Annotated in this window: 100 protein-coding genes, 1 tRNA gene and 1 riboswitch (2 of these 102 running past the window's edge); of the genes, 50 read left to right on the forward strand and 51 right to left on the reverse strand. The window is 51.0% G+C overall.

Features of this window, described 5'->3' with window-relative positions; genetic code table 11:
* A protein-coding gene (gene yvcK / locus DRI82_RS02150; protein WP_114191843.1) for a uridine diphosphate-N-acetylglucosamine-binding protein YvcK crosses the window boundary here: on the reverse strand, positions 1–81 show its start. 828 nt of this gene lie to the left of the window's left edge; 81 of the gene's 909 nt are visible here — the first part of the coding sequence; its start codon is at positions 79–81; the stop codon falls past the left edge of the window.
* Positions 82–334: 253 nt separating this feature from the next.
* Positions 335–498, forward strand: a riboswitch (molybdenum cofactor riboswitch).
* Here yvcK and moaA point away from each other — a divergent pair.
* From moaA to DRI82_RS02180, 6 genes are all read left to right on the forward strand, one after another.
* Positions 489–1,475 (forward strand): GTP 3',8-cyclase MoaA, encoded by a 987-nt coding sequence (gene moaA, locus DRI82_RS02155; protein WP_114191844.1) that lies wholly within the window; start codon positions 489–491, stop codon positions 1,473–1,475. (Overlaps the previous riboswitch by 10 nt.)
* Before the next feature lie 51 nt (positions 1,476–1,526).
* Positions 1,527–2,039, forward strand: a complete 513-nt coding sequence (gene moaB, locus DRI82_RS02160; protein WP_114191845.1) for a molybdenum cofactor biosynthesis protein B — start codon at positions 1,527–1,529, stop codon at positions 2,037–2,039.
* 9 nt (positions 2,040–2,048) lie between these two features.
* Complete coding sequence (moaC, locus tag DRI82_RS02165; protein WP_114191846.1) at positions 2,049–2,528, forward strand: cyclic pyranopterin monophosphate synthase MoaC; 480 nt, start codon at positions 2,049–2,051, stop codon at positions 2,526–2,528.
* The gene (gene moaD / locus DRI82_RS02170; RefSeq protein WP_114191847.1) at positions 2,525–2,770 is read left to right on the forward strand and encodes a molybdopterin synthase sulfur carrier subunit; all 246 of its coding nucleotides are present in this window, start codon (positions 2,525–2,527) and stop codon (positions 2,768–2,770) included. Before moaC ends, moaD begins: the two co-directional genes overlap by 4 nt.
* Before the next feature lie 2 nt (positions 2,771–2,772).
* Positions 2,773–3,225, forward strand: a complete 453-nt coding sequence (gene moaE, locus DRI82_RS02175) for a molybdopterin synthase catalytic subunit MoaE (RefSeq protein WP_170138658.1) — start codon at positions 2,773–2,775, stop codon at positions 3,223–3,225.
* 240 nt (positions 3,226–3,465) lie between these two features.
* Complete coding sequence (locus DRI82_RS02180; protein WP_114191849.1) at positions 3,466–4,176, forward strand: Bax inhibitor-1/YccA family protein; 711 nt, start codon at positions 3,466–3,468, stop codon at positions 4,174–4,176.
* A gap of 704 nt (positions 4,177–4,880) precedes the next feature.
* Here the strand turns inward: DRI82_RS02180 and hha are convergent.
* The gene (gene hha, locus DRI82_RS02195) at positions 4,881–5,084 is read right to left on the reverse strand and encodes a hemolysin expression modulator Hha (RefSeq protein WP_114191852.1); all 204 of its coding nucleotides are present in this window, start codon (positions 5,082–5,084) and stop codon (positions 4,881–4,883) included.
* Between the two features lie 1,072 nt (positions 5,085–6,156).
* Here hha and DRI82_RS02200 point away from each other — a divergent pair.
* A complete protein-coding gene (locus DRI82_RS02200; protein ID WP_114191853.1) occupies positions 6,157–6,537 on the forward strand; it encodes a hypothetical protein in 381 nt (126 codons plus the stop codon).
* A gap of 182 nt (positions 6,538–6,719) precedes the next feature.
* Here DRI82_RS02200 and DRI82_RS02205 read toward each other — a convergent pair whose 3' ends face one another.
* The 8 genes from DRI82_RS02205 to DRI82_RS02240 form a co-directional block, all read right to left on the reverse strand.
* Positions 6,720–7,361, reverse strand: coding sequence for a DUF4225 domain-containing protein (locus DRI82_RS02205; RefSeq protein ID WP_114191854.1), 642 nt, complete (start codon positions 7,359–7,361; stop codon positions 6,720–6,722).
* A gap of 2 nt (positions 7,362–7,363) precedes the next feature.
* Positions 7,364–7,843, reverse strand: coding sequence for an Hcp family type VI secretion system effector (locus DRI82_RS02210; RefSeq protein WP_114191855.1), 480 nt, complete (start codon positions 7,841–7,843; stop codon positions 7,364–7,366).
* 510 nt (positions 7,844–8,353) lie between these two features.
* Entirely contained in the window at positions 8,354–9,550 is a 1,197-nt protein-coding gene (locus DRI82_RS02215) for a multidrug efflux MFS transporter (RefSeq protein ID WP_114191856.1), read from the reverse strand.
* Between the two features lie 98 nt (positions 9,551–9,648).
* Positions 9,649–10,755 (reverse strand): ABC transporter permease, encoded by a 1,107-nt coding sequence (locus DRI82_RS02220; RefSeq protein ID WP_114191857.1) that lies wholly within the window; start codon positions 10,753–10,755, stop codon positions 9,649–9,651.
* 9 nt (positions 10,756–10,764) lie between these two features.
* Positions 10,765–11,931, reverse strand: coding sequence for an ABC transporter permease (locus DRI82_RS02225; protein ID WP_114191858.1), 1,167 nt, complete (start codon positions 11,929–11,931; stop codon positions 10,765–10,767).
* Positions 11,928–13,667 carry an ATP-binding cassette domain-containing protein gene (locus DRI82_RS02230; RefSeq protein ID WP_114191859.1) on the reverse strand — a complete coding sequence of 580 codons (1,740 nt, stop codon included), beginning with the start codon at positions 13,665–13,667 and terminating at the stop codon, positions 11,928–11,930. Before DRI82_RS02230 ends, DRI82_RS02225 begins: the two co-directional genes overlap by 4 nt.
* An 11-nt stretch (positions 13,668–13,678) precedes the next feature.
* On the reverse strand, positions 13,679–14,665 hold the full coding sequence (gene hlyD, locus DRI82_RS02235; protein WP_114191860.1) for a secretion protein HlyD: 987 nt from the start codon (positions 14,663–14,665) through the stop codon (positions 13,679–13,681).
* 18 nt (positions 14,666–14,683) lie between these two features.
* On the reverse strand, positions 14,684–15,406 hold the full coding sequence (locus DRI82_RS02240) for a transcriptional regulator (RefSeq protein WP_114191861.1): 723 nt from the start codon (positions 15,404–15,406) through the stop codon (positions 14,684–14,686).
* 352 nt (positions 15,407–15,758) lie between these two features.
* On the opposite strand from DRI82_RS02240, the gene rhlE reads away from it, so the two are divergent.
* From rhlE to pbpG, 3 genes are all read left to right on the forward strand, one after another.
* Positions 15,759–17,120 carry an ATP-dependent RNA helicase RhlE gene (gene rhlE / locus DRI82_RS02245; RefSeq protein WP_114191862.1) on the forward strand — a complete coding sequence of 454 codons (1,362 nt, stop codon included), beginning with the start codon at positions 15,759–15,761 and terminating at the stop codon, positions 17,118–17,120.
* 289 nt (positions 17,121–17,409) lie between these two features.
* Entirely contained in the window at positions 17,410–18,348 is a 939-nt protein-coding gene (dusC, locus tag DRI82_RS02250) for a tRNA dihydrouridine(16) synthase DusC (protein WP_114192013.1), read from the forward strand.
* Positions 18,349–18,526: 178 nt separating this feature from the next.
* Positions 18,527–19,477 (forward strand): D-alanyl-D-alanine endopeptidase, encoded by a 951-nt coding sequence (gene pbpG, locus DRI82_RS02255; protein ID WP_114191863.1) that lies wholly within the window; start codon positions 18,527–18,529, stop codon positions 19,475–19,477.
* Positions 19,478–19,645: 168 nt separating this feature from the next.
* Here the strand turns inward: pbpG and DRI82_RS24840 are convergent, their stop codons facing one another.
* Both DRI82_RS24840 and DRI82_RS02260 read right to left on the reverse strand, forming a co-directional pair.
* A complete protein-coding gene (locus tag DRI82_RS24840) occupies positions 19,646–19,729 on the reverse strand; it encodes a small membrane protein YohP (RefSeq protein ID WP_462677100.1) in 84 nt (27 codons plus the stop codon).
* 169 nt (positions 19,730–19,898) lie between these two features.
* Positions 19,899–20,861 (reverse strand): Gfo/Idh/MocA family protein, encoded by a 963-nt coding sequence (locus tag DRI82_RS02260; RefSeq protein ID WP_114191864.1) that lies wholly within the window; start codon positions 20,859–20,861, stop codon positions 19,899–19,901.
* A 254-nt stretch (positions 20,862–21,115) separates the two neighbouring features.
* Here DRI82_RS02260 and DRI82_RS02265 point away from each other — a divergent pair, with 254 nt between their 5' ends.
* Together DRI82_RS02265 and cyaB are read left to right on the forward strand one after the other, a co-directional pair.
* Positions 21,116–21,706 (forward strand): Yip1 family protein, encoded by a 591-nt coding sequence (locus DRI82_RS02265; RefSeq protein WP_114191865.1) that lies wholly within the window; start codon positions 21,116–21,118, stop codon positions 21,704–21,706.
* A gap of 122 nt (positions 21,707–21,828) precedes the next feature.
* Positions 21,829–22,365 carry a class IV adenylate cyclase gene (cyaB, locus tag DRI82_RS02270; RefSeq protein ID WP_114191866.1) on the forward strand — a complete coding sequence of 179 codons (537 nt, stop codon included), beginning with the start codon at positions 21,829–21,831 and terminating at the stop codon, positions 22,363–22,365.
* Positions 22,366–22,373: 8 nt separating this feature from the next.
* Here cyaB and DRI82_RS02275 read toward each other — a convergent pair whose 3' ends face one another.
* Positions 22,374–23,279 (reverse strand): LysR substrate-binding domain-containing protein, encoded by a 906-nt coding sequence (locus tag DRI82_RS02275; RefSeq protein ID WP_114191867.1) that lies wholly within the window; start codon positions 23,277–23,279, stop codon positions 22,374–22,376.
* Positions 23,280–23,419: 140 nt separating this feature from the next.
* On the opposite strand from DRI82_RS02275, the gene DRI82_RS02280 reads away from it, so the two are divergent.
* The 3 genes from DRI82_RS02280 to DRI82_RS02290 all read left to right on the forward strand — a co-directional run bounded on the left by DRI82_RS02280 (position 23,420) and on the right by DRI82_RS02290 (position 26,579).
* Complete coding sequence (locus tag DRI82_RS02280; RefSeq protein ID WP_114191868.1) at positions 23,420–24,055, forward strand: hydrolase; 636 nt, start codon at positions 23,420–23,422, stop codon at positions 24,053–24,055.
* Between the two features lie 88 nt (positions 24,056–24,143).
* Positions 24,144–24,686: an antibiotic biosynthesis monooxygenase gene (locus DRI82_RS02285; protein WP_114191869.1), complete on the forward strand. Its 543-nt coding sequence runs from the start codon at positions 24,144–24,146 to the stop codon at positions 24,684–24,686.
* Positions 24,687–24,710: 24 nt separating this feature from the next.
* A complete protein-coding gene (locus DRI82_RS02290) occupies positions 24,711–26,579 on the forward strand; it encodes an amidohydrolase (protein WP_114191870.1) in 1,869 nt (622 codons plus the stop codon).
* A gap of 62 nt (positions 26,580–26,641) precedes the next feature.
* Here the strand turns inward: DRI82_RS02290 and dld are convergent, their stop codons facing one another.
* On the reverse strand, positions 26,642–28,348 hold the full coding sequence (gene dld / locus DRI82_RS02295) for a D-lactate dehydrogenase (protein WP_114191871.1): 1,707 nt from the start codon (positions 28,346–28,348) through the stop codon (positions 26,642–26,644).
* Between the two features lie 307 nt (positions 28,349–28,655).
* On the opposite strand from dld, the gene DRI82_RS02300 reads away from it, so the two are divergent.
* Positions 28,656–29,294, forward strand: a complete 639-nt coding sequence (locus tag DRI82_RS02300; protein WP_114191872.1) for a nitroreductase family protein — start codon at positions 28,656–28,658, stop codon at positions 29,292–29,294.
* A 68-nt stretch (positions 29,295–29,362) separates the two neighbouring features.
* Here the strand turns inward: DRI82_RS02300 and DRI82_RS02305 are convergent, their stop codons facing one another.
* The 6 genes from DRI82_RS02305 to DRI82_RS02330 all read right to left on the reverse strand — a co-directional run bounded on the left by DRI82_RS02305 (position 29,363) and on the right by DRI82_RS02330 (position 36,996).
* Positions 29,363–32,491: an efflux RND transporter permease subunit gene (locus DRI82_RS02305; RefSeq protein WP_114191873.1), complete on the reverse strand. Its 3,129-nt coding sequence runs from the start codon at positions 32,489–32,491 to the stop codon at positions 29,363–29,365.
* Positions 32,488–33,975, reverse strand: a complete 1,488-nt coding sequence (locus DRI82_RS02310; RefSeq protein ID WP_114191874.1) for an efflux RND transporter periplasmic adaptor subunit — start codon at positions 33,973–33,975, stop codon at positions 32,488–32,490. The genes DRI82_RS02305 and DRI82_RS02310 overlap by 4 nt, the downstream gene beginning before the upstream one ends.
* Positions 33,972–35,231: a TolC family protein gene (locus DRI82_RS02315; protein ID WP_114191875.1), complete on the reverse strand. Its 1,260-nt coding sequence runs from the start codon at positions 35,229–35,231 to the stop codon at positions 33,972–33,974. Before DRI82_RS02315 ends, DRI82_RS02310 begins: the two co-directional genes overlap by 4 nt.
* Before the next feature lie 12 nt (positions 35,232–35,243).
* Complete coding sequence (locus tag DRI82_RS02320) at positions 35,244–35,597, reverse strand: copper-binding protein (protein ID WP_114191876.1); 354 nt, start codon at positions 35,595–35,597, stop codon at positions 35,244–35,246.
* A gap of 172 nt (positions 35,598–35,769) precedes the next feature.
* Positions 35,770–36,189, reverse strand: a complete 420-nt coding sequence (locus tag DRI82_RS02325) for a hypothetical protein (protein ID WP_114192014.1) — start codon at positions 36,187–36,189, stop codon at positions 35,770–35,772.
* Positions 36,190–36,417: 228 nt separating this feature from the next.
* Positions 36,418–36,996 (reverse strand): lipid-binding SYLF domain-containing protein, encoded by a 579-nt coding sequence (locus DRI82_RS02330; RefSeq protein ID WP_245956750.1) that lies wholly within the window; start codon positions 36,994–36,996, stop codon positions 36,418–36,420.
* 322 nt (positions 36,997–37,318) lie between these two features.
* On the opposite strand from DRI82_RS02330, the gene phoA reads away from it, so the two are divergent.
* Complete coding sequence (phoA, locus tag DRI82_RS02335) at positions 37,319–38,755, forward strand: alkaline phosphatase (protein WP_114191878.1); 1,437 nt, start codon at positions 37,319–37,321, stop codon at positions 38,753–38,755.
* Positions 38,756–38,874: 119 nt separating this feature from the next.
* Here phoA and DRI82_RS02340 read toward each other — a convergent pair whose 3' ends face one another.
* Positions 38,875–39,936: an aldo/keto reductase gene (locus DRI82_RS02340; protein ID WP_114191879.1), complete on the reverse strand. Its 1,062-nt coding sequence runs from the start codon at positions 39,934–39,936 to the stop codon at positions 38,875–38,877.
* A 145-nt stretch (positions 39,937–40,081) separates the two neighbouring features.
* Between DRI82_RS02340 and DRI82_RS02345 the strand changes: the two genes are divergently transcribed.
* From DRI82_RS02345 to DRI82_RS02355, 3 genes are all read left to right on the forward strand, one after another.
* On the forward strand, positions 40,082–40,657 hold the full coding sequence (locus DRI82_RS02345; RefSeq protein WP_114191880.1) for a TetR/AcrR family transcriptional regulator: 576 nt from the start codon (positions 40,082–40,084) through the stop codon (positions 40,655–40,657).
* Between the two features lie 86 nt (positions 40,658–40,743).
* Entirely contained in the window at positions 40,744–41,025 is a 282-nt protein-coding gene (locus DRI82_RS02350; RefSeq protein ID WP_425452617.1) for a hypothetical protein, read from the forward strand.
* Positions 41,026–41,253: 228 nt separating this feature from the next.
* Positions 41,254–43,458, forward strand: coding sequence for a TonB-dependent receptor (locus tag DRI82_RS02355; protein ID WP_114191882.1), 2,205 nt, complete (start codon positions 41,254–41,256; stop codon positions 43,456–43,458).
* 64 nt (positions 43,459–43,522) lie between these two features.
* Here the strand turns inward: DRI82_RS02355 and DRI82_RS02360 are convergent, their stop codons facing one another.
* A complete protein-coding gene (locus tag DRI82_RS02360; RefSeq protein ID WP_114191883.1) occupies positions 43,523–45,169 on the reverse strand; it encodes a multidrug ABC transporter permease/ATP-binding protein in 1,647 nt (548 codons plus the stop codon).
* 222 nt (positions 45,170–45,391) lie between these two features.
* On the opposite strand from DRI82_RS02360, the gene DRI82_RS02365 reads away from it, so the two are divergent.
* On the forward strand, positions 45,392–45,697 hold the full coding sequence (locus DRI82_RS02365; protein WP_114192015.1) for a DUF2623 family protein: 306 nt from the start codon (positions 45,392–45,394) through the stop codon (positions 45,695–45,697).
* A 100-nt stretch (positions 45,698–45,797) separates the two neighbouring features.
* Here DRI82_RS02365 and DRI82_RS02370 read toward each other — a convergent pair.
* The 3 genes from DRI82_RS02370 to DRI82_RS02380 form a co-directional block, all read right to left on the reverse strand.
* Positions 45,798–45,874: transfer RNA gene (locus DRI82_RS02370), tRNA-Pro, on the reverse strand.
* A 76-nt stretch (positions 45,875–45,950) separates the two neighbouring features.
* Positions 45,951–47,738 carry an LPS biosynthesis-modulating metalloenzyme YejM gene (gene yejM, locus DRI82_RS02375; protein WP_114191884.1) on the reverse strand — a complete coding sequence of 596 codons (1,788 nt, stop codon included), beginning with the start codon at positions 47,736–47,738 and terminating at the stop codon, positions 45,951–45,953.
* A 24-nt stretch (positions 47,739–47,762) separates the two neighbouring features.
* Entirely contained in the window at positions 47,763–47,990 is a 228-nt protein-coding gene (locus DRI82_RS02380; protein WP_114191885.1) for a YejL family protein, read from the reverse strand.
* A 436-nt stretch (positions 47,991–48,426) separates the two neighbouring features.
* Between DRI82_RS02380 and yejK the strand changes: the two genes are divergently transcribed.
* Entirely contained in the window at positions 48,427–49,437 is a 1,011-nt protein-coding gene (gene yejK / locus DRI82_RS02385) for a nucleoid-associated protein YejK (protein ID WP_114191886.1), read from the forward strand.
* 96 nt (positions 49,438–49,533) lie between these two features.
* On the opposite strand, the gene rplY is transcribed toward yejK, so the two are convergent.
* Both rplY and radD read right to left on the reverse strand, forming a co-directional pair.
* Positions 49,534–49,815: a 50S ribosomal protein L25 gene (gene rplY / locus DRI82_RS02390; RefSeq protein ID WP_114191887.1), complete on the reverse strand. Its 282-nt coding sequence runs from the start codon at positions 49,813–49,815 to the stop codon at positions 49,534–49,536.
* Between the two features lie 180 nt (positions 49,816–49,995).
* Complete coding sequence (gene radD, locus DRI82_RS02395; protein WP_114192016.1) at positions 49,996–51,756, reverse strand: DNA repair helicase RadD; 1,761 nt, start codon at positions 51,754–51,756, stop codon at positions 49,996–49,998.
* 255 nt (positions 51,757–52,011) lie between these two features.
* Here radD and rsuA point away from each other — a divergent pair, with 255 nt between their 5' ends.
* From rsuA to DRI82_RS02410, 3 genes are all read left to right on the forward strand, one after another.
* Positions 52,012–52,719 (forward strand): 16S rRNA pseudouridine(516) synthase RsuA, encoded by a 708-nt coding sequence (gene rsuA, locus DRI82_RS02400; RefSeq protein ID WP_114191888.1) that lies wholly within the window; start codon positions 52,012–52,014, stop codon positions 52,717–52,719.
* Between the two features lie 58 nt (positions 52,720–52,777).
* Positions 52,778–53,992: a Bcr/CflA family multidrug efflux MFS transporter gene (locus DRI82_RS02405; RefSeq protein WP_114192017.1), complete on the forward strand. Its 1,215-nt coding sequence runs from the start codon at positions 52,778–52,780 to the stop codon at positions 53,990–53,992.
* Positions 53,993–54,450: 458 nt separating this feature from the next.
* On the forward strand, positions 54,451–54,795 hold the full coding sequence (locus DRI82_RS02410; protein ID WP_114192018.1) for a YejG family protein: 345 nt from the start codon (positions 54,451–54,453) through the stop codon (positions 54,793–54,795).
* A gap of 5 nt (positions 54,796–54,800) precedes the next feature.
* Here the strand turns inward: DRI82_RS02410 and yejF are convergent, their stop codons facing one another.
* From yejF to DRI82_RS02450, 8 genes are all read right to left on the reverse strand, one after another.
* Positions 54,801–56,402: a microcin C ABC transporter ATP-binding protein YejF gene (gene yejF / locus DRI82_RS02415; RefSeq protein ID WP_114191889.1), complete on the reverse strand. Its 1,602-nt coding sequence runs from the start codon at positions 56,400–56,402 to the stop codon at positions 54,801–54,803.
* A 1-nt stretch (position 56,403) separates the two neighbouring features.
* Positions 56,404–57,429 (reverse strand): ABC transporter permease, encoded by a 1,026-nt coding sequence (locus tag DRI82_RS02420; protein WP_114191890.1) that lies wholly within the window; start codon positions 57,427–57,429, stop codon positions 56,404–56,406.
* On the reverse strand, positions 57,426–58,520 hold the full coding sequence (locus DRI82_RS02425; RefSeq protein ID WP_114191891.1) for a microcin C ABC transporter permease YejB: 1,095 nt from the start codon (positions 58,518–58,520) through the stop codon (positions 57,426–57,428). The genes DRI82_RS02420 and DRI82_RS02425 overlap by 4 nt, the downstream gene beginning before the upstream one ends.
* A gap of 9 nt (positions 58,521–58,529) precedes the next feature.
* Positions 58,530–60,338 (reverse strand): extracellular solute-binding protein, encoded by a 1,809-nt coding sequence (locus DRI82_RS02430; protein WP_114191892.1) that lies wholly within the window; start codon positions 60,336–60,338, stop codon positions 58,530–58,532.
* Between the two features lie 143 nt (positions 60,339–60,481).
* Positions 60,482–62,047: a cyclic di-GMP phosphodiesterase gene (locus DRI82_RS02435; protein ID WP_114191893.1), complete on the reverse strand. Its 1,566-nt coding sequence runs from the start codon at positions 62,045–62,047 to the stop codon at positions 60,482–60,484.
* A 219-nt stretch (positions 62,048–62,266) separates the two neighbouring features.
* Positions 62,267–62,851 (reverse strand): bifunctional murein DD-endopeptidase/murein LD-carboxypeptidase, encoded by a 585-nt coding sequence (mepS, locus tag DRI82_RS02440; RefSeq protein ID WP_114191894.1) that lies wholly within the window; start codon positions 62,849–62,851, stop codon positions 62,267–62,269.
* 507 nt (positions 62,852–63,358) lie between these two features.
* Entirely contained in the window at positions 63,359–64,057 is a 699-nt protein-coding gene (locus DRI82_RS02445; protein ID WP_114191895.1) for a phosphatase PAP2 family protein, read from the reverse strand.
* Between the two features lie 79 nt (positions 64,058–64,136).
* Complete coding sequence (locus DRI82_RS02450; RefSeq protein ID WP_114191896.1) at positions 64,137–65,108, reverse strand: CobW family GTP-binding protein; 972 nt, start codon at positions 65,106–65,108, stop codon at positions 64,137–64,139.
* Positions 65,109–65,491: 383 nt separating this feature from the next.
* Here DRI82_RS02450 and DRI82_RS02455 point away from each other — a divergent pair, with 383 nt between their 5' ends.
* Positions 65,492–66,235 carry an FCD domain-containing protein gene (locus DRI82_RS02455; protein WP_114191897.1) on the forward strand — a complete coding sequence of 248 codons (744 nt, stop codon included), beginning with the start codon at positions 65,492–65,494 and terminating at the stop codon, positions 66,233–66,235.
* 33 nt (positions 66,236–66,268) lie between these two features.
* On the opposite strand, the gene DRI82_RS02460 is transcribed toward DRI82_RS02455, so the two are convergent.
* Entirely contained in the window at positions 66,269–67,735 is a 1,467-nt protein-coding gene (locus tag DRI82_RS02460; protein WP_114191898.1) for a mannitol dehydrogenase family protein, read from the reverse strand.
* 385 nt (positions 67,736–68,120) lie between these two features.
* Between DRI82_RS02460 and uxuA the strand changes: the two genes are divergently transcribed.
* Positions 68,121–69,311 (forward strand): mannonate dehydratase, encoded by a 1,191-nt coding sequence (gene uxuA, locus DRI82_RS02465; protein WP_114191899.1) that lies wholly within the window; start codon positions 68,121–68,123, stop codon positions 69,309–69,311.
* Between the two features lie 71 nt (positions 69,312–69,382).
* Here the strand turns inward: uxuA and yeiP are convergent, their stop codons facing one another.
* The 3 genes from yeiP to DRI82_RS24190 form a co-directional block, all read right to left on the reverse strand.
* On the reverse strand, positions 69,383–69,958 hold the full coding sequence (gene yeiP, locus DRI82_RS02470; protein WP_114191900.1) for an elongation factor P-like protein YeiP: 576 nt from the start codon (positions 69,956–69,958) through the stop codon (positions 69,383–69,385).
* A gap of 145 nt (positions 69,959–70,103) precedes the next feature.
* Positions 70,104–71,348, reverse strand: a complete 1,245-nt coding sequence (gene mtr / locus DRI82_RS02475) for a tryptophan permease (protein WP_114191901.1) — start codon at positions 71,346–71,348, stop codon at positions 70,104–70,106.
* Positions 71,349–71,575: 227 nt separating this feature from the next.
* The gene (locus DRI82_RS24190) at positions 71,576–71,767 is read right to left on the reverse strand and encodes a hypothetical protein (protein ID WP_245956758.1); all 192 of its coding nucleotides are present in this window, start codon (positions 71,765–71,767) and stop codon (positions 71,576–71,578) included.
* On the opposite strand from DRI82_RS24190, the gene DRI82_RS02480 reads away from it, so the two are divergent.
* Positions 71,706–71,903, forward strand: a complete 198-nt coding sequence (locus tag DRI82_RS02480) for a proteinase inhibitor (RefSeq protein ID WP_245956756.1) — start codon at positions 71,706–71,708, stop codon at positions 71,901–71,903. The two genes, DRI82_RS24190 and DRI82_RS02480, sit on opposite strands and share 62 nt — an antisense overlap.
* A gap of 322 nt (positions 71,904–72,225) precedes the next feature.
* Here DRI82_RS02480 and DRI82_RS02485 read toward each other — a convergent pair whose 3' ends face one another.
* The 4 genes from DRI82_RS02485 to DRI82_RS02500 form a co-directional block, all read right to left on the reverse strand.
* The gene (locus DRI82_RS02485; protein ID WP_114191903.1) at positions 72,226–73,455 is read right to left on the reverse strand and encodes a sugar efflux transporter; all 1,230 of its coding nucleotides are present in this window, start codon (positions 73,453–73,455) and stop codon (positions 72,226–72,228) included.
* A 201-nt stretch (positions 73,456–73,656) separates the two neighbouring features.
* Positions 73,657–76,137, reverse strand: a complete 2,481-nt coding sequence (gene torA / locus DRI82_RS02490) for a trimethylamine-N-oxide reductase TorA (protein ID WP_114191904.1) — start codon at positions 76,135–76,137, stop codon at positions 73,657–73,659.
* Between the two features lie 13 nt (positions 76,138–76,150).
* The gene (locus DRI82_RS02495) at positions 76,151–77,326 is read right to left on the reverse strand and encodes a NapC/NirT family cytochrome c (protein ID WP_114191905.1); all 1,176 of its coding nucleotides are present in this window, start codon (positions 77,324–77,326) and stop codon (positions 76,151–76,153) included.
* Between the two features lie 277 nt (positions 77,327–77,603).
* Positions 77,604–78,014 carry a nucleotide triphosphate diphosphatase NUDT15 gene (locus DRI82_RS02500; RefSeq protein WP_114191906.1) on the reverse strand — a complete coding sequence of 137 codons (411 nt, stop codon included), beginning with the start codon at positions 78,012–78,014 and terminating at the stop codon, positions 77,604–77,606.
* A 248-nt stretch (positions 78,015–78,262) separates the two neighbouring features.
* Here DRI82_RS02500 and fruB point away from each other — a divergent pair, with 248 nt between their 5' ends.
* Genes fruB through fruA form a run of 3 tightly spaced genes read left to right on the forward strand, consistent with a single transcriptional unit; the run spans position 78,263 to position 82,058 of the window.
* Positions 78,263–79,396 (forward strand): fused PTS fructose transporter subunit IIA/HPr protein, encoded by a 1,134-nt coding sequence (fruB, locus tag DRI82_RS02505; RefSeq protein ID WP_114191907.1) that lies wholly within the window; start codon positions 78,263–78,265, stop codon positions 79,394–79,396.
* Positions 79,393–80,331 (forward strand): 1-phosphofructokinase, encoded by a 939-nt coding sequence (gene fruK, locus DRI82_RS02510; protein WP_114191908.1) that lies wholly within the window; start codon positions 79,393–79,395, stop codon positions 80,329–80,331. Before fruB ends, fruK begins: the two co-directional genes overlap by 4 nt.
* A 14-nt stretch (positions 80,332–80,345) precedes the next feature.
* A complete protein-coding gene (gene fruA / locus DRI82_RS02515; protein WP_114191909.1) occupies positions 80,346–82,058 on the forward strand; it encodes a PTS fructose transporter subunit IIBC in 1,713 nt (570 codons plus the stop codon).
* A gap of 140 nt (positions 82,059–82,198) precedes the next feature.
* On the opposite strand, the gene nfo is transcribed toward fruA, so the two are convergent.
* Together nfo and DRI82_RS02525 are read right to left on the reverse strand one after the other, a co-directional pair.
* Complete coding sequence (nfo, locus tag DRI82_RS02520; protein ID WP_114191910.1) at positions 82,199–83,056, reverse strand: deoxyribonuclease IV; 858 nt, start codon at positions 83,054–83,056, stop codon at positions 82,199–82,201.
* 159 nt (positions 83,057–83,215) lie between these two features.
* Complete coding sequence (locus DRI82_RS02525; RefSeq protein WP_114191911.1) at positions 83,216–84,292, reverse strand: YeiH family putative sulfate export transporter; 1,077 nt, start codon at positions 84,290–84,292, stop codon at positions 83,216–83,218.
* Positions 84,293–84,724: 432 nt separating this feature from the next.
* Here DRI82_RS02525 and yieE point away from each other — a divergent pair, with 432 nt between their 5' ends.
* The 6 genes from yieE (at position 84,725) to DRI82_RS02560 (ending at position 95,990) form a co-directional block, all read left to right on the forward strand.
* The gene (gene yieE / locus DRI82_RS02530; RefSeq protein WP_114191912.1) at positions 84,725–85,597 is read left to right on the forward strand and encodes a DNA-binding transcriptional regulator YeiE; all 873 of its coding nucleotides are present in this window, start codon (positions 84,725–84,727) and stop codon (positions 85,595–85,597) included.
* A 173-nt stretch (positions 85,598–85,770) separates the two neighbouring features.
* Positions 85,771–87,246, forward strand: a complete 1,476-nt coding sequence (locus DRI82_RS02535; protein WP_114191913.1) for an amino acid permease — start codon at positions 85,771–85,773, stop codon at positions 87,244–87,246.
* 518 nt (positions 87,247–87,764) lie between these two features.
* Positions 87,765–89,723 (forward strand): catecholate siderophore receptor CirA, encoded by a 1,959-nt coding sequence (cirA, locus tag DRI82_RS02540; protein ID WP_114191914.1) that lies wholly within the window; start codon positions 87,765–87,767, stop codon positions 89,721–89,723.
* A gap of 254 nt (positions 89,724–89,977) precedes the next feature.
* Positions 89,978–92,275 carry an RHS repeat-associated core domain-containing protein gene (locus DRI82_RS02545; protein WP_114191915.1) on the forward strand — a complete coding sequence of 766 codons (2,298 nt, stop codon included), beginning with the start codon at positions 89,978–89,980 and terminating at the stop codon, positions 92,273–92,275.
* Complete coding sequence (locus tag DRI82_RS02550; RefSeq protein WP_114191916.1) at positions 92,272–92,817, forward strand: hypothetical protein; 546 nt, start codon at positions 92,272–92,274, stop codon at positions 92,815–92,817. Before DRI82_RS02545 ends, DRI82_RS02550 begins: the two co-directional genes overlap by 4 nt.
* Positions 92,818–93,191: 374 nt before the next feature.
* Positions 93,192–95,990 (forward strand): RHS repeat protein, encoded by a 2,799-nt coding sequence (locus DRI82_RS02560; RefSeq protein ID WP_157967997.1) that lies wholly within the window; start codon positions 93,192–93,194, stop codon positions 95,988–95,990.
* A 62-nt stretch (positions 95,991–96,052) separates the two neighbouring features.
* Here DRI82_RS02560 and DRI82_RS02565 read toward each other — a convergent pair whose 3' ends face one another.
* The 3 genes from DRI82_RS02565 to puuD are packed head-to-tail and all read right to left on the reverse strand — an operon-like array spanning position 96,053 to position 98,687.
* Positions 96,053–97,333: an NAD(P)/FAD-dependent oxidoreductase gene (locus tag DRI82_RS02565; RefSeq protein WP_114191919.1), complete on the reverse strand. Its 1,281-nt coding sequence runs from the start codon at positions 97,331–97,333 to the stop codon at positions 96,053–96,055.
* A 35-nt stretch (positions 97,334–97,368) separates the two neighbouring features.
* Entirely contained in the window at positions 97,369–97,926 is a 558-nt protein-coding gene (puuR, locus tag DRI82_RS02570; RefSeq protein ID WP_114191920.1) for an HTH-type transcriptional regulator PuuR, read from the reverse strand.
* Positions 97,926–98,687, reverse strand: a complete 762-nt coding sequence (gene puuD / locus DRI82_RS02575; RefSeq protein WP_114191921.1) for a gamma-glutamyl-gamma-aminobutyrate hydrolase — start codon at positions 98,685–98,687, stop codon at positions 97,926–97,928. Before puuD ends, puuR begins: the two co-directional genes overlap by 1 nt.
* A 318-nt stretch (positions 98,688–99,005) precedes the next feature.
* On the opposite strand from puuD, the gene DRI82_RS02580 reads away from it, so the two are divergent.
* Positions 99,006–100,424 carry a glutamine synthetase family protein gene (locus tag DRI82_RS02580; protein WP_114191922.1) on the forward strand — a complete coding sequence of 473 codons (1,419 nt, stop codon included), beginning with the start codon at positions 99,006–99,008 and terminating at the stop codon, positions 100,422–100,424.
* Positions 100,425–100,942: 518 nt separating this feature from the next.
* On the forward strand, positions 100,943–102,313 hold the full coding sequence (locus DRI82_RS02590) for an APC family permease (RefSeq protein ID WP_114191924.1): 1,371 nt from the start codon (positions 100,943–100,945) through the stop codon (positions 102,311–102,313).
* A 125-nt stretch (positions 102,314–102,438) separates the two neighbouring features.
* On the opposite strand, the gene sbcB is transcribed toward DRI82_RS02590, so the two are convergent.
* Positions 102,439–103,866 (reverse strand): exodeoxyribonuclease I, encoded by a 1,428-nt coding sequence (sbcB, locus tag DRI82_RS02595; protein ID WP_114191925.1) that lies wholly within the window; start codon positions 103,864–103,866, stop codon positions 102,439–102,441.
* 262 nt (positions 103,867–104,128) lie between these two features.
* Here sbcB and DRI82_RS02600 point away from each other — a divergent pair, with 262 nt between their 5' ends.
* From DRI82_RS02600 to tmaR, 3 genes are all read left to right on the forward strand, one after another.
* A complete protein-coding gene (locus DRI82_RS02600; RefSeq protein WP_114191926.1) occupies positions 104,129–104,557 on the forward strand; it encodes a universal stress protein in 429 nt (142 codons plus the stop codon).
* Positions 104,558–104,768: 211 nt separating this feature from the next.
* Positions 104,769–105,827, forward strand: a complete 1,059-nt coding sequence (locus tag DRI82_RS02605) for an FUSC family protein (protein WP_114191927.1) — start codon at positions 104,769–104,771, stop codon at positions 105,825–105,827.
* Positions 105,828–105,973: 146 nt separating this feature from the next.
* Positions 105,974–106,306 (forward strand): PTS system regulator TmaR, encoded by a 333-nt coding sequence (gene tmaR / locus DRI82_RS02610; RefSeq protein ID WP_114191928.1) that lies wholly within the window; start codon positions 105,974–105,976, stop codon positions 106,304–106,306.
* A 172-nt stretch (positions 106,307–106,478) separates the two neighbouring features.
* Here the strand turns inward: tmaR and DRI82_RS02615 are convergent, their stop codons facing one another.
* Both DRI82_RS02615 and DRI82_RS02620 read right to left on the reverse strand, forming a co-directional pair.
* Positions 106,479–106,631 (reverse strand): Hok/Gef family protein, encoded by a 153-nt coding sequence (locus DRI82_RS02615; protein ID WP_114191606.1) that lies wholly within the window; start codon positions 106,629–106,631, stop codon positions 106,479–106,481.
* Between the two features lie 372 nt (positions 106,632–107,003).
* Positions 107,004–107,870, reverse strand: a complete 867-nt coding sequence (locus tag DRI82_RS02620) for a LysR substrate-binding domain-containing protein (RefSeq protein WP_114191929.1) — start codon at positions 107,868–107,870, stop codon at positions 107,004–107,006.
* A gap of 101 nt (positions 107,871–107,971) precedes the next feature.
* Here DRI82_RS02620 and DRI82_RS02625 point away from each other — a divergent pair, with 101 nt between their 5' ends.
* From DRI82_RS02625 to mglB, 8 genes are all read left to right on the forward strand, one after another.
* Complete coding sequence (locus DRI82_RS02625; RefSeq protein ID WP_114191930.1) at positions 107,972–109,366, forward strand: pyridoxal phosphate-dependent decarboxylase family protein; 1,395 nt, start codon at positions 107,972–107,974, stop codon at positions 109,364–109,366.
* Between the two features lie 92 nt (positions 109,367–109,458).
* The gene (alkB, locus tag DRI82_RS02630) at positions 109,459–110,121 is read left to right on the forward strand and encodes a DNA oxidative demethylase AlkB (protein ID WP_114191931.1); all 663 of its coding nucleotides are present in this window, start codon (positions 109,459–109,461) and stop codon (positions 110,119–110,121) included.
* Positions 110,122–110,267: 146 nt separating this feature from the next.
* Entirely contained in the window at positions 110,268–111,185 is a 918-nt protein-coding gene (locus tag DRI82_RS02635) for an EamA family transporter (protein ID WP_114191932.1), read from the forward strand.
* A 32-nt stretch (positions 111,186–111,217) separates the two neighbouring features.
* On the forward strand, positions 111,218–111,583 hold the full coding sequence (locus tag DRI82_RS02640) for an antibiotic biosynthesis monooxygenase family protein (RefSeq protein ID WP_114191933.1): 366 nt from the start codon (positions 111,218–111,220) through the stop codon (positions 111,581–111,583).
* A gap of 182 nt (positions 111,584–111,765) precedes the next feature.
* Positions 111,766–112,431 carry a GTP cyclohydrolase I FolE gene (folE, locus tag DRI82_RS02645; protein WP_114191934.1) on the forward strand — a complete coding sequence of 222 codons (666 nt, stop codon included), beginning with the start codon at positions 111,766–111,768 and terminating at the stop codon, positions 112,429–112,431.
* A 73-nt stretch (positions 112,432–112,504) separates the two neighbouring features.
* Complete coding sequence (gene yeiB, locus DRI82_RS02650) at positions 112,505–113,668, forward strand: DUF418 domain-containing protein YeiB (protein ID WP_114191935.1); 1,164 nt, start codon at positions 112,505–112,507, stop codon at positions 113,666–113,668.
* Between the two features lie 322 nt (positions 113,669–113,990).
* Positions 113,991–115,013, forward strand: a complete 1,023-nt coding sequence (gene galS / locus DRI82_RS02655) for an HTH-type transcriptional regulator GalS (RefSeq protein ID WP_114191936.1) — start codon at positions 113,991–113,993, stop codon at positions 115,011–115,013.
* A gap of 244 nt (positions 115,014–115,257) precedes the next feature.
* On the forward strand, positions 115,258–115,343 hold the beginning of the coding sequence (gene mglB / locus DRI82_RS02660; RefSeq protein WP_114191937.1) for a galactose/glucose ABC transporter substrate-binding protein MglB. Its footprint extends 907 nt past the window's final position; the window shows 86 of its 993 coding nt (coding positions 1–86); its start codon is at positions 115,258–115,260; its stop codon lies beyond the right edge, outside the window.

Consider the following 115,343-nt stretch of genomic DNA (forward strand, 5'->3'; position numbering starts at 1 on the left):
CGCGGACATCACTCGTCCCAAGCCGTGTCCGCCCCCAAGAGCAACCACTCTGTCGAGATCGGATAGCGTACGATTGCGCATAGCGTTCCTTTAAAAGGTCAAAAATGCCCCGTTTCATTCTGTGAATGCCCAACAGAATCGCCGGATGCTGCTGTAATTGAGGTAATTTTACCTGAATTTCCTGGGACATGTTATCGACAACGTCATGAAATCACGCTGACTGAAAATTCGTTATATATCAAAATATATAGCGACAATTCGGATTAGCTATCTGTCATTTTTAGCGGTAGAATCCAGATAAAACCACGGTCTCATTACGGTCTTATCAATCGAAATGATGATCAAACTCCTAGCCTTTGCGCCTAAGTCGTTTGTTTCGTTAAAAAAGCTGTCAACGAGACACGATACGGTGTTCTGGCCGTGGCTTTAAGCCACCAGGGTGCAAGGTAGAAATGCCTGCATCTCCCGTATTTGGAAAGGTGTTTAAGGTGCAGCAATTAACCGATGCTTTTGCACGCAAGTTTTATTACTTGCGACTTTCTATTACCGATGTGTGCAATTTTCGTTGCACCTATTGCTTGCCGGATGGCTACAGGCCAAATGGTCATGACAATAAAAGTTTCCTCTCACTCGATGAAATCCGTCGCGTCAGTCGTGCGTTCGCCAATTTGGGGACGGAAAAAGTTCGTCTGACCGGTGGTGAACCCTCATTGCGTCGCGATTTCTGCGACATCATTGCCGCTATCCGTGAAAACAAAACGATCCGCACTGTGGCGGTGACGACCAATGGCTATCGTCTGGCGCGGGATGTTGCGCAGTGGCGCGATGCCGGGCTGACCGCAATTAATGTCAGCGTTGATAGCCTTGATCATCGCCAGTTCCACGCCATTACTGGACAAGATAAATTCCTTCAGGTGATGGCGGGGATCGATGCTGCGTTTGCAGCAGGGTTTGAAAAGGTCAAAGTCAACGCCGTACTTATGCGTGATGTGAATGACACTAGCCTAAATGCCTTTCTTGCCTGGATTAAGCCGCGTCCGATCCAACTGCGTTTTATCGAGTTGATGGAAACCGGCGACGGTTCCGACCTGTTCCGCAAACATCATGTCTCCGGCGGTGTTATCCGCACGCAACTGCTTGCGCAGGGGTGGCAATTACAACCCCGGTCACGCAGTGATGGCCCGGCACAGGTTTTCCAGCACCCTGATTATCAAGGTGAAATCGGCCTGATAATGCCTTACGAGAAAGATTTCTGCGCCAGTTGTAACCGTCTGAGAGTCTCGGCAATGGGTAACCTGCATCTATGCCTTTTCGGCGAGCAGGGTATTCCACTACGTGATCTGTTGGCGGACGATCTTCAGCAAGATGCATTGGCGATGCGTATTCAAGGTGGTCTTCAAACTAAAAAGCAGACCCACTTTCTGCATCAGGGCAATACGGGTATCACGCAGAACTTGTCCTTTATCGGCGGTTAACGTTCAGGTAATCAATGTGTTACCGCAGACTCAGTTTCAAGGAGAAGCATAATGAGCAAAGCCAGCAGCGAATTTATCCCGGCACGTATTGCCATTTTGACGGTATCTGAACGTCGGGGTGAGGATGAAGACACCTCCGGCCACTATTTACGTGAAGCCGCAGAGGAATCCGGTCATCAGGTCGTGGCAAAAGGCATAGTCAAAGAGAATCTCTACGCGATTCGCGCCCAGGTTTCAGTATGGATTGCCGATGAAAATGTGCAGGTGATTCTGATTAACGGAGGAACAGGTTTTACTGCGGGGGATAACACACCCGAGGCCTTGCTTCCGCTGTTTGATCGCGAGGTTGAAGGCTTCGGTGAATTATTCCGTATGGTCTCCTACGAGGAAATTGGTACCGCAACTATCCAGTCGCGCGCCATTGCCGGTATGGCAAACCAGACGGCGATTTTTGCGATGCCGGGATCTACCCGCGCTTGCCGCACCGCGTGGGAACGGATTATTGAGGAGCAAATTGATGCTCGGCACCGTCCCTGTAATTTCCAACCCCATTTAAAGCAGTAAGAGAGCGTTATGTCACAACTGACTCATTTAAATGCGGCGGGTGAAGCCCATATGGTTGATGTTTCCGCGAAGGCGGAGACCGTGCGTGAAGCGCGTGCCGAGGCATTTGTGGAAATGAAGGCCGAGACGCTGGCGATGATCGTCTCCGGTAGCCACCACAAAGGTGACGTGTTTGCGACCGCACGCATTGCCGGTATTCAGGCCGCCAAGAAAACCTGGGATCTTATCCCACTTTGCCATCCGCTGTTGCTGACCAAAGTTGAAGTGCAGCTAGAGGCGCAGGTTGAGCTTAACCGCGTGAGAATAGAATCCTGCTGTCGCTTGAGTGGTAAAACCGGTGTCGAAATGGAAGCCCTTACGGCGGCATCGGTAGCGGCTCTGACGATCTATGACATGTGTAAAGCGGTTCAAAAAGATATGGTGATTGGCCCGGTGCGCCTGCTGGCAAAAAGCGGCGGAAAGTCCGGTGATTTTAAGGCGGATATATGATTCAGATACTCTTTTTTGCACAAGTACGTGAGCTGGTTGGTACTGATGTCCTTGAGGTACCGGCTGAGTTCTCCAACGTAGATGCATTGCGCCAATCGTTGTGCCAAAGGGGCGAACGCTGGGCGCTGGCATTGGAGTCAGGGAAATTGCTGACTGCGGTGAATCAATCGCTGGTGGATGCACACCATCCGTTGACAGCGGGTGACGAAGTGGCTTTCTTCCCGCCGGTGACAGGGGGATGAGTGTGGAAAATACCCGCATTCGCGTTGGTAACGAGCAATTCAGCGTCGGTGATGAATATCAGTGGCTATCGCAATGTGATGAAGACGGTGCGGTAGTCACGTTCACTGGTAAAGTGCGTAATCATAACCTGGGTAATGATGTCAGTGCATTGACGCTTGAGCATTATCCCGGCATGACAGAAAAAGCGCTGGACGAGATTATCGCAGAAGCACGCGCGCGCTGGGCGTTGCAACGCGTCTCGCTGATTCATCGTGTCGGTGCGTTATATCCCGGTGATGAAATCGTGTTTGTTGGCGTCACCAGCGCGCATCGCTCAATGGCTTTTGATGCAGCAGAATTTATCATGGACTATCTGAAAACCCGCGCGCCGTTTTGGAAGCGAGAAGCGACAGAGCAGGGTGAGCGCTGGGTGGAGTCACGGCAGAGCGATCATGATGCGGCCGGACGCTGGTAGTTGTTGTTGGCTAGCTGTTACAGCAAAATAGTGAGGTCAGTCAGCAACAAAGTGTCATGCAAGCGTACTGATTATCCCTTCAGGCCAGGGGTTACTTGGGGTTAGTTAAACCATTGCTAGAGTAAGTGCAATTTTCCCCTTGAGTTGGCCTGTTCTGGGTTATTTTTATGTTAGGCTATACTGATAGGTGGATTGTTTCGGCAGTCCGTAAACATTGTCTCACAGCCAAAAGGATCCATCATGGATCGATATCCACGTTCAAATAATTCGATCGTTCAGGGTGTTAGCAGCGGTATTCAGGCGTATATGGCGCAGGTTTATGGCTGGATGACCTGCGGTCTGTTGCTGACAGCGTTTGTGGCCTGGTATGCCGCCAACACTCCAGCGATTCTTCAATTTATCTTCTCAAGTCAAATCACGTTTTTCGGCCTGATCATTCTGCAATTGGGCTTGGTCTTCGTGATTTCCGGCATGGTCAACCGCCTGAGTGGTTCCGTCGCGACAGGGCTGTTTATGCTCTACTCGGCGTTAACCGGGCTGACGTTGTCCAGTATTTTTATCGTCTATACCTCATCGTCGATCGCCAGTACCTTTGTGGTGGCCGGCGGTATGTTCGGTGCGATGAGCTTCTATGGTTACACCACCAAGCGTGATTTAAGTGGCATGGGCAGCATGCTATTTATGGCGCTGATTGGTATCGTGCTGGCGTCAGTCGTCAATATCTGGCTGAACAGTACCGCGCTGATGTGGGCAGTTACCTATATCGGTGTTCTGGTGTTTGTTGGTTTGACGGCGTATGACACGCAGAAACTGAAGAGAATGGGTGAGCAGTTGGACGTCAATGACCGCGACCACTTCCGCAAATACTCTATCGTTGGTGCGCTGACCCTGTACCTCGATTTCATCAACTTGTTCCTGATGCTGCTGCGTATCTTCGGCAACCGCCGCTGATTTACGTCCTCTCCGGAACTGAGTTCCCATACTGAATCCGAAGCAAGCATTCTTGCTTCGGATTTTTTTATACCAAAATCCGCAAGCCATAACCTGCGACGTTCAAATTTTGCCGATATTGTAAGTAATGCTTTTTTCGCTGCAACTATTATAGGCATCATCAACACTGGTATAATGTTATATCTTCATGGATTTACAAGAGGACCACTTGCCATGTTAGCTATAAGTATGATTGCGATAGTATTCGTTATACTTAAAAATAGTAGAGCAGCGAAAGTAAGTATAAAAACAACGATGAAATTACTTAACTTGAGATTGAAGATGTTCGTTTTTTGGATTGCACCACCTTCATATTGATGATTCATTGAGCACAATAAAAGAAGAGTGATTTCAATTTTTCTAACACTCTTCCTGCTCTTATCAATCATTGTCCATCATGGTATTGATACTCATCATCATAAAATATAGCTTTAAATTTATTAATAGACGACCCTATTTGGTATATCCTCATGACTGAACCTTTATTTGCCCATTTGGTTATTTTGTCATTCCTTATATTTCGAAATAATGCGCCAGTACCTGGTTTTTCAAATAATCCTCTGCTTGCCAAACGCAAAGGGTTCTCCTTTAAAATAAGTCCTTTGTAAGCCGAATACGCCGTGATGGAGAAATCGACAGCACTATAATTATCTGGTTAACCCACTTCATTTTATATACTGCCAGACAGTCGCTGGGATCTTATCATACAGTTTTCCCATCGTGAGCTCCGCAAGTCTATGATCAGATGCAGCGTAGAAGGTTTCAAGCTGATCATTAGTTAAGTCATACTTGTTCTTATCGATTATTTTTTCAAGCGTTTCTATACTTGTGCAACGGCGTAGTTGCATGAGCCAGTCAATCTTTGTCATTTTAATGCCGATTATGTAGGTTATGTAGGTTATGTAGGTTATGTAGGTTATGTACGCATGATATAGTAGTTCGTTACAATAGGGTAGGGCAACGTGTAGTACAGCACCTTAGGGTATCACTCTGGTATGTCAGCAATGCATATCCTCTTGGGTATAAAATACCATTATAAAGGGTGTATCCTTTTTAATACATTCGTCATAGAGTTACTTGTCTTAGAGTAATGTATTAGGGTAAGATAAGTAATCCAGCAATCACAATAAGATAATAGAAAAATTATGAAAATCAAGAAACTAATTTTGAAAAGTGGATTTACTTACCAAGAGCTATTGAAGTTAAAGAGTCAATATAGAGATAAAAAAATGAAACCTATGGTAAAGGAGTAAAAACGACAGATGATGAATCACTGAAAAACTACATTTTGCTAATTGGCGAGCTATGTGGTGGGAATGTAATATTGATTTGTCCTGTTTTTTTTGTGATGATGTTTGGTGCTTATTTTTATAATGATGGTGCAAAGGAAGTTCTTGTCTATTTAATATTGTTCATTATTTTTATTTCTTTTTATATCTTAAAAAGTAGTAGGGGAATAAATTTAAGTTTTCTTCTTACAGCAAAGTTAGTAAGGCTTCGATTTCTCATTTTTTTATATTGTGTTTCACCTCCCATACGTCATTAGTTCCTGATCTTCATATATATCAATAATAAGGTATTTTGTATAATTACCTTGCCGTAACATCTGATATTCCCGATTAGCAAGATCACTTTCAGCACGTATTTCATTAATTAATCTCATGCGTTTGTTCACATCAATCATATTTATAAATCGCATATTGATATTGTTTATAAACTCATCAACCTCTCTGAGGTAATCTCTTCTTACTTGGTGATTTTTAATAAAATACAATGTTAGGTCTAAAGCATGATTGTCTAAAAGATACTTTAAATGAGCTATCGAAGTAATAAAAGTTTAGAGTTTCTTGGTTTTGTTGTTAATGATTTTCTTGCTTCATAATAAAGGTTTCCGCTACACTAACATAGTTAAATTACAATCGGGTAATGAGGATAATTTGAATGGATGCGCGTAGTATAGTCGTAAGCAATGGTTTTTCTTATAAAGAACTTCTAAAATTCAAAAATGACTACCTGAAGTTTAAAAAAGAGCTAAAAAGAGCAGGCGAGGAGGAGGGGCGAGGTATGTCGTTTATTGAGTCCATAATATTTGTATCAAAAGATTCAGTAAAAAGTATATTAACGTTGTTTATTATGTCTCTGTTTTACATCTTAGCTACAATCGTTTTTGACTTTAAACAAACTTTGTTTGCTGTACCATTCCTTGCTTTCTTTGTCATAGCAGAAATATATAAGAATGCAAAATCCGAAAACCACAGTATTTTAACAGAAATTAAACTAATAAAGCTTGGGTTACGGATTAAGATTAATCAGTTATCGTGATATTGATAACCTTCATCTGCATACAGTAATTTGAATTTATGCAGGGTAGATCCTACTTGGTATATTTTCATCGCTGTCTTTTTGCTATCCCATTTAGATATATAATCTATATTGACATATCTATATAATTTTCCTGTTCCAGGTTTTTCAAATAAGTAACTATCCACCAGCCTATTTCTATTCTATGCTAAAATAGGCATTTTATATGCAGAATATAGAGTGGCAATAAAATCAACAGTTGCATAAGCAAGATCACCATCATATTTATCGCGTCCTAAATATTTTGCTCCTGCTCTGTATATGTCTCTAACCCAACCTGTCTTCTGATTTTCATAGAGCACAGGCGAAATAGCTTCATAGGCATTATTGAGTCCATGAGTAAATAGAACTACCCCTATAGATTTCATACGCCTAAAATGCATACTTTGGCCGAGTTTATAAACTGTCACGCCAGCCGCTGTTTCGACAGCTCCAGAAATTACACCACCTCCTATTTTTGCGTACTTAACTACGCCTTGATCTTCAAATATCTCTGTAATGATATATTTTGTGTAGTTCCCTTGCCGTAACATCTGATATTCTCGATGAGCAAGATCACTTTCAGCACGCATTTCAGTAATTAATCTCATGCGTTCGTTAACATCAAACGTATTTCTAAAGCGCATATTGATATTGTTTATAAACTCATCAACTTCTCTGAGGTAATCTCTTCTTACTTGGTAATTTTCAATAAAATACGATGAAGCTAATGTAGCAATACGTCTAAGGTCCACAGCATGCCTATCCAAATCATACTTCAAATGAGCTATTGCAGTAGTTCCCATGATTAATACACCCTATCTTCCCAGATGCTATAGGCACTCGTTCCTGCCATTACGTGTTCCCAAGTGATAGATTCGTATTTGAAAGAAATACTTTCATCAGATTGAGTATCGTTGTGGGTTAGTGAGTTAGGGCTAAACATCCTAATTTCACTTAACGTAGCGCCTGTCAGTTTTATCTTGAAGAAAAGCTCCAGACCACCAGAAGGATTCATTCTGTAAAACACAAATTCGCATGTCAGGCGTTCATTCTGGTTTATTGCTAAAGCCAAGAGTGGGGTTGCTTTATCTATGGGCTTTCTGATTTGGATGGGATGAAGCTGAACATTGCTTTCGCGAGTCATAAGATTGATCAGTTCAAGGATAAGGATCTGATCTTCGTGTCCCTTTTGGTATTTGTTTCCTATGGAATCAAGAGTTGAACATCCAGCAGAAATCAGTCCTTGTTTCTCTCCCTTAATCGTTGCATATATTATATTAGCCATGTAGATCCCTTACATACAGTACAGAAAAACTTATAATACATAGGGTCTGATTTAAAATCTAGCTTATAAAGAATCTTTATAACATTAGTAAATTTTGTTATTTAGATTGTACCATTCTTGGTCTGAATGGTTTGTTTTTAAAAACTAACAAACTCATCATATAACGTATTTTGTACTACCAACGAGGACAATATGCAGTGTATTACTCGATCTAATCATTCAGTACTTATACGACCTATCGTCATGTTCATGACCTGTAAACCCCTACGCTCTACAAAAATCGATAAGGCTAAAAGCTATAGTACCTTCGCTTGATGATTAGTAAGGTAATTATTTGCCGTGAAATGTTCCAGCCAAAAAGTGGTAGTCAATAGATGAAGAGGAGAGATAGCTGAATTTGTTTTTTTAGGGGTACTTCGTGTAGATCAGTAAAAAACTATTCAGTGATGATTTCATCCAGATATTGGAAATACGAAATGCAGAATGTTTTTAGAAAATAATTGACAGAGTTCACCGCCGCACCGGAATCTTCTTGAACGCGCCGCGTATCTGTAGGGCATTGATGAGCACAATGACGGCGGTACTGATAAACACCCAGCGGAAACCCGCAAACGCCGATATACCCGAGCCAAGAAGTGGGCCGACTACATTTCCCAGATACATAAAAGATTGGTTATAACCAAAGATGCGCCCGGTGACCTGATCGCTGGAGTATTTCATTAGCAAGGTTTGAACCGCAGGCAACAAGGCCCCGTCAGCAAAACCCAGCAGGAAACGTAATATCCCCAATTGCATGGGAGTTTGCACCCACGACATAAAGATAAACAGTACAGTCGAAAACAGCAGCGCGGCGATCAGAATGCGTTCGGTACCGATGCGATCGCCTAACCGTCCGAGGCGTGGGGCGGAAATCAGCGCCGAAACACCGGGCACGGCGGCAATGACACCGCTGATAAAGGCGATGTTGCCATGAGAGTTGGCAATATCCTTGATAAACAGCGTCAGGATCGGGCTGATGGAACCATTGGCAAGCTGGATAACCAACGTCGTGACGAACAGGGCAAGCATTAAACCGGGGTAGGGCAATGAGGCGAAAACGGCTTTACCGCTCAATTTATCCTTACGATTGACCACGACTCGCTGCTCTTTAATCAGAAACAGGGTGATCAGGAAGCTCATGAACATCAAACCCGCAGTGACAAAAAATACCACGCGCAGACCGAGATAGTCAGCCATAAATCCACCCAGTAACGGGCCGATAATAACCCCGGTGATCGGGCCGGTAGACAGCGTACCCAGCGCCCAACCACTCTTTTCCTTGGGAACCTGGGAGGCGACCAGCGCCATGGCATTGGGAATATAACCGGAAGTCAGTCCCATCAAAGAACGCAGGATGAACAGTTGCCAAACGTTGGTCACGAACCCCTGTAGCACAATAACGATAGCCATCCCGAGCGAAGCACGAAGCAGCATCAGCTTGCGGCCTTTTCTGTCCGCAAGGCTACCCCACATTGGCGCGACGAACGCCGACACCAGAAAAGTGCCGCTGAAAACCAGTCCTGACCACATGCTCAGCGATTCATGGGAGTGCACACCCAATTGTTCTATGTAGAGCGGCAGGAATGGCAGAATCTGACTCATCGCCAGGCCAGTGAAAAAGCAGCCTAACCAGACAGAAACTAAATTAATCCTCCAGGTTTCTCTCATTCCCGTGCACAGCCTCGAATCCATAGCTAAAGAGACTAAATAATAGCAGCCTAATCAATCAGTCCAACAGTGGAAAGTGGTAACAATTTGACTGCCGATCAGGCGATTTTTCGACGGAACATCCAGTACGCGGCGCTGCCTGTTGTGGCGGTAATCACCAGCAGTGGCCATAAGCTGTGCCAGATAATCGCAAAACTGGCATCCTTCAGGTAGATCTGTTTGGTGATATCGGTGAAGTGGCGGATTGGATTCACCCAGGTAAAGTTCTGTAGCCACACCGGCATGTTTTCCACTGGCGACACATACCCTGAGAGCAAAATGGCTGGCATCATAAATACAAACACGCCTATAAATGCCTGCTGTTGGGTGGAGCATAACGACGAAATCAGCAGGCCAAAGCCCACCAGCGACAGTCCATAAATCAGCATTGTGAAATAGAATAACAGTAGCGATCCGGCAAAAGGGATCTGATAGCAAAAGATACCAATCAGCAAAACAATCGAAGCCTGAAAAGTAGCAACAATCAGTGCAGGTACTGCTTTACCGATAAAAATCTGCCAGGTGGTCAGCGGAGAAACCAGTAACTGCTCCATGGTGCCTTGCTCACGTTCGCGCGCGACAGATAATGACGTCACAATCAGCACGCCGATGGTGGTAATCATTGCAATCAATGATGGCACCACGAACCATTTATAATCCAGATTTGGGTTGTACCAGTTGCGGGTGATCAGTTCACTGTTGTTGGCAACGGCATGCGATCCAACCAATTCAAGCTGGTAGTCACGCACAATTTGTTGCAGGTAATTGGCGGCGATTTGTGCGCTGTTCGAATTACGCCCATCAAGAATGAGTTGTAACGATGCCGGATGGCCACTCGCCAGATCGCGGGAGAAGTTGGCTGGAAAACGGATCAGCAGCAGCGCCTTCTGGTTATCGATTGTCGGGGCAATCTCTTGCGGACTGCGCAACAAAATCACGTTGGAAAACGCTTTCGCCTTGGCGAACCGCTGGGTCAGTTCAATCGAATTTTGTCCGCTGTCTTCGCTGTAGACTGCGATGGTGGCATTGGTCACTTCCAGCGTGGCGGCAAAGGGGAACAGTAAAACCTGCAAAATCACCGGCATAATCAGAATGGCCCGGGTTTGCGGATCCCGCAGCAGCGACTGCATCTCTTTGATGATCAACGTGATGAGACGATGAAACATAGACTCTCCTTAATCCAGTCGCCGCTGGGTTTTCCAGGCGGTCAGGCCAATGAAAAACACCGCTGAGGCAATCAGGAACAGCAGGTTAATCCACAGCACGGTGGCGATATTTCCCGCCAGAAACAGTGTTTGCAGCGTACTGACAAAGTAACGCGCCGGAATGATGTAGGTCACGGCACGAACGATCGCGGGCATGCTGTCGATTTCGAAGATAAATCCTGACAGCATCACCGAGGGCAAAAATGCCGCGTTGAGCGCCACCATGGCGGCGTTGAACTGATTGCGGGTCAGGGTGGAAATCAACAGTCCCATACCCAATGTGCTGGCGAGGAACAGGCTGCTGATCACAAACAGTACAATCAGCGATCCGCGATAGGGTACGCCGAGTACAAAAACGGAGACCACCATACAAAGCAGCATGGCAAACATGCCGAGCACGTAGTACGGCAACAATTTTGACAGGAGCAATTCGCTGCGGGTGACCTGGGTTGAGAGCAGGGCTTCCATGGTGCCACGCTCCCATTCGCGGGCGATCACCAGTGAGGTGAGAATCGCGCCAATGACCGTCATGATGATGGTGATCGCGCCGGGAATAATAAAATGCTGGCTGATGGCGGCCGGGTTGAACCAGTAGCGCAACTGCACGTCGATCAGCATCTGATCTTCCTGACCGCGATCGCTGGCACGCTGTTGCCGCCAGATTTGCCAGATACCTTCGCTGTAGCCCTGCACAAAATTGGCCGTGTTGGGTTCACTGCCGTCGGTGATCACCTGAATGGGGGATTTCACGTCGGGGCGCGCCAATTGCTGGGCAAAATCCGGCGGGATCACTATCAATCCGCGTATGCGCCCGGCCTGCATCATCTGGATCAGCGCCTGACGGTTATCGCTGATCGTCGGTTCGATATAGGGTGAGCCAGAAAAGGCATGCGCCAGATCGAGCGCTTCCTCACTCTGTTGCTCCAGCAGAATGCCGACACGCAGTTTGCTGGAATCAAGGTTAATGCCGTAGCCGAAAATGAACAGCAGCATCAGGGGAATGACGAAAGCAATCAGCCCACTGCTGGGATCGCGAAGTATCTGGTGGGTCTCTTTCAGACACAGTGCCCGCAGTCTGCGCCAGGAAAATCCGGTATTGCCATGCGGGGATTTGCCGGACACGATCGGTGCGCTCATTTCTGCTCCTTGTTATCCCATGCCTGAACCAGCTCGATAAAAGCCTGTTCCATTGAGGGATTCGGATTTTCGTCGCTGGCGATTTTCTGCTTCAAATCGTCAGGCGTTCCTGCCGCAATGATTTTACCGTGATAGACCAGCCCGATGCGGTCACAGTATTCGGCTTCATCCATAAAGTGGGTAGTGACCATCACTGTGACGCCTTTGTCGACCATGCCATTGATATGCAGCCAGAATTCCCGGCGGGTGAGGGGATCGACACCCGACGTGGGTTCATCGAGAAACAGAATATCCGGCTCATGCATCAGCGCACAGGCCAGTGCCAGACGCTGTTTAAAGCCGAGCGGCAGCGAGTCGGGCGCCTGGTTGAGGATCGGCGTAAAGTTAAACGCCTCAGTCATCTCATCGATCTTCTTACGCTGCGCCTTGCCGCTCAAACCGTAGACGCCGGAAAAAAACTTGAGGTTTTGTGCAACGGTCAAATTGCCATACAGCGAAAATTTCTGCGCCATATAACCCAGGTGCTGACGTGCTTTGCCAGAGCTGGTTTTAAGATCCATCCCCAGAACCAACGCCTTGCCTTCGGTTGGGATCAGCAGTCCGCACATCATTTTAAACGTCGTGGACTTGCCCGCGCCATTCGGCCCAAGCAGGCCAAAGATTTCGCCGCGCTGGACTTTGAAATCGACATGATCGGTAGCCGCGAAATCACCAAATTTCTTGGTCAATCCCTGCGCTTCAATCACTGTTTCCTGCGGATCAACTTCCACCAATGGCATAATTTTCGCCAGCGCCGATTCTTCATGTGGCCCGCCGCCGAGCAGGTCAATGAACGCATCTTCAAAACGCGGATCGGCTTCCTGCAATTCGCCATCGGATTGGTCGAGAGCGGCAAGAAGTTGCTGATGGTCTTCACCTTCGCGCAGGATCAGGCGCAGATATTTACCTTGAATAACGCCATCGGTGACCTGTGGCAGGCAGAGTGCGCGCTGCAATAAGGCGCGATTGCTACCGTGGCTGGCGGTCACCAGCACGGTTCGTCCGGCCATACGCTGAGTCAATTCTTGCGGCACGCCGCTATAAAGCAGCTTGCCTTCGTTGAGCAGCAGGACATCCCGACACTGTTCCGCTTCATCCAGATAGGAGGTGCTCCAGAGAATCAGCATGCCCTCATCGGCCAGTTCGTGGACCATGCGCCACAGTTCACGACGCGAAATAGGATCCACACCGACGCCGGGCTCATCAAGCAGCAACACTTTGGGCTGACCGACCAGCGTGCAGGCCAGACCGAGTTTCTGCTTCATGCCGCCGGAGAGTTTTCCCGCCAACCGATCGGTAAATCGGGTGAGATCGGTAAACGCCAGCAGTCGCTCGAACGTTTCCCGACGCAGATCCCCGGTCACCCCGCGTAAGTCGGCGTAAAGCGTCAGGTTTTCCATCACCGTCAGATCTTCATACAAACCAAATTTCTGTGGCATATAGCCGAGAATGGCGTGCAATTGGCGATCGTCGGCTATCGGATCCAGACCGACAACGCGCATGGTGCCTGCGCTTGGTTGCATCAATCCTGCCAGCATGCGCAGCAGCGTGGTTTTACCCGCGCCATCGGGGCCGACCAGTCCGGTCACCGCGCCGCTGCGAATTTGCGCAGTCAGGCTGGCGACAGCCGGGTGATCCAACCCTTTGAAGCTTTTCTCAAGCTGGTCCAGCTCGATGAGGTGTGGCTGTTCGCTCATGACACACCTGCTCAGGGTTGGGCAAAACGAAGGGTGACAGGCATTCCCTGACGCAGGTGATCATCGGCGTCGGTCACGATAATCCGCAGGCGATACACCAGATCGGTGCGCAGATCGGGTGTTTCGACACTTTTCGGCGTAAATTCGGCTGTCGGGGAAACAAACCCCACCGTTCCGTGATAAGGCTGGTCCGGTCGGCCATCGGTGAATATTTCCACCTTGCTGCCCGGTACGGCGTGTTGCAGATTGATCTCATTGATATAGGCGCGGATCCACACTGGTCTGGTGAGTGACAGGGTGAAAATCGTGCTGCTGGCGCTGACCATCGTGCCCGGTTCGACGGCGCGGGTCAGAACGGTCCCCTCTGATGGTGAAATCAGCGTGGTATCTTGCAGGTTCAGTTCGGCCTGGGCGAGAGAGGCTTGTGCCTGGGCCAGATTGGCTTTGGCCTGATCGATCTCTTGCGGGCGATTGCCGCTCTCGTATTGCGCCAGTTTGTCTTTCGCCGCTTGTACATTGGCGAGAGCCTGATTGCGTGATGTTCTGGCATCTTCCAGTGCATCGGCAGACGTGGACTTGCTGGCCCACAATCCGCGTTGGCGCTGGTAATAACTGTCTGCGTAAGCATACGCCGATTGCCGTTGCGCCAGTTCAGAGCGCACCTGGGCGATCTCTTCCTGACGGTAACCCGCCTGCAACAGATCGAGCTGGGCCTGACTGCTGGCTACGTTGGCTTTGGCCTGTTGCAGCGCGTTGAGATAAGGCGCGTCATCCAATTTACCGAGCAGTTGCCCGGCTTTGACCGCATCCCCTTCATCAACCGTCAGCGAGGCCAACCGGCCATCAACGCGGAAACCGAGATTAACCGTGCGGATATCGACGTTGCCATACAGCGTCAACGGTTGATCTTTCTCGCGTTGATAGTCATAGATGGCGTATGCGGCAGCGGCGACCAGCGCCAGAACCACCACGACAATAGCGATCTTTTTCTTGTTCATAACACTCCATGCCTGTTTCTAGCGGAGAGAATTAGCCCGCAGCCCGTTAAGAAGAAGTTCGATGTGTTCGGCCAGAACCTGACTGATCAATTGCGCCTCGTCATCGCCGATATTCTGCCAGTTGGCGCGCAGGCGAATGGTTTCCCGCGCCACGCGAAACGACAGCACTTCACCCATCAGCGCATGGGTATGAATAATGGTTTTCGTATCCTCAGCCTGCATGCCGCAGTAACCGGCCACCAGTTGCGTCATCATCGTATGCAGTGGCGCGATGACTTGTTGATGAATGACGGGGTAGGCATCGGTTGGGGAAAGTTGTTCACGGGACATGATCTTGCTGAGATTCAGCGTCTCTGCCTGCGTCATCAGATGGCTGAACTCCAGCAATCCGCGTCGCAAGAAGGTCATATAACGTTCAGGCGTTTGCTGTTCGGCAGGAGACGCCAGAAAATGCCCCACTTCGTCGGCCAGCGGACGGAAAGCCCGCTGGATAAAATCGGCAATCCATTGAGCGACGGCCAGATACAGCCCCTCTTTGGAGTGGAAATAGTAGGTGATCGCCGCGATATTTTGCCCGGCGCGCTGGGCGATGTCGCGGGTAGTCGCCGCCTGCAAGCCATTCTCACCGAAGACTTCAATGGCTGCGGTGATCAGTTGCTGCCGGGCCTGTTCCCCGCGGCTGGTCGTTGAAGACGCCGAATTAGTTGATGAAGCAGGATCAGATGGCGAAGCGGGATACATAACAGTACCACCAAGAAAGTTAATCAATCATATGATTAACTTTAGTGCTTCAGGCGAAAAACACAACCATTCTGTTCATATTTTCTGCAAGCAAGAGGAAGTGCATGAGGTTCATCACAGGATAATGACGGCAATTCATACCCTAAATGGTCGATCTTCCCGACATAATCCACAGCACCTATATAATATTTCACGCGAAGAGTGTGATCTCTGCTACACTCTTCGCCAATTGGTGCACTGCAGTTTGTGCCGATCCCTCGTGGTAATGCCTCATTTTGCCTCGTCTGATAATCCTCCCTGGAAACTGCACCGAACATAGTTGGGTTAGGGGGGATCTGGAGCTTTACTCTATATGTCATTTGATTCTCTCGGCTTGAGTGCCGACATCCTGCGTGCGGTTGAAGAACAGGGTTATCGTGATCCTACGCCTATTCAACGCCAGGCTATTCCGGTCGTTTTATCAGGCCGTGATTTGATGGCCAGCGCGCAGACCGGTACTGGTAAAACAGCCGGGTTTACATTGCCGTTGTTACAGTTACTGAGCAGTAACCCGCACCAGAGCAAAAGCAATCGCCGTAACGTCCGGGCTTTGATCCTGACGCCAACGCGCGAGCTGGCAGCACAAATTGGTGAAAACGTTGTGGCTTACAGCAGCCACCTCAAATTGCGTTCGCTGGTGGTATTTGGCGGCGTAAGCATTAACCCGCAGATGATGAAATTGCGCAGTGGCGTCGACATTCTGGTGGCAACACCGGGACGTTTGCTGGATCTGGAACATCAGAATGCAGTGGATCTTTCTCACGTAGAAATTCTGGTGCTCGATGAAGCTGACCGTATGTTGGATATGGGCTTCATTCATGACATTCGCCGCGTATTGGCGAAATTACCGGCTAAACGCCAGAATCTGCTGTTTTCCGCGACCTTCTCTGATGAGATTAAAGCGCTGGCGAACAAACTGCTGCACAATCCTGCGTCTGTTGAAGTGGCCCGTCGTAATACTGCGTCAGAGCAGATTGAACAAAGTGTTCATTTTGTTGATAAAAAACGCAAAAGAGAGCTGCTGTCACAGATGATCGGTGAAGGCGATTGGCAACAGGTGCTGGTATTCACCCGCACTAAGCACGGTGCCAACCATCTGGCCGAACAGTTGAATAAAGACGGCATCACTGCCGCCGCGATTCACGGCAATAAAAGTCAGGGTGCACGTACCCGCGCGCTGGCTGATTTCAAAGACGGTAAGATCCGCGTTCTGGTGGCTACCGATATCGCTGCGCGTGGTCTGGATATCGACCAGTTGCCGCACGTAGTGAACTATGAATTGCCGAATGTGCCGGAAGATTACGTACACCGTATTGGTCGTACAGGACGTGCCGAATCGACCGGGGAAGCGATCTCGCTGGTCTGTGTCGATGAGCACAAACTGCTGCGTGATATTGAGCGTTTACTGAAACGTGAGATTCCGCGCTTTGCACTTGACGGTTATGAACCCGATCCTTCGATCAAGGCTGAGCCGATCATCAATGGTCGTCAGGGTGGTCGCGGTGGTCAGGGTGGCGGTCAACGTTCGCCACAAGGCAACGGTTCCCGTGGCGCAAGTGCGCGTCCGGCCGGTGGCGGTGAAAACCGCGGCAGCAAACCTGCCCGCCCGCGTCAGGGTGCTTCTGAGGGCGCTCGTCGCGCCAGTGCGCCACGTCGTCCGGCTCGCAGTCAGTAATTCGCTCTACCCGTTGACGGGCTGCAAGCCACTTTTCTGGTGCTAAACAGTCAGTCCACCGGCATAAAAAAACCGACGTCAGGAAACTGGCGTCGGTTTTTTGTTGGCAACGTTTGATTTTCTACGACCGCATCAGGATTGGAGAGATGACGAAGCTGCTGTCGTCGCCGGTTGGACGATTGCAGAAGTGTGGAGCGCCGGATGGCACGCGCGGGGAGCCCGGGTTGTCGGCATTGCCATGACCCCGCCATACCCCGTATTATTGCGCGTCAATTTTAAAGGTAGCTGCATGCGCGTATTACTGGCCCCGATGGAGGGCGTACTGGACTCACTGGTACGTGAACTCCTCACCGACGTGAACGATTACGATCTCTGTATCACCGAATTTTTGCGCGTGGTCGATCAACTGTTGCCAGCAAAATCCTTCTATCGTTTATGCCCCGAATTGCGTAACGCCAGCCGTACCCCGTCTGGCACGCTGGTGCGCATTCAATTATTGGGGCAGCACCCGCAATGGCTGGCTGAAAATGCCGCCAGAGCCGTGGATCTCGGGTCATATGGCGTCGATTTGAACTGCGGTTGCCCCTCCAAACTGGTCAATGGCAGCGGCGGCGGAGCGACATTGCTGAAAGATCCCGAATTGATTTATCAGGGCGCGAAAGCAATGCGTGCTGCGGTTCCAGCGGACTTGCCGGTGACGGTAAAAGTGCGGTTGGGCTGGGATTCCCTGGACCACGCCTTTGAAATTGCCGATGCGGTACAGCAGGCGGGGGCGACCGAACTGGCGGTCCATGGTCGTACCAAAGAAGACGGTTATAAAGCGGAACGGATCAACTGGCCGGCGATCGCTGAAATCCGCCAGCGACTGACTATTCCGGTGATCGCCAACGGTGAGATTTGGGATTACGCCAGTGCGCAAGAGTGCATGAACGTCACAGGATGTGACGCCGTGATGTTGGGACGTGGCGCGCTGAACATACCGAATTTAAGCCGCGTAGTGAAATACAATGAGCCGCGCATGCCGTGGCCAGATGTGGTCACGCTGCTGCAAAAGTACGTACATCTGGAAAAGCAGGGCGACACCGGGCTTTATCACGTGGCGCGGATTAAACAATGGTTGGGTTATCTGCGCAAAGAGTATGCCGAAGCGACAGAATTGTTCGGCGAGATTCGTGCATTGAATAAGTCGCGGGATATCTCGGCAGCTATTGATAAGGTAAATCCCTAACCACCCAGTCATTCAAGTGAGAGACTTCACCAAACAAGCTGCATCTTAAACATCATCAGCCTTATTCATCCATAATTGGCCGACAGACTTTGTCACAAATAGCCGTTAATAATCCGAGTGCTAAGTTTATAACGGTATCTTATAATTCGGCGGCGCACATCCTATACGTTACAGAGTAATACATGTGAAAATCCGTCTTTTGGTAGTAAGCCTGCTCGCGTTGAACGCAGGTATGATCGCTACATCCAATGCCGTTGCCAGCGACAATGCGGCCATTGCGGGTAAAATTGCCCCGCTGGAGATTGCCTCCGGAAGTGCCATGGTGGTGGACATGCAAAACCACAAAGTAATTTATTCGCGTAATCCTGATGAAGTTGTTCCTATTGCGTCGATCACCAAATTGATGACAGCAATGGTCACGCTGGATGCGAAACAATCGCTCAATGAAATCATTTCAGTGGATATCCATAACACCAAAGAGATGCGCGGTGTCTATTCTCGGGTTCGGCTGAACAGTGAAATAAGTCGCAGGAATATGTTGCTGTTGGCTCTGATGTCCTCTGAAAACCGTGCGGCTGCCAGCCTGGCGCACCATTATCCCGGTGGCTATGGCGCATTTATTAATGCGATGAATGCCAAGGCAAAATCTTTGGGTATGACGCATACGCGTTATGTTGAACCGACCGGATTGTCGATTAACAATGTCTCTACGGCGCGCGATCTCACCAAATTGCTGATGGCAACCAGGAATTATCCACTGATCAGTGAGCTCAGTACCACTACAGAAACCACCGCCATTTTTAAGAATCCGTCTTACAGTTTGCCATTTCGCAATACCAACCATTTAATCAGTAATGCCAGTTGGAAAATCCAACTGACCAAAACCGGTTTTACCAATCAGGCCGGGCATTGTCTGGCGATGAGGACGGTGATCGCCAATCGTCCGGTGACGCTGGTGGTGCTGGATGCGTTCGGGAAATATACCCATTTTGCAGATGCAAACCGCTTGCGGAGTTGGATGGAGACAGGGAGAGCGCCAGCGGTACCACAGGTAGCGAAACTGTATCGTAAGCAGAAAGATCAGCAGACAGGCCAACCGACACTCGCGCAGGCAACTGAAACCGATTGAGAATGGAATAGGTATCCGGCGAGTGATAAAACTTGTCGGGTACCGTCGTCGTTCCAAAGACGTGTCATACAGCCGACAAGGCCGAAAATCCCCAGGAGCATAGATGACTATGTGACTGGGGTTTGAGGCCGCAGTCAACGCATCTGCGGCTTGAAGTATGACGGGTAATCAGAAAATCAGCTTAAACACGCCAGTAATCGTCAGTAACCCGACGATAAAAATGATCGCGATAATCCACAAGAATATTCTCATATTTTCTCCTTAAGTCCACCAAAATCACGAATAAGCATCTGCTAAGCTGATGATATCCTTATCCCAGTATAGACGGCGTTGGGTGGTTTGCTCGTCGGATTTTGGAGTTCAGGGAAATCTACTGACCGTCGATTTTCCAGACGAAAACGTTGTTTTTGCGTTTAATGACCTAAATCTGCATCACCAATTCTGTCGTCCGACGGGCATCGCGACCGTCGCATAACGGCGTTGATCCACGTTGAATCGCCTGCGCAAAATCGTTGAGTACCGCTTCGTGGCGGGAGGTGTCCGTGACCACCGCACTACGCGCGCCGTCATCCGGGGCGGCTTCTACCACACTCGCCGGGTTATCGATTCCTGCAATATCCCATTGGGTAATTCGGTCATCGGTTACCGTAAAGGTGCCTTTTTCACAGGTCACTTCCAGCCTGGCCGCATAGCCTGGGCGTGCGCACGTGGAGGCAACGATCGTTCCGATCATGCCATCTGAATGGCGCAGCAGGGCAGCGCCATGATCTTCGGCTTCCATGCGATGGGCAAACGTAGCCAGTTCGCTGGTTACGCGTTCAGGCATACCAAACAGCCAGATATAGTTATCGATGTTATGTGAACCTTGCTGAATAAAAACGCCGCCACCATCAATGGCATAGCCACCACGGTAATCGGCACTGTCGTAATAGGCTTGATCGCGCCAGAAGCGGCAAGAGAGATCGGCAGAATAGCGTTTTCCCAGCGCACCACTATCGAGGATTTTTTTCAACGCGACATTATCAGGATTGGTGCGACGCTGGTAGGCGACGGCCAGCACAACGCCCGCGTCTTCTGCGCTGGCAATCATTTGGTCACAGGCGGTGAGAGAAATATCCAGCGGTTTCTCAACCAGAATATGTTTTCCCAGTTTCGCTGCTTCAATGGCACTCAGATGATGTAATCCGTTTGGGGTGGTGATAATAACCGCATCAAAAGCCCGATCAACGTCAGACAGGCTGTTCCAGCACGGTAAATCGGGTGCCGATTGTGGTGTGCGGCCACTGCGCGAGATACATCCCACAACGACGGATCCTGCGATGTTTTTGATGGCGCGGATATAGGTATTGCTGATATTACCGCTGCCTACGATGATATATTTCATTTTTTTCCCTTAGAGCCTATCCAACTGAATCTGGTTAATTTATCACCCGCTGTTTATAGGTGACCAGTGGTATTTGCTCATTTTTAAGCGTTTTTTCATAGAGATATCAACGGACAACCCCTGCGTCACCGGATTAACCATCCAGAGCTATACTTGGAGGTAAGGTCGCAGGCTGGCGCTGGCCTCCGGTTCGGCGTTGCGCACTACTTCTATCATTGCCGGGTGCGGCCTACGGCAGGTAAGGAAGGTGACGTATGGTCAATCACGTTTGGGGTCTTCTGGCCCATCCCGGACCGGAACTGAAACAAATCCAGAGCGAACGGGAAACCGTCTCGCATGTCTATTTCCACCACGTATTGGTGATGGCTGCCATTCCGGTGATCTGTTCGTTTATCGGCACGACCCAGGTGGGGTGGAACTTTGGCGATGGCAATTATCTTCCCATCTCACTCTTGACCGCCGCGTGGATTGCCGTGGTGTTCTATTTGGTGATGCTCGCTGCGGTCGCCGTAATGGGACGGGTGATTTATACCCTGGCGCGGCGCTATGACAGCCGTCCCGACGTCAAAACCTGTATTGTTTTCGCTGGTTACGTCGCTACCCCCATGTTTCTCAGCGGCTTCGTGGCGCTCTATCCGCTGGTGTGGCTATGTTTGTTCGTCGGCGTAATCGGGTTGTTTTACAGCGGTTATCTGCTCTATCTGGGGATCCCGAATTTTCTGGGAATCGATCGGCGGGAAGGTTTTCTCTTCTCAGGATCGACGCTGGCAATTGGGGTACTGGTCCTTGAACTGGTTCTGGCGCTAGCGGTCTTTATGTGGGGATACGGTATCCGGTTATTTTGAATGGTCTAAAAAACTCCTCGTGACCTCACGTTCGCGGGGAGTTTTTTCATTGCCCGCAACCTGAAGCATGCGACAATCCGTGTTCACTGACAGCCACTCCTGAACCAGATAGGGAAATGCGCATGAGCGAGCATTTTGTAGGGAAATATGAAGTTGAGCTTAAATTCCGCGTTGCCGACATTGATGTGCTCAGGCAGCGGGTCATTGCCCTTGGTGGTCAAGAGTTCGTCGCGGAAAATCAGGAACACGATACCTATTTTGAGTGCGCTACGTCGCTTGAGCAGCAGAACATCAGCATGCTGGTACGCGATATGTCGCCTTCCGGCATTAAATTATGGATCGTCAAAGGTCCAGGGAATGATCGGTGCGAGGCGGTGAATATTACCTCCGTTGAGAAAACCATCAACATGCTCAATACGTTGGGTTATCGCAGGGCGTTCACTCTGGAAAAACTACGCAGTATCTATTTTATTGAGCAATTTCATATCACCCTCGATCGGGTGAGTGGCATTGGCGAGTTTGCTGAAATCGCCATCATGACCGACGACCAGGCGCAATTGGCGACGCTAAGAATCCAATGCCAGGATCTGGCAGAACGACTGGGGCTGGCCGCATGCGACAATGAAACCCGCTCATACCGTCAGTTGCTGGGGCATTGAGGTGGATCTCAATGCTGATAGAGCGTCTTGAGGATATCGCCCTGCAATAAACGGTCGCGCCACCAGAGTGCGGCTTTGCCATTTTTAACATCGTCATGACCAAGGTACGCCATGATGACCGGTTGATGTGACGCGACTTTTTTGATAACCAACTGACCCTGATCGATATAGGGCTGCGCCAGATGCCGCGGCAAATAACCGCATACCAAACCCGATAATTGTGCCTGCAACTTACTGTTGAAATCAAAAACCACCAGCACATCCTGTTCATCAGGAATCTGCACATTGCGCGGCGACGCCACGCGCGATGTATCGCGGACTACCACACCACGGTGCGGTTGGATATGGTGTTTTTCCAGGGGTTCAGGAAAAGACGCCAGCGGGTGATCGGGAGAAACAACAAAGACAGTTTCAAAGCTGCCCAATACATGAAAGGTATAACCTGAAACAACCGGGGGTTCAGTGATGGCACCCAGAATAATATCGGCACAGCCACGGGTAAGTGATTCCCACGAACCACCAAGAGTTTGGTGAATAAACGTTAATTGCGTGTGGTGATGTTCCTGATAAAACTCGTCAATCAGGGGGATCAGGCAATTAAAGGGGACGGAACCGTCAAGCGCCACGGTAATTTCATTCTCCCAGCCAGAGATTAATTGTGCTGCCTGTTTTTCCAGTCGTCGTGTGGCCTGGAGAATCATTCTACTTTTCTCAAGTATTAATTCACCGGCATCAGTAAATTTGGCGCGATGACCCGAACGATCCAATAACGTAATACCCAGTTCGACTTCCAGTTTTTGTACCATATAGCTGAGGGCAGCCGGTGTTTTATGCAGGGTCGCAGCGGCGGCAGCCAGTGATCCATAATTCGCCAAAGCATCAAGAATAATTAATGTATCCAAATTGATTTTCATCGTCTAGCGCACCGAGTCAGATAGAAAAACTTAACGAGTCATTAAAAAATACTAGCTATCTTTTGGCTGATGCGCTCTTTACGATGGCATTTCCCCACTCTTTTTCCTGCGAAAAGTGGCTAACTTTTGGAGCTAATATCATGTCTATTAAAGAATTGATTGACCCCAATAACTCGGTGCTTATTTTTATCGATCACCAACCGCAAATGTCTTTCGGCGTTGCCAATATAGATCGTCAACAGTTAAAAAATAACACCGTAGCCTTGGCGAAAGCAGGAAAGATTTTTAATGTTCCCACCATTTTTACCTCTGTGGAAACGGAAAGTTTCAGCGGCTATATCTGGCCGGAGTTATTGGCGGTTCATCCTGAAATTACCCCGATCGAACGAACGTCGATGAACTCCTGGGAGGATGAAAAATTCGTCAGTGCGGTAAAAGCCACTGGTCGCAAGAAATTGATCATCGCCGCGTTATGGACCGAAGTGTGCCTGACTTTTCCCGCACTGATGGCGCTGAACGAAGGGTTCGAAGTATATGCCGTGACTGATGCGTCCGGTGGAACCTCAGTCGATGCGCATGAACGGGCAATCGATCGCATCGTTCAGGCGGGCGCTGTGCCGGTCACCTGGCAGCAGGTTTTACTCGAATATCAACGGGACTGGGCGCGTAAAGAGTCCTACGACGCGGTAATGGCGCTGGTCCGTGAGCATAGTGGCGCTTATGGTATGGGCGTCGATTATGCTTACACGATGGTACATAAAGCCCCACAGCGCTAAGCGTTGCTACTTCCCACGGCTTCTGCGCCTGCTCCAGGCGCGAAGTTGTGGGTGAAACCTTTTAAACGAATCGCTAAGGCAAATCCCTATGGCCAATCCGCAGTATGTCACGCTGGTGATAACCCATACCTTGCGGCCAAATCAGCAGCAGGCATATGAACAGTGGTTACAACGCATCGTGCCTATCGCGGAACAGTTCGAGGGGCATCTGGGAGCGAACGTGATCCGTCCCGTTGACGGCGGTGATACATACACCATCTTGATTAGGTTCGATAATCTCGACAATCTGTATCGCTGGACGCACTCCCCCGAACGCAAGGCGCTGATGGAAGAGGTCGCGGATCTGCTGGCCGGGGAAGATCGTCTCGACATCCAGATGGGAAGCCAGTTCTGGTTTACCCCGGCACAAAAGGGCGTTCGCCGCCCTGCGCAGTGGAAGCAATTTCTGATCACCTTGGCCGTTATCTTTCCCTCAACCCTTCTGGTGCCCTGGTTCTGGCGGCAGCTTTTGCCACAACTGAGAGGCACGCTGCCCGGGCATTTACTCAACGACGCCACCGTGGTTGCGTTGGTGGTTTATCTGTGGATGCCGTTGCTGACGCGCGTGCTGGCCGGATGGTTGAAACGCTGATCTTACTCTACAAGGCGAATGTTTATGTCTACCTATGCATCACTGATTCTGACCAATGGAAAATTTCATACTCTGGATAGTGAACAGCCGCTGGCTGAGGCGGTGGCAATCAAAGACGGTAAACTTCTGGCGGTGGGCAGTACCGCCGAGGTCATGACGCACGCCAATGAGCAGACGGAACTGATCGATCTCAACGATCATACTGTTATTCCCGGTTTGAACGACTCCCACCTGCACCTGATTCGTGGTGGCCTGAATTATAACCTTGAGCTGCGTTGGGAAGGGGTTCCGTCACTGGCCGATGCATTGCGGATGTTGAAAGATCAGGCCGACAGAACGCCGCACCCGCAGTGGGTCAGGGTGGTGGGCGGCTGGTCTGAATTCCAGTTTGCTGAACGCAGGATGCCAACGCTGGACGAGATCAACGCGGTCTCGCCTGATGTCCCGGTATTTGTGCTGCATCTCTATGACCGTGCCTTGCTCAACCGCGCAGCGCTGAAGGTGGTGGGATACACCAAAGACACGCCGAATCCCCCGGGAGGCGAGATACAGCGCGACAAAAACGGTAATCCCACCGGCATGCTGATCGCCAAACCGAACGCGATGATTCTCTATTCGACGCTGGCAAAAGGGCCTTCTTTGCCTTTTGAGGAGCAGGTGAACTCTACGCGGCAGTTCATGCGCGAACTCAACCGGCTTGGGGTGACCAGCGCGATTGATGCAGGGGGTGGATTTCAGAATTACCCACAGGATTACCAGATTATCGACGAGCTTCATCGGGCCAAACAACTGACGATCCGCATCGCCTACAATCTCTTTACCCAGCGACCCAAGCAGGAGTTTGAGGATTTCTCTACCTGGACGGATATGCTGTCGCCCGGGCAGGGCAGCGATTTTTACCGACATAATGGTGCCGGGGAAATGCTGGTGTTTTCCGCCGCCGATTTCGAGGATTTTTTGCAGCCACGGCCCGATCTGCCGCCGGGGATGGAGGACGAACTCGAGCGGGTGGTGCGTCATCTGGTCGAGCACCGCTGGCCGTTCCGCCTGCATGCCACGTATGACGAATCGATCGGTCGGATGCTGGATGTCTTTGAAAAAGTGAATCGCGACATTCCGTTTAATGGTCTGCACTGGTTTTTCGATCACGCAGAAACCATTACCGAGCGCAATATCGAGCGGGTCAAAGCATTGGGGGGTGGCATTGCCGTTCAGCACCGCATGGCGTTTCAGGGGGAATACTTCGTCGAACGTTATGGTCAGGAGGCGGTCAGCCATACGCCACCGGTGGCTAAAATGCTTGAGTATGGTTTACCGGTAGGATTGGGTACCGACGCCACGCGTGTCGCCAGCTACAATCCGTGGACGGCGCTCTATTGGCTGGTTTCAGGCCGCACCGTCGGCGGCTTGCAGATGTACAGCGAGAATAATCGCCTTTCGCGCGATATTGCCCTGGAGTTGTGGACCGCAGGCAGCGCCTGGTTTTCCACCGAGCAAGGTAAGAAAGGGCGGATTAAAGTCGGGCAGTTGGCCGATCTGGTGGTGCTGTCAAAGGACTACTTCAGCGTGCAGGAAGAGGAGATCAAGGGCATCGAGTCAGTGATAACCGTGGTGGATGGCAAAGTGGTGTATGCCACCGCCCGGTTTTCACCTTACTCACCGCCGGCATTGCCGATTTTGCCAGACTGGTCTCCGGTGAAAAGCGTGCCGGGGCATTTCCGTCCAGCGCCTCCGGCAGAGCAAGGGTTTGGCGCGGTGGCGCAGAGGCATCAGTGCCGCGGATCCTGTCTGGTACATTTGCATCAGCACGATACCGCCCGCCGATCGTCCGTGCCGGTATCTGACGATCGCGCGTTCTGGGGCGCATTGGGTTGTTCCTGTTTTGCCTTCTGATTACCTGTTTATGTTGATCAATGCCGCTACGATAAGTAGCGGCAATTCAATCACTACGTCAATCAACCCCAGTTTTTACGCTTCGAGGTTTTGCCAATCCCTGGATTGAAGCTGTTGGTGGGGTCGGCGCGCTGGTAAAAGTTTTTCAAATCAGGTTTCGCCAGATAGAGGTGACCGACATTGTGTTCGGCTGGGTATTCCGCCCCTTTGGCATCGAGAATTTCCAGCATCTTCATTTTAAGCGCCTTACTGTCCACCCCTTTTTTGACGATATAATCCTGATGGAAGACATGGCACATGAAGTGGCCGTAATACAGTTTGGCAACCAGATCGCGGTTAATCTCTTCCGGCAGCGTTTCAAACCATTGCTCATCATTGCGGCGCAAGGCGATGTCGAGCGCCAGAATATCCTCAACCTCTTTTTCATGCACGGCGTGATAACGCACGGCAGCACCGGCAGCGGCAAAGCGATGCAAAAAGGCTTTTTTGCCCTCGTCTTCGCTACAGGTGAAAAAGCTGCCTTCATGTTGACCAAAGAAATCACTGAGAAAAGTGGCGGCTTCACTGACACCCGGTCCGGCCATTTTTAACAGCAAGTGGTGCTCGTAACGATCCCGGTACTGTTTCATTCGTGCGGGCAGGTGACTGGGCAGCAAACGACTCAACCCCTGCATTACCCGGTCGCTGAAATTATGCGGCATAAAGGGTACGCGATTCACGCAGGCGTCGGCTTTTCCTTTGGCGGTAAACAGCGAGGGCATTTTGTCGGTGCCCAGGGAATTGATCATCAGGAAGGTGTCTTTGCCATACACTTCGGCGATGTCAAAAATATCGCGGTGCATGTATTCACCCGCCACCGGCAGCGAGTCGAATTCACTGAGAATATGGCGGCGCAGCGCGGTCAGTACGTCTGTCTCATTGGTGCCGATGTAAAAAACTTTCTGATCGGTTTCCACTGGGAAGGTGTCCAGCCGCACAGCGAAAACCGCCAGTTTTCCGGCGCATCCCGAGGCTTCAAACAGCCGTCTTTTGTCGGCGTTGAAGCGCGATGGCGTATTGGCATGAATGTCGCGCACCCGCTCAGCGTACTCATGGTCAGATGCCTGCCGCTGATCGTTGATCACCTCTTTTGGGAGGAAATCGCCTTTCTGTAACCGGGTGAGAATCTCTTCAGGCGTGTCGCCCAAAGTGATCCCCAAATGGTTGATTAATTGCAATTCGCCGGAGGCATCGATCTGCGCATACAACGCCATTTCGGTATAGGCCGGGCCACGTTTTACCAACGATCCGCCGGAGTTATTACAAATCCCGCCAATCACGGATGCGCCGATACAGGAAGAACCGATGACCGAATGCGGTTCACGTCCGTAAGGCTTGAGAATTTTCTCGAGTTGATTGAGCGTACTGCCGGGGAATCCAAGGACTTGTTTACCGCCGTTCAATACCTGAACCTGATCGAGTTTCAGCGTACTGACAATCACAATATCGCGGTCATAATCGAGCCCGCTTGGGGTCGAACCCTCGGTCAATCCGGTATTGGCCGCCTGCATGATAACGATTTTATCGGTCGCCACGCAAGCTTGCAGGATTTGCCACTGTTGCAGCAACGTTTGCGGGAATACCACCGCCAGCGCCTTGCCTTCACCGGAACGGAAGCCTTTGCGGTAACGCTCGGTATTGCGGTCACCCGTCAGTACGTTATGGCTGCCCACGATGTCCCGCAAACGTGCCAGGAATGCGGGATTATTCTTTACCTCAGTATGACTCATAGTGTCTCCCTACCGTCATTTGAACTTTATGCTCGTCAATTTTTCACGCTGTCGCCAACGCACCCGCAACTCGAATTATTTGCATATAAGCATAGGTCTGATTCGTATGACGACCAGTAAAATTATTGCTGTGGCTGCATAAGTGCCTATGTTCAATTAAGGATGGGGTAATGCAATGCCAATAACGGACGATTGATTGTTATCAATGCAGTGATAAGAGTAATATTGCCAATATGTTGGTTGTACAGGGAGAAAATAAATATAAAATTTCTTATCCCTGTGCTCATGAGAGTTTTTGAGGGCGATTATGGACACCATAGAGGCAATTAAACAACGCCGGGCAAGCAGGGCATTTGATTCTGATTTTACAATGAGTTTGCAAGACAAGAAAAATCTCCTTGATATCGCGATGAAAAATACACCCAGCGCATTCAACCTTCAACCATGGCGGCCTTTTTTAATTGAGAGTAAGCAACAGCGTGAATTAATCGGTGATGCAGTATGGGATCCACAGCAGCGCCAGAATTTGGCTGAATCTTCATGGAATAAATCACGGATAATCGATTGTTCTATGCTGGTGGTTTTGTGTGGTGATTTTTCTTTTTGGAACAGGCATGTTGATGAAATATGGCAAGATGCTTCAAAATCTGCCAGGGATTTCATTACGCCAATAATTGATGTGTATTATCAGGGCAATAACGAAAGCCAACGCGACGAAATTATGCGTAGCTGTGGGATGTTTGCACAAAATTTAATGCTTGCCGCCAAATCACAAGGATTGGACTCCTGTCCGATGGATGGATTCAACTACGCAAGTGTAAAAGAAATTATTAATGCGCCTCCTGATTACGTAATTACACTGGTTATTTGCCTGGGCAAATCAACAACATCACCTTTTCCTAAAATCGGCAAAAGAGAATTTGATGATATTGTGCACATTAATTGATATTAAATGACAGAGAGCCAATGATATTTCCCCATCCACGATTGAATGGGGAAATAAACAGGTGAAAGTTATTTTATCTTTCGTTGACGATGCAGCAGTAAATACACCGCCGGGATTACCAGCATCGATAACAGCGGGGCGCTGATCATCCCGCCAATCATTGGTGCGGCAATGCGCTGCATCACTTCAGCACCGGTGCCGCCGCCCCACATAATCGGTAACAGCCCCGCCATGATGGTTGCGACGGTCATCACTTTCGGCCTGACGCGCAAAACGGCACCATGATGGATCGCCTCACAAAGTTGCTGTTCATCAAGCGGTTTCCCACCCGCCTGTTGCCTATCGACTGCCTGATTAAGATACAGCACCATAATAACGCCGAACTCGGCAGCGACTCCCGCCAGCGCGATAAATCCGACGGCGGCGGCCACCGACAGATTGTAGTTCAGCAGATAGATTAACCAGACGCCGCCGATCAGCGCGAAAGGCAGCGTCGCCATGATCAGCGCGGCATCACGCACCCGGTTGAAGGTGACGTAGAGCAGAATAAAAATGATCATCAGCGTAAACGGCAGCACTATTTTCAATTTGGCGCTGGCGCGTTCCAGATACTCGAATTGCCCTGACCAACTCAGCGACACGCCCTGCGGCAATACCACATTCTGTTCCACCACGAGCTGCATCTCTTCCACGGCGGATTTCAGGTCGCGCCCACGCAAGTCGACATAAATCCAGTCGGATAAACGGGCGTTCTCACTTTTCAGCATCGGGGGACCCTCACTGACTTTTATCTCGGCCAGAGCCGACAGCGGAACCTGTGCACCTGTGGCGGTCAGTACCGGCAAATCGCGCAGCGCCTGCACGCTGTCCCGTAATTCACGCGGATAACGAATGTTAATCGGGTAGCGTTGGCGTCCTTCAATGGTTTCACCAATGTTTTCGCCACCGACCAACGTTGAGACCAGCGACTGCAATTCGCTGACCGACACGCCGTAGCGCGCGGCTTCACGGCGATTGATATCAATATCGATATAGCGTCCGCCTTCCAGACGTTCAGCCAGGGCCGAGGTCACACCCGGAACGCGTTTGACCACCTGCTCAATCTGCTGCGCGACCTGTTCGATCTGCTGAATATTGCTGCCATTCACTTTGATGCCGACCGGACTTTTGATGCCGGTCGCCAGCATGTCGAGTCGGTTGCGGATCGGTGGGACCCAGACATTGGCAATCCCCGGCAGATTGACGGTGCGATCCAACTCGCTCACCAGTTTGTCCATGGTCATTCCCGGTCGCCACTGATCGCGGGTTTTGAAGCGGATGGTGGTTTCCAGCATGGTGAGCGGTGCGGGGTCAGTCGCACTTTCCGCACGGCCAGCTTTTCCGAAAACGCTGGCGACTTCGGGCACGGTTTTGATTAGCCGATCGGTTTGTTGCAGTAAACGTGCGGCCTCGCGGGCGGAAATTCCGGGCAGGGTCGACGGCATATAAAGCAGATCGCCTTCGTCCAACGCAGGCATGAATTCGCTGCCGAGGCGGGCCAGCGGATAGAGCGTCAGCAGCAGTAATACACCGCTGATGACCAGCGTCGTTTTTGGCCGGGCGAGTACCGCAGACAGAACCGGTTGATAGAGTTTGATCAGGCCGCGATTGAGCGGATTGGCATTTTCATCCGGGATTTTCCCGCGAATGAAATAACCCATCAGCACCGGTACCAGCGTGATGCCCAACCCGGCGGCAACGGCCATGGCGTAGGTTTTGGTGAATGCCAGCGGGGAAAACATCCGGCCTTCTTGTGCCTCAAGGGAAAATACCGGAATAAACGACAGCGTAATAATCAGCAAGCTGCAAAACAGCGCCGGACCGACTTCGGTGGCCGCCTGTTCTGAAATTCGCCAATAATCTGCCGACTTGGGTTGTTCGCCGGGATGAGTATGCCGCCACTGCTCAAGAACCTTATGCATATTCTCGATCATGACGATCGCCGCGTCGACCATCGCCCCGATAGCAATGGCGATGCCGCCGAGCGACATGATATTGGCATTTACCCCCTGATAATGCATGACGATAAACGCGCCAAGAATTCCCAGCGGCAGGGTGATGATCGCCACCAGCGCCGAGCGAAAGTGGAAGAGGAACAGCGCGCAGATCGCGGTCACGACCAAAAACTCTTCCAGCAATTTATGCGACAGGGTTTCGATGGCATTCTCGATCAGCGGTTGGCGATCGTAGACCGTCACAATCTCAACGCCAGCGGGCAGGGTTTTACCGATTTCGCTCAGCCGCACTTTCACCGCTTTCAGCGTATCCAGCGCATTCTTGCCCGACCGCATTACCACCACGCCACCCGCGACTTCGCCTTCGCCGTTGAGCTCCGCCACGCCACGACGCATTTCTGGACCAAACCGCACGCTGGCTACATCGGAAAGCAGTACGGGAATGCCGTTGTTTACGCTGACCACCACATTGTTGAAATCATCAATCTGTTTCAGGTAACCGGAGGTGCGCACCATGTATTCCGCTTCGCCCATTTCCATCAGCGAGCCGCCGCTCTCCTGATTGGCGCTTTGCAACGCGGTGACCAATTGCTGGTGGGTGATACCCCGTGCGCGCATGCGGATCGGGTCGACAATCACCTGATACTGACGGACCATCCCGCCAATGCTGGCGACCTCTGATACGTTGGGCACGGTTTTCAGATCGAAACGCAGCGTCCAGTCCTGTAGGGCACGCAACTGCTCAAGGCTATGTTTCCCGCTGTGATCCACCAATGCATATTCATAAATCCAGCCGACACCCGTGGCATCCGGCCCCAGCGATGCCTTGGCTTCAGCGGGCAGGGTAGATTGCACTTGGCTGAGGTACTCCAACACCCGCGAACGCGCCCAATAAGGATCGGTATCATCTTCAAACAGAATATAAACGTAAGCTTCACCGAACATCGAAAACCCGCGTACCGTTTTTGCACCGGGGACGGAAAGCATGGTGGTCGTCAGCGGATAGGTCACCTGATCTTCGATAACCTGCGGTGCTTTGCCGGGATAGGTTACGCGGATAATCACTTGCACATCAGACAGATCGGGCAGGGCATCCAGTGGCGCTTTTTGTAGCGACCAGATTCCCCAGGCGGCCATCATCAACGCTGCGAGTAGCACTAATAACCGGTTACGCAATGACCAGCGAATGACGGCGGCGATCATAAATCACCCCCATGCTGATGAGCGACGGGCGTAATCTCAGTGAGATGCGCACCGTCGTCTGTCAGGGTGAAATGAAAATCCACACGGCTACCCACACGTAATTCTGCCGGTAAACCGCTTTCTGGCAGGGAAAAATCCATGATCATCGCTGGCCATTTCAAGGCCGGGACGGGTTGATGATCGAGCGTTACCGATTGGGTTGAGATCGCCGTGATCACCCCTTGGGCGACATAGTCAGTGGATTTGTCAGCGGTTGCCTCTTCGGCACCTTCCGCGCCTAACTGTGGTAATGCGCTACGCAGGCTGGCTTCTGAATCAATCAGGAATTGGCCCGAGGTCACGACCTGCTGCCCCTCATTGAGACCTGACAGGATCTCCACCCAGCCGTCACGGGATTGCCCGGCCATGACTTTTTGTGGTGTGAAATGGCCTGCACCGTCAGCAAGCAAAACGCGGTTATGGCTGCCGGTCTGAATCAACGCCTCCTGTGGAATAGCCAGTACCGGGGCTGACTCTGGTTGATCCAATGCCAGATTCAGATACATGCCGGGGCGCAGCTTTTCGCCCGGGTTTTCAACGACTAACCGGGCTTTCAGGGTGCGGGTCGCGGCATCCACGTCCGGCAACAATTCACTGACTACGCCGTGAAACGTGTCGTCCGGCCAGCTTTCCGAGGTTGCAACGACTGCGCTGCCGGGACGAATCTGGCTGGCGGCAGATTGTGGGTAATCAATCACGATCCACACTTTTTGCAGGCTGGTCAGCTCAAACAGCGGTTGCGCCACCGTAACTTGTGCGCCTTCACGTATGCTCAATGCGCCGAGATAGCCGTCTTGTGGTGCCAGTAGATCGATGCGCGGCTGCGGTTGTCCGCTCTGTTCCACGCGGCGGATGGTGGACTCGGGCATAAATTGCAGGGCCAGCCGTTGGCGGGCAACGGCGGTCAGGGCGCGGTCCCCAAGCTGGCGCACTGCCAGATATTCCTGCTGGGCGGCGGTCCATTCGGGGATCCACAATGTTGCAAGGCGCTGGTCTTTTTTCACCTGCTGCTGGCTGGCCGCGACGTAGAGTTTTTCAATCAGGCCATTGGCGCGTGCGGCAACGGTACGCACGCTACGCTCGTCAGCCCCCACGGTAGCGTAGACATTCAGTGGCGCTGACAACGTGCGCTTTTGTACTTTTTCACTGCGCACGCCGAGGTTTTGCTGCTGACGGGCGCTGATTGTCACGCCGCCGTCATCGCTGGCTTCGTCGGCGTAGCGAGGTACCAACTGCATGTCCATGAACGGCGATTTTCCGGGCTTATCGAAACGCTCCCCCGGAACCATCGGATCGTACCAATAGAGCACCTGACGGTGATTTTCAGTCGAAGCGGCAGCGGGTTCAACGGTTGGCGAATGACTCTGCTTTCCGGCCAGATAACCGGCCACCAGGGCAATTAGCACGGCGGCTGAGATCAGGCTGATCTTGGCGATCGGTTTCATAACAGATTCTCCTGTGGGGTCAGGTAACGCAGCGCCGTCCATAACCGGGCGACGTCGCGCTCGGCGCTGCTGACGGCAAGCTGGCTCTCGAGCAGTCCACGACGGGCATCAAGGATCGAGGCCAGATCGCTTTTTCCTGCGCGGTACTGCGCCTGTAATACCTCAAGCCGCTGTTGTTGAAGGGGTAAGACTTCCGTTTTCTGCCGTTGCCATAGGGTTTGTGCCGCCTGATATTGCGCCAGCAGCGTGGAGAGCTGTGCCTGATGTTCGCGGAGCAACAGCGTTAACCGATCGTTGCTTTCCATTGCCCGCGACCGATCGGCGGCGTGATCTTTGTCCTGACGCGAAGCGGTAAACAGCGGGAGATCGACGGTAAACATGATGCCCGCCAGATCTTCATATTCATCGGCTCGCCGCCCGTAATAGACTTCAACGCCGACGTCTGGAATCGCAGCTATGGCGGATTGCGATGATTTTGCCTGCGCCACGTCAGCCTCGCGCCGGGCCTGAAGCACTTCCGGATGCAGCGTAATGGTATCAAACAGCGTTTTTTCATCGGCAGGGAGCCGTTCTATGTGCGGTAAAGGCCCCTGAATCTGACTGTTATCCACGCCGGTTAACTGGGTCAGGCGGGTTTTGGCCATTGACGCATCGCGCTCGGCTTCAGTTAGGCGATCTTGCATGGCGACCAGCGTCAGCCGGGCATCAAGTACCGATGCAGGCAAGGCACTGCCGCTCCCGACGCTGGCGCGTTGCACGGAGATTTGCCGCTGGCTTTCTGTCACCAGCGTATTGGTCTGTTGCACGGTTTTCTCGCTGAGTGCCAGTTCGATCCAGGCCTGTGCAACGTCGCGTTGCAAACGTGCGCGAATGGTTTGCTGGCTTGCGGCAGTCTGGCGTGATTCGGCTCGCAGCGTGTCGGCTTTGCGCTGTCGCTTATCGCTGCTGACATACTCCTGCATGATGCCGATACGCTGCATGGTCATCCCTTCGCGGGTAAAACGGCGACTGTTGTTACCCGAGACCGGCACGTTTTCGATGCCGAATTGCAGCTTGGGATCGGGGAGTTGAGTCGCAGCGTCAGCCATGTTTTCCAATGCATTGACCTGGTGCTTGCTGGCGGACAACTCGGCAGAGTAGCGTTCTGCGGCCGCCAATGCCTGCGGCAGTGAAAGCGGGGTTGCGATGGCTGTTGCTGGCAATATGGCCAGCAGCAACCACCACCTCGCCAATGGACGACGTGTTGTGTTGTTCATGATGGTCTCCGATCAGCGACTGGCTGGCGTCAGGGTCAGTAGTTGATAACCGGCATCGGTCTGCACAAAACTGAAATCCACCGCGGTACCGGTAGGGAGTTCATGTTGTGGTTGCGACGTTGGCAAGAGAAAGGTCATGGTCATCGGTGGCCAGTTAAGTTCAGGGATGGCCGGATGGGCGAGAGTTACGCGATCGGCTTGCCATTTTTTTATTACCCCCTGTGACTGAATCGCGGACGTATTTCCAGCCACGCTCATGCCATGAGGCATCGCATGATGCGAATGATCCATGGTGTGGGTATCGGCCAATAAATAAGGTGAGGAGAAAGCAAAAGTTATTATTAAGAAAGTCAGTAATGCACGCATGGAATAATCTCCACTACAGTCAATGTATCGATCCGTTATATGAAATCTGGCGGATGCAGCGCCGCGAATTTATTCATTGGAATAAACGGCAGAAATACCTGTTAATAGCTGAATGCGTCAGGCAACCGAAAACATTACGAATTGGTTGAACGGCGCTCAGTGACTGGCGTGGCTATTCTCGGAATCGGCAAAATTGTATTTCGGCAGGGGGGCCAACGATGGGGGGAGAGGCCCATGCTGCGCTACAGAGGGGTTCACTGACATCAACAGCAGCAAGCAACAGGCTGGTACTGGCAGGTAATGCGACCAGTGAAAGTGCACCGTTGTCATACTTAGAACTGTCAGGTACGCAGTGCTTTTCGCACAGCGGCGTCTGGCTTTGCAAGTGCTGCTCGCTTGACGCCTCCTGTATGTGCCCGGCATGCTGGCTGACCGTTGACTCAACCGAAGCGGGGAGATCGCAGTTGTGGCTGGCGAGAGCCAATTGGGCATTCAATAATAACCAGCACGCGGTAAACAGCAATGCGCAAGCACGCTTGCCAGGCAAGCGAAGCATATGCATTAACTGTGAGATTACCTTCCGTGCCGACATAATCATCCAAGTGATCGAATCTATTATTCAGCGAGTATATAAGTAAAAAGATGCAACTGAAAAGCAGTAATAAATAAAATTATCTGCACTGGCGTGGATGTTATTTTAAAGTTAATTTATTGCTGAGTATTTGCTGTTCTATGTCGGCGAGAATACGGCCTTTGTCAGGTCGTATAAAGAAATGAATACTTTTTTCTCTCTTTAGTTATTGGAGAAAGACTCCACTGATTAGGCTGTTGGCGCGTTGAGTTCGTCGTCCGGCCAGTATTTATAACCGTTAACCATCGCTTGAATCGCCAGACCATTTTCAGTCAGCGAATACACGCTCACTGCAGTTTTCAGACCCATTGAACGGGCGGTATTGCTGGCCAGCGAAGAGGCATCTGGGCTGACGACGCCATCCTTGCCATATTTAGCCGCTGCGCCCGCATCTCCTCCAATCACGATGCCATGGGCAATAAAGCTTTCAAGCGCTGCTCGGGTATGAAAGATCATGACGATCTGACCCTGTTTGAAGCCAATACTAAATCCGGCACCGGCCTGCGCCATTTTCATGTAAGTATATTTTCCACTCTGATTATCTTTTACGACGCCGTAACCATTGCCGAATCCCACCACCAGAATTTTATTGCTGGTATTGCTGAATACGGCATAACCTGCTGCGTGCTGAATCTCACTTCGGGTTTGTGGATATTGTTTGAACAGCGCGGTCAGGGCAGTATTGCGTTGCTCCTGAATAGTGTGTCTTTTTTGGTTATCTGTATTGCCTTTTGCACTGCAACCGGCCAGAAATCCCAGTGCAATCAAGATAATAAGACTCTGCTTTACTGTTATTGAAATGTGTTTTCTCGTTATTGGCATAATTGCGTTGTCACCTGTCTCATCCCGGCAAGTATTTGCCAGGTCATTCCCGATGGCTACGCTAGCATTTGCTCCAGAGGTGAAATGTAATATTTAGTGAGATATCGTTTCCCATATAAATTATATGGATACGTTTTATATCTTCATGTTTAAAACTAATTACTTCACCGCGTTATTTGTCATAAAAACGTCATTACTCTGCATTAGTCTCTTTGGGTAACAGACACATACGTTTCGTATCATTTGTTTACAATAAGGAGTTTTCCTCATGCAGAAGCATCTTTCACTGTTACCTCTCGCAGCATTGTCGGCAGTATTGTTTACCCCAACAGGTTTCGCACATGCGCAAAGCGACACAATTTCAGCCGAAGAGTTGACGCATCGTGCGGCGCGCGGTGACATCACAGAACCAGGTGGCGCGCGTCGTTTGAGTGGCGACCAGACTGCCGCGTTGAAAGCCTCACTGTCAGATAAAAGAGTCAAAAACGTGATTTTGCTGATTGGTGATGGCATGGGCGACTCTGAAATCACCTCCGCCCGTAACTATGCAGAAGGTGCTGGCGGTTATTTCAAAGGTATCGATGCGCTGCCGTTGACCGGTCAATATACCCACTATGCATTGGATAAAAAGAGCCACAAACCCGACTATGTGACGGATTCAGCAGCGTCAGCAACGGCCTGGACCACCGGGGTGAAAACGTACAACGGTGCGTTGGGGGTGGACGTCAACGGCAAGGATCAGCCGACTATCCTTGAGATCGCCAAAGCGGCAGGCAAAGCAACCGGCAACGTCTCTACGGCAGAATTGCAGGATGCGACACCCGCAGCATTGATTTCCCATGTCACCTCCCGCAAATGTTATGGCCCGGAGGAAACCAGCGAGAAATGTGTGGCCAATGCGCTTGAAAAGGGTGGGCGCGGCTCGATTACCGAGCAACTCTTGCAGGCTCGTGCGGATGTCACGCTAGGTGGCGGTGCCAAGTCATTCCAGCAGGTGGCAAAAGCGGGAGAATGGCAGGGTAAGTCACTGAAAGATCAGGCCATGGCTCAAGGCTATCAATGGGTAGACAACGTTGCGGGGCTGAAAGCCATCACGGTCGCCAATCAGGATAAACCGCTGCTGGGTCTATTCGCTGACGGTAACATGCCGGTTCGCTGGCAGGGGCCGAAAGCCAGTTACCACGGTAACATAGATAAACCGGTGGTCACGTGTGAAGTGAATCCAGAACGCACGGACAGTATTCCAACGCTGGCGGCAATGACGGAAAAAGCGATCGATCTGCTGAAAACCAATGAAAAGGGCTTCTTCCTGCAAGTTGAAGGGGCATCGATTGATAAGCAGGATCATGCGGCCAATCCGTGCGGCCAATTTGGTGAAACGGTTGATCTGGATGAAGCCGTGCAAAAAGCACTGGAGTTTGCCCGTGCCGATGGCAATACGCTGGTGATTGTTACCGCCGACCATGCCCATTCCAGCCAGATTATTGCTACCGATGCCAAAGCTCCCGGTTTGACACAGTCACTGAATACCAAAGACGGAGCGGTGATGACCATCAGCTACGGTAATTCGGAAGAGGATTCCCAAGGTCATACCGGTACCCAGTTACGCGTCGCCGCTTACGGCCCAGGTGCGGCCAATGTGGTGGGACTGACCGATCAGACCGATCTGTTCTTCACGATGCGTGATGCGATGGGTCTCAAGTAATTGATCTCCAAACGGGAGCGGTGTTGCTGCTCCCGTTATTTTTTCCCTTCATTGATATTCTCAATCCCTTTACGCTACTCATGCGATTTACACTACTAATGCGATTTACACTACAAACGTTATTTTGCCGGTATAAATGCCGGGCGCAGCAACGCTTGCTGGCCACCGGCAATACGATCGGCTGACGAGGTCATAATGTCGTAGGGCGCACCCAGCTCAATGGCGCTGACGGTTTCCAATCGCTGAACCTGTTCAGGCGTGAGTTTTACATCAAGGGCGGTGAGTGTTTCATCGAACTGTGCGCGGGTGCGTGAGCCAAGGATCGGTATCAATGCGGTGGATGACTTCTGTGCTTTCTCAAGCAACCAGGCGATCGCTACGTGTCCCGGTGCAACCCTAAGTTCCCCTGCAATTGCCAGAACTGCATCCAGAATCGCTGTTTCCTGCTCACTCTTTTCAGTGCGTACCAGCACGCCACCCAGTCCGGTGAGGCGTCCTGCGGTATTTCCGCCCCGGTATTTACCTGTCAGTAACCCACCGCCCAACGGTGACCATAATGCAGCACCCAATCCCAGCGCTTCGGCCATGGGCAGCAACTCACGATCGGCGCTTCGCTCAGCCAGACTGTATTCGAGCTGGATACCAATCAGCGGTGCCCAACCACGTAGTTCGGCCAAAACATCGGCCCGGGCAATGCGCCATGCGGGAAAGTTGGAGAGTCCGGCATAAAGAATTTTGCCTGAACGCACCAGATCGTCGAAAGCTCGCAGGATCTCTTCCATGGGCGTTGCACCGTCGCTGGCATGCGCCCAATAGAGGTCGATACGGTCGGTTTTAAGCCGCTTCAAACTGGCCTCCACCGCCTGAATCATGCTCTTGCGGCTATTGCCGCTACGGGATATGCCTGCATCTGCAGTAACGCCCAAGGTATATTTTGTTGCCAATACAAAGTGATCGCGATCGGCTGCAATCAAATCGCCCACGATCTCTTCGGATTGGCCAACCTGATAACCATTGGCTGTATCAATGAAATTTCCACCCGCATTGGCGTAAGCATCAAAGACAGTTTTTGCCTCGGTGGGCTCGGATCCATAACCCCAACCCGTACCAAAATTCCCTGTCCCCAGCGCAAGTTGAGATACGCGTAAACCTGTCCGACGTCCAAAATTCATGTAATTCATGTTTTTTACTCCAGCAAAAGAGGTGAGGTGCAACTGGACGTCGTGATCGACGTCGTTATATGATGGTCATCATAATTAAATTATATGGCGATCATCTTATAAAGAGTCAAGCATGAAAATGCAGTCCAGAAAAGGAACGTGACGCATGAAAGTTAACAGAGAACAAGCCGCAGCCAATCGCGAAAGAGTGCTGGATACCGCGGCGCGACTTTTCAGGGAAAGGGGTTTCGATGGTATCGGCGTGGCCGAGTTGATGAAGAATGCCGGACTGACCCACGGCGGTTTCTACGCCAATTTCTCTTCAAAAGAGGATCTGATTGCGCAGGCGAGTGCACGGATATTGGAACGCAACGCTGATTATTGGCGATCGCTGGCTCAAACCGGTGGCGATAAATCACTGCGCGAGATCAGCGCCGATTACCTGCGGGGATCCTTTGAAAGTGGAGTGGGGACGGGATGTCTGCTGGCTGCCCTGGGTGCGGAGTCGGCGCGTCAGGGGGAAAGTGTCCGGCAGGTGATCGCCTCGGGTGTGAACGAAGTTTTGTCTGCTGCTACGCAGAGCATGCCGGGTGAGACCGAGAAACAGCGACGCCATCAGGCGATGGTGACCTACGCCGCCACGATAGGTGCGCTGGTTCTTGCTCGTGCCACAGACGACGCCTCACTGGCTGAAGAGATTTTCCAGGCAGTCGCCAATGCCATGCCAGAATCGGATAAATAATAACCATATTAATTGAGTGGTTATTGTTCTATAGTCATATCTCGGAGATTATAAATCCTTGGTAAATGACTATGCGCAGAGCATTAATGGCAAGCCTGTTATGTTTTTTTGCCTTGTTTTTCACCGCCGATGCCCTCGCGAAAGCGGGAACAATGAGTGATGAGCAGGTAAAACAGCAGATTATCAAAGAGTCCATAAGCGCCTATCCGGGCAATTGTCCTTGCCCATTCAACTCGGCGCGCAACGGCAGTCGCTGCGGAAAGCGTAGTGCCTGGAGCCGCGAGGGCGGGTATGCACCGATTTGCTACGCCGATGAAATCAGCGATCAAATGATTGCGGATTGGCGCAGAAACCGGGGCGCATCCTGAGTTACCCTGCTTTCCGATTCAGCGCTGAGATGTATTCCGTTCCTCAGTGCTGAATGTTCAGCCTCGTCATTTCTGATGCAATTTCAGCCAGATTCCCCACACCGCAAGATAATAAGCTGCAAGCGAACACATCCAGACATCCACTCTTGCATTCAGACATAAATTGCGCATAATTGTGAAAACTTATAAGAATCACTCTCATTATCTTTTTTATTCCAAGGGAATTCCATGCACTTTACTTCTCACTGCGCCAGGGCGTCTTTCGTCCGGTGCTCACTCGCTGTTTTAATCAGTTCTGCGTTAAATACTTCTGTCTGCGCTGCACCCGCCACCACAAAAACGCCCAAGCCCAGTGAAGGCGATGTAATGACCGTGGTCGCCAAACCTGATGTTTTTACCCCCGGTGGTGATCAACTGATCCCCGCTTTTCTTGATGGGCAGATCGCCAATGGCGGACGCCTCGGAATGCTGGGCGAGCAAAATGCCGCCGATGTGCCTTTCAGCGTGATCGGATTTACTTCCAGGATGATTGAGGATCAGCAGGCACAAACATTGTCTGACGTCGTGAAAAACGATGCTTCGGTGCAGTTGGTGGGTGGCTATGGCAACTTTGCTGAAACCTACCGTATCCGTGGATTCCAGTTGGACAGCGGCGATATTTCGCTGGGCGGACTCTATGGCGTGATGCCACGCCAAGTGGTGTCGACGAATATGATCGAACGCGTCGAAGTGTTCAAAGGTTCAAACACTTTCCTCAATGGTGTATCGCCAGGCGGCAGCGGAGTGGGCGGGGCCATTAATCTGGAGCCGAAGCGTGCCGGTGATGAGCCTCTGGTGCATGTCGGGCTGGATTATACCTCGGAATCACGTATTGGAACCTCGCTTGATACGGGGCGTCGGTTCGGCGATAACAATCAGTTTGGTGCACGGGTAAACGTGTTGCATCGTGAAGGTGAGTCGGCGATCCACGATCAGAAAGATCGCACAACGCTGGCGGCAGTCGGGCTGGATTATCGTGGTGACAGATTGCGCACCTCAATGGATCTCGGTTATCAGAAGCAGACCGTGCATGGCGGACGGCTTGGCATCAAACCGGGGAAGTTGACCGAACTGCCGGACGCACCCGCAGCGACCCTGAATTATAGTCAGCAATGGGTTTACTCGGATATGGAGACGCAGTTTGGCATGCTGCGTGCCGATTACGATCTGACGGAAAAATGGGTGTTTTATTCAGCCATTGGCGCCAGTCACAATGATGAAATGGGGGCTTATGCCGTGCCGACGCTACTTAACCAGCAGGGTGACGCCACAATTGGTCGCCTGACTACCGCCTATCAAAGTGATAATTTCTCCGGGATGACGGGTATTCGCGGTACTTTCGATACTGCCTTCATCAAGCATAATGTGAATTTTGGCTATTCTGGCGTAAACACTCGCACCCGCGCCGCTTACACCATGGCGAGTTCCGGCTATACCACCAATATCTTTGATCCGCAGCCGATTGATAACCCACCTACCCTTTATTCCGGCAGCGATTTGAATAACCCGGTCACGCGAAGCCGTACCCGCACCACAGGCGCGGCGGTCTCGGATACCTTGTCAGTGCTGGATGACAAGGCAATGCTGACGCTGGGCCTGCGCCGTCAGGAAGTGACGATTCGCAACTATAGCTATACCGGCGTGGAAGATCCCAAAACGGCTTTTGATTCTATGAAAGTCACACCGGTTTATGGGCTGGTGGTTAAACCCTGGGAACCGATCTCTCTGTATGCCAACCATATTGAGGCATTGCAGCCCGGAAAGACCGCGCCATCAAATACGGTAAACGCCGGTTATGTCACGGGTATCGTGCTGTCCAGGCAAAATGAGGTCGGGATTAAAGCCGATTTCGGTCGTATTGGTGGTTCACTGGCGCTGTTCGAAATCAAAAAACCCAACGGCAGTATTGATGACGCCAATGTGTACGGTCTGAATGGTGAGCAGCGTAACCGCGGTGTGGAATTGAGTCTGTTTGGTGAGCCTATGTACGGCGTGCGTTTGCTGGGCGGTGTGACCTGGCTGGATGCCGAGTTGAGCAAGACCCAAAATGGCATCAATGATGGCAATAAGGCGATTGGCGTGCCGACGTACCAACTGGTGGCGGGCGCAGAATGGGACATTCCCGGTGTTGAAGGTTTGACCGCGAATGGCACGGTAATTCGTTCTGGCTCACAATACGGCAACGAAGCCAATACGCTGAAGCTTGACCCCTGGACTCGTCTGGATCTGGGCGCGCGCTACACCATGGCGCTTGACGATCACAAGTTGGTCTGGCGGGCAAATGTGGAAAACGTCACCAACGAGAACTATTGGTCATCGGTGGAGGAGACCGGGACTTATATCGCGCAGGGCAATCCGCGCGAGCTGAAGTTGTCAGTGGGTGTCGATTTCTAATCGGTATCTGCGTGGTTTTGATGAACCCACCTGTGAAGGTGGGTTTTTTATGGGCAGGAAACGCTTATTTATCTAATTGTGCCACGGCATCCAGACTGGCTTCGGCGCGCGCTACGCCCGTCAACTCCTGCAAGTGTCCTGCTTTCATCTCCAGCAAGCGATCCGCGTGTTCGAAGTAGTGGTCATCGTGGCTGATGGCAAATACCGTTTTTCCGGCCTGTTTAAAATAGGGCAGCAAATCGCGATAGAAGGTACGGCGGAATTGTGGATCCTGATCGGCCGCCCATTCATCAAGCAGTAGAATGTCACGTTCTTCCGCCGTCGCCAGCAGCAGGGCGACGCGTTTGCGCTGCCCTTGTGAAAGTTGCAGATTAGTGATGCGATTATCTTCCAACTGCAATTTATCCTGCATATTTAGACGGTTAAGCCAACGTTTGACCAATTCTGCATTCGGCGCCGTGCCCTCCGGCCCCAGCATCTGACCAAACAGATGGAAGTCCGTAAAGACGGCAGAGAACAGTTTGCGGTAATTCTGATTATCTGTGGTTGCAACCGGAACGCCATCCAGAAGAATCTCACCTGAACACGGGGTATACAGGCCAGTGAGCAGCATGGCGAGCGTCGATTTTCCGCTGCCGTTGCCGCCAATCAGGAAGACCAGTTCACCCCGTTCGAGCGTCAGATTAATCGGTCCGACTTCAAATCCGTCCTCACCATAATGGAAAACAACGTCACGCAGCTCCAGCGTTTTCCAGTTTGCGGGTTTCTGCGCCCGGTTGAATTCTGGTTGGTAGTCGGCCAGTTTGAGCGCCTTCAGTTTGGTAAAGGCCACCTGGGCGCTGAGCAGGGTTGGCAATGCGCCGACGCCTTGCAGCAACGGGGTTCGCAGAAAGAGCAACGTCAATGAGTAGGTGGCTGCGACGTTGGTATCTGACCAGCCCAGATTATTGGCCATAAAAAAGACCAGCCCGATTGCACCCAGCATCATGATATTTGACCAGTTCACCGCGCTGAGGTGGAAGGTATCGGCACGGATAATATGATCGCGGTAATCCTGCGCATCCTTTTGATAGATATCTTCATAGAGTTGCTGGGCACGTTCACGGTTCAACGCCAGCTCTTTGCGCCCCTCGATCACCGTTTGGTAATCTTTCTGCAGACGATCTTCCGCTTCACGTACGCTCGCCAAATGTTTGTAGACGCGCGAGACCAGCTTAAAGCCACCAAAAATGGTAATTGCCAATAATACGACAGTCACCAGTAACATTTTGGGCGACAGCCAGGCGAGATAAGCCGCTGAACCGAGAGTAAGTATGATGCCCTGTATCAGTTCCGGCAGGCGAACAAAGGCAATGGTGATGTTTCTTATATCGCTGCTCAGACTGGCGATCAGGTGGGCATTGCCGATCTGTTCGATGCGTTCAATATTGGTATCGAGAATACGTTTAATGAATTGACCGCGCAGACGGTAGACGAAGTGGTGCCCCAGCGTGGTTAATGCCAATTGCGAGCCAAGTGTCACCGCCATCAGCAAGAGTAACAACCCGAGAAATTGCGGTAACACCGACATTGAGCCATTCACGGCAACAATAAGTTTTTGGTTGATAAAAGCGATCAGACCGATGCCCAGCGCTGCACTGGCGAGGCTCAGGACGATGACCGCTAGAAAAGGCCAGCGATATTGTTTAAAGACGACGCGGAGCAACTCCATGGGTATTTCTTCTCATTTTAGGTGAACTGCAAGCAGTTTAATGAGGAGACTAATGATATCAAGAACAATTCTCATTTTATCTCTTTAAGAACGGTGCAACGCCCCGATGAAGGTGATTTCTGTTCACCTCTTATCCGTAATGATTATTCCTTAGAGGTATGTACGCTGTGCAAATGATCGCTATATAATAATTTATATAGCGAATTCCGGGGGATTTCGATGATACAAAACCATTTTGGTAATGGTCTGATGGCCGGATTGCAATCCGATGCAGCCAGGCCAGCGACGGAAGTAAACGGTTTTTGCGCGGACTATAAACGAGGATTTGTTCTGGGATTTTCCCATCGGCTGGCGGAAAAATCGGGCGATCGCAATCAGGCGGCTTTCGAAGCGGGTGTGTTGTCAAAACGCTATGGGTTGGATTGGGAACTGGTGGCAGAGTTTTTCACGGAAGTCGATAGACGCTATACCGCGCGCTACTTTTTTGCCGGTTATGACGGTGTGGTGAATACGTCGTTGACGCAGTGATAATCTATTAACTAGCTGTCTGGGTTTTACCCTTTTTTATCACCGACAAAATCCGAACATAAAAAACCAACCGTAAGAGGTTGGTTTTTCTAGGGTTCTTTGGTCGGCATGAGAGGATTCGAACCTCCGACCCCCGACACCCCATGACGGTGCGCTACCAGGCTGCGCTACATGCCGACGCTGTGGGGTAATACTACCGATTCCGGCCCTTAATGCAAGAGCAAAGCGCAACGACTGCTTTACTTTTAAGCAGTTAGTTGGCAATAAAGCGTTTTTCGTCGGTCAGCACTTGCAATAACAGTGCTAACTGCGGCTTGGCATGTTTGATCTCTTTACCTTCCTGATCATAAACGCGATAGGAACCATTCGACTCTAACTCAATCGTTTGGGTCGGCGTAGAGATCACCAGCTTGCCATTGTCGCCCGTTGCGACCCAATCGTTACGCCGCTTGGCAGCAAAGAGATCTTCACCCTGCGAATAGTCAGCAGGGGAGGTGCTGACATGCAACAGTCGCTGCATCAGCGTGGTCATTACGTCTTCATGGCTGGTGAGTTTATTGACGCTTTGCGCCGGGGTGTCTGGCCAATGTACGACTAACGGTACCTGCAATTGAACGCTGTTAATACTCTCGCTCGTACCCCAGTTGCCTTTTTCATCGAACTCAATGCCGTGGGCACCGGTAATCACCACCACCGTGTTGTCAAGAAGACCGCGCTCTGCCAGCGTCTGTAATACGCTGTCGATCTGCTGATCGACCTCCGCCACACTACGGCGATATTGCTGGATAAAGGCTTTGCCGGTTAGCGCGGGGGCATTGTCTCTGGATGACGTATTTTTAATCACACCATTGAAGTTCAGGTAAGAGAACCATGGTGCGGTTTTGGAGCGCGTCCCTAACCATTGCTGCCACTGTGCTGTTGTTTTACTGTCACTCTGGTTGACCGGCGGTGGCAGTGAAAAATCTGATAGCAACGCCTGACGATACAATGGCGAGTCGAAACCATCGGAAGAGAACAAGCCAAACTGATAATCCTGCGCCGCCAATGCATTAACTAGCGCAGAGGGTTTGCGCGCGGCCAAAATGCCGTCCATGTACGTTGGGGAAATCCCATAGAACAGGCCGAATAAACCGGTATCCGTGCGATTACCCGAGCTGTAATGCTGGGTAAAGCGAATATTTTCGTCAGCGAATCGGTTAAGAACCGGCATATCCTGCGGCAGCGTATCTGCGCGCATGCCATCGACAACGATCATCAGCAGATTGTAACCACTACCTGCATCACGGAAATTGATGTTGTTCAGCGGATATTCAACCGAAAGCGCTTCGGGTCGACCCTGTTCAATCAGGCGGCGCTGATACTCCTGCGCATCCAGCAGGCCGTGTTTTTCAAGAAATTTACGTGCCGTCATTGGATAAGAGAGCGGCAGATTAGCGCGCTGCATGGTGATTGGCCGATAGAAATTGGCATCCGCCCAGATATAGAGCAAATGTGAGGCAATAAAACTGCCGATGAATAGAGCGGCCAGTGGTTTGCCGAAACTACGCCGGTTCAGGCTGCGCAGCTTCTGCCACGCCCAGGTGCCGACCAGCATTTGGATCAGGAAGATGATTGGCACACAGATAAACATCAGTTGCCAGTCGCGGGCCAATTCGCCCTGATCGGGGTTGACCACCAGCTCCCACACCACCGGATTTAGGTGCAGGTGGAAACGGGTAAAGACCTCGCTGTCAACCAGCAACAGCGTTAGCCCTGCGGTAGCCAGCGCCGCAGACAGGAACCGGAGCAGACGCTGCGACATCACCACAAAAGTCAGCGGGAAGATGACCAACAGGTAGGCAGAAAAACCAATAAAACTAAAATGCCCAAGCCAGCTTACCAGCGCGTAAATTCGTCCTGCGAGTGAGGAGGGCCAGTCTGCGACAAACAGATACCGGCTACCAAGCCCCAGGCTAAGCAGAATATTGAATAGTGCGATCCAGTGGCCCCAACTGATCATCTGAGACACTTTTTCGCGGTAGCGCTGACGATTCGTCACCATAAACGGGTCTGGGCAAATAAATGATTAATGGGCTTTATCTTCACGAATTGAGGCTTGCAATGCCTCGGCAAAAGAGCGAGCCAGCACTTTGCGTTGTGCAGGGGCTACGCTGGTATTGATCAGGTTTGTCACCATATTACCCAGCACCATCAGTGAAAGATCGGTGGGCGCACGGTGTGTTTCCAGAACGTTAGCCAGCTCAGAGAGCAATTTTTCGACGTGTTCGTCGCTGTAACGGGATGATTGTGGCATATATTAATTAGCTTCGTAGCCTGACAAAGTCCAATATCTTAACGTATAGGCGCGTGAGTTTCCGCACTTTTATCATTACCCGTCATACTTCAAGCCGCAGATGCGTTAACTGCGTACCCTTCGTACTTGAAGTTGCAGGGGTGTTAGCGGCGCTTACTCACCCGAATCACTGACTTGTGTCAGCTCATCGGGATTCGCTCGCTTGCTGCCTACCTGCATCTCCAAGTACTTTGGGTATAGTAATCTATGCTCCTGGGGATTCTCGGCCTTGTCGCGTTACTCGCCGCTAAAAGATCTTTAATCCCGCAACTCGAATTAAATACCGCGTAACATCACTGATCGGTCTTTCTGTGGGGGTTTTTAAGTTGCGGCGAAAGGACTTCAGTGTTTGAATACGCGCGCACAGAATACCTGAAAAATGACAGGAGAAAGTACCATGAGTCTGGATATCAACCAGATCGCCCTCCACCAGTTGGTCAAGCGTGATGAGCAGACGCTGGATCTGGTGCTGCGCGACACCCTTCTTCCGACCAACGCTGCGGTTGAAGAGATGATGGCGGAGCTGCATCGTGTTTACAGCGCCAAAAGTAAGGCTTACGGCCTGTTCAACGAGCAGAGCGAACTGGCGGACTCCCTGCGTGCTTGCCGCAAAGGCGAGAATGACTTTCTCAGCTTTACCCGTGCAGCAACCGGGCGCCTGCGCGATGAATTGGCCAAATATCCGTTTGCTGACGGTGGCATTGTTCTCTTCTGCCACTATCGCTATCTGGCGGTAGAATATTTGCTGATTTCCGTGCTGAACAGCTGCAACAGCATGCGCGTCAATGAACAACTGGATATCAGCACCACGCATTATCTGGATATCAACCACGCTGATATCGTGGCGCGTATCGATTTGACGGAGTGGGAAACCAATCCGGAATCAACCCGCTACCTGACTTTCCTGAAAGGGCGGGTAGGGCGCAAAGTTTCCGACTTCTTTATGGATTTCCTGGCCGCAGCGGAAGGGCTGGATACCAAAGCGCAGAACCGCGGTCTATTACAGGCCGTTGACGACTATTGCTCTGAAGCGCAATTAGACAAGAATGAGCGCCAGTCTTATCGTCAGCAGGTTTACAGCTATTGCAATGAGCAACTGCAGTCTGGCGAAGAGATTGAATTGCAGGCGCTGGCGCAGGAGCTACCGCCGATTGGCGATAAAGATTTCAGGCAGTTTTCCAGTGAGCAGGGTTATCAGTTGGAAGAGAGCTTTCCGGCGGATCGCGGAACCTTGCGTCAGTTGACCAAGTTCTCCGGCAGCGGTGGCGGCATTAGTCTGAACTTTGATGCACTCCTCCTGGGCGAACGTATTTTCTGGGATCCCGCCACGGATACGCTGACCATCAAAGGCACACCGCCGAATCTGCGTGATCAATTGCAGCGCCGTCTGAGTAGCAGTGACAAATAATTGCGGCGCAATGATTGAATTGCAGCCATAAAAAAACGCCGCGCAATGCGGCGTTTTTTCTGCTCCGGCGTCCCGGAACCCGACCAATACTCGCGATTACGCGCGAACGAAGTCGATGTGTGCCAGTTTCGGCTTGAACGGATGACGCTGTACAGCCTGAACTTTAACTTTGATTTCTTTGCCATTCAGAACCAGGGTCAGCACTTCGCTGTAGAACTCAGGTTTTACTTCCTGGTTCTTAACGGAGTCGTGATCCAGTTCGATAGCGATTGGCGCTTCGGAGCCACCATAAATGATAGCTGGGAATTTGTTTGCTGCACGCAGGCGGCGGCTCGCACCCTTACCCTGCTCTTTACGTTCTTCAACATTGATGTTCATTGTTTTTTCTCTTTAAGAAAATTAACCCTGCTACAGGCGACCCAGCAACAGGTTGGATACTCTGCTTCGCATGACGCGAAAGCGGGCGACATTCTAGCGAAATATCACCCCTGCGGCAAATGAAACCGCTTTTTACACGTGTGTGCGTTGATTGACTCACTGACGAAGCGTCATTCGCATTCAACCGCGCAGTTCATTGGCGCGTCGGTAACGGCCCTGATAGTCGAACATTTTTTCGCGCACCTGCCAGAACTGACCACGTTTTCGGGCAACCACAAAATCGGGATGGCGAAACAGCGGCTGTAACGCAACGATATCCGCGGCGGTTTTCCATTCCAGCGGTACGCCGGGAGCGCGTTGGTGCGGGCGGATAAAAATATGCTGGAAAGCCATTCTCTGCGCCGGGGTAGACAAACGGAAGCGTTCACTGACATCGGCACCCTCTTCGTCGTAATAGGTGATTCTCAGCCATTCCCCTTTCGCATCGCTGCCGGATTCCAGGGTCATTCCCCCGCAGCGCAATACCAGCGCGTCGCGCAATCTAAGGGCGGCTTTTAGCATGTCATCGGGATCAACCAGTACTTCCTGGCACTGATGGCAGCGGCGTGCCGCAATATCATTTTCCGTACCGCAGTGTGGGCAACTTTTGAAGCGGAAACGAAAATCGCACTGCTCGCGATGTCCCTCGTCGTCTTCCAGCCATCCCTGACAGCGGCGGCCAAAGTGTTCAATGACCGTGCCATCCGGCAAGGACTTTCCCCAGAACAGATTGGCAAAACCGCAACCGGGGCAGAAAACCTGCACCGGTTGGCTATCCCCTTTGGGTTTGCTGGCACCGACTTCAGGCGTGAAAAGATCGTGGGGATTCCCGGCATAATCCAGAATCAGGCACTCTGTTTTACCCGGCGATAAACGCAGTCCACGCCCCACGATTTGCTGATAAAGACTGACTGATTCCGTCGGGCGCAGTATGGCAATCAGGTCAACATGGGGGGCGTCAAAGCCGGTGGTCAAGACCGCGACATTGACCAGATAACGCAATTCCTGATCTTTGAACGCGGCGATGAGACGATCCCGTTCTGCGGAGGGCGTTTCTGCACTGACCAGCGCAGCCTGGCCTTTTGGCAACAACCCAAATACTTCCCGCGCATGCTCAACGGTGGCCGCGAAAATCATCACGCCTTGGCGAGTCGCACCGTATTCAATAATCTGGCTGATAATATGCGGTGTGATGCGCTTTTGCTGTTTCAACTCGCGATCCAGATCGGCTTCGCTGAACAATCCGCTGCTATTGGCCTGAAGACGACTGAAATCATAGTGTACAACCGGCATGTCGAGGCGTTCTGGCGGAACCAGAAAATGGTGTTTGATCATGTAACGCAGCGGTAGTTCATAGATACAGTCACGAAACAGACTATTTTCATCGCCACGCGTAATGCCATGGTAGTGATAGCGGTAGATCCAACCTTTTCCCAGACGATAAGGGGTGGCCGTCAACCCGAGTAAACGCAACTGTGGATTGACCTGCCGCAGGTGCTGGATAATCTGCTGATACTGACTTTCATCATCATCGCTGATGCGATGACATTCATCGATTATCAGCAACGAGAATTCGCCATCGAATAGCGCAAGGTTACGGGCGACAGACTGCACGCTGCCAAAGACAACCTTTCCGGCGCTCTGTTTCTGTTGCAGGCCCGCCGCAAAAATGTCGGCCTCCAGACCATAGGCGCGATACTTTGCATGATTCTGCGCGACCAATTCTTTGACGTGCGCCAGCACCAGGACCCGACCGCGCGCCAGGCGCGCCAATTCGGCAATCACCAGGCTTTTACCCGCACCTGTGGGCAAAACGATAACGGCGGGATGCGTATACTGGCGGAAATAACTCAGCGTGGCGTCAACCGCTTCGCGCTGATAGGGTCGGAGTGTAAATGCCATAACGTAGGGTTGCCCTTCTCCCTTGAAGAACCAAAACGCGGCCATTATGCCGATTGCACGCGAAAGTTGCGATATTCCTGCGCAGATGCTCTATAACTCATCCTATGACACCGGCCAAAGCGCCGCTATACTGTTCGCTTTCCAAAGAATGCGCTTTCCAAAGAATGCGTTTTTAAATGACAGCGTTTTTTAAAAGAATGTGTTTTCTCAATACACGATCGCCTTACGATCATCAGGAAAGGCAAGAAAGATTCAATGCGACTGGACAAGTTTTTATCACAGCAGTTAGGTATCAGCCGGGCGCTGATTATTCGTGAACTGCGCGCCAAGCGCGTCACTGTTGACGGCGAAATAGTAAAGAGTGGCTCACTGAAACTCACCCCTGAACAGGTTGTGGAGTTTGATGGCAATCCACTGCATCAACAGGTTGGCTCTCGCTATTTTATGCTGAACAAACCGCAGGGGTATGTCTGTTCCACTGACGATCCAGATCATCCCACCGTACTCTATTTTATGGACGAACCGGTGGCGTACAAACTGCATGCGGCGGGTCGTCTGGATATCGACACCACCGGTCTGGTGCTGATGACCGATGACGGACAGTGGTCACATCGGATCACCTCACCGAAACATCACTGTGAGAAAACCTATCTGGTCACGCTGGAACAGCCATTGGCCGAAGATACGGCGGCACAGTTCACGGCGGGTGTGCAGTTGCACAATGAAAAAAATCTGACCAAACCGGCGCAATTGGAAAAAATTGACGACCACGTCGTGCGTCTGACCATCAGTGAAGGGCGTTACCATCAGGTAAAACGCATGTTTGCTGCGGTCGGCAATCGAGTTGTCGGGTTGCACCGTGAACGTATTGGCGAGATCGCGCTGGATGACGATTTGGCTCCAGGCGAATACCGGGCATTAACCGCTGAGGAAATTGCCAGCGTCAGCGTACCAGAGCGTTAATAACGTTTACGCCAGCCTCATTTTTGCTGGCGTTTTTTTGATTCAGGAGTCAGCGAAAGTGCAAGAAAAACGGACATCCCACGTTGGGTTGGTATTCATTCTGGGATTGCTGTCCATGTTGATGCCGCTGGCTATCGATATGTATTTGCCAAGTATGCCCGTTATTGCCAGTGAGTTTGGTGTCGATGGTGGTCGGGTACAGATGACGCTCAGCGCTTACGTGCTGGGATTTGCCCTCGGTCAGATGTTTTATGGCCCGATGGCCGACAGTGTAGGGCGCAAGCCGGTTATTTTGTGGGGAACGTTGGTGTTTGCCATTGCCGGGGCTGCCTGTGCGATGGCGCAAACCATTGACCAATTGATCTACCTGCGTTTTCTGCACGGGCTGTCTGCTGCCGCTGCCAGCGTGGTGATTAACGCACTGATGCGCGATATGTTCACCAAAGACGAATTCTCGCGGATGATGTCATTTGTGGTGCTGGTCATGACCGTCGCGCCGCTGCTGGCGCCCATGATCGGTGGGGCGTTGTTGTTGCTCTTCAGCTGGCACGCTATTTTCTGGACGATGGCTGCCGCCGCGCTGGTTGGGGCGGTACTGGTGGGCTTCTTCATCAAAGAGACACTGCCCAAAGAGCGGCGACAGAAGTTTCATATGCGCACGACGTTGGGTAACTTCGCGTCTCTTTTCCGTCATAAGCGCGTTCTCTGCTACATGCTGGCCAGTGGATTCTCGTTTGCCGGAATGTTCTCCTTCCTCAGCGCAGGCCCTTTTGTCTACATCGAACTGAACGGCGTATCACCACAGAATTTTGGTTTCTACTTCGCGCTGAATATCGTTTTTCTGGTGTTGATGACCCTGTTCAACAGCCGCAATGTGCGTCGTCTTGGTGCCGTTAAAATGTTCCGTTTTGGGCTGCTGGTCCAACTGACGATGGGGATTTGGTTGCTGATTGTCTGTGCGACCGGGCTCGGTTTTTGGGCACTGGTGCTGGGGGTTGCGGCTTATGTGGGTTGCATCGCCATGATTACTTCCAATGCAATGGCCATCATCCTCGATGATTTTCCGCATATGGCGGGAACAGCGGCGTCGTTGGCTGGCACATTACGATTTGGAATCGGCGCACTGGTTGGGTCGATCCTCTCCATGGCGCCAGCAAAAAGCGCCTGGCCGATGGTCAGCTCAATGGCTTTTTGCATTATCGTTTCCGTGCTGCTTTATCTCTACGCCAGTCGTCCGGGCAAGCAGCCTGCCAGCAAAGCAGCCGTAAGTTAACAGGGGGCCGCAGGGGGTCATGCTCTGCGGTCTTTCTCACTAGAACACTTTTTTAACACTATCTTTTCTCCTGCGTCATCGTTCCTTTCCTGTTTTTCTCTTTTAAAACAACTAATTAGTGATAAGTGGAAACTATTCACCTCAAAATGATGTTTCCTTTTTGTGAATAAATAAACTATATAAAGTAAGAACATTGGATAAAATTAGTTGTTAAAATGCCCAAAAAGCGTTACATATAACGCAAAGTGGGATCTGGATCTCAGAAAATGAGACTGTCCAACAGTAGTTTCCATTCATAAGTCCATGATTCTTTGAATAGACATTCATTAGAAATTGAATTAACAGTAACTTTTTTGGCTCAACGGATGGCACCCAGTCTGGCATTGGCAGAACTTTGTTGTTATCGATTGCATACTGCAATGCGCCAGGAAACTTACGACTCTTGCTGGGGAAAAGACGTGAATAGCATCCAACTTTCGGTCGTACATCGGTTACCGCAAAGTTACCGATGGTTATCGGGGTTCACCGGGATCAAAGTTGAACCTATCCCTTTGACCGCCATAGATGAAGAAAGCAATCTGATCGGCTTGAAGTTATTGAGCCACGAAGGGGACATGGCATGGCAGGTCATGCGCAAACTCAACCTCTCCTTGCAGGAAATTCAGGTTGAATGTGCAGTGGTGGAATGGGAAGGTCAGCCTTGCCTGTTTGTTCATCGCGGTGATGAAAGCACCACTCTTTGCCGATTGAAGAACGTCGGGGCTGCGATTGCTGAATCCATCTCTGCGCTCTATCCTTTCTGACATTCTCAGGAGGCTGGCTCTACCAGCGTTAAAAGCTGCCTGGTGTAATCATGTGCCGGCGAGTTAAATACGGTTTCGCACTGTCCCTGTTCTACGACTTCCCCCTGACGCAGCACGATCACCTGATGGCACAATGAGCGTACAACCTGCAGGTCGTGGCTGATAAACAGATAAGCCAACCGGTGCCGTTGTTGCAACGACGTCAGCAACGCGAGAATTTGCGCCTGAACCGATTTGTCCAGCGAGGAGGTCGGTTCATCGAGAATCAATAACGCCGGTTGCAGAATCAATGCCCGCGCAATGGCGATTCTCTGGCGTTGTCCGCCAGAAAATTCTCCTGGATAACGATGGCGGGTTTCCGGATCGAGATCCACTTCCTGCATTGCCTGTATGACCCGCTGTTCGCGCGCCTTTGGCTCAAGTGGCTGGTGCACATCCAATCCTTCGGCAATGATCTGTTCAACGTTCAGTCGCGGATTCAATGCCGAGAAAGGATCCTGGAAAACCACCTGAATCCGGCTGCGAAACGGCAGGAGTTGCCGACGGCTCAGACCATGCAGCGCCTGACCCTCAAACCAGATTTCCCCCGTGGATTTCAGCAGGCGCAACAGGGCCAGACCGGTGGTGCTCTTTCCTGAGCCAGATTCGCCGACCAATCCGATTGCCTCACCGGCTTTCAGGGTGAAACTGATCTCCTTGAGCGCGTAGTGTGTATCCACAACGCGCTGCAGCAGACCCCGTTTGACAGGAAAACCGACCTGTAGCTTGCGCACGTCCAGCAGCACGTTGCTGTCAACGGGGAGCGGAAGCGGTGACCCTTTTGGTTCGGCATCAAGCAGTTGGCGCGTGTAAGGATGCTGCGGATGACTGAAAAGCTGTTGACGGCTGTTGTATTCAACCTTCTTGCCCTGACGCATCACGGCGACATTGTCGGCCAATTGACGGACGATATTCAGGTTGTGGGTGATAAATAGCAGCGACATTCCGAGCTCTTCTTTCAGTTCGCGCAGTAACGTAAGAATTTGTGCCTGCACCGAGACATCCAGTGCTGTCGTCGGCTCATCGGCAATCAGCAGTTTGGGCTGGGTCAATACGGCCATGGCAATCATGACCCGCTGACGTTCACCGCCTGACAGTTGATGCGGGAAATCGGACAGACGGGATTTTGCATTGCGTATGCCCACGCGATCCAGGCATTGGATGATTTCACTGCGCGCAGTCTCGCGACGCATACCCCGGTGGAGGATCAGTACTTCGGCCAACTGTTTCTCGATGGTATGCAGCGGGTTCAGTGACACCATGGGTTCCTGGAAAATCATGGCTATCTGATCGCCACGCACCTTACGCAGGCTGGCGTCATCGGCATGCAGCAATGAACGCCCTTCAAAAAGAATGTCACCGGCCGGATAGAGTACGGGCGGTGAAGGCAATAGACGCAGGACCGACAGGGCAGTCACGCTTTTGCCAGAACCGGATTCACCGACCAGTGCCAGCGTTTCCCCGCGCTCTAGCTGCAACGAGAGATCCTCAACCACGGTGCGCTGCTGCTCTCCCTGACGAAAGGCGATGCTGAGGTGTTGGATGGACAGCAGAGTCGTATTTGCCATATCAGTACGCCTTTCCGGGATCAAAGGCGTCGCGCACGGCTTCGCCAATAAAAATCAGTAATGAAAGCAGAACCGCGACCACCAGAAATGCCGTGATGCCCAGCCACGGAGCCTGGAGATTATTTTTACCCTCCAGCAACAGCGTGCCGAGCGACGGAGAGCCCAAGGGCAGGCCAAATCCGAGGAAGTCCAGTGAGGTTAACGTAGTGATAGAACCGCACAGGATAAACGGCAAAAAGGTCAATGTAGCGACCATCGCATTCGGCAGCATATGGCGCAGCATGATCTGTCGGTCACTGACACCCATCGCCTGTGCCGCCCGCACATAGTCGAAATTTCGCGTGCGCAGGAATTCTGCCCGCACTACGCCAACCAACGTCATCCAGCCGAACATGACGGTAATCAGCAATAGCCACCAGAAACTGGGCTGAACAATACTGGAGAGCATGATGATCAGAAACAGCGTTGGCATACCAGACCATACTTCGATAAACCGCTGGCCTACCAGATCCACTTTTCCGCCGTAATAACCCTGGACGGCACCTACCGTAATGCCGATCAGGCAAGAGCATAGGGAGAGCATCAGGCCAAACAGCATCGAGATACGAAACCCGTATAGCACCTGCGCCAGTACGTCACTGCCCCGACTGTCAGTACCCAGCCAGTTTTTCCGGGATGGTGGCGAAGGGAAGGGAACTTCGGTGGCAAAATTCAAGGATTTATAACTGTGGCGAATCGGTGCCCAAAGTATCCAGCCGTGATCTTCGATGTTTCTTACCACGTAAGGATCCTGAAAATCAGTTGCCGTTTGCAACTCACCACCAAAGGTCGTTTCACTGTAATTATTCACAAAAGGCAGGTAGATCTGCCCCTGATAACTCACCAGCAGCGGTTTGTCATTAGCCAGCACATTTGCCAGCAGGGCGACAATGAATAATACGGCAAATATCCACAAGGACCAGTATCCGCGGCGGTTGGTGCGAAAACGTGCCCAGCGCGCCCGATTGATGTGACTCATCTGCATCATCCGCGCCCCTCGAAATCTATGCGTGGATCCACCAGCGTGTACGTGATGTCACTGATAATATTCAGCAATAAACCAATCAGCGTGAAGATATAAAGCGTGCCAAACATTACCGGGAAATCACGTTGCAGCGTGGCGTCATAGCCCAGTAATCCCAGGCCGTTGAGAGAAAACATCACTTCTATCAGCAGGGAGCCGGTAAAAAACATGCTGATGAAGGTGGCGGGAAAACCTGCGATCACCAGCAGCATGGCGTTGCGAAATACGTGGCGATAGAGGATTTTTTGCTCATCCAACCCTTTTGCACGCGCCGTGACCACATATTGCTTGCCAACCTCATCCAGGAAGGAGTTCTTGGTGAGCATGGTCAGCGTTGCAAAACCGCCAATCACCGTCGCCAGCACCGGTAGCGTAATATGCCATAAATAATCGGTGATCTTTGCGTACCAGGGCAGCGTATCAAAATTGCCTGATACCAACCCGCGCAGCGGGAACCAGTCCAGATAACTGCCTCCTGCGAAGACCACAATCAACAGGATAGCGAATAGGAACGAAGGGATGGCATAACCCACAATAATCAACGTACTGCTCCAGGTATCGAAGGCACTGCCGTTCCTGACGGCTTTGCGGATACCCAAGGGAATGGAGACCAGATAGATAATCAACGTGCTCCATAACCCAAGACTGACCGAAACCGGCAGGCTGTCTTTGACCAGCCCCATAACGGATGAACCACGAAACAGGCTGTCGCCGAAGTCAAAGCGCACATAATTCCACAGCATGTCGAAATAGCGTTCGTGCAGCGGTTTATCGAAGCCAAAGCGTTTGGTGATTTCAGCGATGACTTCAGGATCCAGACCGCGCGAACCTCGGTATTGTCCATCTCCGGCATTGGCACTGCTCACGCCAACGGAGGCACGCCCCAAACTTTCGCTGGCACCTCCCAAAGCCGTGGTCTGGCCCATTTCAATCACGGCAATCGCCTGATCGACCGGACCGCCCGGAGCGATTTGCACAATGAAAAAGTTAATGGTGATAATCGCCCACAGCGTAGGGATCACCAGCAGTAATCTGCGTAGCAGATAGGCGGTCATGGCGACTCCTTAACGTTGATCCGCCGGAAGGCGGTCAGCTTTGTTAACGTCATACCACCAACTATCCAGTTCCATTGAATAGGCTGGCCGATTCACTGGCATAGAGAATTTGTCCCAGTAGGCGTAACGATCGTGATTGGAATACCACATCGGGATCATCAACTGATTCCAGGTCAACACCCGATCCAGCGCACGACCAAGAGAAAGCAACGGCTCCGCCTGACCCTGGTGGGCGATGATCTGCTCGATCAGGGCATCAATGGCCGGATCCTGAATGCCGGGCGCGTTGTAACTGGAGTCAAGATACTGCGAGCCCCAGAAAATCATCAAATTTGCACCCGGATAGGACTGAGCCTGATAGACTTTGGGCAACATATCGTAATCGCGGCTGCGTAACCGGCTGAGAAACTGCGAGTTATCAACTTCGCGCACCTCCATCGTGATCCCAAGACGCTGCAAATTATGCTGGAAGGGCAGGACAAACTGGTTATTGCCACCACTTGGCAGCAGAAGTTCGAACGTAAAAGGCTTGCCGGTTTTACTGTTCACCAACTGCTGATTCTGCACTTCCCATCCGGCTTCTTTAAGAAGGGCCGTGGCCTTCAACAGATTTGCCCGGTCGTTGCCGCTGCCATCGGAACGCGGTGGCTGGTAAATTTCGCTGAACACTTCATCAGGGATTTTACCTTTGAGTGGTGCCAGCCAGGCCAATTCTGCGGAATCGGGATAGCCACGGGCCGCATAGTCGGTATTCTGGAAATAGCTGTTTGTTCGCTGATACGCACCATAAAACAGCGCTTTATTCATCCATTCGAAATCAAAGGCCAGCGTCAACGCCTGGCGTACACGGCGATCCTGAAAGATAGGGCGTTGCACATTGAACGCCAGCCAGCGGGTATCCTGCGCCGCTTTATTTTCTTCATCTTCCTTCACGATATATTTTTTGCTGAAATTACCGCCCTGATATTGCGTCGCCCAGTTTTTCGGCGAGCCTTCCATTCTGAAATCGTAGGCTCCAGCGGCAAATGCCTGCAGTGCGACTTTATCGTCGAGGTAATAGTCGTAGCGAATAGTATCGAAATTGTTGAGTCCGCGATTCACCGGCAGATTAGCGGCCCAGTAGTCCTTCACCCGGGAGTAAGTGACATATTGCCCGAAGCGATAGGCGCTGATCTTGTAGGGGCCGCTGCCGAGTGGCGGTTTCATCAACGGTTGATCCAGGCGGTGGTCTTTCCAGAAACTCATGGGAAGAATCGGCAGACCGAGCATGCCAAGCACCTGATCTTTATCTGGTTTGGAAAATTCGAACCGAACCGTGTGGCGCGCGATGGCCTTCACATTGGTGCCTTTGTAGATAAGACGAAATTGCGGCACACCTTCGGTCATCAGTTTGTTGAACGTAAACTCTACATCGGCTGCGGTAATGGGCGAGCCATCGTGAAAGCGCGCATGGGGATTAATCGTGACTTCTACCCAACTCAGGTCAGACGCATAACGTGCAGATTCGGCTATCAACGGATAATAGCTCCCCAACTCATCACTTGAGGGGCTAAATAAGGCGTCGTAGATTTGGCCACTGCGTGCGGCAGGATTGCCGCGTGACGCCCAGCGATTGAAATTGTCGTAAGTACCGAGTGCCGCCAGCCTGATGCTTCCCCCTTTCGGCGCAGCGGGGTTTACATAGTCGTAATGGCTGAAACTTGCGTCATATTTTGGTTCACCGAGAATGGCAAAAGCGTAGCTTTCATTGATGGTTTCCGCTCTGACAAAAAACACCATCATTGAAAGTAATAAAACGGTGAAGACGCGAGGTAACATTTTTAGAATTAGCTCCTGCTGAATAGACTCGTCTGAGGCATTTGCCTTACGATCTGCGCGAATAGTCGCCGAACAATTAGCGTGGGCAATCTTAGGCAATTACCCATTACCTTTTTACCTTTACCAATAGTGTTCTGTCCAGACTATTGGTGAGGATAACCAAGCATAAATTGTGCCAGTGCGGTAACGTCCAACGGTTTGCTGTAGAGATAACCCTGCAAGTAACCTACGCCGTGATCGACCAGATAGTTGGCCTGCTGTGTCGTTTCGACTCCTTCCGCGACCGTATTGAGTTTTAGCTGACGAGTCAGCGTCAGAATTGTGTCCAAAACCGGTGTCGTGACCGTGTTTTTACCAATGGTCATCACGAACCCGCGATCGATTTTCAAATAGTCAAAGGTGAAACGCTCAAGGTAGATCAGCGCACTGTGCCCAGTACCAAAATCATCAACCGCAATTTCTACACCTTGTTGCCGCAGCCAGCTAAACATCTCCTGGGCGATCTCTTCATCAACCATGCCGCGTTCGGTAATTTCAAACACCAGATTGAAATGGTGCGCTGGCAGTTCAGCGATCAACCCCAGGACATCCTTTTTGAAATCGGGATCGGTCATATGCCAGGGGGAGATATTCACAGCAAGTTTACTTTTCGCTGGCAGAATGGACATCAGTTTTCCCGCATCTTCAATCAGTAACGCAAAGAGATGCTGGGTCAGTGGAATAATCAGTCCCTGCGTTTCAGCATAATTAATAAATACGTCTGGCGGGATTGCCCCTTCAACCGGATGATTCCAGCGCAACAGGGCTTCAACACCCGCCACTTTTTTATTGGCAGAATGAACAACCGGTTGGTAAACAACGTGAAACTGGCGGGTTTTCATGGCATACAGCAATTCGCGATCGACGCCATGGCGAAAAAGCATGATGTAATAGGAAAGGGCACAGGTTGCCAGCGCGACGAGCAGGCCAATCAATAGCGTGAGCCGGATATTTTCCGGACTGAGTGTGCTGCTGTAAAGCATCAGTTTCAATGGAAAACCGGGTATCGGAATTTCCTGTGCATGGCGCTTCGGTAAGTCAGCCTGACTAATGATACCGAAATGAAACGTGGTCATGGCGCGATCGCCCACCACAATCGCCAAACCAAGCGAGTTATTGTTTTGCAGTGAAAAGAGCAGGTAGGGGGTCAGGTTGATATCCAGCGTAGCCAACACGCCGGTATCAGATTTACCGGGTGAACTCAACCAGACACCAATGGCCGGTCTATCAGGTACCATCAGCGTACCTTGCTGCAAAATCATATCGATTGGGCGTGCCAGATTAAGACCCGGATAGAGGGTATCCACAGATTTACTCATTTCTCCGGTTGCCGATGAGCAATAGGCGATACCATTTTTTACCAGCACCAAGGTTCTTACGCCGCTGGTAAAAGTAGAATGATGGTTGAGTGCAGCCTGAGCCTGACTGCAAGGCAACGGCTGTAAAGCACTGACTTTTGTCATGACCGTGGTTAACTCATTCATAAATGTAAGAGTGAACTTGACGGTATGCTCTGCAAGATTACGCTGCTGGATTTCATTTCTGTGATGAACAATGAACAGAGTCGTTAACGTAAAGAGAAAAAATACCAGTAGGGAGATGAGCAAACTGCGCAATAAATAACGGCGTTTTGGTAAAACGGTATGGGTAAGTGCTGTTTTAAGCCCCATAAAGTCATATCCTTAGCGCATTATTGTTAATGCTGTGAGTATAACGTAGGGTGTAAAAATAGATTATGTATATTTGGAGGTTATCCAAAATATGCCCTTAAGGTGGCATCGGGGGACATACCTGGCGGATCAATAAGACTTAGCGGACAAATAAAAGAGCACCATCAGAAGATGGCGCTCTTTTATTCGTTCGGCATGGGACTTCAGGGTTAGGCTCTGCTAGCTGTGCTCTCCAAATCTCAGCACACGACGCGCTTCGCGATAACGCTTGTTCCAGTAATCTTCATTCAGGTTGGAAATCATCACACCGTTGCTGGTGGAGGCATGAACAAACTGATCATTACCCAAATAGATACCAACGTGACGGCCAGTTGAACCAGCCCGGAACAACACCAAGTCACCAGGACGCAGTTTTGTGCGCTGGATACCCTTGCCAATGTCTTGTTGCTCAGACGTCGAGCGTGGTAAATCAAGACCAAACTGTTCACGGAAAGTGGTCTGTACAAAGGCGGAACAATCGATTCCACGCTTGGTGCTACCGCCTAAGCGATAACGAACACCTTTCCAATCCGCATATTGTTCAAGAATCTTTGATTTTATATCAACATTCCGAACCATTGCTTCGAATTCATCCTGAGAAGCTTGCAGTAGAAGACCATTTTTGTCATTTACTGCATGCGTCTCAGTTTGTGCATTTTGGTGATTCAACGTACCGGTGGAGCTGCACGCGGAGAGCATAACTGCTGCCGCGACCGCGGGGAGAACCCGCAGAATATATCTCAGAAACGGTTGAGACTTGACCATTGTGATTGTTATCCCTTGAAGTCCTTAACGATAAAAATCGCTATCATAATTGCCATCATAAAATGCCAAACGAAACAAGCCTAAAGTTTGCAGGGGTAATGCGCAATTCTTACTGCAAAGAAATGCGTATGAACGCACATTTTTTCGCATAAATTGATTGAATACGCGGAATTTCCATGCAAGCCAATCCGAGGTTACCTTAACAACCTTTCGAATGCGAGAGGTTTTATTCTCTATTTTATGAGAAAGTGTGATGTAACCTTATGTAAAAATTCATAATAAAAAGAAAGAATATCTTTTGCACAAATTTGGCTTAAAACTGCGTCTCAACAGGCTCTACGGGCATACGATCTCGTCCTAAAGCACGCTTTGGGAGGGACTAAAGCCAAAAGCGGGGGGAATCAATTTCCGTTTAAACATAACATTTTCATATTCCCTTTATACTCAAGCTGCGGGTGCAGACAACTCATCACCTGGCGACAACAGCTTGAATGATCCGGGAAGAGGTTAATGACGTTTGGCGGGCAATCTCGCATTAATCCAATCGATTAATTTATCGCACGCTGGGGTCAACAACCACCAACTGATACCGACCAGCACGACTGACAGCGATCCAACGGCAACGTCAGTGAACCAGTGGGCACCGATCATGATCCGCGGTAATGAGAAAATCACCACGATGGCCAGCGCAACGGCAAACGCACCTTTGCCAAAATAGCGCAATATGAAGCAGGCAAAAATGATCAACATCATGCCATGGTCACCAGGGAAACTATCTTTAGAGGCATCCTTGGTCGGGAAGCCCGTCAATTCACTGACGCGATGAATATTTTCAAAGGTCAGGGTGGGACTTGAGTGCTTGACCGGCAGCAGATGCCCGGCCTGATTCAGTACCACCGCCGTCAGTAACATGACGACACCGGTCACCAGCAGACGGCGACGACCGGCACTGTCCTGTTTCCGGTAGAAATAGAGGTACAACAATCCCATGGCAATCAATGATAAACCATCAAACGCCCGGTTGTTGGTAATCGCCACCAGCCAGAGGAATGTCGGACTGGTGACCAGATGCTGGTTGAAATAGAAAAAGATAGAGGAATCGATACCAAACCAGAAGCCGTGGTTGGCAGGCAGATACCACGATAAAAAAAGGGCAATTCCCGCAGCATTGAGAAGCAGGATTGCAGGGAGATTACGGCGCCACATTTATTCTTTAACCTGTAACAGTGAATACAATTATCAAGAGCATAATTATTAATGAACGATGCCCGCTAGCGTAGGCCAGCTAACTTAAACGAATCTTCAACAAGGCAGTTTGCAGCGTATTCCACGGCGCTTCGCCTTCATTGATCAACTCAATACGACTGTCTGCGGGAGCGACCGGCTGAGTTTCAATCCGCAGATCGTAACCCTGGCGATTAACCATCACGCTACCCTCCTTGATTCGCATTACGCCCTTTACCCGTCCGACCGGGGCCAACCGCACCCAATCCAGCAGTCCGGCGGTATCAAAAATCGTATCGGCGTCAAAAATCCAGCCACAACTGGTATAACCCTGCCCCTGGTTCAGCGAACGACGCCAGCGTTGGTCACCTGGCAATTTCAACGCCGCCAGGCCAGAGACCTTGGACGGATGATGATGCTCACCCGGGGGCAATTCACGGTCGTTCAAACGCGGACTCTGCAATACGCTGAGATCAATTTCACCCTGTTGCGTCACAATGAGCGGGCGCTGCCCGCCATTTTCTTGCTGCCATTTCACCAGTCGGGCATTGTCGTCGGCGGAATAGGTGTCCTTTTTATTCGCGACAATAATATCCGCAGCCGCCAATTGGTCGCGGAAATTTTCATTCTCAGTATAGCGAGATTCTGCAAGTTGTCGGGCATCCAGCAGACATAACGTTGCCTGAAGTGTAAGCCACGGCAAATAGGTTTCAGAGGTTAATAATGAAAGGATCTGTTTCGGATGTCCCAAACCGGTAGGTTCAATCAGCAACCGGTCAGGTTTCGCTTGTCGCAGCAGCATATTCAGACCGATCTGCATCGGCAGGCCATTGACGCAACACATGCATCCACCGGGGATCTCTTTCAGTACCGCGCCCTGATTTGCCAATAATGCACCGTCTATCCCGACTTCCCCAAACTCATTGACCAGAATGGCCCAGTTTTCGCCAGCGGGTTTTTGTGCCAATAAATGCTGTAGCGTGGTGGTTTTTCCACTGCCGAGAAAACCGGTAATGAGATTAACAAAGGTCATGGTCGCATTCCTTATCGTGTGGCGTGATATCAGGACAATCCGCAGGATTCACCCCTATTCAGCGCGCTAAGATGCACGTTTCCTTCTACAAAATCCATCTATCAATCGCAGTAATAACCGCCGTACAGCACTGAATCCCTCGTTGGCTCACTATGTGAAAACCAATGAAACGAAAGGGTACAGTCCGCTACAAGTTTACAACTGGTTGAGCCAATTCACCTCTGGCTCGATCGATTTTTCGTAAGCAGGTAGCCTGAATGATGCCCCATGATATACTTCGGTAAAAGTGTCGCCTTTTGACGTGTTGTGCCGATAAATCTGTCAGGCCAATATGACCAAGCGGGTAACAATGATATTTGGCTGTTTGCGGGGAATAAGACGTTATGCGTTTATATCAGGAGGTTGGTGGCCAGTTGCGCGATGCCATCTATGCAGGTAAACATCAGTTGGGCGAACGTTTACCCCCTGAGCGCGATATTGCCGAACAATTTGGCGTTAGCCGCAGCGTGGTCAGGGAAGCGCTGATTATGCTGGAACTTGAAAAGCTGGTGGAAGTACGCAAAGGGTCTGGCGTGTATGTCATCAATTGCCCGACGGAGTTGCCTTCGGACGGTAGTGCGACGCCTTATGACAGCGGTTTTGGCCCATTTGAATTATTGCAGGCGCGCCAGTTGCTTGAGAGCGAAGTGGCGGCTTTTGCCGCAACGCAGGCTACCAAAGCCGACATCGTCAAGATGCGTCAGGCGATAGATCAGGAGCGGAATGCGCTGGAGCAGGGTATTTATGACGACAGTGGTGATGAACAGTTCCACTGTCTGTTGGCGCAATCGACACAAAACAGCGTGTTGGCGAGTATGGTGTCGGAGGCCTGGCAGGCAAGAAAGCAGAGCCCGATGTGGGAAGCTGTACACCTGCATGCCAAGGATTACAGCTATCGTTGGCAGTGGTTGGAAGACCATCAACGAATTTTACAGGCGGTATTGCGGCGGGATGCCAAAGCGGCCAAACAGGCGATGTGGCAGCACCTTGAAAATGTAAAAAGCAAGCTACTGGCGATTTCTGACGCTGATGATCCGGCGTTTGACGGCTTTCTGTTTGAGTCAGTTCCGACTGTGTTGGATGAGTAAAAAGCCGCACGATGTGCGGCTTGACGAATGCTGTTAACTTAACGAGAGCCTGACGCTCTCTTTCGCGCCGTGGTCACGCAGGCTGAGATAGGCTTGCGTCACTGCGCTGACGAAACCTTGCTCTTGTGGCAATGTCTCACCGAAAATCGCTGTTATGCCAAGTAGCGCGATCACCCGAGTTTCATCATCAGCGGACGCACTGACGATTTCAGCCAGTGTTTTTGCCATTGGATCCTTGATGTCGATAGTATTGCCACTGTCGTCGATTCCACTGACATAACGCATCCAGCCCGCGACACCCAGCGCCAGAAATTGGATGTTACCCTCATGCTCAAGGTGCCAGCGTAGGGATTCCAGCATCCGCTGCGGTAATTTCTGGCTGCCGTCCATCGCAATTTGCCACGTGCGGTGCTTGAGTGCCGGATTCGTGTACCGTTCGATCAAGCGGTTGGCGTAATCGGTGAGATCGACACCGGTCACGCTCAACGTTGGCGCCTGTTCTTCCAGCATCAGGCGATAAGCCGCCTGCCGGTAGTTTTCATCGGTCATGCAGTCATTGATGTGTTGATAACCGGCCAAATAACCCAAATATGCCAGAAATGAATGGCTGCCGTTCAACATACGCAATTTCATTTGTTCGAAGGGTAAAACATCCGCAACCAACTGCGCCCCAGCGATTTCCCATTCAGGACGTCCCGCGACAAAGTTGTCTTCCACCACCCACTGGATAAATGGTTCGCAGGCGATACCGCAAGGATCCTCGACGCCCAGTTCTTTGGCTATTTCACCCAACGTTTCCGGCGTGGCGGCAGGCACGATGCGATCAACCATGGTACTCGGGAACGTCACATTCTGTTCTATCCAGTTCGCTAAATCATTACCCCGGGCGCGGGCCAGTCCCAAAACGGCATTTTTAACCACATGACCATTTTCGGGAATGTTATCGCAGGAAAGCACGGTAAAGGGGGGCAACTGACGTTCCCGGCGCAGTCTCAGCGCTTCGACCAAAATACCTGGCGCAGAAGTCGGCGCGCTGGGGATCGCCAGATCGTCGATGATCATCGGATGTTTGAGATCCAGTTTCCCACTGCCGGGTTCAATGCAATAACCTTTTTCGGTAATCGTCAGGGAGACAATGGCAACTTGCGGTTCGGCCAATTTCTCAATAACAGCCATAACACCTTCAAGCCGGCCATGCAGGGATTCATGCACTGCGCCAACGACAATCGCCTGATTTCCTTCCGCACCTTTCTCCAGCACGCTGAACAGATGATCCTGCTGACGCAGTTGCTGGATTAACAGGTCGCCACCAAACAGGCTGATCTCACAAATTCCCCAGTCACCACCTTGTTGATTCAAAACGCGATCGGTCAGCAGGGCCTGATGCGCGCGGTGGAAAGCACCGAAACCCAGGTGGACAATACGGCTCTGCAACTGTTGACGATCGTAACGGGGAAGCTTGATTCGCTCGGGGAGTGCCTGGGTGGCGATTGTTTTCATGCGTAGCTCCTGACAGTGTTGGGCCCGAAAAAATAAACCAGGTTTTCGGGTGAAAAAGGGGCATATTTGCCAATGGGGAAAAGTTATCAGACCACTTTTCGCGCCGTCCGTTCTGCTGAACTAGCCTTGTATACGCGCTATCAGCATTGTAAAAGCCTGTGACGCAGTCTAGTGCCAGTCAGGTATAAAGAGAATTGGTTAGTCCAAAATTTGCTGATAATCGTGAGGTGGATCAACCAATCGAAGTTTCTATTTTGACAGCGTTGACGGTTCGGGTAAGGTTAGAGCTGAATGACAGCCTCTGCAAGGTGGTATAACAAGATATCCGGGGGCTTGGGCTGATTGACAGTAATTACGTAATTTTGAGAATGATTAAGGGGCAATCATGGAACAAACGTGGCGTTGGTATGGGCCGAACGATCCGGTCTCATTAGATGATATTCGCCAGGCTGGCGCGACAGGTGTCGTGACCGCATTGCACCACATTGCGAATGGTGAAGTGTGGACCATCGACGAAATCGAAAAACGCAAAGCGCAATTGGCGGCAAAAAATCTGGTGTGGTCAGTTGTTGAAAGTATTCCGGTGCATGAAGAGATAAAAACGCACAGCGGAAATTATGACCAGCACATTGCCAATTATCAGCAGTCACTGCGTAATCTTGGTCGCTGCGGGATTGATACCGTGTGCTACAACTTCATGCCCGTTCTCGACTGGACCCGTACCGATCTGGAATATGAATTGGCGGATGGGTCAAAAGCGCTGCGTTTTGATCAGATTGCCTTTGCGGCCTTTGAGCTGCATATTTTGCAGCGTCCAGGAGCTGAAAAAGATTACAGCGAACAGGAACAAGCGCAGGCGCGTGATTACTTCAATGCGATGAGCGAAGCCGGGATCGCCAAACTGACCGGGAATATTATTGCCGGACTGCCAGGTGCCGAAGAGGGCTATACGCTTGACCAGTTCCGCGCTCGACTGGCCGAATATGATGGTATCGATAAAGCCGGCCTGCGTGAAAATATGGCTTATTTCCTGCGCGCGATAGTGCCTGTGGCAGAAGCTTCCGGTATTAAACTGGCGGTACATCCTGATGATCCACCGCGTCCCATTCTCGGCCTGCCGCGTATTGTTTCAACTATCGAAGATATGCAGTGGTTGAAAGAGGCGGTAGACAGTATCACCAACGGTTTTACGATGTGTACCGGTTCATACGGTGTGCGGGCTGATAACGATTTGGTCAAAATGATTGAGACTTTTGCCGATCGCATTCACTTCACCCATTTGCGAGCGACATGCCGCGAAGAAAACCCCAAAACGTTCCATGAAGGGGCGCATTTGCAGGGTGATGTGGACATGGTGTCGGTTGTGAAAGCGATTCTGACGGAAGAGCAGCGTCGCCAGCGGGCGGGGAATATGCGCAGTATTCCGATGCGTCCCGATCATGGGCATCAGATGTTGGATGACCTGAAGAAGAAAACCAATCCAGGTTATTCTGCCATTGGTCGACTGAAAGGATTGGCGGAAGTTCGCGGGGTTGAACTGGCTCTGAAACGAACCCTGTTCCCAGAAATGAAGTAAGCCAACGCGTTATTGCTGTACAGAAATATCAGGGCGAGGGATCCTCGCCCTGATTGCATTCTTCCTGCTGATTATTTTTCAGCACGGCCCATATAGCGGCGTTCTTCGATATGGATGAGGATCTTCTCACCCGCGCTCAGATATTCTGGCACCTGAATCACCAGACCGGTGCTCATGGTTGCAGGTTTGTTGCGTGCACTCGCAGACGCACCTTTAATGCCTGGCGCTGTCTCCACGATCTCCAGCTCAACAGTTTGCGGTAATTCCAACGACAGAATCTGGTCGTCGAGGGTCAAGACCTGCATACCCGGCATACCGCCTTCTGGAATGAACAGCAGTTCCTCTTCGATCATCTCTTTCTTGAAGATATACGGCGTGTAGTCTTCATTATCGGTAAAGACGTATTCGTCCCCGTCGATATAGGAGAAATCGATACCACGGCGGGTCAGGGTGACGGTATCAAGGATATCATCGCCTTTAAAGCGCTCTTCAACTTTCAGACCGGTTCGCACATCAGCAAAGCGCATTTTATACAGGGTGCTGGCACCGCGTGCGCTAGGACTTTGAATATCAATGTCTTTTACCAGCAGCAGTTTGCCGTTGTAGTTAACAACAACGCCGCGTTTAATCTCGTTAGCTCTTGCCATAAAAATAACCTGTTGCGAGGATTTCAAATAAGTTGCGACAAGTTACTCGCGCCGTGTGTTTCAGGCAAGCAGATAGCGTAAAAAGAGTGAGCAAAATGCCTCCTTTTGACGGAGGCATCAGAGGGTAAATCGCGGGTTTGCTAATTCAGCGATAAACAGGCAGCAGATTGAGTAAAGTCAGTCCGTGTGCCATGGCGCTTATCAGCCCAAATGCAATGATGAACAGGATCATGGGTTTGCCACCGAACACCCGATAACTGGTGGAGGCGAAGCGTTTGCGACTGGCGCGCACCATCAATGCGGGAACGATAACCGCCCAAATGGTCGCCGCCAAACCTGCGAAGCCAATCGCATACAGAAAGCCATCTGGAAACAAAAGGGCACACAACGTCGGCGGTACAAAAGTGATCAATGCTGCACGTGTTCTGCCGTTGGCATCATCACTGAATTTGAAAAAATCAGCGATAAAATCGAACAGTCCCAGCGAGACCCCGAGGAAGGAGCTGGCCAGTGCCATATAAGAAAAAGCACTGAGCAATTGTGTTACCGCCGGACTGGTACTGATACCGTTCATTTGTTGCAACAGACTGCCAATATTGCCACCTTCGGCAATCACCTGTTTGAAAGCGTCACGGCTGATATTGCCCTGAATAACATACTGCCAGAACAGATAAATCACCAGCGCGATCAGCGTTCCATACAGCAGGCTGCGCGCCACGGATTTCCCATCCTTTTGGTAGTACTTCACCAGTCCCGGAACGTTGCCGTGAAAACCAAAGGACGTCAGCAGATAAGGCAGTGCAGCCAGCGCGTAGGGCAAATAGTGGCTGCCGGGCTGCTGCCGGTTAAAGAGAATATCGGACTGTACGTGGGTAAACATATTTCCCACTGACATGACAAAAGTGATAACCATACCGCCAATGAGAATGGTGCTCAAACGATCGACCGCCCGCGTCGAGAGCCAGACGATGAATGCGACGATCAAGGTGAAAATCAGCCCCGAACCGGTCTGCCCAAGGCCGGTGCTGGCCCCAAGCGTATGGGTAATAATCGAACCGCCCGCCGAGATGTAAGCGTAAGTCAGAATATAAAGAACGAAGGTAATCGATAATCCATTTACTGAACTCCAGGTTTTGCCGAGCAGATCCTTCACCATCGTATGGAAGCTGGCACCAGTTGGATAATGCAGGTTGGTCTCAAGAATCATCAACCCGGAAATCAGCATACAAAACCAGGTATAAACCAGCAAAATGACCGAACCACTGAACCAGACACCCGACGTCACCACAGGAATCGAAAACATCCCTGCGCCCACCGCGGTACCCGAAATAATCATTGCACCACCGAGTACAGAGGGGCGGGGCGGGGTTAAGGCTGTTTCAATCGACATGCTGGCTCCAAAAAAGAAAATAGCCATGACGGCTAATGTACTAGCTTAATGGTACATAATGAATGAAGTGCTGTAAACAGCTAATAATTCTTGGTAATCGAATTCAGTCGGATTTTTTGACGATATTTTGCGCAATAGATTGGTTCTAGTGTGAGGTAAAACGGCATTCATTGAGCGAAAAATCAGGAACAGGATATTGCGTTGCGGATAAGCCGCCCAAACGACATTTAACGCTGGTGGATAATTCGCCAGACTGCTATTGTCTCGCAATAATTCTGCCAGCCCACCGGAGCGCTGCTGATGGACTGTCGTACAGACTGCGGTGCCTGCTGCATCGCACCCTCAATATCCAGTCCCATCCCCGGAATGCCCAACGGCAAACCCGCCAATACCCGCTGTGTGCAATTAGATGACGCCATGCGCTGCAAAATCTTTTTCTCACCGCTGCGACCCAAGGTTTGCGCCAGCCTGCAAGCGCAACGTGAAATGTGTTTTACTCACCGGGATCAGGCGCTGGAGTATCTAGTCCAGCTAGAAAAAGACACTTCCCCTTGAACAGGGCTACTGCGCGTCGCCACTGCGGGATTGTGCAGTGCTCGTAATCCTCATGGACTTTGTGTCCACTCCGGTTACTGCGCGCTGTACCCACCCGCATTGGCTTAGCTCGCTACGCCCTTAGGCTTTGGGAGTTAAGGGGCTACTGCGCGTCGCCATTTCATCTTCGGGCAGTGCTCGCAATCCTCATGGACTTTATGTCCACTCCGGTTGCTCCGCGCTGGCCGTAGATGAACTCGTCTAGCTCGCTACGCCCTTGGGCTTTGGGAGTTAAGGGCTACTGCGCGTCGCCCACGTATCTCAATCCTGCTACACCTTGGAATCACATCGTTGGGATATCGCCGCTGTTCTCGGCTATGGGGATTTGGGGTGGTTCGGTGTCGTTGATGCGCCACAAGCAGACGACGGCACCGACGACCATCAGCGTGGCGGTATAGAATACGGCGTGGTAACTCCAGATTTCAGCAACAACACCAGCGATAGAACCGGCGATAATCCAGCCGACGCGGGTTGAGTTGGTAAATAGCGTCGTGGCTGCGCCAGCTTGTCCAGGCATCAGATCCTGAAAATAGAGCATGCCAATCCCTGCCAGGATACCAATGAAAACCGCGTTCAACAGTTGCAACGCTATCAATTGCCAGGTGCCGCTAATGAAGAGCAAGCTGAAGTAGAACAGCAACCCTGCGGCGACAGCGACACGCATCAGCAGACGCTTGCCGAAGCGTTTGGCGTAATAGCCAGCAATCAGCATGGTGGGGATTTCCAGGCAGGCTGCCGTACCCATCAGAACGCCAGCCAGTTTCTCGGGCAAAATCAATTCGCGAACCAGATACAATGGCATATTGATCAGGTACATACTGTTGGATGTCCACATCAGGGTACAGGCGGCAAACAACAGCAGGGTATCGCGCCGGTTTTTCTGCGGAGCCTGCAACGTCGCTGTGGTTTTAACCTGCGCTTTCGGCATGGATGGCAGGAAATACCAGACCAGCCCCCCGCACACCACAAAGGCGATGGCCGCTGCTATGTACATGAAAGTAAAACCAAATCCCAGTGCCAGTGCGAAAGCCAGCGGCGGCCCTACCACCCAGGCGAGCGAAACCTGAGCGCGCAAAATTGAACTGAACATCACCGCTTCCCGACCCGTTTTTTCGGCATGCTCACGTGCGAGCGCAAACATCTGCGGGTTGGCCGTAGAACCAAAACTCGAGAGAAATACGCCAATGAACAGCAGGATGAAATAGTTGCGGTTGTAGGCAAACAGCACGCAAGCCAGCGCACCCAGAATGCAACAGTAGAAAATCAACGACTTGCGATCGCCAGTTTTATCCGAACGGCTCGCAAGGGTCTGGCTGACAAGAATGCCGATGACTGCGCTACCGGTATAGAACAGACCCACCATAAATGGCCGGACCTGGACTTCGGTAGACAAAAACAGACTCAATGTCGGTGTCTGTAACGCCCCGGCGATGCCGGACATGAAAGCAACCACCAGAAAGGCGATCGAGGTAATATCCGGCAAACGCCGGCTGGTAGCTGTCGTAAGTGGCATGGGTACACTTAAAATAGAACAGAAAATGCGGGAAGTTCGCGCGCATATAGTACTCTTGTTTAAAAAAAACAAAAGCACAGCCTGTTTAAAAAAAACGAAAATACGTTTCATCTTACCTGAGCGTAAATCGTTTTTTCGGGCGTTTAGCAGGCGTAAAAAGGGGCGATATCGATCATCGCCCCATGCATCTTAGAGACTTAATCAGGCGCCAGCAGGCACCTGATGCGCGGTATTTTTAAGCACTGGCCCCTGATATTTTTCAATCTCAAGCTGCGCCATGTGCCCGCAATTACCCTGCGCCAGACTCGAGGAGCCAATATCAAACGTCAGGCAATTGATATTGCCGTTTTTGCATATCGAGCCCGGTTTGGACGGATCGGCAGGATCGAACCACGCACCCTCGCTGACGCGGACCACGCCCGGCCTGACGTCGTTGGTGACAATGGCACCCACCAGAATCTGACCGCGACTATTAAAGGCGCGAACCAGATCACCGTCGGTAATCCCACGCTTTTGCGCGTCCTCGGTATTGATCGCGATGGCTTCACGATCGGCCACGGCATATTTCTTGCGCAAAGGGGTATTATCAAGCTGTGAGTGCAGGCGGTTGATTGGATGCGCTGTATTCAATGACAGCGGGTACTGCGCCGCTTCTGGCCCGCGATACCATTCATGCGGTGGCATCCAGGTCGGGATGCCCTGGCAATCCGCATATTTCATTTTTGCAATGGCATCCGAGTGGATTTCGATTTTGCCCGACGGCGTCCCCAACGGATTAAGCAACGGGTTTTCGCGAAAATCTGCAAAGCGGACCCACTGCGTATTGGCCTGCGGAACCGGGAAGCGCACGTAGTTATTGGAATTCCAGAACATGTCGAACAACGGCAATGCAACCCTGGCAGCACGCGCCTGAATTTGCATGTCGTCGTACATGGATTTCAGCCATTGGGTTTCATCTTTGCCTTCAGTAAACGCCTCTGCGACACCCAGTTTTTCAGAAATGGCGGCGAAAATATCGAAGTCATTGCGTGACTCATGCTGTGGCTGAACGCACTGATGCATTGGGAAGACGTACAGTTGCGAATAGTCACCGCCCATCTCCAGATCGTTATGTTCGTAGCTGGTGGTGGCGGGCAGAACAATATCAGCATGCTTGGCCGTGGCGGTCCAATAGGGCTCATTGACGACAATCGTTTCAGGGCGCTGCCAGGCCTTCACCAAATTATTGGTGTCCTGGTGGTGATGGAACGGATTGCCACCCGCAACATAGACCATTTTGACGTCAGGATAAGTGATCTTGCTGCCATTGAAATCAATGGTTTTACCCGGATTTGCCAGGCAATCAGCGATACGCGCCACGGGGATGGGCGTCGGTGAGTTTTTCGGCGCATTCCCGGCAGAAATCCCTGACAGAATCCCGCCTTTTGCCGTTGGACTGCCGCCTGACGAGTAGTGGTAACTGAAACCAAAACCGCCACCGGGCTGCCCAATCTGACCAAGCATCGCGGCAACGGTGACCAGCAACCAATGTTGTTGCTCGCCATGATGCTGGCGTTGAATTCCCCACCCCGACATGATCATCGTGCGCTGTTTGGCCATATCACGCGCCAGCGTCCGTATTTCATCTGCACTTACACCGCTGATGTCCGCAGCCCATTCCGCCGTTTTGGGTTGGTTGTCCTCTTTACCCAGCAAATAGGCTGCAAATTTATCGAATCCAACGGTGTAGGTATTGAGGAAATCAGGATTATGCAATTTCTCTGTCAGCAATGTATGGGCGACACCCAGTAGCAGGGCGCTGTCAGTGTACGGACGGGGGGCGATCCATTCCGCATTGAGGAATTGAGCACTGTCGTTATGCAGTGGATCAATGCTGATAACCCGGGTTCCTTTTTCCTTCAGCGCGGCAAAACCCGTCTGGCCGTAGTGGTCAGGCATATTCCAACTGTTCTTCAGGGTGATCATCGGGTTACAACCCCACAAGACCACCAGTTGGCTGTTTTCGACCACATTTGGCCAGGCAGTTTGCTGTTCGTAAACCTCCATGGAACCCACCACGTGCGACATGATTACCTGCGCAGCGCCAGTGGAATAATCGCCTGCATACCCCAGAAAACCGCCGCTCAGATTCATCATGCGCTGGAGCAGAGTTCGGCAGTTATGGAACATACCCACGCTTTTCCAACCGTAAGAACCCGCATGGATCGCCTGCGGCCCATGATCGCGTTGAATCCGGCTGATTTCTCCGGCGACCAACTCTGTGGCTTTATCCCAACTTACCCGTACCCACTCGTCACGTCCGCGTAATTCAGTGCGGCTACCCGGACCACCCTCAAGCCAACTCTTGCGAACCATGGGGTATTTCACCCGGTTATCAGCATGCACCTGATAAGGTGCCATTTCGATTAATTCATTGGGATAGGGATCATCTTTTACCGGCTGGGTCGCGATCATCCGGCCATTTTCAACGATGGCCTCAAAAGCTCCCCAATGTGCGCCGGTGAGAATACCTTTCTGTGCGGGTCGCAGTACTGTGAATTGCGGCAGTGCCTGACTGATCGCCTGTGCAAGCACGGATTTGCTCCACAGGCCACTGAGCAGGGCTGTGGCACCCACCGCCCCGGTTCCAAGCAAAAACCTACGTCGGCTGAGTTCCAACGCCTGTTTAGAAGAATTTTTCATTGTCGACTATTCCTTACAACTGGGCCGGAGCATCGTTGGATGCCGGGTTTTTCGGCATATCGCTGGCATGTTTTTGTACATACTGGGTCAGGACGCGGAGTTGTTCCTGATCCAACGATGTACGTGGCGCCATCCCTTTGATCACCCCAATCCACTGATTGGCATTGAAGCGATCCAGGGCCGTTAAACCATGGCAACCGGTACAGTTGGCATTCATCATGTCTTCGGCGTAGTGCCAAATTTTCTGTTGATCGTCGACCAATTGTTTCCGAGGCAGCCAGACCTGTAACGACACCTGGTGCCAGACCAGATTGGTTTCGCTATCGGTGGACGTAGACTGGGTTTTAAGTGATTTTCGTGCATCTTCCCCGACGATTGCGCTCAGAATACGTCTTCCCTGTGCGGCATAGAACACTTCGGGAACGCCATCCTGTTGCCACCCTTCAACGCTGACCTGGACTTTATCTCCTTGTTGATTAACCACTTTCACCTGCGTTGAAGGCAGAAGATTACCTGAATTATGGGTGGCATCAGGCGTCAGGAAGAACGGTTCAGTGGCGATAGTAAACAGGGTGGTTGCCGTAGCTGGCGAAACGGCGGCAGCGCTGGCCAACTCTGCGGCACCGGCTTTAGTGGAGCTGCTCATATCGGGTAAGATATGCGCCACGCCTTTGTGGCAATCGATACAGGTTTCACCTTCCTTGATGGCGATCGGATGCTGAATCCGCGCTTCAGGGCGCTGAGCGGTGATATCCATGGCATCAAAACTGTGGCAAGAGCGACAGGTCGCCGAGTCATTCTCTTTCATCGTCTTCCAGACCGATTGCGCCATCTCTAATTTATGCGCTTCAAATTTTTCAGGTGTGCTTATTGTTCCGACCATTTCGCCGTAAATATCCTTAACCGCCATAATTTTGGTTAACAGATAATCGACCGGTTGATGAGGTACGTGACAATCCGCGCATTCAGCGCGAATCCCAAGATGGTTTTGAAAATGGACGCTGCCCTGATATTCGGCCAAAGGTTGCTGCATCGTGTGGCAGGAAACACAAAAGGCGGTATCGCTGGTTTTATGCAAAACGGTGGCAGTGGCGGCAAGAATAGCGGCTCCCAGGATAATGCCAATCAGCAAAATCCATAGCCATCCCCACCGACGTTTACGGGTGAAACCAGTGTGATTATTACGCATTTAAACCTGCTTTTTAATTTCGAATATTCTGTGAGCGACATTGTCAAAAAGGGGCTCATTAGCTGCTCATCTTTGATTAAGAAAAGTCTCAGACAAACCAGAAATAAGTGAACAGAATTATAGATAATGCAGAAGATAATGCTTCTTTTAATAAGAAGTTTTTACCGCTTGCTTGATCGAAATTGGATTTTGGTCCCGGGTGGCTAAAATGTCGCCAGCTCAACACGCAGGAATAGGAAAGGTAAAGTTCGCGGGACGACATTCATCCCGCAGGAGGTCAATAAAAGCGTTTTGACAGCCACAGATGAATTGCATTGCGGCTGGCCTCAAAATGAGGTTCTGGCAGTGATTGCGGGGAACACCAGCGCCATTCTGCACATTTTTCGGGCTCCATCAGTTTGGCTTCCCCTCCGGGATGCTGGGCCAACATGCAGACCGATACGGTATGTTTACCTTCCTGCCGCCACGTCGCCAGATTATTGCTGATACCAATAACCTGCAGATCATTGATCACCAACCCGGTCTCTTCTTCTATCTCGCGGATTGCACCTTTTTCGAAAGATTCGCCAGGGTCAAGATGTCCGCCGGGTATCGACCAGTAAGGAGCGTGAGTTGAACAGCGTTTTCCCAGAAGAATCAACCCTTCAGAATTGACAATGATAACTCCCGTACCTACAACAACTGCCATTTTATTCTCCTTCAGCAAAGTGTCAGCATTTTAAGGTTTAAAGCTGATGAAGTTTCAGCTTGACGGCGAAAATGTGCGTGACGTCAAAGATCTGTTACGTCAAAAGCGAGAATGCTTGCATAAATCTTGTACCAGCAAGAGACTGATTGAAACGTTTCAGCGTTATCCTTTTAGACTGAACTAACTGGATAACGCTCCTTTTTCCCAGTGAAGCTGAAACGATTCAAATTCAGCAAGAGAGGAGAATTATGTTCCAGTTGTCACAGCAAGATATCCATCTGGGCGCTACTGCCAGCAGTAAGCAGGAGGCCATCAAACAGGTCGCTGCGGCCCTGACCCAGGCGGGTTGCGTCGCTGCCGCTTATGTAGACGGTATGCTACAGCGCGAACTGCAAACTTCAACCTATCTGGGGAACGGGATTGCCATCCCCCATGGTACCACTGATACACGTGATTTAGTCCTGAACACTGGGGTGCAGGTATTCCAGTTTCCCCAGGGAATTTCCTGGGGAGATGATCAAATAGCGTATGTCGTAATCGGTATTGCTGCCAGTTCTGATGAGCATTTAACGTTGCTGCGCCAACTGACACATGTATTGAGTGATGACAGTGTAGCCGATCAAATGGCAAAAACGGATTCTGCCGAAGAGTTGCGCAGTCTGCTGATGGGCGAAAAGAAAACCGCCGAATTCCGCTTTGATACGTCACTGATTGCCCTTGATGTCGCGTCAGATAGCCTAATCACTTTGCAGGCGCTGAATGCGGGCCGTTTGCAGCAAATTGGTGCGGTTGATACCACGTTTGTCAGCGATGCGGTAAGCCGCAAGCCGTTGAATCTGGGGCAGGGTATCTGGTTGAGTGATAGCACCGGTGGCAATTTGTATAGTGCAGCCACTGTTTCGCGCCCGGTTAACGTATTTGAGCAGGACGGCGAGAAAGTGGCACTGCTGCTGACGGTATCTGTCGCTGACGACCAACCGCTTGCTGTGCTGAATTATCTCAGCGATCTGTTGCTGGCACACAAGGCCGAACGCTTGCTGAAAGGCGATGCGGCCAGCGTGCTTGCGCTGCTGACCAGTGAAGTTGTTGAAGAAAGTCAGAGCTTGAGTGCTGAATATGTAGTCCGCAATGAGCATGGTCTGCACGCGCGCCCGGGGACGATTCTGGTGAATGTGATCAAGCAATTCTCGAGTGAGATTACCGTGACCAATCTTGATGGCAGCGGTAAGCCAGCCAATGGTCGAAGCCTGATGAAAGTTGTGGCGTTGGGCGTCAAGAAAGGCGACCGCTTGCGTTTTACAGCGGCGGGTGACGATGCTGAACTGGCGCTGAAATCGATTGGTGAGGCTATTTTTCAAGGTCTTGGTGAGGGGGCAGCATGAGCCGCAGAGTTGCTACAATTACACTGAACCCCGCTTACGATCTGGTTGGGTTCTGCCCGGACATTGAACGCGGTGAAGTCAATCGGGTTCAGACTGCCGGCCTGCACGCGGCAGGCAAAGGGATCAACGTCGCGAAGGTTTTGAAAGATCTGGGTATCGATGTCACCGTCGGTGGTTTCCTGGGTAAAGATAATCAGGATGGATTTCAGCAATTGTTCAGCGAGTTGGGAATCGCCAACCGCTTTCAGGTGGTGCCAGGCCGCACACGTATCAACGTTAAGCTGACCGAGAAAGGCGGGGAAGTGACCGACTTTAATTTCTCTGGCTTCGACGTCAGCACTCAGGATTGGGATCGTTTTGTCACGGACTCACTGAGTTGGCTGGGGCAATTTGATATGGTCGCTGTGAGCGGTAGTCTGCCAGAAGGGCTTGATCCACAAGCATTTACTGACTGGATGATCCGTCTGCGCAGCCAGTGCCCATGTATTATTTTCGACAGCAGCCGTGAAGCATTGGTCGCAGGTCTGAAAGCATCACCCTGGCTGGTGAAACCCAATCGTCGTGAACTTGAAATCTGGGCGGGCCGCCCATTGTCTAAAATTGAAGATGTGGTTGAGGCTGCACATGCCCTTCGTGATCAGGGTATTGCTCATGTCGTCATCTCGCTCGGTGCGGAAGGTGCCTTGTGGGTCAATGCATCAGGTGCATGGATCGCCAAACCCCCAGCCTGTGAAGTCGTCAGTACCGTTGGTGCCGGTGATTCCATGGTAGGTGGACTGATTTACGGCTTGCTGATGCGCGAGTCGAGCGAACACACCTTACGCCTGGCAACGGCTGTTGCCGCGCTGGCCGTAAGCCAAAGCAACGTAGGCATCACCGATCGTACCCAACTGGCGGCGATGATGGCGCGTGTCGATCTGAAACCTTTTAACTGACAGCAGGAGGCAAAATGAAAACACTGCTGAAGATAGACAGTTCGCTCGGTCAGGCCAGAAGCCACTTGGCGAAGAGTATGCTCGCGGCGGCTGCGGCCAAAGCGGGAATGACGTTGGTGGATCAGATCGCCGATGCCGAATTGATTGTGCTGACAGGTGCTGTACCTACTGATGCAGCCCTGAATGGCAAAAAAGTATTTGTTGGTGATATCGAGTTGGCTGTGCGTGAGCCAGACGCATTTTTGCAACGCGCCGTGGCGGAAGCCGCCCTATTTACTGCTGCGGCGGCTCCTGTTGTTGCACGGGGTGAAATTGTTGCTGCGGGTAAAAATGCCGGGCCGAAGCGCGTTGTGGCGATCACTGCCTGTCCTACCGGTGTGGCGCATACGTTCATGGCGGCAGAAGCCATTGAATCCGAAGCCAAAAAACGTGGCTGGTGGGTGAAAGTCGAAACCCGTGGTTCCGTAGGGGCAGGCAATGCCATCACCCCGGAAGAAGTGGAACAAGCGGATCTGGTGATTGTTGCTGCGGATATTGAGGTCGATCTGGCGAAATTTGCCGGTAAGCCAATGTACCGTACCTCTACAGGTCTGGCGCTGAAAAAAACCAAACAGGAATTGGATAAAGCATTGGTTGAGGCTGAGATTTTCCAGCCGGAGGAAAAAGGCTCAACAACCTCTCAATCCAGCAAGAAAGAGGGCGCAGGCGCCTATCGCCACCTGTTGACCGGTGTGTCGTATATGCTGCCGATGGTGGTAGCGGGTGGTCTGTGTATCGCGTTGTCTTTCGCTTTTGGTATTAAGGCATTTGAAGTTAAAGGCACGCTCGCTGCAGCATTGATGCAGATTGGTGGTGGCTCGGCGTTTGCGCTGATGGTACCTATTCTGGCGGGTTACATCGCCTTCTCCATTGCCGATCGCCCAGGTCTGACCCCAGGTCTGATCGGGGGTATGTTGGCCGTAAGTACGGGCGCCGGTTTTCTTGGCGGTATCATTGCGGGTTTCCTTGCGGGTTACGTGGCAAAAGCCATCAGCACAAAACTGCATCTGCCGAAAAGTATGGAAGCGCTCAAGCCGATAATGATCATCCCGCTGGTGGCGAGTCTGATTACCGGCCTGGTCATGATCTATGTTGTCGGTACGCCGGTCGCTAAAATCATGGTAGGGCTGACGAATTGGCTGCAAGCTATGGGTACCGCCAACGCGGTGGTTCTGGGCGCGGTGCTGGGTGCGATGATGTGTACAGACATGGGTGGCCCGGTTAACAAGGCGGCTTACGCTTTTGGTGTCGCGCTGTTGAGTACGCAGACCTACGCGCCAATGGCGGCAATTATGGCTGCCGGTATGGTTCCACCTCTGGCAATGGGTTTGGCAACGCTGCTCGCCCGTAGCAAGTTTGACCAGGGTGAACGTGATGGCGGCAAAGCGGCATTGGTATTGGGTCTGTGCTTCATCTCAGAAGGTGCCATTCCGTTTGCTGCACGCGATCCGATGCGGGTTCTGCCTTGCTGTATAGCGGGTGGTGCCTTGACCGGGGCTTTATCAATGGCCTTTGGCGCTAAACTGATGGCACCTCACGGCGGTCTCTTTGTACTGCTGATTCCAGGCGCCATTACACCGGTTCTGCTGTATTTGGTCGCCATTATCGCGGGTACGCTTCTGGCGGGCGTTCTTTATGCCATCCTTAAGCGCTCTGATGCAGCTATCGCTGAAGTGAAAACTGCATAAGTCAGTCTATGCCGGGTGAAAATCCGGCATAGACTAGAAGCGAAAGCAGCCAAAACTAAGCTGCCAGAACAAAGCCGCCAAACTATGGCGGCTTTTTTACCAGGGCGTGATTTCTTATTTATAATTATTTGCGGTTGCGATCACGCCGCCTGCTGTTTCTTTTGTTGCGATTTCAGCCAGGCAATTTCGTCCATCCAAATATCGGGATTAACGGTTTCCAGAATCAGTGGAATACCATCAAAGCGTTCATCGCGCATGATATAGCTGAACACGGTTTTACCGATATTCCCTTCACCCAGACTGTGGTGGCGATCGACACGGCTGTTGAATTCGCTCTTGGCATCGTTTAAGTGCATGCCGCGCAAGAATTCATAACCGACGATATCACCCAGCAGTTTGAACGTCTGATGACAATCCTCTTCAGTACGCAAATCGTAACCGGCGGCGAATGCATGGCAGGTATCGATACAGACTCCGACGCGGCTTTTGTCTTCGACACCGTCGATGATGGCCGCCAAATGTTCGAATTTAAAACCCAGATTACTGCCCTGGCCCGCGGTATTTTCAATCACTGCCGTCACACCGGCAGTTTTATCCAACGCAATGTTGATCGACTCGGCAATGCGCGCAAGACAGCGATCTTCTTCTATTTGCATCAGATGGCTGCCGGGGTGGAAATTCAGTAAAGAGAGCCCAAGTTGCTGGCAGCGCGACATCTCATCGATAAAGGCTTCGCGCGATTTTTCCAGGGCGTCAGCAACCGGATGCCCGAGGTTAATCAGGTAGCTGTCGTGTGGCAGAATTTGTTTGCTGCTATAACCGTATTCTTCACAGGCGCGTTTGAACTTTTCAATGACGTCATCGGTTAGCGGCGCTGCTTTCCACTGGCGTTGATTTTTTGTAAAAAGGGCAAATGCGGTGGCCTCTAATTCATGGGCGCGAATAACCGCCTGATCGACCCCGCCTGCTGCGCTGACATGTGCACCTACAAACTTCATTCTGTTCCTCCTCTGCAACCAAATCCAAATATGGCACCGAGTGTAACGGGTTTATCCTCAGCCGCGCACCCCATAAGTGTTAACAGAATTTTACATACCAGGGTTTTATGCTTTAACAACGACTCGTTTTTTTGGTTTAACAATAAATAGTTTTATGGCTTAAAGCAGATGACCCACCAGCAGATTGATTCCAGCCCCTCCGATGATTAACCAGAGAAAAAGCAGCGATGCCAGCAGAATAGGTTTGATACCCGCGTTCCTGATGGCACTGACGTGGGTGGTTAATCCGAGGGCCGCCATCGCCATCGCCAGCATGACCGTATCCGCACTGATGATCATGTCGACCCATGACTGCGGCAGCAGATGAAGGGAGTTAAAAGCGGCGACAACAATAAAAATCACGGCAAACCAGGGAATGGTGACAGCCGATTTTTCGCTGCGTTTCACGCCCTGGGAGCGACCTAACCAGGCAGATAACAGCAGAAGGAAAGGTGCCAGCATCATCACCCGGATCATTTTACTGATCACCGCAGCATTTTCGGCCTCGCTGCCAATTGAATGACCGGCGGCAACCACCTGAGCCACCTCATGCACGGTGGAGCCGGTGAAAATCCCGAAACTTTGTGGCGAAATATCCAACCACTGATGATGTAAATTAAGTTGATACAGCCACGGATAGACAAAAATTGCCAGCGTCCCAAAAATCACTACGGTTGCCACGGCAACCGCGACTTTACTGGCATCGGCTTTCAGCACGGGTTCAGTCGCCATCACCGCTGCGGCACCACAAATACTGCTGCCCGCGCCTATCAGCATTACGGTTTGCTGATCCAGCCCAAAGACTTTTTTGCCTAACCAGCAGGCAAGGAAAAAGGTTGAAGTGAGCGTCAGCAAATCAATCACCACGCCCGTTGCCCCTACATCAGCAATTTGCTGAAACGTCAGGCGAAAACCGTACAGGATGATCCCAAGACGCAGCAGACGCTGCTTGGCTAAATTCACACCGTCAGCACAAATCGGTTGAAAGATGGGATAGACCGTATTACCGATAATAATGCCGCAAAGAATTGCCAGGGTTAGTGCACCAAGACCTAACTCAGACACCCACGCAATCTGGCTCAGCCATAATGAAAAACCGGTCAACACCCCGGTAACTAACAGTCCGGGCAAATAGCGCAACGGAGCGGGGCGTTTGGCATGATCGGATGCTGTGTGCGGGAAAGTATGCGTCGTCATCGTCAATACTCTTTTTTGAAAACCTGCGATAAGACTAACGATTGACGGCATAAAAATAAAATTGATTATAAATATATAACCTATCTGAATAATAGGTAAGAGACCCGATACCATGACAGACAACATAAAATAGTTACGGCATTTTTAAAATAAATAGTCAGTGTTAAAGATCATAATCGCAAAAGGCACACTGCAAGAAAGGTAATATTGGAATCCATACCGCATAATAAGGGCGTTCAATGCGCCGATTATCCTGCGAAGTTTGCCAAACGTGATAATCTTATTAGAAGACAAAGTAAAAGAGTTTTCCCCGTCAATGCATGATTTAAACGGCCCATCTTACTCTGACCATGGATTTAAATCGCCAATAAAACAGCGAGTTATGTGTAAGTTCAATGATAACCAATCGCTATTATTGCTATAGAGAACGTTATGCATATTACACTCCGGCAACTTGAAGTTTTTACCGAAGTACTGAAAAGTGGTTCAACCACGCAGGCTTCGGTTGTCCTTTCACTCTCTCAGTCGGCCGTAAGTGCGGCGTTGGCCGATCTCGAAGGGCAACTGGGTGTTCAACTCTTTGATCGTGTCGGCAAGCGACTGGTGATTAATGAGCACGGGCGACTGCTTTATCCGAAAGCACTGGCTTTGCTCGAACAGGCGGGAGAAATCGAGCGCTTGTTCAATCAAGACAATGGATCATTGCGCATCGCGGCCAGCAGTACGATTGGCAACTATATGTTACCGGCAATGATCGCCAGTTACCGCCTTGATTTTCCGCAGACTCCCCTGGAGCTGAATGTGGGGAACAGCCAGGATGTTATTACCGCCGTCGCTGATTTCCGCGTTGATTTGGGCCTGATAGAAGGGCCATGCCACATGCCCGAATTGGTGACCCAACCTTGGCTGGATGATGAACTGGTGGTATTTGCCGCGTCGGGAAGTCCAATTACCCAACAGCCGGTCACGCTGGAGTCCTTGGCTCGCGCGCCCTGGATCCTGCGCGAACGCGGTTCCGGTACGCGGGAAGTGCTCGATCACCTGCTGTTGGCTAAATTGACGGATTTCCAATTGGTCATGGAGTTGGGTAACTCTGAGGCAATCAAACATGCTGTTCGCCATGGCATAGGCATCAGTTGTTTGTCCCGACGGGTTATCGCTGAGCAACTGGCCACGGGGTCGCTAGTGGAACTGGTGCTGCCTATTGCGCCACTTATCCGCACACTCTATTTAATTCACCATCGCCAAAAACACATCTCAAACGCACTGCAGCGTTTCCTGAGCTACTGCAAAGAGCCTGAATGATGAAATAAGCGTCGGAAAGTACAGGCTTTAGATGTCTGTCACTAATAAATTACTTATAATCCGGCGCCTATTATGAAGGTGTCTTATAACAGGAGCTTCGAGCTATACCCGTTAGTGGTTTTTGCTACAATCCGCCATCAAAATTATACCTAACGAGCAGATATAGGGTAACGATGGCTCATTCACATACTAAAAACCCAGGCGCACCACAGGGTTTGCGCCGCGAGCTCAAGGCACGCCACCTGACAATGATTGCGATTGGTGGCTCCATTGGTACAGGGCTGTTTGTTGCGTCCGGCGCAACGGTTTCACAGGCAGGTCCAGGCGGCGCTTTACTCTCTTATGCATTGATTGGTCTGATGGTTTACTTCCTTATGACCAGTTTGGGTGAACTCGCCGCGTATATGCCGGTGTCCGGCTCCTTCTCCACCTATGGCTCAAGATACGTTGAAGAGGGTTTTGGTTTCGCGCTGGGTTGGAACTATTGGTACAACTGGGCGGTGACGATCGCTGTGGATCTGGTGGCCGCGCAATTGGTGATGGCTTATTGGTTCCCTGATTCCCCTGGCTGGATCTGGAGCGCACTCTTCCTTGGCCTGATGTTCCTGCTGAATTACATCTCGGTGAAAGGTTTCGGTGAGGCTGAATACTGGTTCTCGCTGATAAAAGTCACTACCGTGATTGTTTTCATTGTTGTCGGCGTCCTGATGATTGTTGGCATCATGAAAGGCGGCGAGCACGCGGGGTGGCATAACTGGACGATTGGCGACGCGCCGTTTGCCGGTGGATTTTCGGCGATGATCGGGGTTGCCATGATCGTTGGTTTCTCGTTCCAGGGTACCGAGTTGATTGGTATTGCTGCGGGTGAATCTGAAGATCCAGGTAAAAACATTCCGCGTGCGGTGCGTCAGGTTTTCTGGCGGATTTTGTTGTTCTACATTTTTGCCATCCTGATCATCAGCCTGATTATTCCCTATACCGATCCAAGCCTGCTGCGTAATGATATTCAAGATATCAGCGTCAGTCCATTCACACTCGTGTTCCAGAATGCCGGTTTGCTGTCGGCGGCAGCGGTGATGAATGCGGTTATTCTGACGGCGGTTCTGTCCGCGGGGAACTCGGGTATGTATGCTTCCACCCGCATGCTGTATACGTTGGCGAGTGAAGGTAAGGCCCCGAAAATTTTCGCTAAATTGTCGAAGGGAGGTGTTCCGCGTAATGCGCTGTATGCAACCACGGTGGTTGCCGGTTTGTGCTTTCTCTCGTCGATGTTTGGTAATCAGTCGGTCTATCTGTGGTTATTGAATACGTCAGGTATGACCGGGTTTATTGCCTGGCTGGGAATTGCGATCAGCCATTATCGTTTCCGTCGCGGCTTCGTTAAGCAGGGGCTGGATCTGAATGCATTGCCGTATCGCTCAGGTTTCTTCCCGCTAGGGCCGATCTTTGCCTTCGTACTCTGCCTGATCATCACGCTGGGCCAGAATTATCAGGCATTTCTGCAGGATAAAATTGACTGGTACGGTGTGACTGCGACCTATATCGGCCTTCCGCTGTTCCTCGTGATTTGGTTTGGTTACAAACTGACTCGTGGCACGCGTTTCGTGAAATACGAAGATATGCAATTCCCGGATATCGCAGCCAAATAAAGATGTTCTTGAAGGATGGCGAAGCCCCGGCTTCGCCGTTTATCGGAAAACCCGCTGATTCGCCCGCTTGACAACTTTTCTTACCTCTACAGTACTCACAACAATTCATTGAATGGCACCTCTACCTTTTGTGACTCCCTCCTGCTGTAGAAAAATCCGAACATAAACATTCTGTTAACATAAATATTTTGCAAATCATAATTGCCAATCTTATTGATAAGTATTCGCATTTCGTTTATTGTTAGCGCCAATTCAACAGGGATAACAGGAGTTACCGTCGTGGAATCTATCGTGAAGGTGTTGAGTTTCAGAATGACTTCAGGAAATAGGAAGTAAGAAGTAGGAGCGGGATAATCCGAAATAATTATCCCTACAAAGATTGTGAGCCAATAAAGCTATAAATAGCAACTGTCCGGTATTGGGATCGGGCGGTTAAGCCTTCCCACTATAAAAAAGATAATAATGGACCCTTGATAATTCTATTGAATTATCGAATTTATCCTCATGGAGAATGAAAAATGGTTAAGTCCAGACTCGCACCTGCAATCCGCGCGGGCATTTACGCAAATATCCTTGCAGCTACCTTTCCTGTATTTGCTGCCGAAGATGACATCATGGTCGTCACGGCATCTGCCACAGAGCAGAATCTAAAAGATGCACCAGCCAGCATAAGTGTCATTACCCGTGAAGATCTGGCAAAACAGCCGGTACAAAATTTACGCGATGTTTTACAGCAGGTACCGGGCGTACAACTCACCGACGAAGGTGATAACCGCAAAGGCGTAAGTATTCGCGGATTGAGCAGCAGTTATACGCTGATTCTGGTGGATGGAAAGCGCGTCAGTTCACGCACGGCCGTGTTCCGCCATAACGATTATGATCTGAGCTGGATCCCCGTGGATGCCATTGAGCGTATTGAAATCGTCCGTGGCCCTATGTCGTCGCTTTATGGTTCTGACGCGCTCGGTGGGGTGGTGAATATTATCACTCGCAAGGTGGGCAAGGCGTGGCATGGCACAGTGAGCACCGAGGCGACCATTCAGGAACATCGCGATCGTGGCGATAGCTATAACGGTAGTTTCTTTACCAGTGGGCCCGTTGTTGACGGCTTGCTTGGCGTAAAAGTGTATGGCAGTCTCAGTAAGCGTGAGAAGGATGATCAGCAGCAATCTACAACCAGTGCAACGGGTGAATCGCCGAGAATTGAGGGTTATACCTCCCGCGATGGTAATGTCGAATTTGCGCTGACCCCCACCGATGACCAGGATATGACCTTTGGTTACGGCTACGACCGACAGGATCGTGAATCTGATTCGCTTGATAAAAATCGCCTCGATCGGCAAAACTATTCCATTGGCTACAACGGACGCTGGGGCGTCGCCAATACTGAAATGCGCTTCTATGGCGAAAAAATAGATAATTATAACGAAGAGACGATTACGGCAAAAAATAACACCGTCGACGGTAAAGTTATTGTCCCACTGGGTGAAATCAATCAACTCTTTACGCTGGGCGGCGAATGGCGGCACGATGAATTAACGGATGCCGTTAATTTACAGGGCAGCGGATCAACCACATCGGGTCAGTATGCGTTATTTGTTGAAGACGAATGGCGGATGCTGGAAAGTCTGGCACTTACCGGCGGCGTGCGCATGGACGATCACCGGGATTATGGCGTTCACTGGAGTCCGCGAGCGTATCTGGTTTACAACGCAACGGACACCGTGACGCTGAAAGGGGGTTGGGCAACGGCCTTTAAGGCACCGTCATTGCTGCAATTAAGTCCTGACTGGCAAACGGCCTCATGCCGTGGTGCCTGTACTATTGTCGGCAGTAAAGATATTGATCCGGAAACCAGTGAAAACTTTGAAATTGGCGCGTATTACGCCGGTGAAGAAGGGTGGTTGGAAGGCGTTAATGCCAGTGTCACCGTATTCCAGAACAATATTGACGATATGATCAGCATTAACCGTACCGCTGACAAAACACTGGCCCCGAGTTATCCAAATTTTGTTGGTTTTGACAGCAAAGGCAATCCGATTTTCAGTTATTACAACGTTAATAAAGCGCGGATTAAAGGTGTAGAAACTGAACTGAAAATACCGGTCAATGACGCCTGGAGTGTGAAGCTGAATTATACCTATAACGACGCGCGCGATTTGAGCGGTGGCAGCAATAAACCACTGAGTGAACTTCCTTTACATACTGCCAATGGTATCGTCGACTGGAAACCACTTGAAGACTGGGCATTCTACCTTTCCGCTAACTATAAAGGGCAGCGCCGTGCGCTGACTCCTGATGCAGGTACACCGGGCGGATATGTTATCTGGAATACCGGGGGATCTTATCAATTGACCAAAGCCGTGAAACTTCGCGCGGGTGTGCTCAACCTGGGTGATAAAGATCTCAGTCGCGATGATTATAATTATAACGAAGACGGTCGTCGTTATTTTATCGGCGCAGATTACACGTTCTAATTACGGATTTTTCGTCTGATAATAATTATTGTTATTCAGGCTTTGCTGTTCAAAATAAAAAACCCGCAAATTTATTTATTGCGGGTTTTTTATTATTAATACTCAATACACATGATAGTGCATAAATGGTATTAAATTTCGTCCATTACATAATCAAATTATGCAAAACATTTCATTATCATGACTATTATCATGCCCTTCAATTTATAAATAACAGAATTTAAAAGGTTATTAAATAACGAAGGGAAAAACAAATGACATTTTTTTCAGTCACCCCAACAGTGCGGGTAATGGATAATCGCGGAAATAATGTGCGTACATTGCAATATAATAGTGGTAATAACGTCGGCCAGATAACTGAACTTATAATCCGCAATTTTTATAGTGACGAAGGGCATCAATGCAGTCTGTGGGATGCAAGATTATTCAACTTATGGTGCCAGGCGGAAAATCAAAAACCCAATCTGCTAAGCCAAACCTCCCTGGCCGGACAAACCTTGCGTAGCGACAGCGTGGATGCTGGGTGGGGTGTCACTTTGTATGACGCGCAGGCACGTGTCGTGTGGGGGACTGACGGGTGTGGCAGCATCAGTCGAACGGACTACGACACCCTTGGTCGACCTGTAACACACTACGAACAAACCTCTGGTGAAGCTGAAAGCATTTCCGACCGCTATATCTATGGCGACAGCGATACCGCTGCTACACCAACGCCGCAAACCAATAACCTGTGTGGTCAGCTTATCCGGCACTATGATCCGTCAGGTTTGGTGGAGACGCCCAGTTTTACTCTTTTGGGTGCACCGATGATAACCCATCAGCAACTGTTGGTTGATGCCGAGGGGCAAGGAAACTGGCAGGGCGCCGAATCGACGTGGTCTGCCGCGTTGTCTGCGACCGTCTACACCAGTTCGGTTACGTACAACGCGCAGGGTGCGGCGGTGACGACCACCGATGCGAAAAGTAACCAGCAGCGCTTTACCTACGATGTGGCCGGTGCGCAGACCGCCAGCTTTTTGACCCTGTCGGGTGGTGCTGAACAAACCCTGCTGCGCAGCCAGACTTACAGCGCAGCGGGGCAGAAGTTGCAGGAAACCACGGGCAATGGCGTGGTAACCACCTACGGTTATGAGGCACAAACCCAGCGGCTGACGGTAATCAGAACCACCAAAGCAGACAATTCTCCCCTACAGGATCTGGTGTATGACTATGACCCGGTGGGGAATATCACCTCATTGGGTAACAGTGTGGTGCCAACGCGCTATTTCAAGAATCAGGCCACTGACGGGACGAACACCTATACCTACGATGCGCTGTATCAGTTGATTACTGCGACCGGGCGGGAGAATGCCAAGTCAGGAACGCAAGGGCCTGACCTGCTTGCGATAGATGCCAATAATACGGTGAATTACACCCGTATCTACACCTATGATGCGGGCGGCAACATGACCCAGTACCAGCATGTGGGGGCGACGACTTACACCAATGCGCTGTTTGTGGATGCGAACTCCAACCGGGCGCTGGCGCAGGATTCAGGTGCCACCCAAACAACAATAGGCAATTATTTCGATGCATGTGGCAATGTCAGCCAGATGCAGTCGGGGAAACCGCTGGTCTGGGATGTGCGCAGCCAGTTGCAGTCGGTGGTTTTACTGCCCCGTGAAAGCGGCGATGATGACCGCGAAGTATATCAATACCGGGGTAGCCAGCGTATTCGTAAACAGACATTGACGCAAACCAATGGAACGTGGAAGACCGATGAGGTGATTTACCTGCCGGGTCTCGAATTACGCACGTCTTCATCGGATAACGGTACTGAAGTGACAGTTAATGAGGAGTTGCATGTGATTACGGCCAGTTCCACCGGTCGTGCCGGGGTTCGCGTTTTGCATTGGGAAACAGAGGCACCGACGACCAACGATCAGGTGCGCTACAGCGTTGACAACAATATTGGCTCGTCAATGCTGGAATTGGACAGCGGGGCCAATACCCTGACGCAGGAAGAGTATTACCCGTTTGGCGGCACCGCGGTAGGGGCGGCGATAAATGAAACGGAGGCAAAATATAAAGTCATCCGCTATTCCGGTAAAGAACGGGACAATACCGGGCTATATTATTATGGTTACCGTTATTATGCCCCCTGGCTGTGCCGCTGGTTGAATCCGGATCCATCAGGAATGGCCGATGGACCTAATATGTATTCTATGGTGAGGAATAATCCAATAGCACTTTGTGATCCTGATGGATGCAAGGGGATTAAGGAGAATTTTGACATAAATAGAAGTGATATGATTTATGGACTATCCAACTCAAGAGGAACTTATCTTACTGCCGGTGTGGGCGGGCTTTTTGATTTATGTAACCGAAATACCGTACCAGCAGTTATTGACATTTATAATAATGCAGTATCACTAGCGATTCCTAATGACAAGAAGAATAAAAATGTTGATTTAACTGCTCTGACGAGAGAAAAAACAAGCCTTAAAGAAATCAAGAAAGCCCTTAAAAAAGTAAAAATTCAGCCAACCCTTGAACATGACGCGAAAAATTGACAACTGGAGGATATAGTTATTTATGGGGGGAGTATTTTGAAATAGGCAGGGTTAACGATAAGTTCAATGTGGAAAAAATATATAATGAGGTGGCTGAAAATTATGGTACAAGCTATTACCATGAGTGGGCGCAGGCGGGGGTACCTCGACTTTTATGGAAGCGTGGCAGTAAGCTAGGTATCGAAATTATCGCTCGGAATAATGGGCCACATATCCATTTTGTGCTGGATGGGATTGAAATAGAACCCATTGTCAATAAATCCGTTGTTGGTGGTCAATCCGTCACCGCCTCAGAATTGCGCTATGCTTATCGAAACCGTGACCGATTGGAAGGGAAAATACATTTCTATCGGGATAAACAGGAAGTCTCCGCACCTTGGGTTGAAAATGCTGCGTTATGGTCAGGCTATAAACCGAAAAGCGCTGGGACAGATTCAGACTCGGGTTCAGGCTCAGGCGGCCATCTGGCAGCCAAATCATCAGCATCAAATAGATTCAGCAGACTCAAGGCTTCGATAAGAAACGCATTCGGTAGAAATTAACCGTAAACTCAGGGCGCGCAGTAAGACTGCGCGCCAATAACAATCAGCCTTGATATATATACGTCAGTGCCAGCGTAATCGCCAAAACCAACCCTTTCGTCTACGGCGGAACGCATTGAACAGTCCAACCAGCGTACAACGCAGTAAAGTAATAATAATCGCGGTGGTGATCTCTATTCCATGGCAGACAAACCATTGATAAGAATTATTGAGCTTATAAAGGAAATTTTGCAGCAAAAAATAATGCACTTTCGTCTTTTTTCCTATTTTTGCAGATTTACCTGCCAATTATTGCGTTCTGTTAAGGGTGTTTCGAACACAACTTTTGCTGCATAACTAAAAGCCCTCAAATGCTTTTCCTTATGGAGTCAACAATGAATCACACCGCTGCTTCAACAGCACTTTTCTCCCGCACCCCCACGGTCAATATCCTCAATAACCACAGCGCGAGTATTCGCATGCTGCAATACAACATTGACAGCAATGGCAACGTTGTTAAGCTGATCAGTCGCAGTACATTCAGCAACGACAGTCGTCAGGCGAGACTGTGGGATGCGCGGTTGTACAACACCTGGCGGTCAGACAGCAACACGTTGCCCAATGCATTAAGCCAAACTTCCCTGACCGGGCAAACTCTGCGCAGCGATAGTGTGGATGCTGGCTGGGGCGTGATGTTGTTTGACGCCGAAGGGCGGGCGGTTTGGGAAACCGACAGTTGTAGCGGCATCAGCCGTACAGATTACGATACCCTGGGGCGGCCCGTTATTCAGTACGAGCAGGCCAGTGGTGAAGCTGAACGCATTTCTGACCGTTATATCTACGGCGACAGCGATGCCATTTCCACCCCTACGCCGCAAACCAACAATTTATGTGGTCAACTTATCCGGCATTATGATGAATCGGGTCTGGTTGAAACGTTCAGTTTTACGATCCAGGGCGCGGTGCTTATTACCCAGCAACAACTGCTTGCCGATGCCGAGGGGCAGGGAGACTGGCAGGGCGAGGAGTCGACGTGGCCTGCCGTGTTGTCTGCGACCGTCTACACCACTTCGGCTACGTACAACGCGCAGGGTGCAGCGGTGACGACCACCGATGCCAAAAACAATCAGCAGCGCTTCACTTACGATGTGGCCGGTACGCAGACCGCCAGCTATTTAACGCTGTCGGGTGGCACTGAACAAACCCTACTGAACAGCCAGAGTTACAGTGCGGCGGGTCAGAAACTACAGGAAATGGCGGGGAACGGGGTGGTGACCACCTATGGTTATGAGCCGCAAAACCAGCGTCTGACCAGTATCAAGACCAGCAAATCAGACCATACCGTTTTACAGGATTTGACGTATGGCTATGATCCGGTGGGGAATATCACTGCGCTTGGCAATGGCACAGTATCAACGCGCTATTTCAACAATCAGGCCACTGACGGGACGAACACCTATACCTACGATGCGCTGTATCAGTTGATTACCGCGACCGGGCGGGAGAATGCCAAGTCAGGAACGCAAGGGCCTGACCTGCCTGCGATAGATGCCAATAATATGGTGAACTACACCCGCACTTACACCTATGATGCGGGCGGCAACATGACCCAGTACCAGCATGCGGGGGCGACGACGTACACCAACGCGCTGTTTGTGGATGCGAACTCCAACCGGGCACTGGCGCAGGATTCAGGGGCGACGCAGGCAACGATAAATAATTATTTCGATGGCTGCGGGAATGTCAGCCAGATGCAGGCGGGTATACCACTGGTCTGGAATATACGCAGTCAGTTGCAGTCGGTGGTGTTGTTATCCCGTGATGACGCTGAAGATGACCGGGAAGTGTATCAATACCGCGACAATTCACGTATCCGCAAACAGACGCGCACGCTGACCAACAGCGACAGTGATATCTGGCAGGTGGGCGAGGTGATTTATCTGCCGGGTCTGGAGTTGCGCACGACATACACGGACACTGCGGGAGTCGTGAGCGAGCCAAGTGAAGAATTGCATGTGGTGACGGCCAGTTCCACCGGTCGCGCAGGCGTTCGCGTTTTGCATTGGGAAACTGAGGCCCCGACGACCAACGATCAGGTGCGCTACAGCGTTGATAATAATATTGGGTCATCAATGTTGGAACTGGACAGCGGGGCCAATATTCTGACACAGGAAGAGTATTACCCGTTTGGCGGCACGGCGGTGTGGGCGGTGAAAAATGAAACTGAGGCGAAATACAAAGTCATCCGTTATTCCGGCAAGGAGCGGGACAATACCGGGCTGTATTATTACGGCCACCGCTATTACGCCCCGTGGCTGTGCCGCTGGTTGAATCCGGATCCATCGGGAATAGCCGGTGGGGTGAATCTGTATTGCATGGTGATGAATAATCCGGTTACTTTTAAAGATATGGGTGGTTTGGCTCCTTTGAGTGCAATGAACTACCGGGAGCATAAAGCAATTCGCTTGGCATCAATGTCTCGTGATTTCAGTAAATTCACCAGTTTTCTTGAACCTCAATCGATTGTAAAGATAACAGAATTTGCAACCAACCTTAAAAAGGCTAAGGTAAATATATTGATTTCACTGGATATGAGCCTGACAAAAAGCAATAAAGCAGATCAGATGGTAGAGATTCTGCATGGGCATGGTATAAAATACGTCGTTGAAAAACAGTTTTTTATTCTGGACGCATTTTCTTTTCCTTCTTACTCTCCGCAGAAAGATAACGAGAGAATTCATGATTTACACGCCGTTGTAAAATATATTATCAGTGCTCAAAGCGAAAACAAAAATTCTATTATTGGAATGCACTGTGGAGATGGTGATGGTCGTTCTGGTGTCGTGAAAAGTGCGTATATTATCTATAAATACCTTAATAATAGTGATCCTAAAAACATTTCCAGGGTAAGTAACTACCAGCAGGAAATCATCAAGGAAAATATGCCGGGCGTGATTAAAACAGAAAAGGATTCTTCATTCAAATCGTTTAAGGCAGAGAGTAAAGCATATTCTGTTGTGCAAGAAGCTATAAAAATTATCAGGAAGGAGCATCCGGAAGCGGTTGAAAGGGTAGCAGATGTTGCCTTCCTTAATGCCTATGCCAAATTTGTGGTCAGACGTCAGCAGAAAGCGAAGGCAGAGGCTCCCAAAGCGTCAGCGGTTAAAACCTCTTCAGGTTTGAAGGCGGCATAGTTATTCTTTTTGTAACGATACGGCCCAGTGGTCACACAGGGCCGTATCTGTAAACTGTCGTGTCACACCCCAAACCTGTCGCGCAGCGAATAATAAGCTGCACCGAGAGCCGTAAAGGGTACTTGCAGGCTACGGCCACCGAAGAATGGCAGATGGGGCAGCCTGGCAAAGGCATCAAAACGTTCGGCGTCACCGCGCAGCACTTCAGCGATCAATTTTCCGGCAAGATGCGTCAGCGTAATGCCGTGGCCGCTGTCGCCCTGCATATAATAGATATTATTCTCCATACGTCCAAATTGCGGCATGCGTGAAAATGTCAGCAAAAAATTGCCGCTCCAGCGATAGTCAATTTTGACATCCTTCAATTGCGGGAATGTGCGGTACAGCTTCGGCAAAATAATGGCATCGATACTTACTGGATTGCGTGCGCCATAGGTCACCCCACCGCCATAAAGCAGCCGGTTATCGGCGGTTAAACGAAAGTAATCCAGTAGGTAGTTGCAGTCTTCTACGCAGTAGTTATTTGGCAGTAATGCTAGCGCCATATCCGGCGTCAGCGGCTCGGTAGCCACAATTTGTGAGCCGCAAGGCATGTTGAGACGGCTCACGCCGGGCAATAACCTGTCAGCCAGATAAGCATTTCCGGCCATGATCACATAACGTGCAGTGACTTGCCCCTTGGACGTGAAGATTTTTGCCGGGTTGCCATGTTCAACGCGCGTCACGGCAGATTGTTCAAAAATTCGTCCGCCATGACGGCGAACAGCTTCGGCTTCGCCAAGCAGCAGATTGAGCGAGTGAATGTGCCCGCCACGATGATCGAGCAGACCGCCAACGTAGCGGTCAGTGGCGATCTCCTGACGGATCGTGACGTCATCAAGCAGGGTGAGTTGGTCATTGCCGTGGCGTTTCCACAATGCTTCTTGATCGCGAAGTTCCCTGAATTGTTTTTGGCTGAGGGCGGCAAAGATACATCCGGGGCGATAATCACAGTCGATGGAATACTGGTCGATGCGCTGGCGGATAATGTCTGAGCCTTCAAACATCATATTGCCCAGCATTCTTGCAGTTTCTTTCCCATAACGGGCTTGAATGATATCGATATCGCGACTGTAGGAGTTGACCACCTGCCCGCCGTTTCGGCCACTGGCTCCCCAGCCCACCCGCGCTGCTTCGAGAACGATCACATCGTATCCCGCTTCGGTGAGAAACAGGGCGGAGGAGATACCGGTGAAACCCCCGCCCACAATACAGACATCGCATTCAAGCGGCTCGGTGAGTTCTGGCCAGGGTTGATGCGGGTTGGCACTGCCTGCGTAATAACTGTCAACGTGTTCGGTCATGATGCGATCCTCTTCCCAGGGCCAGGAACAGGGGGCTAGAACGTGTTTGGAGTATGGGCGCTTACAATCCTGCAAATCCTCGTGGAAGTATTGCTGAAGCTGTGCGGGATACCGGTGTTGATGGCGTAACTCTGTCCGGCTTTCAACGGGTAACTCAGGCCATTGACCATCAGCAGAATTTCACCTTCCAGTAACGTGCCGACCTCCTCCCCCTGATGTTTTATTTTCTCGCCGGTCGTGCTGCCTGGCTGATAGGTCTCCAGCAGCATCGCTACCGCGTGTGTCGGCGTACCGTTGTGAATCAGTTTCATTGATACACCGCGACTGCCAATTTCAATTAATTCGTCTGGATTAATCACTATCCTTGGGGTGTGGCCCTCTTCCTTATCGGCAAAGAATTCTGAAAGAGATAACCCATACACTTTAAGCAATTTCTGTAAGGTACTGATCGCCGGACTGACCTTATCTTGTTCTATGGTACTGATGGCGCTGTGCGTCAGACCGGACAACTCGGCAGCCCGGCGCTGCGACATACCCCGTTGCTGGCGGAGTTCCGAGAGACGCCGTCCGGGGGACAGCTCGATCCCGGCCATTATTGGCGTTCACCTTTAGCTGTACGGCACGCGTCAATAAATGAGGCGAAAATCAGCTTCGATACGGGATCGTTCTGACTGTGCCATTCCGGATGCCACTGAACACCCAGCGCAAAAGGGTGGTTGCGCACGCTGACGGCTTCAATCAGATTGTCCGGTGCACGCGCTTCAATGGTCAGCATGTCACCTAGCTGGCGGGCACCCTGGCCATGCAGAGAGTTCACCTGAAAGTCCTGATATCCGGGAAGCATTCTGGACAGCAGCCCGCCGGGCACGATGTGTACCGGATGGACCGGATCGTACTGCTGATCGTGCGAAAGATTGGGATCTTCGCGGTGATCCATATATTCCCGCTGACCATGGACTTTGCGGTAAAGCGTGCCGCCGGTCGCCACCACCAGTTCCTGCATACCGCGACAAGCCGCCAATAAAGGAATACGATGGTTCAGGGTGGCTTTAACCAGTGCCAGACTCAGCATATCGCGGCCTGGATCGGCCAGCGCCTCGATTCCCTCTTCCCCGTAGTGATGGGGTTCTATATTGCTTGGGCTGCCTGTAAGGAATATGCCATCCAGCCGCGCAAGTACGCTTTCCAGCGCATCAAATTGCGTTCCCAGCACTTGGGGCAGGGCAAGGGGTAAACCGCCCGCGTCAAAGATGGCATCGAGATACTTCTCATGCACCGTTTGCGCCGGGTTGCCGTCGATGATGTTTTCACACATAACAACGCCGATGACCGGTCTGTAAAATATATTGCCCATTTTACCGCCTTACTGAGTGGACTAAAATGTTGACAGTGAGTGTCATGTAACACTGTATGTTCAATATTTTAACAATTTAGCAGTGAGTTGGTTGATATTCAAACTGAAGCGTTACAGTTGCAAAACATTTACGTTAAGGCTATGTTTTTTTATATGGCTCATATTTTGAGCATGGTAAAAACTTTGAGCACGGTGGATTTCTTTCAGCACGGAAAAATACCCTGCAAGCGAGATAACTGCGTTGAAAAGAGCAAATTAATACGGCGCGCGTCGGTAAGATGCGATAAACGCCACCTTTAGATTAACGGCGGAAAACTTATGCAAACGAACCTGGTAGAAGTGCAGAACTTCGCGAAACTTGGCGAAGAGAGACGAAGTAGCGCGTTCCAACGTGAAGTGAAAGAATACTTGGAACGCCAGCCACTTACGCAACACATTGATATTCTCCTCACCGATTTAAATGGCAGTTTCCGCGGTAAACGTATCCCCCTTTCTGCATTGCTCAAACTGGAAAAAGGCTGCTATTTCCCTGCCTCGGTATTTGCCATGGATATCCTCGGCAATACCGTCGAAGAGGCCGGTTTGGGTCAGGAACTCGGCGAGCCGGATCGGATGTGCCTGCCTATCCCCGGTACGCTGGTGCCTTCAGCGGCCGACCCGGAACATATTGGTCAATTGCTGCTGACCATGCTTGATGAAGATGGTACTCCCTTTGACGTTGAACCCCGTAATGTACTGAACACGTTGTGGCAGACATTGCGCCAGCGGGGGTTATTCCCTGTGGTAGCGGTAGAGTTGGAGTTCTATCTCATCGATCGACAGCGTGATGCCGAAGGGTACCTACAGCCCCCCTGTACGCCTGGGACGCAAGAACGCAATATTCAGACCCAGGTTTATTCCGTTGATAATTTGCGCCATTTCGGTGACGTTCTGGGTGAAATTGATCGGCTGGCAAAGATGCAGGGTTTGCCAGCCGATGGGGCGATTGCCGAGTCGTCGCCAGGTCAGTTCGAAATCAATCTGCGCCACAGTGATAATGTTCTGCGCGCCTGTGACGATGCGCTGGCGTTGAAACGTTTGGTGCGTCTGGTGGCAGAAAACCATGAGATGGATGCGACGTTTATGGCCAAGCCCTATGAAGACTATGCGGGCAGTGGCATGCACATTCATGTCAGTATGCAAGACGACAACGGCAAGAATATTTTTTCCGATGATCAGGGCGAAAACTCTGCACTCATGAATCGGGCGCTGGCCGGTATGCTGGCGCTGATGCCGTCCTCGATGGCGATTCTGGCACCGAATGTAAATGCTTTCAGGCGTTTTCAGCCCGGCATGTATGTTGCTACGCAGGCCTCATGGGGACATAACAACCGTACCGTTGCGCTGCGAATCCCTTGCGGCGATCGGGATAACCATCGCGTGGAATACCGGGTGGCCGGTGCGGATGCCAATCCTTATCTGGTTGTCGCGACCGTGTTGGCAGGTATTCTTTATGGGCTGGACAACGATCTCGAACTGCCTGAACCGGTGACGGGGAATGGTCTGGAACAGGAAGGTTTTCCGTTACCGATCCGCCAGAGTGATGCTTTGTATGAATTTGAACAGCAACCTGAATTGAAAAAATATCTGGGGCAGCGCTTCTCCCACGTCTTTCACGCCTGCAAATCCGACGAACTCATGCAGTTCGAACGACTGGTGACTGAAACCGAGATTGACTGGATGCTGCGCAATGCGTGATCCGAGATGAGAAACAAAATGTATTGATTGAAATGCGAACTTTTTGGGGCCTATTCCTGAACGTATAACTGAACGTCTAAAAAGAAATTGTTTCAGAAGGTCTCAACATCTTGTCTTCTGCCCTCGCTCTGGTGCAAAATACGCGACATGCAAATAACCGACGCTTTAAGGCGCCGGTTATTTTTTTGCATTTTATGTTGTACAAACACGCGGTTCACTAATCAAGAGGCCGGACACCGATCCGGATAGATAAACACGTTCGTGCGCGATCAAACAAAACTTTATGGTCGCCACTATGAGGATAAGAAAGATGGGGCAATTGTTTAACCTGGCACCGGTTTACGCCGGTTTCCGCTGTGGGCGCAGTGATTATGGAGCAGCTGGCAATATCCTGCCATGCAATCCCGCTTCGATTACCCCTCTTTTACCAGCAAGTCGATCGACACGAAGTCTTCCCGCGACCTTACGATTATCTGTGTGTACCCGCCAGATAATCGAAGGTAAGGGGGGGCTGCGTCATGTCGCTTAATATCGCCACTGCCGCTCCGGCAACTCAACGCGTACAACTGCGTAAAACCCTGACATTGGTTCAAGTGGTTATGATGGGGCTCGCCTATCTGCAGCCTATGACCATTTTTGATACTTTCGGTATTGTTTCTGGCCTGACCGACGGTCATGTCGCCACTGCCTATGCTTTCGCGTTGATTGCAGTACTCTTTACCGCTGTCAGTTATGGCAAGCTGGTGCGTCGCTTCCCGTCAGCCGGGTCGGCGTATACCTATGCGCAAAAGGCCATCAACCCACATGTTGGTTTCATGGTGGGCTGGTCTTCGCTGCTCGATTATCTGTTTATGCCGATGATCAATATCCTGCTGGCGAAAATCTATCTGGAAGCGATTTTCCCAGGTGTGCCATCGTGGATTTTCGTGGTGTCGCTGGTTGGAATCATGACGGTGTTCAACCTGCGCGGCATCAAGCTGGTCGCAAACCTGAACAGCATTATCGTTGTGGTACAAGTGGCGATCATGGTGGTGTTCCTCGGTCTGCTGATCCACGGTGTTTACCAGGGTGAAGGTTCCGGCACACTGGTGAGTTCGCGTCCGTTCTATTCTGAGAATGCCCATGTGGTGCCGATGATTACCGGTGCGACAATTCTGTGCTTCTCTTTCCTCGGCTTTGATGGCATCAGTTCACTGTCTGAAGAGACACCGAACGCCGGTAAAGTGATCCCGAAAGCGATATTCCTGACGGCGCTGATTGGCGGCATCATCTTTATCGTGGTGTCATACTTCCTGCAACTGTACTTCCCGGATATCTCGCGCTTCCACGATCCGGATGCATCGCAGCCAGAAATCATGCTGTTTGTGGCGGGTAAATTCTTCCAGGCGGTGATTCTCTGTTTCTCCTGCGTTACCGTACTGGCGTCCGGGATGGCAGCACATGCGGGTGTTTCCCGTCTGCTGTATGTCATGGGGCGCGACGGTGTATTCCCAGAGAAAATCTTTGGCTATGTGCATCCGAAATGGCGTACTCCGGCATTCAACGTATTGCTGGTAGGGGTTGTGGCACTCTCCGCCATCAAATTTGATCTGGTCACCGCGACGGCGCTGATTAATTTTGGTGCACTGGTCGCCTTTACCTTTGTGAACCTGTCAGTGATTTCGCAGTTCTATATTCGTGAACGCCGTAACCGCACGCTGAAGGATCGTATCAACTATCTGGTTCTGCCGGTGATGGGTGCGCTGACTGTCGGTGCGTTGTGGATGAACCTGGAGAGCAGTTCAATGACTCTGGGTCTGGTGTGGGGTGCCATCGGCCTGACTTATCTGGGCTTTATCACCCGCAGCTTCCGTCAGCCACCTCCGCAAATGGAAGAAGAGCTGGTGTAGTTAACACGATGAATAGTTAACATCAGGAATAGTTAACACCTGGAAATAAAAGTCAGAACAGACAAGGGGATAACGTGAATGCGTTATCCCCTTTTTGAGCGCGGGCATTTTTAACCCGTAACGGCCTAGCTCGCCAGATCCCGGCCATACTCAAACAATGCTTTAAGCAGCGCCATTTTCTCTTTATCGCCCTCGTGCAGGTTATACAACTCTTCCAATTGCTGCACATAACGTTGAACACGTTCAGGATTGAGGACTTCCTGACGGTGCAGCAACCATCGTCGTTGCTCGGTATCATCCAGCGTGCCTGGGAAATTGCGTGCACGATAGCGAAACAGCAAGGGCTCGAGACGCGGGTCGTTGAAGGTGAGATCCAACGCAGGCAAGTTCTGCGGCGCGGTTTCCAGTATGATTTTCATTGTTGCCCTGTCGGCGTCGCTGAAAAAGCCGTCATACAGTTGCGCATCGACATCGTCAGTAGCGGGGTAGGGTTCTGCTTCAGCATACAAAGCCACCACTTTTTCACGGACCACCGGGTTTTGGCGCAGGAGTTGCAAATTTTGCAGGCAGCGCTCGCGATCAATCCCCAAACGGTCAGCATTCTCCGCTAATAGCGTTTTCGCCGGTGCCAGAACCGGGCATTTATTTATGTGAATCAACTTCAGCGGTACAGGAGAAAGAGTGCCAAGTACATCACGGCGGGTATACAGGCGCTCGCGCAGTGCATCGGCGCTGAGTTCAAGCAGAGGGGTCATATCTCCGGCCAAATCGCAGACGATCACCGCATTTTTGTTGTCCGGATGCCACGCCAGTGGCGCAATCCAACTGGTATTTCCGCGTGCAGCGCCGAACATACCGGAGACATGAACCAGCGGCGTCATTTGCGGTATATCAAGCAGGGCATTGATCTTGTGCTTATTGCGGTGTTCGAGCAGATAATCAAACAGTCGCGGCTGTGCCTGCTTGACGAGTTTCGCCATCGCAATGGTGGCGTAAACATCCGACATCGCGTCATGGGCATGGAGATGTTCCACACCGTTGGCATTGGTGAGATGCTCAAGACGGAAACTGGGAAAACCCTCTTCATTTTCCGGCCAGACAATGCCTTCAGGGCGCAGCGCATAGCAGGCGCGCATGACATCCAGCAGATCCCAGCGGGAATTGCCATTTTGCCAACTATAGGCATATGGATCGTAGAAGTTACGATAAAAAATATTGCGGCTGACTTCGTCGTCGAAACGGATGTTGTTATAGCCGAGAATACAGGTTTTTGGCGCACTGAAGGCTTCATTGATCTGCCGGCTGAATTGCGCCTCACTCACCCCTTTTGCCAGTGCCTGCTGCGGGGTGATGCCGGTGATCATCACGGCTTCAGGATCGGGTAGATAGTCGTCGGCGGGGGCGCAGTAGATGACCAACGGATCGTCGATGATATTGAAGTCCATATCGGTACGAACGCCTGCAAATTGGGCAGGGCGATCGCGTGATGGACTGATGCCGAAGGTCTCGTAATCATGGATGTAAAATGTAGGTTGTACCGGTTTGTCTGCCATTACTCGATTATGCTCCCTGATGAATGGCCTTTAGCATGGTCATCAGTTAGTTACGTTATGTATTTGCCCAATCATGCCTGATGATATCGACGGAGTGATAAAGCCGGGCCGTTTTCATGCACCAGTATACCGGAAAAACGGCATTTCCAGATATCAATGAAAACAATCGAAAGTTGATGATTCATCACAGTTAATTTTCACAAAATTAACAATAATAGAGATAACAAGAAGTCCACTCAACCGTGTCATAGAAGGGGGGTATATGTATACAACCATTTTAGTGCCAGTTGATATAAGCGAGCAGGAACTTACAGAAAAAGCGTTAGCCCATGTGAAGTATCTGGCGAAGATGAGCGGAGCAAAAGTGCATTTTTTCCATGCAATGCCCGATCCTTCCATCTTCATTCCGGAAATGGGTTACACCATGGTGACTACCACCGAAGAAATAAAAGAGAAGTCCAAACAAGCGATTGAAGAATTTATCAAAGGTTTGGATATTCCCGCCGAACAGGTCACCTACACAGCCTCTTTTGGAACGCCGAGAGACAGGGTGCTGGAGCTGGCTGATGAAATCAAGGCAGATCTGATCGTCATCGGCTCACATCGGCCAAGTGTTTCAACCTATCTGCTTGGTTCCAACGCCTCTGCTATCGTCCGCCATGCAAAAATACCGGTCCTGGTGATAAGGTAAATACGTAATAGCATGGTGCCAAAACCCACTTCGGTGGGTTTTTTTATACCAATAAATAACCAGAGAAGGATTTTTCTCCCCGCGGCTGCCTTTTTTCTCAACAAATAGACAATCGCGACATGTTTTGTAAAACAACCCACATCCAGGCAAGGTGATTGCTTCGGGCAAGTCCGTTACACTGATCACACTATTGGTGTTTTGCGGGTGAAATGTGCGTCTGGATAAAAAGATTTCTGCGCTGGATAACCTGATTTACAGCAATTATCGGATTATGCACGGCTTGCGGATTGCGTTGGCTTTTATATTGACGTTTCTGATCGTGCGTATGCTCGGGGTACCTGAAGGGTCCTGGCCGTTAATCACCCTGGTCGTGGTCATGGGACCAATATCCTTTTGGGGGAACGTGCTGCAACGCGCACTACAGCGCATCGCTGGTACGCTGTTCGGTGCGATTTCGGGGTTTGCTGCCCTTTGGCTGGAACTGTATTCATTGCCGCTGATGCTGGTCTGGTGCGGTGTGGTCATGTTTGTCTGTGGCTATCTGACGCTCGGTAAACGGCCTTATATGGCGCTGTTAATCGGCATCACACTTGGTGTGGTCTGCGGTGGCACGCCGGGCGATATGCATACAGCGCTGTGGCGTGGAGGCGACGTGATATTTGGCTCGATCCTGGCGCTGTTGTTCACCAGTATTTACCCGCAACGGGCATTCATTCACTGGCGGATGCAGATGTCCAGTTGCCTGCATTCGCTGAGCAAGATCTACAGCGCCTATCTTTCACCGAATATGGTTGAACGTCCACATCTGGAAAACAAACTGAAAGGTGTTCTTACGCAGGTGGTCAAGATGCGTGCGTTGATCGCACCATCAAGTAAAGAGACCCGTATTCAGAATGAAGTGTTTGAGGCCATCCAGACGGTAAGCCGCAATCTGGTTTGTACACTCGAATTGCTGATTGACGCCTACTGGGCGTCACGGGAAAGTCACTTTATTATGATTAATGCCAAGGCATTGCGTAGCGCGCAACTGCTAACCTTGCATTCTCTTGAGACGTTGTCCGATATCCTGCGCAATGGTGAACCGGACCGTGAGCGTGATGTGATGGCTGAAATGAATGAAGTTTCAAGTGAGCTCAAGCAACTGATGCAGGAAGTCAGCGCCAGCCACAATGTTGAGGCCCCCATTTACGGCTACGTGTGGTTGAGCATGGAGATGACTAACCAGTTGAAAGAGCTGGGAGATTTGATCACCATGGCGATGCGCAGGTAGTCACGCTGCCACCGGGTTTTTTTCTACCGGTTAAAGCAGGTAAGATAGACTAATCAGTGCTGTATCTGATAGCCGCTAAACTGTATCTTGGATCATCAAGGCCGTCAGCTAATGAATCTGTGTAAAACTTAAGCAAGGGTATAAAAATGGATAATGCAATTAAGCCAAGTTTCCAGAACGTACTGGAGTTTGTACGTATGTTCCGTCGCAAAAATAAGTTGCAACGTGAAATCGTTGATAACGAAAAGAAAATTCGTGATAACCAGAAACGTGTGCTGCTGCTTGATAACCTGGCTGAGTACATCAAACCTGGCATGAGCATTGAAGATGTTCAGGGAATCATCGCCAATATGCGCAGTGACTATGAAGATCGCGTTGATGACTACATCATCAAAAATGCCGATCTGTCCAAAGAACGTCGCGAACTGTCGAAAAAACTGAAAGAGATGGGCGAAGTCAAGGCTCACGAAGCCAAATAAGTTTCGCTTGCAGATTGCTGGATAAGCCGGGTTTTATACCCGGCTTTCTTATGGGCGGAGCTTGAGATGCCATCAATGAAAAAGCCAGCCCGAAGGCTGGCCTGCGTAATGATTGGGTGCCGGAAACCTGATGCGTCAACACCAAATGGCGGGGTTGCCCCGCCGGTTGCTCTTAACGTTTAACTTCGTAGGCTAAAACTGCTGCAACCTCCGTGTTTCCCTGTCTGATGTGCAGTTCGCACAGCGAATCACGCACCATCCAGGTGAAGGCCAGGATCGTGAAACACACCACGAACAGCCCCCAGATAACCAGCTTTTGCGGCATTTAACCTCCGTTGCATTACTGCGGTTAAGAGGCTAACATAATGGTGTTGATGCATTATGAGAGAGCCTCATTCTGATTTAGAGTCAGTCTGGGGCTTTTTTCTGCCTGCCTTTCACCATTTCCGGGCTCAAAACAGACAGTTTCAAGCACCCGCGGCCAGTATAGCGGCACTGACAACCCCACCACTCACCCTTGTTTACTTCATCATGGCTTAATGACTGGTGAATTATGTCACGGCTGTTCTGCCTATTTTGGCGGCACTGGGTGCCCTACTGGCACAGTGATCGGCGCGGTCATTCTCGGCCTGAACAAATTCCACGTTGCCTCGCCATCATCGCTGCATGAAAACGCTTCCCTGATGCTCACAAGATGTCAGGGAGTTTGGTGATGTAACTGCTGTTTCAACCACGTCAATAGGCAGTGAACGGGTTCTGACTTTTCTGCGGCTGGCATGCACACCATATAGAATGCGCTGTTGTCGAGTTTTTGTGGATCAGCCAGAGCCATCAACCGCCCGGCACTCAGCGCATCTTTTACCAACAAGTGTTTCACCAGGGCGATCCCCAATCCCTGTTGCGCAGCGTTGATCAAGAGACCGGCATCATTGAAGGTGGCAACGGTCTCGACCGGCGCAGAAAACCACTGCTGCCACGGCGTTACATTATGTTCCATCAGCGGTACATTCCCCCGATCATTGAAAGCCTTTTTCCACTCGAGGTAGTGTTCCGGTGCACAGACTGGAATTACGTAGCCATCCGCCAGATGATGTATTGCCAATGATGACCAAACGCCGTCGCCGATGCGGATCGCCGCATCGTATTTGCCACGACTGAGATCTTCGACCGTTAGCGAGGCGTCAATTTCAAGCGCCAGATGCGCATAATGTTGATGGAAATCAGCCAGACGGGGCAGTAACCAGTGCTGGGCAAAAGAGGGGGGAACGCTAATGCGCAGCGGTTTGCGAGTGGCCAATTGCTGGACGTCGCGGATACCCCTTTCCAACTGGGCCAGTGCAGGTTCAACGGCGGCCAGCAGTTTTTTTCCTGCGGCATTCAATGTGATTCCACGACCTTGGCGGTCAAACAACGCGCATCCTACGGCCTGTTCCAATTGCTGGATTTGTTGACTGACCGCACCATGGGTGAGATTCACTTCAATGGCCGTGGCGCGGAATTTCTCCCGATGCGCAGCGATCACAAACGTGCGTAAGGTGTGGAGTGGGATGCGCTCAAGCATAATTGGTTAGCCATACTATCCAAAACAGTCATTTTTTGTCGATTTTCGTCCACTGTCAATAGCGCTAGGATGAGCCTGAATCATTTAAATAGTGGAGGTATCCCATGCACCCCCTTTTGCAGCACGATAAGACTCATCTGCCTGAGATTCTTGACCAGACTCAAACCATTGCGCTGGAATTTTTGCAGTCTCTACCCGAACGGACGCTTTCTGCCTCAAGGCAGTCACAGCATATTCATTATGGCGACGATCAACTTCTGCCAGAAGGGATTGGCGCAAAAACAGCACTGGACGATTTCTGGCGGCATTATGCCAATGGAATTACTGGCAGCGCCGGGCCGCGTTACTTTGGTTTTGTGACTGGCGGTTCAACTCCCGCTGCATTGGCGGCTGACTGGCTGGTCAGCACCTTTGACCAGGTCGCGCAACTCTCTCATGACAACATCACCGCAGAGCTTGAACTGGCAACGCTCTCACAACTCAAAACCCTGCTTGGATTACCTGCAGCAATGACCGGTTCTTTTGTCTCTGGTGCCACCATGGCCAATATGGTTGGTGTTCTTCTGGCACGTCAGTGGTTGGGGCATCAGCGCGGGGTGGATGTCGCGCAGCAAGGATTGGCTGCATTGGGTGATATTTGTGTGTTCTCTGCCAGTCCACACTCAAGTAGCGTGAAAGCGCTCAGTATGTCGGGCATCGGTAGAAATGCATTAACGCTGATCCCGACGTTGCAGGGTTCTGAGGCTATCGATCCGGCAGCGCTGGAGATGGCGTTAAAGGAGGCGGGGGAGGCACCTGTTCTGGTACTCGCCAGCGGGGGAACAGTAAATACCGTCGCTTTTGATGATATGAATGCGCTGGTGGCACTGCGCCAGCGTTATGGTTTCTGGTTACATGTGGATGCTGCATTCGGTGGCGTGGCAGCCTGTTCAGCGCAATTTTCGCCGCTGTTGAGTGGTTGGGAGCAGGCAGATTCCATCACGGTGGACGCCCATAAATGGCTGAATGTCCCTTATGACAGCGCGATTCAGTTCACCCGCCATCTCTCCCTGCAACGTGAGGTTTTCCAGAATCAGTCTGCGTATCTGGATGCTGCCACGTTGCTGGAGAATGATTATCTTCATTTGACGCCTGAGAACTCGCGCCGCTGGCGTGCACTGCCACTGTGGATGGCACTCAGGGCGTATGGACAACAGGGAATGCAGGAGGTGGTGGAACGGAATGTTGCGCTGGCGCGGCAGTTGGGTGAACGCTTGCAAAACAGCACAGGTTTTGAACTTTTGGCTCCGGTGCGTTTGAACGTGGTCTGTTTTGCCTTGAGTGAAGGTGATGCTGCCGCGCGTGACGCGTTCTTGCAACGACTCGACAGAGCTGGCGTGGTGCGGTGCACGCCAACGGCGCTGGCAGGGCGTCCGGGTATCAGGGCGGCGCTGGTCAATTGGCAAACGCAGCAGCAGGACATTGATCGGGCATTGTCCTCGCTATTGGCCTGTCGTTGAACTGGATAAAAAGAAAGATAAGGCGTGTTTTTGCCGTGTCGGCTTACTATCCTTTACGGAGAGTTTGATTCGTAGCAATCAGGAGACACGGTATGAATCTGGATCTGTTTGACGATCCGCCGTTATGGGAGGAGCGAATTTCAGAGGGTACCGTGGTGCTGCGTGGGTTTGCCCTGGCGCGGCAGGAAGAGGTACTCGCTGCGGTTCAGCAGGTGGTGGCACAATCACCTTTTCGCCACATGGTGACACCGGGCGGTTACACGATGTCAGCGGCGATGAGCAGTTGCGGTCAGCTTGGCTGGGTAACGGATGCAAGTGGCTACCGCTACACGCGGCAGGATCCGCTGACCGGGAATCCTTGGCCCGCGATGCCTGACACCCTCTTGCACCTGGCGATTTCTGCGGCAGAACGCGCCGGTTATCCCGGTTTTCAGCCTGACGCCTGCTTAATCAACCGCTATGACCCACCTGCCAAAATGGCATTGCATCAGGATAAGAATGAGCAGGATTTCAGTCAGCCAGTGGTATCCCTCTCTTTTGGCTTGCCTGTTGTATTCCAGTTTGGTGGGATGGAGCGTAGCGATAAGACGCAGAAAATCGTGCTGACCCACGGCGATGTGTTGGTGTGGGGCGGTGTTGATCGTCTCCGTTATCATGGCGTGCTGCCGCTGAAAGCGGGGATCCATCCCCTGGTTGGTGAGCACCGCATTAATCTTACGTTCAGAAAGGCGGGAAGGTTATCTGACCTTATATGACTCCCTCGGTGAACGCACCGCCTTCCTGACGTTTCGTCGTTGGTAGAAAATTTTGTAATGCATAAGAAAATCATTATCTGTGTGTATACCGACGAGGTAATTATCGTTAAGTTGTTTACGCATCGGATGATTTTCGGAGAGAAGAAATGCGCGGTAAGGATTGGTTTCTGGCGTTATGCGTGGTGGTTATCTGGGGCGTCAATTTTGTTGTGATTAAAGTGGGCGTGGCCGAAATTCCACCGTTGATGCTAGGGGCGTTGCGTTTTCTTCTGGTTGTTTTTCCTGCGGCATTTTTTGTGCCCCGGCCAAAAATTCCTTTCCGCTTGCTGTTCCTGTATGGCCTGACAATCAGTTTTGGCCAATTCGCCTTCCTGTTCTGCGCGATTAAAGTGGGTATGCCAGCCGGTCTGGCCTCACTGGTATTGCAGGCGCAAGCGTTTTTCACGCTGCTGCTTTGCGCTATTTTCATGCAGGAGCCGCTGCGGCTGCGCCATTTCTGCGGGATGCTGATTGCTGCACTGGGGATCATTCTTATCGCCCGTGGCGGTCTGTCAACGCAAAGTCTGGGTCACCTCAGTCTGCTGGGCTTTATCCTGACATTGCTTGCCGCGTTGTGCTGGGCTACCGGCAATATGCTCAACAAAATTATCGCCCGCGAAGTCCCCGGCAGTTCACCCCTGGGGCTGGTGGTCTGGAGCGCCTTTCTTCCAATGTTGGCGTTTTGTGCGGCATCCGTTTTGCTGGAAGGTCAGCAACAAATCGCGTCTGCCATCTTGCACTTCAGTTGGCGTTCATTCTTCTCGGTTATCTATCTTTCAGGTGCCTCTTCACTGCTGGGCTATTCGGTCTGGAGCAGTTTAATGGCGCGATATGAGACTTGGCGCGTTGCACCACTCTCGCTGCTGGTTCCGGTGGTGGGACTGATCGCCGCCTGGTTACTGTTGGATGAAAAACTGGCGTGGATACAGATTCTTGGCGCACTGCTCGTGATGCTGGGTTTGATGGTCAATTTGTTCCTGCCAGCGGTACGGCAGTGGATGCATAACCGGCGGGCAGTGCAGTAATCTTGGCAAAAACAATAACCAGGGGAAGTGTGATGATTGCTGTGATTTTTGAATTGGAAGCCGCAGAAGGGCAACGTGATACCTATTTACAGCTTGCCGCCGAATTGAAACCGCTGCTGGCGCAAATCGATGGATTCATCTCAATTGAACGTTTTCAGAGCCTGAGCACGCCTGATAAATTGCTCTCACTCTCATTTTGGCGAGATGAAGAGGCGGTCAGGCAGTGGCGCAATATCGAACAGCACCGTTCAGCTCAGGCGGCGGGACGGCAGAGTGTGCTGTCTCACTATCGGTTGCGGGTGGCAGACGTTGTGCGCGATTACGGCTTGCAACAGAGGGAGCAGGCACCGACCGACAGCCGCGAATTTCACGTTGGCGAAAAAAGCCGCGCTCAATAACCGTTTTACCCGGTGGAGTGAATGGCAGGACAGGGCAGGGGGAGACGGCTTGTTAATAACTTGCAACTATTTCACCTATCATGAATCACAATCACTGGATAATCGTTTCGCTCTCATCTACAGTGAGTGACCAAATTTTGGCGTGATCCAGGTCAAGATTGTGACACATGCAGGAGAGAAATATGGCATCACTCAGTAAAGAAGCTGCGTTGGTCCACGAGGCACTGATGGCCCGTGGCCTGGAAACCCCTTTGCGTGGGGAACCTCTGCTCGATCGTGAGACGCGCAAAAAGCGTATCGAAGAGCATATGACCGGGATTATGCAGCTTCTGAATCTCGATCTTTCCGACGACAGTCTGGCAGAGACGCCACATCGCATTGCGAAAATGTATGTCGATGAGATCTTCTCCGGTCTGGATTACGCGAACTTTCCCAAAATCACGCTCATCGAAAACAAGATGAAAGTGGATGAAATGGTGACCGTGCGCGATATCACGCTGACCAGTACCTGCGAACACCACTTTGTCACAATTGATGGCAAGGCAACCGTGGCGTACATTCCGAAAGAATCGGTGATTGGTTTGTCGAAGATTAACCGCATTGTGCAGTTTTTTTCCCAACGTCCACAGGTTCAGGAACGTTTGACCCAACAGATTCTCCTTGCCCTGCAAACCTTGCTGGGAACCAATAATGTAGCGGTAAGCATTGATGCCGTACATTACTGCGTCAAAGCCCGCGGGATCCGCGATGCGACCAGCGCAACCACGACGACTTCGCTCGGTGGGCTGTTTAAATCCAGCCAGAATACCCGTCAGGAGTTTTTGCGCGCCGTTCGTCACCATAGCTGATCGCCCGTAACCAGACCCTTTCCTAGCAACGGCACCGACACGGGTGCCGATCGAATTCAGCAGGATGGTGACTATGCGCCAACGAATCGCAACTCTGGACTGCGCACGTGGCATTGCCATTCTTGGCATTCTGCTACTCAATATCAGTGCCTTTGGCTTGCCCAAGGCCGCTTACCTTAATCCTGCCTATAAAGGCCTGCCGAGCACGATAGATGCCTGGACCTGGGCACTGCTGGATATTTTCGCCCAGGCAAAATTCCTGATTATGTTTGCGCTGTTATTTGGTGCGGGCTTGCAACTGTTGCTGCCCCGAGGCAAACGCTGGATTCAGGCGCGACTGTCCTGGCTGCTGCTATTTGGCCTGGTTCATGCCATTTTCTTCTGGGATGGCGATATCCTGCTCTCGTATGGTTTGATTGGCCTGGTGTGCTGGCGGATGATTCGCGAGGCCAAGAGCAGTAAAACGCTGCTGCGAACCGGTGCCATGCTGTTCACGATTGGCGTGGCCATTTTAATCATGTTTGCCTTTATCACCCATGGAAAGCCGGGCAGCTTTTGGTTACCGGGTGCCTCTGACCTGATGTATGAACGCTACTGGAAGCTGCAGGGCGGTTTAATGGCGTGGAGTAACCGGCTGGATTTGCTTTCTTCTACAATGATCGCCATTGGTGCGCAGTACGGCTGGGAACTCGCAGGTGCGATGTTATTTGGTGCCGGATTGATGCGCAGCGGATGGCTGCGGGGTGAGTTCAGTCTGGGCCATTACCGGCGTTTGGCTTTTGGACTGATAACGCTTTCAATGGTGATACAGATTCCTGCCGTTATCCTGCAATGGCGACTGGGATGGGACTACCGTTGGAGCGGTTTTCTGTTACAGGCCCCACGCGAAATAGGTGGGGCAATGCAAACGGTGGGTTATCTGGCTCTCTGCTATGGTTTTTGGCCGACGCTGGCAAAATTGCGTATCAGTTTTTGGTTTACCCAAATTGGCCGGATGGCACTGAGCAACTATCTGCTCCAGACGCTGATCTGTACGACACTATTCTATCATTTCGAACTGTTTGAGCGCTTCAACCGCCTGCAATTACTGGCAATAGTCCCCGTTGTGTGGCTCATTAACCTGTTGTTCTCCTTGTACTGGCTGCGCTATTTTTCACAGGGTCCGATGGAATGGTTATGGCGTCGTTTGACCACGCTGGCAGCAGGCCAACCGGTGATACCCTCGGCCAATCCTTGATATCTCCTGAGCTCCATTCTTCCTCAACGCCTCCGCCTGGAGGCGTTTTTGTTTGCATGTAACGCATCTTTTGCAGGTATGAAAAAAGTTGCAAAAATGTATGAAAACGTTTTCTTTCCTGTGACGAGATTCACGCAGACGCGATGATAAAGCAGTTAGGATAGCGATCGTGCAGCGAAAGCCGATCAATAAACCTAATAACAGGACGCCTACATGATCACTGTACCGACCTCTTGTTCCAATTTTTCAACCGGTTACGGTAATACTGACGCATATTTTGCCTGCCTGTGTCAGTTTTACACCCACACTTACGGAGCGCCCGATGATCACTATTCGTGATGTAGCCAGGCTGGCGGGAGTCTCTGTAGCCACGGTCTCCCGTGTCCTCAATAATTCGGCTATTGCCAGTAAAGATACCCGTGAAGGGGTATTAAAGGCGGCGGCGGAATTGGGTTACCGGCCCAACGCCAACGCGCAGGCACTGGCGACTCAAACCAGCGACACCATTGGTGTGGTGGTGATGGATGTCTCCGATCCCTTTTTTGGCGCGTTGGTCAAAGCGGTTGACACCGTTGCCCAGCAGCATCAGAAATACGTATTGATTGGCAATAGTTATCATCAGGCCGAAAAAGAACGTCATGCGATTGAAGTACTGATCCGTCAGCGATGCAATGCACTCATCGTTCATGCGAAGGCACTGAGCGATCAGGAATTGGCAACATTTATGGATCAGATTCCGGGTATGGTTTTGATTAACAGAATTGTAACGGGCTATGAACATCGCTGCGTGGGGCTTGATAACATTACGGGTGCGCAGATGGCTACGCGCCTGTTGCTCTCGCAGGGGCATCAACGTATCGCTTACATCGGTTCCAATCACCCGATTGAGGATGACTGCCAACGGTATCAGGGATATATACAGGCAATGAATGATGCGTTGCTTACCCCCCCGGATGCATGGCGAGCCAGCGGCTCACCTGACCTGCAAGGGGGTGAAGCAGCCATGGTTGAGTTGTTGGGGCGAAATCTCCAGCTTACCGGATTGTTTGCCTATAATGACTCAATGGCCGCCGGTGCAATGGCCGTTTTGAAAGAAAACGGTATCAGCGTTCCCCAGCAGGTTTCGCTGGTAGGTTTTGATGATATCCCCATTGCCCGTTACACCAGCCCAAAGCTGACGACTGTGCGCTATCCAATTGTTTCCATGGCAACTTTGGCGACTGAACTGGCATTGAAAGGGGCGGCGAATCAACTCGATCCGCTGGTTACGCACTGTTTTATGCCAACGCTGGTCAGGCGTCACTCGGTTGCCATGCGACAGAATGTGGCTCCGGTCACTTCCTAAAGATTTATTCTTGTGTAACCGTTTTCAAAGTGTGAGAAAATTCACAGTTTATTAACAACACAGCGATTATGATTCAGGCGTTTTCTGTCGAAATGTGTCAATGCATTCCATTATATGAAGATGCAGTATGAAGGCGCAGCATGACGTAATAACACATTGAGCAACACAGCGTTTTGCAGGAATGGCAAGTGTCACGGAGGACGGTCGGTAACCAGAACTACCCCTACACAAACCGGAGATACAAATGAATAAGAAGGTTTTCACCTTAGCCGCTCTGGCTGCCAGCATGATGTTTGGTGCCGCTGCCCATGCAGATACCCGTATTGGCGT

This window comes from Edaphovirga cremea (assembly GCF_003332275.1).
In the GTDB taxonomy this organism is placed as follows: domain Bacteria; phylum Pseudomonadota; class Gammaproteobacteria; order Enterobacterales; family Enterobacteriaceae; genus Edaphovirga; species Edaphovirga cremea.

Excerpts from the sequence above, each read along its gene's own strand:
- moaB (WP_114191845.1), top strand. The coding sequence starts at position 1,527 with ATGAGCAAAGCCAGCAGCGAATTTATCCCGGCACGTATTGCCATTTTG.
- moaC (WP_114191846.1), top strand. The coding sequence starts at position 2,049 with ATGTCACAACTGACTCATTTAAATGCGGCGGGTGAAGCCCATATGGTT.
- moaD (WP_114191847.1), top strand. The coding sequence starts at position 2,525 with ATGATTCAGATACTCTTTTTTGCACAAGTACGTGAGCTGGTTGGTACT.
- DRI82_RS02180 (WP_114191849.1), top strand. The coding sequence starts at position 3,466 with ATGGATCGATATCCACGTTCAAATAATTCGATCGTTCAGGGTGTTAGC.
- hha (WP_114191852.1), bottom strand. The coding sequence starts at position 5,084 with ATGACAAAGATTGACTGGCTCATGCAACTACGCCGTTGCACAAGTATA.
- DRI82_RS02200 (WP_114191853.1), top strand. The coding sequence starts at position 6,157 with ATGGATGCGCGTAGTATAGTCGTAAGCAATGGTTTTTCTTATAAAGAA.
- DRI82_RS02205 (WP_114191854.1), bottom strand. The coding sequence starts at position 7,361 with ATGGGAACTACTGCAATAGCTCATTTGAAGTATGATTTGGATAGGCAT.
- DRI82_RS02210 (WP_114191855.1), bottom strand. The coding sequence starts at position 7,843 with ATGGCTAATATAATATATGCAACGATTAAGGGAGAGAAACAAGGACTG.
- DRI82_RS02215 (WP_114191856.1), bottom strand. The coding sequence starts at position 9,550 with ATGAGAGAAACCTGGAGGATTAATTTAGTTTCTGTCTGGTTAGGCTGC.
- DRI82_RS02220 (WP_114191857.1), bottom strand. The coding sequence starts at position 10,755 with ATGTTTCATCGTCTCATCACGTTGATCATCAAAGAGATGCAGTCGCTG.
- DRI82_RS02225 (WP_114191858.1), bottom strand. The coding sequence starts at position 11,931 with ATGAGCGCACCGATCGTGTCCGGCAAATCCCCGCATGGCAATACCGGA.
- DRI82_RS02230 (WP_114191859.1), bottom strand. The coding sequence starts at position 13,667 with ATGAGCGAACAGCCACACCTCATCGAGCTGGACCAGCTTGAGAAAAGC.
- hlyD (WP_114191860.1), bottom strand. The coding sequence starts at position 14,665 with ATGAACAAGAAAAAGATCGCTATTGTCGTGGTGGTTCTGGCGCTGGTC.
- DRI82_RS02240 (WP_114191861.1), bottom strand. The coding sequence starts at position 15,406 with ATGTATCCCGCTTCGCCATCTGATCCTGCTTCATCAACTAATTCGGCG.
- rhlE (WP_114191862.1), top strand. The coding sequence starts at position 15,759 with ATGTCATTTGATTCTCTCGGCTTGAGTGCCGACATCCTGCGTGCGGTT.
- dusC (WP_114192013.1), top strand. The coding sequence starts at position 17,410 with ATGCGCGTATTACTGGCCCCGATGGAGGGCGTACTGGACTCACTGGTA.
- DRI82_RS24840 (WP_462677100.1), bottom strand. The coding sequence starts at position 19,729 with ATGAGAATATTCTTGTGGATTATCGCGATCATTTTTATCGTCGGGTTA.
- DRI82_RS02260 (WP_114191864.1), bottom strand. The coding sequence starts at position 20,861 with ATGAAATATATCATCGTAGGCAGCGGTAATATCAGCAATACCTATATC.
- DRI82_RS02265 (WP_114191865.1), top strand. The coding sequence starts at position 21,116 with ATGGTCAATCACGTTTGGGGTCTTCTGGCCCATCCCGGACCGGAACTG.
- cyaB (WP_114191866.1), top strand. The coding sequence starts at position 21,829 with ATGAGCGAGCATTTTGTAGGGAAATATGAAGTTGAGCTTAAATTCCGC.
- DRI82_RS02275 (WP_114191867.1), bottom strand. The coding sequence starts at position 23,279 with ATGAAAATCAATTTGGATACATTAATTATTCTTGATGCTTTGGCGAAT.
- DRI82_RS02280 (WP_114191868.1), top strand. The coding sequence starts at position 23,420 with ATGTCTATTAAAGAATTGATTGACCCCAATAACTCGGTGCTTATTTTT.
- DRI82_RS02285 (WP_114191869.1), top strand. The coding sequence starts at position 24,144 with ATGGCCAATCCGCAGTATGTCACGCTGGTGATAACCCATACCTTGCGG.
- DRI82_RS02290 (WP_114191870.1), top strand. The coding sequence starts at position 24,711 with ATGTCTACCTATGCATCACTGATTCTGACCAATGGAAAATTTCATACT.
- dld (WP_114191871.1), bottom strand. The coding sequence starts at position 28,348 with ATGAGTCATACTGAGGTAAAGAATAATCCCGCATTCCTGGCACGTTTG.
- DRI82_RS02300 (WP_114191872.1), top strand. The coding sequence starts at position 28,656 with ATGGACACCATAGAGGCAATTAAACAACGCCGGGCAAGCAGGGCATTT.
- DRI82_RS02305 (WP_114191873.1), bottom strand. The coding sequence starts at position 32,491 with ATGATCGCCGCCGTCATTCGCTGGTCATTGCGTAACCGGTTATTAGTG.
- DRI82_RS02310 (WP_114191874.1), bottom strand. The coding sequence starts at position 33,975 with ATGAAACCGATCGCCAAGATCAGCCTGATCTCAGCCGCCGTGCTAATT.
- DRI82_RS02315 (WP_114191875.1), bottom strand. The coding sequence starts at position 35,231 with ATGAACAACACAACACGTCGTCCATTGGCGAGGTGGTGGTTGCTGCTG.
- DRI82_RS02320 (WP_114191876.1), bottom strand. The coding sequence starts at position 35,597 with ATGCGTGCATTACTGACTTTCTTAATAATAACTTTTGCTTTCTCCTCA.
- DRI82_RS02325 (WP_114192014.1), bottom strand. The coding sequence starts at position 36,189 with ATGTCGGCACGGAAGGTAATCTCACAGTTAATGCATATGCTTCGCTTG.
- phoA (WP_114191878.1), top strand. The coding sequence starts at position 37,319 with ATGCAGAAGCATCTTTCACTGTTACCTCTCGCAGCATTGTCGGCAGTA.
- DRI82_RS02340 (WP_114191879.1), bottom strand. The coding sequence starts at position 39,936 with ATGAATTACATGAATTTTGGACGTCGGACAGGTTTACGCGTATCTCAA.
- DRI82_RS02345 (WP_114191880.1), top strand. The coding sequence starts at position 40,082 with ATGAAAGTTAACAGAGAACAAGCCGCAGCCAATCGCGAAAGAGTGCTG.
- DRI82_RS02350 (WP_425452617.1), top strand. The coding sequence starts at position 40,744 with ATGGCAAGCCTGTTATGTTTTTTTGCCTTGTTTTTCACCGCCGATGCC.
- DRI82_RS02355 (WP_114191882.1), top strand. The coding sequence starts at position 41,254 with ATGCACTTTACTTCTCACTGCGCCAGGGCGTCTTTCGTCCGGTGCTCA.
- DRI82_RS02360 (WP_114191883.1), bottom strand. The coding sequence starts at position 45,169 with ATGGAGTTGCTCCGCGTCGTCTTTAAACAATATCGCTGGCCTTTTCTA.
- yejM (WP_114191884.1), bottom strand. The coding sequence starts at position 47,738 with ATGGTGACGAATCGTCAGCGCTACCGCGAAAAAGTGTCTCAGATGATC.
- DRI82_RS02380 (WP_114191885.1), bottom strand. The coding sequence starts at position 47,990 with ATGCCACAATCATCCCGTTACAGCGACGAACACGTCGAAAAATTGCTC.
- yejK (WP_114191886.1), top strand. The coding sequence starts at position 48,427 with ATGAGTCTGGATATCAACCAGATCGCCCTCCACCAGTTGGTCAAGCGT.
- rplY (WP_114191887.1), bottom strand. The coding sequence starts at position 49,815 with ATGAACATCAATGTTGAAGAACGTAAAGAGCAGGGTAAGGGTGCGAGC.
- radD (WP_114192016.1), bottom strand. The coding sequence starts at position 51,756 with ATGGCATTTACACTCCGACCCTATCAGCGCGAAGCGGTTGACGCCACG.
- rsuA (WP_114191888.1), top strand. The coding sequence starts at position 52,012 with ATGCGACTGGACAAGTTTTTATCACAGCAGTTAGGTATCAGCCGGGCG.
- yejF (WP_114191889.1), bottom strand. The coding sequence starts at position 56,402 with ATGGCAAATACGACTCTGCTGTCCATCCAACACCTCAGCATCGCCTTT.
- DRI82_RS02420 (WP_114191890.1), bottom strand. The coding sequence starts at position 57,429 with ATGATGCAGATGAGTCACATCAATCGGGCGCGCTGGGCACGTTTTCGC.
- DRI82_RS02425 (WP_114191891.1), bottom strand. The coding sequence starts at position 58,520 with ATGACCGCCTATCTGCTACGCAGATTACTGCTGGTGATCCCTACGCTG.
- DRI82_RS02430 (WP_114191892.1), bottom strand. The coding sequence starts at position 60,338 with ATGTTACCTCGCGTCTTCACCGTTTTATTACTTTCAATGATGGTGTTT.
- DRI82_RS02435 (WP_114191893.1), bottom strand. The coding sequence starts at position 62,047 with ATGGGGCTTAAAACAGCACTTACCCATACCGTTTTACCAAAACGCCGT.
- mepS (WP_114191894.1), bottom strand. The coding sequence starts at position 62,851 with ATGGTCAAGTCTCAACCGTTTCTGAGATATATTCTGCGGGTTCTCCCC.
- DRI82_RS02445 (WP_114191895.1), bottom strand. The coding sequence starts at position 64,057 with ATGTGGCGCCGTAATCTCCCTGCAATCCTGCTTCTCAATGCTGCGGGA.
- DRI82_RS02450 (WP_114191896.1), bottom strand. The coding sequence starts at position 65,108 with ATGACCTTTGTTAATCTCATTACCGGTTTTCTCGGCAGTGGAAAAACC.
- DRI82_RS02455 (WP_114191897.1), top strand. The coding sequence starts at position 65,492 with ATGCGTTTATATCAGGAGGTTGGTGGCCAGTTGCGCGATGCCATCTAT.
- DRI82_RS02460 (WP_114191898.1), bottom strand. The coding sequence starts at position 67,735 with ATGAAAACAATCGCCACCCAGGCACTCCCCGAGCGAATCAAGCTTCCC.
- uxuA (WP_114191899.1), top strand. The coding sequence starts at position 68,121 with ATGGAACAAACGTGGCGTTGGTATGGGCCGAACGATCCGGTCTCATTA.
- yeiP (WP_114191900.1), bottom strand. The coding sequence starts at position 69,958 with ATGGCAAGAGCTAACGAGATTAAACGCGGCGTTGTTGTTAACTACAAC.
- mtr (WP_114191901.1), bottom strand. The coding sequence starts at position 71,348 with ATGTCGATTGAAACAGCCTTAACCCCGCCCCGCCCCTCTGTACTCGGT.
- DRI82_RS24190 (WP_245956758.1), bottom strand. The coding sequence starts at position 71,767 with ATGGCGTCATCTAATTGCACACAGCGGGTATTGGCGGGTTTGCCGTTG.
- DRI82_RS02485 (WP_114191903.1), bottom strand. The coding sequence starts at position 73,455 with ATGCCACTTACGACAGCTACCAGCCGGCGTTTGCCGGATATTACCTCG.
- torA (WP_114191904.1), bottom strand. The coding sequence starts at position 76,137 with ATGAAAAATTCTTCTAAACAGGCGTTGGAACTCAGCCGACGTAGGTTT.
- DRI82_RS02495 (WP_114191905.1), bottom strand. The coding sequence starts at position 77,326 with ATGCGTAATAATCACACTGGTTTCACCCGTAAACGTCGGTGGGGATGG.
- DRI82_RS02500 (WP_114191906.1), bottom strand. The coding sequence starts at position 78,014 with ATGGCAGTTGTTGTAGGTACGGGAGTTATCATTGTCAATTCTGAAGGG.
- fruB (WP_114191907.1), top strand. The coding sequence starts at position 78,263 with ATGTTCCAGTTGTCACAGCAAGATATCCATCTGGGCGCTACTGCCAGC.
- fruK (WP_114191908.1), top strand. The coding sequence starts at position 79,393 with ATGAGCCGCAGAGTTGCTACAATTACACTGAACCCCGCTTACGATCTG.
- fruA (WP_114191909.1), top strand. The coding sequence starts at position 80,346 with ATGAAAACACTGCTGAAGATAGACAGTTCGCTCGGTCAGGCCAGAAGC.
- nfo (WP_114191910.1), bottom strand. The coding sequence starts at position 83,056 with ATGAAGTTTGTAGGTGCACATGTCAGCGCAGCAGGCGGGGTCGATCAG.
- DRI82_RS02525 (WP_114191911.1), bottom strand. The coding sequence starts at position 84,292 with ATGACGACGCATACTTTCCCGCACACAGCATCCGATCATGCCAAACGC.
- yieE (WP_114191912.1), top strand. The coding sequence starts at position 84,725 with ATGCATATTACACTCCGGCAACTTGAAGTTTTTACCGAAGTACTGAAA.
- DRI82_RS02535 (WP_114191913.1), top strand. The coding sequence starts at position 85,771 with ATGGCTCATTCACATACTAAAAACCCAGGCGCACCACAGGGTTTGCGC.
- cirA (WP_114191914.1), top strand. The coding sequence starts at position 87,765 with ATGGTTAAGTCCAGACTCGCACCTGCAATCCGCGCGGGCATTTACGCA.
- DRI82_RS02545 (WP_114191915.1), top strand. The coding sequence starts at position 89,978 with ATGACATTTTTTTCAGTCACCCCAACAGTGCGGGTAATGGATAATCGC.
- DRI82_RS02560 (WP_157967997.1), top strand. The coding sequence starts at position 93,192 with ATGAATCACACCGCTGCTTCAACAGCACTTTTCTCCCGCACCCCCACG.
- DRI82_RS02565 (WP_114191919.1), bottom strand. The coding sequence starts at position 97,333 with ATGACCGAACACGTTGACAGTTATTACGCAGGCAGTGCCAACCCGCAT.
- puuR (WP_114191920.1), bottom strand. The coding sequence starts at position 97,926 with ATGGCCGGGATCGAGCTGTCCCCCGGACGGCGTCTCTCGGAACTCCGC.
- puuD (WP_114191921.1), bottom strand. The coding sequence starts at position 98,687 with ATGGGCAATATATTTTACAGACCGGTCATCGGCGTTGTTATGTGTGAA.
- DRI82_RS02580 (WP_114191922.1), top strand. The coding sequence starts at position 99,006 with ATGCAAACGAACCTGGTAGAAGTGCAGAACTTCGCGAAACTTGGCGAA.
- DRI82_RS02590 (WP_114191924.1), top strand. The coding sequence starts at position 100,943 with ATGTCGCTTAATATCGCCACTGCCGCTCCGGCAACTCAACGCGTACAA.
- sbcB (WP_114191925.1), bottom strand. The coding sequence starts at position 103,866 with ATGGCAGACAAACCGGTACAACCTACATTTTACATCCATGATTACGAG.
- DRI82_RS02600 (WP_114191926.1), top strand. The coding sequence starts at position 104,129 with ATGTATACAACCATTTTAGTGCCAGTTGATATAAGCGAGCAGGAACTT.
- tmaR (WP_114191928.1), top strand. The coding sequence starts at position 105,974 with ATGGATAATGCAATTAAGCCAAGTTTCCAGAACGTACTGGAGTTTGTA.
- DRI82_RS02615 (WP_114191606.1), bottom strand. The coding sequence starts at position 106,631 with ATGCCGCAAAAGCTGGTTATCTGGGGGCTGTTCGTGGTGTGTTTCACG.
- DRI82_RS02625 (WP_114191930.1), top strand. The coding sequence starts at position 107,972 with ATGCACCCCCTTTTGCAGCACGATAAGACTCATCTGCCTGAGATTCTT.
- alkB (WP_114191931.1), top strand. The coding sequence starts at position 109,459 with ATGAATCTGGATCTGTTTGACGATCCGCCGTTATGGGAGGAGCGAATT.
- DRI82_RS02635 (WP_114191932.1), top strand. The coding sequence starts at position 110,268 with ATGCGCGGTAAGGATTGGTTTCTGGCGTTATGCGTGGTGGTTATCTGG.
- DRI82_RS02640 (WP_114191933.1), top strand. The coding sequence starts at position 111,218 with ATGATTGCTGTGATTTTTGAATTGGAAGCCGCAGAAGGGCAACGTGAT.
- folE (WP_114191934.1), top strand. The coding sequence starts at position 111,766 with ATGGCATCACTCAGTAAAGAAGCTGCGTTGGTCCACGAGGCACTGATG.
- yeiB (WP_114191935.1), top strand. The coding sequence starts at position 112,505 with ATGCGCCAACGAATCGCAACTCTGGACTGCGCACGTGGCATTGCCATT.
- galS (WP_114191936.1), top strand. The coding sequence starts at position 113,991 with ATGATCACTATTCGTGATGTAGCCAGGCTGGCGGGAGTCTCTGTAGCC.